Raw genomic sequence first — 82,692 nt, 5'->3', positions numbered from 1 at the left:
TTGGTCGAAAGATCGGATCGTGGAACGGGCACTTAGTTCAATTTAATTAATTCTTATCCCGAGCTGAGGTTAGTTAATGTTCTCTCTATACCTCGCCTGACAGGAACATTGTGATCTCCAATATTGGTCCATTCAGTGTAAACTGTATATTTTCTAAATGAATTGTTTTTCTTATCAACAACATAACTAATTCCATTTTGAGTTATTTCATATGCATTTAAGGCTGCTGACTTTGTATTTTCTGCATCACAACCATGACAAGCTGTTAATTTGAATCCATCAGCATGACTGGTATTACTGTAAAATGTAGAAATCGCTAAAAGTGCGCCTAAAAAAATACTATTTAAAGTTAACTTCATATTTCATCCTTATAAATATTTCGGTTAATATCGCTCATAAAAAATACTAATATTCTATTTATGATTGTCAATGATAGTTCGATATTTAATCAATATATGTATAATTTACACTCGTACTTATATTATGAATAGTAGATAATAAGTATAATTTAACTTCCTAAAATTATAGAAATCAAAATTAATCCTATACCTACTAGCCACATAAAAAATGGAATTTTAGCTTCCTGCCAATATATGTATAAGAATATAATTGCAATCGGCGGGAAAAATAAGCAGCCCAACCCCCACAAGATACTTTGTCTAAACGCTGTAGCTACAATTATAATGACACCTGCAAGCGTAACTCCGTAACCTATATTTACCAAATATAATAAAATATCCAACATAGTGATCCTTGTTATTTCAGTTAATCATCCTTTTTAACCTTGCTATGGTTATGAAAAAATACTTATGCTCTTTTCATCATACATGTACTAATTTCACAAATACAAATTCAAAATTTTTATATAATAATTATTTTTTGCTTGCTGTTTATTTATCTAAATATAAAAAAACTTGGTAGGGGGGCTAACTTGTTAATTCGCCTCTTAAATTCACTTCCATCAAATGACACGTTTTCGCATAACTTAAATTTTGACTAAGCAAATAGTGAAGCTTAGTTAATGTTGCTTCTAATGTCATATCATGGCCACTAATAACACCTGCTTGATTCAGGGCATTGCCTGTTGCATAGCCTGACATATTAACCATACCTTTAATGCATTGACTACAATTAATCACCACAATTTCTTGCTGTTTCGCTTTAGTTAAACAAGCGAGCAGGGCGGGATCTTGTGGCGCATTGCCAACGCCATAACTTCTGATTATTAGAGCTTTTACTGGTTGCCTAATAACATTCTCTATAACATCGCTACTAATGCCTGGGTACAAATGCACAACACCAATGGGTTGAGGTGTAATATCGCGAACAATTACGGGAGGTGCATATACACATTGATCTGAAATTTTCCCCGCGATCACGTTAATATTAATACCCGCTTCAATTAATGGCGGCATATTCGGTGAATCAAAGGCATTAAAACCATCGGCATAAGCTTTTATTGAGCGGTTGCCGCGGTAAAGCTTATTATTAAAAAATAAACCCACTTCATTAATAGGGTAATTAGCTGCTATATACAGGGAGTTTAGCACATTAACCTGGCCATCAGAACGTAATTGACTAAGCGGTATTTGAGAGCCGGTGACAATAATGGGTTTGTTTAAATTTTCAAACATAAATGACAAGGCTGAACTAGTGTAAGCCATAGTATCCGTGCCATGTAATACAACAAAGCCATCATAATCATCATAATGTTTTTTTATATCATTAGCGATACGTTGCCAATCACTTGGTGTCATATTGGATGAATCAATTAACGGATGATATTCGTTAATGGTAAACTCTGGCATCTCCTCGCGATAAAACTCAGGTAATGCATGAATAGAGTCTGTTAAGTGACCTTTAACAGGAATATATCCTTGATCACTTTTTTTCATTCCAATTGTGCCACCAGTGTAGGCAACGTAGATTTTTTTCTTTTTAAGCATCATTATTGAACGTTACACGCTAAACATAAAGTATACATGCCTTGTGGATCATTAAATTGATTCATCTTGGTTATTTCCTTTTGCATTTGTTCAATAAATTGTGTCATTGGTTTTGCATTAACACTTTGTGGAGCTGATAAGTCGCTATCAAGCGGTAATAAAGTGTCGACAAACATAAATGATTGCGCTTCACCTATCATCTTTTGAAGAAACTTATCCCGTTCAGATACTTCTTTTTCAATTAATAACGTATCGTATTGTTCAATATTTGCTAAGTTAGCAGCAGCAATAATGGCATCGTTTAAATTACCTAATTCATCAACTAAGCCTAATTCTTTCGCTTTTGCACCTGACCAAACACGACCTTGAGCAATAGAATCTACTTGCGCTAAAGTCATGTCTCTATTTTCTGCTACTAAGGTAATAAAATCTTGGTAACCTTTATTGATAGAAAGTTGAAATAGCTGTGCCATACCTTCAGTTAATGGTCGAGTTGGACCAAAGCCCGCGATATCTGTTGTTCCGACACCATCAGTATAAACGCCTATCTTACTGAGTGAGTCTTCAAAGGTCATCATCATACCAAAAATACCAATAGAGCCAGTAATAGTAGCAGGAGAGGCATAAATTTTATTTGCAGGAGCTGATATCCAGTAACCACCTGAAGCAGCATAAGTACCCATTGAAGCAACAACAGGCTTACCCGCAAGTTTTAATAATTCGACTTCTTGACGAATTATTTCAGAAGCAAAAGCGCTACCACCAGGGCTATCAACACGCAGTACCACCGCTTTTACATTTTTATTTTCTCGTGCTTTACGTAATAAGGCTGCTGTTGAATCACCACCAATAGTTCCTGGCTTTTGCACACCATTTAAAATAGTACCTTTAGCAACTATTACGGCAACTTTATCTAATTGGGCAAGGGCGGTACTTTGATCAAAGGTTTTATCAAGATTTATAAGAGATAAGTAATCTTTAAAGCCAATATGACTATAGCTATCACCTTTTTTATTTTTACCAACCAGTTCAATTAATGCATCACGCATTTGAGTACGGGTTTTCAATTGATCAACCCAGTGATTATTCAGGGCATAATCAGCAAAACTGCCGTTGGCTTGTTCTATTTTTTTGACTAAATCTTCAATACTTTCATCAAAATTTTCAATATCAAAATCTCTTTGTTGTGCAACATCACTTTTATACTGAGTCCATAAATCATTTAGCCATAGTTCATTTGCTTCTTTTGCCGCGTCAGACATGTCGTCACGTAAGAAAGGCTCTACTGCTGATTTAAAAGTTCCAACACGAAAAATATGTTGGTTTATTGATAGCTTTTCTAACGCTGATTTAAAATACATGCCATATCTACCGTAACCTTCAAGTAACATATAGCCTTCGGTATTTAACCAAATATCATCAGCATAACTGGCAAGGTAATATTGATCTTGTGTATATTGATCACCTAGCGCAATAACTTTTTTACCTGAGTTTTTAAAGTCAACTAGTGCAGCACCAACATCTTGTAGTTTTGCTAAACCGGCTGAACCAAGTCCTTGTAACTGTAATACTAATATTTGCACCCGATCATCATTTTTAGCTTTGGTGATAACCTCGAGTAAATCTGAAAGTAAAACTTCAGGATTACCTTCTTTTTCACCTAGTGCTTCGACTAATAGAGTATCTAAAGGATTAACCTCTTTTTTTTGTTCTACTAAATCACCGGTCAAATTCAATACAAGCGCGGTATTATTCGGTACAGTGACACTCTTAGAGTCTGTGTTTAACATGGCTATTAGGCCGATAAAAAATACAATAAAAATAATATTAAGGACTACTGAGCGGGTAATCGTGAATACTCGCCAGAGGCTAGTGAAAATGGTTTTAAAAAAGTTAACTAAAGCGTTCATAAAAAATTATTCAAATAAAATTTAATAGGTAGCTATATATTACCTTAATCAAATAGCAAATAGACGATTAAGTGATAAATATATTAATATTTAACATGTACTTGATCTTGTTTAGACATATGAAGTGCTATGTATACAACGCTTGAATATATTTTATGGTTAATAAAAATAACGTTTGTCAGGGATATTCAAAAGTGGGGGATGAATAAGATTTAACTCTGTTGATGATTGTTTAGCGTTTAGTTACGTAAATGACGTCTTGAACGATAGTGATACATGAAAAAAGTATAAGTACATAAAGGAACTATAATCGCGGCGGCAAAACTCAAAAATAAACAAGTAATAGCTTTCGTAAATATTTTTTTAATCGTTATTAATAACATAAATTCCATTCTTATTTTTACGATGAAATAGGGGGCTTGGATAAATCATACGCTGATTTAGTCATTTAGTAAGAAAGGCTAGTTATTACACTAGCCTTTCTTTATCAGGCTATAATTTCTAAACCATATTCTTAAAGCTTTTAACTACGTCATTAGTATTTCAGTAGTTATTAACTTTAATCTATAGTTACAAAATTAACAGTCGGTATCTTCAGTATCCATTTTCTCTTTTGCGTCTTCACAGGCATCTTCGATAGCATTGCCTGTATCAGTGACTGCTTTTTGAATTTTGTCACCAGTATTCTTGGCAGCATCTTTGGTATTAGAAATCATATCATCAACTGTTTCGCCTGCTTCTTCTGCTTTATCATCACTACAGGCAGCTAAACTTAGTATTGCTGCAAATGAGATCGCCATTATTGAAAGTCTTTTATTGGTATTCATTTTGTACTCCTTAAAAATTTTAAAATAATTAAATTTGGGGATTTTTATTTTGTAATGCCATTATTATCAATAAGATGATGAGTAATACGACATAGGTACAAAAGTTAATGCTCAATCTAACATTATAGTTATCCTTAACTTAACGCTTAAAGATACTTATCTCTAATTATTGCAATTGTTGAGCCACCTGTTAACTTGTTGTATTTTAAACATTTTGTGTTGGGTTTTTATCTGTGCTAGCGAAGAGTAGGTAAATATTACAGGGTGCTTTGCAGTATTTGCACAATGTTAGTACTTTTGTTATCTATAAAAGTTGCGCATAGCGACAATTAAGCTTCATTAAAAAGCTGTTGTAACATTGTTAAATTAACGGGCTTGAGAAGAGAGCTGTTTGCGCCATTTTCGGTTATTACTTGTTTGGATACTTCATAACCACTAACAATAGTGATAATAGTATTAGGCAATTGCGTTTTTAATGATGAACTTAATTCAAGCCCGTTACCATCAGGTAAGTTCATATCGACTAAAATATGTTGCCAATCTATATCGGTTTTCACAATATTTTTAGCTTGTTCAGCATTGTTTGCTACTTGCACGTGTTTACCCATAGTACTCAGTAATAACGCAGTTATTTCAGCAGCATCAATATCATCTTCAATCAGTAACACGCGTTGATTAGGTTTGTTTTCTTTATCGTTTTGTGTTGTGGGCACAGATGATATTACTGACTTTGTCTGGTTAAGAGCAGAAATTTGAAGGTTTAATTGTTGTTGTATTTTTTTGTGTAATTCATATTTATCAATAGGTTTCGCTACTACATCATTAAAGCCCAACCCCTTGAGTTCTTTCCGCACACCTTTCATTGTTGCTGCAGTGATTGCAATTATTGGCGTATTGACATGCATTTCTCTTAATTGTTTTATTGTTCGCTTACCATCTAAAACCGGCATATGAATATCCATTAAGACGAGATCATATTTCGTGTTTTCTTTGTCTGCAGACACTATTTTAGTGATGGCTTGTTGACCATTATTAGCATAACTTACTTCTAACCCAAAAGATCGACACACATAGCCAAGTAATCGTCTAATATCGTCAATATCATCAACAATCAGTATTTTACCTGAAATTTTATTGAGAACTTCAGTAGACGATTTATAGTCACTACGTTTAAAAGTTAAATTTTTACGTTCTGTATCGGCTATTTTTCCTGGGTCGATACAAACCACAAACTTACTACCAACACCAACGTTAGATTCTACTGAAATATTACCGCCCATATACTTTAGTAATTCACTACAAATGGACAAGCCAAGCCCTGAGCCTTCTTCGTTCCGTGACACAATGTCTTGTACTTGTTCAAAAGGTTTAAAGATTGTTGCTAATAAACTATCAGGAATCCCCATACCCGTATCGGTTATAGCAAAATACAAACGCGGTTGTTCGAGTAACTCATCTAACCACACGTCAATATTCACCGTTCCTTGATTAGTAAACTTTATCGCATTATGAATAATATTGATCAATACTTGGCGTAATCTAAGCGAATCAGCATTGATTTCAAGTGGTAAGGCTGATTTAGCTGATAAGGTTAAATTGATACCTTTATCTTGGGCTGCCATCGACATTAGTGTATAAACGTCTGCAATAAAGCTCTCTAGGGAGATAGTTGTAGCATTCAGCTCAAACTTTCCGGCAGCAATTTTAGAAAGATCGAGTACATTATTGAGTAATCCTAATAAGTGATTACCGTTATCTAATATAGTGGTTAATTCGGGTTGTATTTTTTTATTACTATCATCGCTGAGTAATAATTCGGTGTACCCAAGTATTGAGGTCAGCGGTGTGCGTAATTCATGACTCAAGTGCGCTAAAAACTTATCTTTAGAGCGACTTCTTGCTTCAGCTTTTATTCGTTCAACCCGTTCGTTTTCAATATCTTTCCTTGCTAAAGCGTAACGTATTGCTCTGTTAAATCTAGCACTGTTGAGTTCAGATTTTACTAAGTAGTCAACGGCACCGGCATCCAATGCATTATTATCTAATTCAGTATCTGTTTGGCCGGTAAGCATAATAATTGGTACTGTGCAGCCATCACCACTGGTTTGTTTAAGCACTGATAAACCGTTTACTCCGCCTAATTGATAGTCAAGTAAGCAAATGTCGTGATTATTTTCTTTGAGCAACGCCAATGCTTCAATTGAGTTATCTACCCAATCAACGTTAAAGTGGTGGTTTGGCATTTGTTGAAGGTAATCTAGTGTGAGAATATAATCATCTTCATCATCTTCAACGAGCAAAATATGTTTAGTTAGCTTTGGCATAGCTTAATCATTGGCCTAATTTAATCATTGTTTGTCGTTGTACTATTTGACATTTTTTCTGATGATGGAAGTTCAACAAATTCTACCCAATACTTACCTAACGCTTTCATTAAATCAACTAGCCCTTCGAAATTAACAGGTTTAGTAATATAGGAGGCAGCACCAAGATCATAGCCTTTAACCATGTCTTCTTCCTGTTTTGATGTAGTTAAAATAACAACGGGTATGCTTCTTAGGTTAGGGTCAGCTTTAATTTCTTTTAATGCTTCCCGCCCATCTTTGCGTGGCATATTCAAATCTAGCAAGATAAGCCCGGGTCTTGGTGCGCTAACTTTATCTTGAAACTTACCAGTGTGAGTTAAGTATTCGATCAGTTCAACGCCATCTTCTACAAAATAAAGTTCATTTAACACGCGGCTTTCTATCAGTGCATCCTGTGTGAGTAGGCGATCATCGTCGTCATCATCCGCCATTAATATGATAATCGGTGTACTTTTTTTCATGTAATAATTTCCTTTAGCATTGATAAACTTATTTGATTACAGTTCATTGATCACATTTAAGTTATTAGGAGCAATATAATTTTGTGGAATACGGATAGTAAAACAAGTACCTTTTCCTATCTCACTTCTTACATCAATTGTACCACCATGGCGCTCAACAATACGTCGACAAACAGCTAAACCTATACCTGTTCCCTTGTAAGCTGATCTTGCATGAAGGCGTTGAAAGGGAACAAATATTTTATCTTCAAACTCTTGGTCAAAGCCAATACCATTATCGCGTACAGTAATAATATTCCAAAGAATGTCAGCATTTAGAATTGAATCAAATACTGACTCATGGCTATGGCTGATATTAATTTTTGGTATCTTGTTTTCTTGTCTAAACTTTATCGCATTACTGAGTAAGTTTAAAAAGAGCTGGTTTAGCTGTGATATATCACCATTAATTTCAGGTAAGTCTTGATACTCAATAATTGCTGAGCTTTCTTCAATAGATACTTCTAAGTCGTCAATAACGTCAGTGATAATTTGTGTCAGTGGTACTGCTGCAAAGGCTTTACCGCGGGTATTAATGCGCGAATATTCTAATAAATCGCTGATTAAATTTGACATACGTTCAGCAGCATTTCGCATACGTTCAATAAAGTCTAACCCTCTTTCATCTATTACTTCGTTATAATTAGAGGATAGCCTATCACCAAATGCTCTAATTTTACGCAAAGGCTCTTGAAGATCATGTGAAGCAACAAAAGCGAAGTCTTCTAATTCACGGTTACTACGTGCTAGCTCTTCAGAATAGATGGTTAACTCTTTGGTGCGTAGTTTAACTTTTTCAGTTAACTCTTCATTTTTAGCCTCTAAAGACTGGCGATGTCGTAACTCATTTCTATTATTGAGTCGTACTAATGCACCAAGCCCTAACAGCAATAAAAAACTGGTAATTGCGGACACATTAAAAGTAAATTTTGCTTCTGTTTTAATGGTTTCTAATTTTTTATATAAACTATTTCGGTATAATATTTCCCGAGATTTTACCTCATTAAACAGTTTTTCCATTTTCTTGTATAAGTCTTTACCACGGCCAGTCATCACAATAGAGACGGCACGTTTTTCTTTGTCGTCTAATGCTAGATCAACCGTTGCACTTAGCTCTATCATTTTCATTTCAACTAAGTTAGTTAACTCAGTAATTTTATTGGCTTGTATACCAATGTCGGACTTTAATGATTGAACCAATTTTATTTGTTTTAGTACGTGATCAATGGCGTTTTGGTATGGTTGTAAAAAATCTTCGTTTTCGGTAAGTAAATATCCACGTTGGCCTGTTTCGGCAGAGAGCACTAAGTTATGAAGTTTATCTAAACTAAGAATTATTTCACCAGTATTAGCCATACTTTTTTGCGCTACTGATAAGTCATCAATGGTTTTTATTGATAGCATTACATTGATCACAATAACGATACTGACAATAGAGAATACTATACTCCATGAGACTTTTTTGTTTGCTAATAATCTTTCAATGTAGAACATTATAAATAACTTGCCTTAGCTTTTAGCTGTTTCTAATAGTTGCTCAAGTGTATGACTACAGTCTTGGCATGAAACAAGAATTTTGTTTGCGGCCTCTATTGCTTTTTCAGGTGGCATGTCATTTTCAAGTACTAATTTAATAAGCTCTGCCTGCATAGAGATTCTATTTAATGGACCTCGGGCGTCATGAACGAGTTGATTTAAATCAGGTTGCGCTGATTGTATATTACTTCCATCATCTTTCATTGCTGGTTCCTCCAAGCTATCTTTAGTTCAATTAATATTATTCTTCAAATTCTCCGTAGGCATGTAAACGGTTATATAAAGTTTTCGTGCTAATGCCTAGCATTTTTGCAGCAAGTGATTTATTACCATCAACATCATCAAGCGTTACTTTAATTAACTCTCGCTCTACATCTTCAATAGTTCGACCTGCACTTAAATTATGTTGTTTTTCTGTGATAGACGAGAAGGGCGAACGAAAGTCTTTTGGTAAAGCTAAACTGTTACTGTCGGGATCAGACATAATAAAAGCACGATGAATCGCGTGTCGCATTTCCCTAATATTTCCTGGCCAGTCGTAGTCAGTTAATCGTTGAATTTGTTCGGCACTCCATTCATAGCTACGGTTATATTCTTCGTTTAATTCTTCTAGAAACACTCTGGCCAATAACGGAATATCTTCTTTTCGTTTTCTTAGCGGTGGAATGTTAATAGGAAAAACAGCCAGTCTGAAATAAATATCTTCTCTTAACACTTTATTTTGTGCTATTTCTTCAATAGAGCGGTTAGTGGCAGAAATAACTCGGCAGTTTACTTCAATCTCTTTTGTTCCACCTAAAGGGGTTATTTTATTACTTTCGAGTACGCGTAATAAGTTTGGTTGCATATCAATGGGCATTTCCGTTATTTCATCTAAAAATAATGTACCATTACCGGCACGTAAAAATACGCCATCTTTTTTGGTAATTGCGCCAGTAAATGCGCCTTTTTCATGCCCAAATAGTTCACTAGCGATTAAGTCTTTTGCTAATGCGCCACAGTTAGTTGCAACCAATTCAGCATCGTTTTTTGTTGTTAAATTACTTGCGCTATGAATAGCTTGCGCCACTAACTCTTTACCTACGCCACTTTCACCTAATAACATCACATTTGCTTTGGTTAGCGCAATACGAGATATCATAGTATACATTTCTTGCATCACGGCCGATTCACCAATAAGGCAATCAAAATGTTTTTTAGCTAGTGTGCTGTTATGCTTTGTTTCGCTAGTTTGCTTTGACTGGCGTGTTAAGGCTTGCTCTAGGTCTTCACGTTGTATGGGTTTAGCAATATAGTTAACTTTAGGTCCGCATAAGCCAGCTAGTAAGCCTTTAACTAAAGGGTGCCCAGTAATTAGAGTAATATAAGGGGTATCGTTTGATTTTTTAATGTGATCTATTAGGTGTAAGCCACTACCATCTGGCAGCATAAAATCTAAAAGAATGTGATCAAACGTATTGTTTTCTAGCCATTCATAGGCTTCTTCCAGACAACTAGCGATACTAATATCATGGCCTAAAAACTCAATTATTTGACAGGCAATTTCAGTAAACTCGGTATCATCATCTACCAATAATACTTTTAACACATTAACTCCTTAACTTTATTTAAGACTAGTATAAGCTCATTATATTTGTCTTACTCTTTTAATTTCAGAGCTTTATTGTTTATGTTTACGTATTTCAAGTGTTTTCACTATTAAATACAAGCATTATTATCATTTAGTGTAATATTTCTGCCGGACCTATCTACTCTATGATTAAAAATTCCAACAGTGTAACTATTACCAATGTATCAGTAATAGTTACACTGTTTGCTTGATGATTTTGTTGAGTGTTTATATTTATTCATTATATTTCAATGCGTTAAAGTTTGGCATCAAACTCGCAATAGTACTAATGAACTTTTAACAGGAGAACAAATATGAAAAATACAACTCTTTCAATTATTATCGCGACTGCTATTAGTACAGCTTCTTTAAATGTTAGTGCAGAAAACACTTGGAAAGATAATGCTAAAGATGCATGGATAGATGGAAAAGCTGAATCTACACTGCTATTTAACGGCAATTTAAATTCTTTCGATATTAATACCGACGTTAAAAACGGTACCGTTATTCTAACAGGTAAAGTGAAAAACTCTGTCGACAAAGCTTTAGCAGAAGAGCTGGTAGCTTCTCTTGAAGGTGTCACCAAAGTTAATAATATGTTATCGGTTATTGATGATAATAATACACAAGGAAAAGATGTTGAGATAATGCAAAATCTCAAGGACTCTAAAGTGGAAACAGTGGTTAAAACAAGGTTGTTGTTTGAATCACAGATCAGTGGATTAGACATCGAAGTAGAAGTTGATAAGGGCGTTGTTACGCTGGAAGGTAATGTAGCATCGGAATCAGAGCGTGATCTAGCTGTTGCCATCGCAATGAATACAAATGATGTTACCAATGTTGTTAATAAACTTGTTTTAAAAGAGTTAGTAGCAAGTAACTAAACATTTTTAAACAGTTTAACCGCGCCTAAGTTGGCGCGGCTTTATCAAGTAACAAGGACAGGACATTGCCATTATGAACTTTTCAAATATTAAGTTACCTAAACTTTTTCGCTCTAACAAACCTATTGAAGCTAATATACCGGTAATAAATCAATTTAACTGGTTTGAGCGCGATGATACCAATATAGATGAATGTTCAGATCATTCTAGAATAACCTATTTGTCAGGAATTGATATTAACGCTCCTTTGCCAACTGAGCAAAATAGTAGTTAAGGAAAATAACAAAATAAATCAGCTGCTTATTGATGATTGTTGTTTACTCTTTATCCATTACATTATTTCTAAGTATAATTTTTTTTTGTTGATATTTAACAACAAAAATCTCCCCCCAGTGATACATAGCCAATCCAGATATTACTAATAGTGCACCAACAATTAATTGGCTATGAATCACTTCATTATTTAGTACTGCGCCTAAACTTAAGGCGATAACAGGTGTAATTAATGTAATTAAGGCAACGGTACTTGCTGTTAATCTTTGCAATACAAAAAAATAAGCGACAAAGCCAATTAATGAACCGAATATACCTAGATATAATGTTGCCCATATTGATCTTGGCTCCCATTGGTCGGTATCAAGACTACCATCCAAAAAAAGCCAATTGATAATAAATAAAGGCATAGATAAAGCCAGTGCGCCAACGGTTGTTGCCATAGGGTGAATAGCTAATGACACACTTTTAACTAATACACTGCTTAAACTAAATAAAAATACGGCGATTAAAACAAATATAAAACCATAAATACTGTCAGAACTTAATGATAAATTATTGGCGCAGACTAAACCTAACCCAGCAAAAGAAAGTGCCATAGATAACTTTCTTAACACTGATATTTTAGGCTCTGCAAGTATCCTTCGTGCTAGGATAGCTGAGAAAGCTGGGGCTAAACCAAAAACTAATGATAAAACTCCTGAAGATAAATACCCCGCCGCAAGATAAGAGAATGACATACCACCAAATATTCCTAACGCAGAAAAAGCATATAAACGTACCGCTTTTGGGTGCCAAGGAAATGCTATTTTCCTGGTAACTATAATAAGGCCACCTAACACTACTGCGATCAGCATGCGTAAAAGAACAGCCATAGTAGGATTGATTGATTCACTACTCCAAACGATAGCTAAGGGGGTAGTAGACCAGATTAACAAAACTACCATATAGGCAATAGACACTTGCATTTGACGCTCCTTTTTATTATTTCTTGTTGATTACAGTGTCTTTTACGGAATGTTTTATTTATCACAATAAAAGTTGGAATATAAAAAAGCCGCAAAAGAGGATTTCTGCGGCTTGAATATTATGGTTAACTAAACTATCTATTATTAACTTGAACGCTCCGCATAATTTGGCCACAGTCGAATAACCTGACTTTGCCAACATCGCGTTAACAAAATTAAGTTTTGATTGAGCACCAAGGCTTGCTTTGTATGAAAAACGTTCATTATGGTAATTACTTATTTAATTTTTAAAATATATTTATTAGGTATTAAACCGTCATCATGTATTAAACATGTCATTTAGAACCTTACTATTACAAAGCGCTTTAAATAAGATTCCGTATTAAGTAACCTATGAAATGTCAAATGGCTTAAACTTAATAGGTAAATTATAGTGCTGTTGCTTACGTGTTAAGTCAAGCAATAATACAAAGAGTAAATGATTTATTTTATTGAATAAAGTCGTGCGTAAAAGAAATGGTCGTTATACACTTAACTATCGTTTACCAACTTATATATTTTATTTATGAAAGGCATTGAATTACTGTTACAGCGTCAGTCTAACCCTTTAGTTACTTCACCTGCACCAGATAAGCAAGCATTAGAACAAATTTTAGCCGCAGGTATGCGTGTTCCTGATCATGCTTGTTTGAAACCTTGGCACTTTACGGTAATAACCGATGACGGATTACAGCGTTTAAGCGATTTATTTGTTGCTAGCAGTGATCAACAAACGGCTAACCTTGAAAAAATTGCAAAAATGCCATTTCGAGCGCCAATGGTAATTGTCATTAGCTCAGAGTTTACTCAACATGAAAAAGTACCGACTAAGGAGCAACTAATAACTGCTGGCTGCTGTGCTCATGCAATGCAAATGGCAGCTTATACTTTAGGATTTGGGGCAATATGGCGTACAGGTGAACTAGCCTCTAATGAACAAGTAAAACAGGGCTTAGGTGTTAATAAAGAAGATGAAATTATAGGTTTTTTATATATTGGAACACCTTGTAAAGAACAAGGACTGAAAGCCAGTAAGAGTTTTGAAGAAAAAGTAACTTATTGGAAATAAATGTAGGTTGTACTTTAATACGACATGATTCTTGTTTAACAAGATATCGACATAAATAGTCGGAATAAATTCCAACCTACATTATTAATAGCTACTAGAACGAAGCGTTATTCGGTGTTCTTGGGAACGGAATAACGTCACGTACGTTTTGCATACCAGTAGCATAAGCAACTAAACGTTCAAAACCTAAGCCGAAACCTGAATGTGGTACAGTGCCGTAACGACGAAGATCACGATACCAACTATAATCAGCAGTATCTAAGCCCATTTCTTCTAAACGACTATCTAAGACATCAAGACGTTCTTCACGTTGGCTACCACCAATAATTTCACCAATGCCAGGTGCTAAAATGTCCATCGCGGCAACAGTTTTTCCGTCATCATTTAATCGCATATAGAAAGACTTAATATCTTTCGGGTAGTTTTGTAAAACAACAGGGCCATTAAAGTGTTCTTCAGCTAAGAAACGTTCATGCTCTGAGTTTAAATCTACACCCCAAGAAACAGGATTTTCAAATGTTTTACCACAGTTTTCTAAAATAGTAATAGCATCGGTATAATCTAAACGAACAAAATCTGTTTCGATAACAGAGGTTAATCTTTCAATAACTGTTTTATCTACACGTTGTTGGAAGAAGGCCATATCATCAGCACGTTCATCTAACACAGCTTTTAATACGTATTTAAGCATTTCTTCTGCTAAATCGGCAGCATCTGATAAATTAGCAAATGCGATTTCAGGTTCTACCATCCAAAACTCGGCTAAGTGACGAGAAGTGTTAGAGTTTTCTGCTCTAAATGTTGGGCCAAATGTATACACTTTTGATAACGCGTTACAATAAGTTTCAACGTTTAATTGGCCAGAAACGGTTAAAAAGGTTTCTTTACCAAAAAAGTCTTTATTGTAATCTACTGTACCAGCGTCATTGCGTGGTAAGTTTTCCATATCTAAAGTACTAACACGGAACATCTCGCCGGCGCCTTCACAATCACTACCGGTAATAAGTGGTGTACTGATCCAAAAGTAACCTTTACTGTGTAAAAATCTATGGATAGCTTGGGCTAAACAGTTACGAACACGTGTTACAGCACCACCAATATTTGTACGTGGGCGTAGATGCGCTTGTTCACGTAAAAATTCAATACTATGGCGTTTAGCAGCCATTGGATAAGTATCAGGATCTTCAACAAATCCTAGTACTTCCACTGCTGTTGCTTGAACTTCAAAAGATTGACCTTTACCCGGTGATTCAACTAATATACCCGTAACTTTAACAGCACAGCCCGTAGTTAGCTTAAGAACATCATCTTGATAATTATTAAGATCACTCGGTACGATAGCTTGAATTGCATCAAAGCATGATCCGTCATGAACTGCTAAAAAAGAAATACCTGCTTTTGAATCACGGCGAGTTCTAATCCAACCATGTACGGTGATAGTTTCATTAACAGGATATTTGCCTGCTAATACATCAGTAATTGCTATAACTGACATGTAATGACCTCTTATATTGTATCAAATGTACTGAATTTTTTAAGGTGGTTATGTTACCGTGACTATTATGTTTAACAAGTAAAACTTACTAAATTAATAAACTATATTTCAAAAAAATAATAATATTGGCTAAAAAAGTAGAAACATGATGAAAATAGAGCAAAGACGACCAATAAAAGAACGTAGAAAGTCGGCTGACTTTTGGTACTCATTAGCAAGAACATTAACGGCTTGTAGTTGGCTTGCTTTTTTTTTCTCAGTGATTATTTCTTTTTTCGTTGCCCCCGAAACAGATTATGGCGTTTTACGTTACCATGATATTGAAGTGCGACAGTTTTGGTTAACACCGTTAACAGGATATTTATATCTTGTTATCTGGTTTAGTGCTGCGGGAATTTATACATCTACGTTAATAGATAAATACCGAAGTAGAAGGCGTAGTGATAATACAAATTATAGTGCTTATTTCCTGTTAATTATTAACTTATTATGGCTATTAATAATTCTACAACACATTTTAACGACCAAGAATAGTGTTTTTTGAATCATGTTATAACTGATTTTATATCAGTATTTGCTCTTTCGGGAGAGCCATAAACATTGAAATAAATTAACCTTCCAAAAATGTTAACTCAGTTATGAATAATATGCTTATTATTTGCACGGATGTCAATGTAAATGGTTGGCGTGTATTGACAAGCAAGAGGCGCCGACTAGACTATTCGCTAATTTAATTAGATGTAATCGAGTAATCATGTCAAAAGTAATTCTTCCTGCTACTTCAGAAAATAATGACAACCTTCGCCATCATTGGACTGTAACAGAGGTTCAAGCACTATTTGATCTTCCTTTTAATGATTTAATGTTTAAAGCACAAACGGTTCATCGACAACATTTTAATGCAAATGAAGTTCAAGTTAGTACGTTATTATCAATTAAAACTGGTGCTTGTCCTGAAGATTGTAAATATTGTTCACAGAGTGCGCGTAATAAAACAAATTTAGAAAAAGAGCGTTTACTTGAGTTAGAAAAAGTACTTGAAGCCGCAGCAAAAGCTAAGGAAATGGGGTCAACGCGTTTTTGTATGGGGGCTGCTTGGCGAAATCCTAAAGCTCGAGATATGCCAATAGTGTTAGAGATGATTAAAGGAGTTAAGGCCTTAGGATTAGAATCTTGTATGACTCTAGGTATGTTAGATAAAGCGCAAGCAAAACAACTACAAGATGCTGGACTTGACTATTACAATCACAACCTTGATACATCACCAGAGCATTATGATCAAATTATCACCACACGTACTTATCAAGATAGGCTAGACACATTAGAACATGTACGTAGTGCAGGTATGAAAGTTTGCAGTGGCGGTATTGTTGGTTTAGGAGAAAGTGCGACTGATAGATGCTCACTATTAGTACAATTAGCAAATTTACCCCAGCAGCCAGAAAGTGTGCCAATTAACATGTTGGTCAAAGTAGAAGGGACGCCACTAGCAGATGTTGATGATTTAGAAAGTTTTGATTTTATTCGCTGTATTGCAGTTGCACGTATCATGATGCCAAAATCACATGTACGTCTGTCTGCAGGACGAGCCGAAATGAATGAGCAAATGCAATCTTTATGTTTCCTAGCGGGGGCTAACTCAATATTTTATGGTTGTAAGTTACTAACTACTCAAAATCCGGAAACAGATCAAGATTCACTATTATTTAGCAAACTCGGTATCAATACTGAAATAATTACTGATGAAAGCGTATCACAAGAGCTCGCCCTTAAAACATCTTTGGTTAATGACCAATATAAAGATTTATTCTACGAAGCAAACTGTTGATTAAAATCTTTGTCGCCCTATGAAAATTAACAAGTAAATAGGTACAACAATAACAACTTCATTAATTAAGTGAACAATTTTATATGTAAAAAACGGGCAACTTCATCGTTATTATAACCAGTAGAAATGATCACATAGCAAGTTAGGTTGGAATAAGAGGTTTTTTTATATTTATAAAACTTCAGAAAATAAAGCTTATCTACCTTTTAATAAATTTAAATGATAATTATTCTCTAGTGGCTTTGCTGTAAATGTGGCATTATTTTGTTCCCTTGAACAATATAGTACTTACTCGAACAACGATATAGGTAGTCAAAGTCATTATCATGGCAAATGCTATTATGCTATTTCAACGGTAGTAACGACCATATTTTCAATTGGGTTATGACAGTCATAAAAGTATTGTTGTGTAGTTCTAGATGAAAATATAAAGATAATAATATTGCGCGGTTAAAGGTGGGTTATTTAATATAAATTTTCCTATAAATGATTTCAACCACCATTAATTTGGTTACGTGTTACTCGTTCGTCATGTTTTTATTATCTAGTATATCAATAAGTTAAAGTAAAAATTAAACAGGCCGTTAAGTAAATGAGCATAACAAAGTTAAATAATAAAAATAAAATAAAAATAGCGGAGAGTTTTGGCTCCGCTAGTAAGTCTTATGATATTTCAGCTAGGTTACAACGTTTTTCTGGAAAACATTTAATGCCTTGGTTACCCAAAAAAAGTGCACTTACCGTACTTGATTTAGGCTCAGGCACAGGTTTTTTTACTGATGTATTAGCATCATCCTATGACCAAGTTATAGGGTTAGATTTTTCTAAAAAAATGCTTGAGTTTGCAAAAAGTTGTCGAAATGAAAATATAGTTTGGCTTGAAGCCGATGCACATAAAGTTCCCTTACAAAACGAAACTGTCGACTTTATATATTCTAATTTAGTGCTGCAATGGTGTCAGCCGCTTGATATTGCCATTAAAGAAATGTTAAGAGTACTTAAACCAGGTGGCACCATTGTTTTTACTACCTTAGTTGATGGTACATTACACGAGTTAAAATCATCATGGAAAAAAGTAGATGATGATCAACATGTTATTGATTTTAAGACAGAAGAGCAGCTTGACCAATATTTTAATACATCACACTCAAATATCGTGGCGCACAAATGCCAAGATGTTACGCTTGATTATAAAAATGTTATTCATTTAGCGAGGGAGCTAAAAGGCTTAGGGGCCAATCATTTACCCAAAAAGAAGAATCGAGGCTTGTCAGGTAAAGATAAGTGGTTTGCTATGACAGAGCATTATAAAGATTTTCTTAAACCTAATAATATTTACCCAGCAACCTATCGTTTATATTCAGGCTTGGTTGTTAAGTTAAGTAGTTAACATAATTATATTTCCCCATCGACAAAGATAAAATATTAATAAACTGGCGGAAAGGGTAGGTGAGTGCTTTAAAAGGTTAGTTCATCATAATACTTAATAAACTCAACATTATTGTTTTCCTAACTCTATTAAACAAGCACTGGCTATAAAGCCTGAACGGGTTTTGTAGTGTGAACTTTTACTTACCCGTTCATCAATTTGTTTTATCAATAATTCAGGTAGCGTAACATTAATTTTGTGACTTTTTCCTAAATATGCACTGATATCAATATCCACAATAGCCCAAAAAGCTTGAGAATATGTATGTGGATTGTCGAGAGCATATTGCTGTCTATGTTTTTCTATGCTTAAAGCTGACGGGATTTTTTCCCCATATTCAGCAAGAATAGCCAAATGACTTTTAATGCTTTGCCTTATTTTTTCTAATCCTAAATCAATAGATTCTACACTAACACTACAACCGGGTAGGTCTGGCACTGTTACCTGATATAATGCCGAATTTTGTAAATTAGCAAAAACAACAACATATTTCATTTTTCATTCCTTGTACAATTTTTGATCGTTAATTAAACATAACTCTTGTAACCCTAAAGGTCAATAACTACACAACCCCAATAACCCTAAACTAGTATTGTTAAATAACCCTGATAACCCTATTTACCTCACTATTGATAACCCTGATAACTCCGCGGTATAAAAAGTGAACGTTTACTCTCATTTTAAACGACTATTGAAAAGAATAAAAAATAATCGAATAAGTAAATTTAGCTTTTAATTTAGTTATTCGACTATTCGTTAAACTGAATCACTATTTATAACGCTAGAGTTATAAATAGTGTGGCAGATTAGAAAATTGATCCTTATAATGAAGTAATATAGATGGGGTTTAATAATCTCAAATCGAAAAATTTATTGGTTATATTCTACATATAATCCTAACGATTTCTCGGTAATAAATTTTAAAAGTGACCAAGTATTGATTAGGAAAAGTTATGAAAGAATTGATTCATGCAAATCCAGATTTATTAATTACTGTTGTTGGCATTGGTGGCTGTGGTTGTAATACCGTTAATATGCTGTATGAAAATAACTTAGCTAGCAGTGTTAATTTAATTGCCATTAATACAGACTTAGCTGCGCTCAACTCTCTGCAAGTAGAAAATAAAATATTAATTGGAGAAGATCTGACTAAAGGTTATGGCGCAGGTTCGAATCCAGATGTTGGTTTAAAAGCAGCACAAGAAAGTGAGGGCTTATTACTCAATGCTATTAAAGGAAGCGATATTATTATTATCACTGCTGGATTTGGTGGTGGTACAGGTACCGGAGCAAGTCCGTTAGTTGCAAGAATAGCGCGAGAACTGAATATTAATTGTTTGGCAATTGTTACTCTACCTTTTGAATCTGAAGGTGAATTACGTATGGACTTCGCCTTACAAGGCATCGCAGAAATTAAAGCGCCTATTCATGCTTATATCACTTTATCTAATGATCTATTGCTAAAAGGGTTAGGGGAAAGTGTTGGTTTATTTTCAGCTTTTAATCAAAGTAATGAAGTACTCAAAAATTTACTTGTCTCGTTAGTGCAAATGTTAACTGAAACTGGCTATGTGAATGTTGATAAAAATGACTTTTCCAGTATTCTTTCCTATGAAGGCGAATCAATTTTAGGTGTGGGTAAAGCCGATAGCGAAGAGCTAGCTTATGAAGCTCTGGATCAGGCTTTAAATAATCCGCTTGTTTCTATCGCGAATATAGACACAGCTAAAGGAATAATTTTTCAGCTATTTTGTAAATCTGAGCCTAAGCTCTCGACTTACAATGGCTTAATTGATCACATCAGAGAAAAAATCACCAATAAATCTGTACTGATAGTACCAGGAGTCACTTTAGATCCTAATCTTTCTTCAGAAATAGAAATTTTAATTGTTGCTTCAGGTATTGACTCTAATGTTGATAAACAAATAAACACTGAAGCATCAACAAGTATAAAAGAGGATTATCTTGATGAAAGTCTAACTTTTATTGATTCAAATGAAGAAGTTGATACAGATATACCTGCTATAACACGTAAGTTAATGGCTAATAGAGCATTAGACATAAATAATATTTAAATCTAATAGAGTTTATTTTATTAAGCGACATTAAATTCGTAATATTCGTATTCTACATGTTATTTTGAATAGCCAATTATGCTACGAATACTTTTATATAAAGGATTTAATCTAACATACATCTTTCGATATACATCGCGATAAAGCTCATCATATATTGCTTTGTTTTCTGCTATTGGTGTGAAAACATCACCACCATGGGTCATTTTTTCTACAGCACTTTGATAATTCTCAAACAAGCCAATACCAACTGCTGCATTGATTGCAGCTCCTAAGCCTGATGTTTCATATGTATGCGGTCGTTGCGCCGGCATACCAAAAATATCTGCAGTAATTTGCATAGCTTCATCACTTTGTGAGCCGCCACCAGAGACCATTAACTTAGTTATTTTAACCTTTGATCGCTTTTCTGATAATTCTTTTCCTTCACGTAAGGCATAACCTATGCCTTCAATTATTGCTCGATAAATATGCGCCCGAGTATGAACATCGCTAAACCCAATCATTGCTCCTTTTGCTTCAGGACCTGGTGTTTTTATACCGGGATTCCAATATGGCTGTAAAATGAGCCCCATAGACCCTGCGGGTACTTGCTTGAGTAGATCATCAAATAAGCTTTCTACCATAATGCCTTGGTAGTCAGCAATTTGTTGCTCTTTTAAACCAAACTCACGTTTAAACCAACTGACCATCCAATATCCGCGCTGGACAATAATTTCGGTATTATAATTATCTGGCATTGCTGCAGGGTAAGCAGGTAACCGTTTGATTGCTTCGACATATTTATTATTTGTGGTGTTATAAGTCGCAGTGGTGCCGTAGCTTAAACTGCCAACATTAGGAGTTAAGCAGCCAGAGCCTAATACTTCACACGCCTTATCTGAGCCTGCTGAAATAAGTGGTAGGCCTTTTGGCATACCAGTATCAATTGCCGCTTGTTCAGAAATTTTACCTAATTCATCACCACAAGGAATTAATGTTGGCAACATACTTTTAGTAATCGGCAGTGCTTGCCAGCGCCAATCTAATGATACTGACCAACGATGCTTTCTAAAATTAAAGGGAAGGTAACCAACTTGGCTTGAGACAGAATCAACATAGTTTCCTGTTAATTTAAAACTATGAAAACCTGACAGTAGCATAAACTTATGTGTTTTTTGCCAAATATCAGGTTGTTGATGTTTAATCCAATTGGCTTCAGCCTGACTTCTAAAATACGCAACGGTATTTTTTTCACCTGCCAAGTTAAAAAGAGCTCGCCAGTACCAACTCATTTTATCTAAGGTTTTTTGTTCTCGTTGATCTAACCACACAACTGCTGGTCTTAAAGGTAAGCCATTAGCGTCTAGATTAACCATAGTCGCTCGTTGACACGTAAGTGCAGCAGCTTTAATTTGTGATTTTTTAATCGCTAATTCATCAAGCTTGGGCCAAAGTTCATGACAAGCCTTTGTTAGCATTTGCCAATAATAATTAGGCTCTTGCTCAGCCCAACCGGGTTGCTTTGAAAAGTAAGGTTCAATATCAACCTTACTTTTAGCCACTAATTGTCCATCAAGGTCAAATAACAAAGCACGAATACTTTGTGTGCCGTTATCAAGCGCTAAAATGTACTTTTCAGTTAAATGATTACTCAATAGCTCATTACTCGATAGGTAATTACTTAATAAGCTGCTTAGTTAGCCAAAGCCCAATATCATTTAATTGCTCTGGTACAACACTATGCGGCATTTGATAGGTTTTCCATTGCGTATTATAGCCATTATTTTTCATTAATTCGTTTGCCATTTTACCAGAAGATAACGGAACCACATTATCTTGTTCACCGTGATGTTGTAAAATTGCTGTTGTTTTGTTGGCTGCACTTAATTCACTTGGTAATTGATCTTTTATTGGTAAATAACATGACAAAGCAAGTATACCCGCTAATTTATGTTCAAACCGTAAGCCGGTAAACAAACTCATCACACCGCCTTGACTAAAACCGGCTAAAACAATATTACTTGCAGCAATACCATTATCTATTTGTTCATTGATTAATGCACGCACTAGGGCTTCAGATATAAGAACACCAGTCATGTCAGCTCTATTATGCAAATTGTTATTATTAATATCGTACCAAGAAGGCATAACAAAACCATTATTAATGGTAACTGGCTGCTTTGGTGCATTAGGAAAAACAAATCGTATACTATGGTCTTTAGGCAGGTTTAATACAGGTACCACAGGTGCAAAACCGGCGCCTGAATCACCTAAACCATGTAACCAAATAACACACGCTGTCGCCGGTGTATTAGGTTCAACTGTAATACGATCTAACAAGGTTGGTTGCTTATTCATTATTGTCCATTCTGTTTAATACTATGTTTATTATGCCAGCTAATATACGCTAATTCTTTTTAGAATAGGAGGTTATAATGAGTAAAAGTGAAGGGGTGTCATGTCGTTCTCATTAAAGAAATGGAAAATTTATTGTAATTCACTTAGATACCTACTGATGTGAGTAGCAACCTGAAATAAGCCTTAAGCTTTATTATTGTGAAAATAAAATAATCGCGTTAGAGTTGTTTAGTTAGAATTATTCAACGCAATTATAAACTAATAAGACAAGCTCGAATTATTCTACACACCACTGCGTAAAATTAGTGTTAATTTTTATTTTGAATCAATTTAAATATGGGGAAGATATCATGCCAAAATTTGTAATAGAAAGAGAAATTGAAGGTGCTGGAAAGCTAAGCGGAGATGATTTACAAGGGATTTCTCAAAAATCTTGTTGTGTATTAGAAGAACTCGGATCTAAAGTTCAATGGGTACATAGTTATGTGACCGATGATAAAATTTATTGTGTATACATTGCACCTGATGCTGAGTCAGTGAAAAAACATGCGGATATGGGGGGATTTCCTGCTAATTCAATTTCACAAGTGAGAGCGATAATCGATCCTACAACATCAGAATAATCACGCTTAGCGATAGCGTAATATTGATGATAATAGTTGGCTTGTAAATCTTAACGATTAGCTAACTATTATTATCTGTTCGTCATTAAACCAAATTAAACTTATTATAAACTCATGCACAGGTAAATAATGTTTATCTACAAGCCTTATCTCTATCAACATTTTCTATAAAATTGGGTACGCTCTCTCTGGTACTACGTTTTTCATAACAATTGTTGAAATTAAGCGTTGCACACCTGGTATCGCAGATAGTTTTTCATCATAAAGCTTTTGGTACTCAGGAAGATCCTCCGAAACCACATGAAGCAAATTGGTTAACAAAAGGAACATGTGTTAGTGGACTAAATCCAAAAGTTTTTTACTTTTTCATGTGTTATTACCTCAGTTTACCGATTCAACAGCATCATGGTCGATATCAATTCAAATTATTGTCTTAGGGTTAATTCATATTTTTAGCTCTGCAATCGTATATTTACTTGTCGGTTTTGGTTCACAAGCAGTATTAAAATCAAGACCGTTGACGGCCAAAATTGTGAGTAGAGTGTCAGGTTTATTATTAAGTGAACAATTTTTTACTAGGTAGTACCTAGTTATTCACTGTTTTTATGAAAAAAATAAGCTACTAATCTAAAAAAAAATATTTTACTATGAAATTTATTGATAGATAACACGCTCTTAGATAAAACTATAAAAATAAATCTAGAAGGAAATATAAAATGACACAAACTCATTCAGGCTCTTGTTTATGTGGTTCGGTTAAATTTGAAATGGAAGGAGAGTTTAAAAAATTCTTCCTATGTCATTGTAGCCTCTGCCGAAAAACATCGGGTTCAGCGCATTGTGCTAATGTATTTGCCCCAGGCGCTAAATTGAATTGGTTAAGCGGAAAAGAAAATTTGAGTTTTTATCGACATGCAGACACTAATTTTGCGCGTAATTTTTGCGCTACCTGTAGTTCGTTAATGCCTTTGCATGTAGAAGCTCGTGATCTCGTTATAATGCCCGCGGGTTGTTTAGATACTGATATAGAAATTACACCTCAAGCACATATTTTTGCCGATAGTAAATGTAATTGGGATGCAGTGTTAAATGACACACCGATCTACGATCAATTACCGACCTAGAATAAATGGTCAATATAGCAACGAGTCATATGTTTAATTTTGTTGAATTAGCCTAAACCACCTTTTGATAGTCTATATTATTAATAGGTGGTTATTTAGCGATGCATTATTAACTTCCATCAGGTATGTGAATTACAACATAATTACTGCTGTAATTCACATAATTGCATAGTAGAGTTTTAAGAGAGAATATAATGAGCGTTAAACAGATAATGACTTCTCCCGTTATAACCATAGAGCTCGATGACAATCTAACCGTTGTTGGTGAGAAGTTTTCAGATACTAAGTTTCATCATTTACTGGTCGTTGAACATAATAAATTATTTGGCGTCGTTTCTGATAGAGATTTATTGAAAGCTATCAGCCCCAAAATAGGTACTGCTGCTGAAAAAATGAATGATGTTGCAACGTTAAATAAAAAAGTTCATCAAATAATGACCAGAAATCCTATCTGCATTCAACAAGAGCAAAGTGTTCATGATGCTATCGCATTATTTTTAGATAATAATATCTCTTGTATACCCGTTGTTGATAGTAGCAATATTCCTGTTGGTATAATTAGCTGGCGAGATATTCTGAAAACCATCAAAAAGCCCAAATCAAATTAAAGCATTACGGTATTATCTACCTAAGTAAGGAGTCTCTTGACTGATCGAACGATAACCTCGGTAAATAAAAGTTTTTTTGCCATAGCCTGTTCACGTGCTGTTGTTATTAGAGCTATTAAGGTTGCTGTGCTTGTTGGTACTATGTTGGCTTTTATCAATCATGGAGAAAAAATATTAGATTTGTCTTTTTCCAGCCAAGATGGGTTTAAAATTTTACTGACCTATTTAGTACCTTATGGTGTTTCAACATGGTCTGCTGTTGGCGCAATCAAAGCGAAGAATACTAATGATGACTCTGGTGATGAATAAATTCTCTGCTTTTCAATGGATGGTTTTAAAATGGATTTAATAGTAAAGAAAAAATTTGAAAGTTATCCTCCTCATATTAATAAATTACTTCAACAAATACGTGAAGTAATATTAACTGTTGCTGAGCAAGAAGGTATTACGAGTATAGAAGAAACGTTAAAATGGGGCGAGCCTAGTTATGTATCTAATATCGGTAGTACTATTCGTATTGATTGGAAAGCAAAATCCCCCGAACAGTTTGGTATTTATTTCAACTGTAAAACAACATTAGTAGAAACATTTAAAGAAATTTATGGTGATACGTTTAAATATGAAGGTAATCGTGCGATTATTTTAAATGTTGATGGCACTTTGCCTATAAATGAGCTATCTCATTGTATTTCAATGTCATTACGCTACAAAAAAATTAAACACTTAGCTTTACTTGGCGTTTAGTTGTGTAACGCGTAACCAATAAAGACTGATTTTTGTCTTTATTTATTTTTAAATTCTACATTATTGGCCATATTTTATGGTTATTGTAATGAGTAGTACAATGATAATCAGACGATATAAAGATGACGATTTTGAACAACTAGCAGAGATATATAATACTGCTCATCCTGACGAATTTTATCGTGAAGAAGGTCAGTTTTCGTTGCTGCCTTGGACTGAAGATAAACACATATTAGCGCTATTGGATAGCTCTGATGTTTATGTATATGAAGATGGCGCGATTCTAGGCTTTTGCGGTTATTTAGGAAGAAAAATAAATTGGCTATTTGTTGAGCCTAATGCAAGAGGTAAAGGGGTAGCTGCTAAACTTCTGTCCTATATTGTTCCTAAATTGCCAAGTAATGCGTTTTTGTTCGTTTTGAAGTCAAATGTGCGTGCAATTGCACTTTATGAAAAGTTTGGTTTTGTTGCTCAACAAGAGTTTATGATAGATTTTCAAGGTCGCAATATTATGTTAACTAAAATGATTATTAAAAACCTGAGCTCGGCTTAATAAATCCTTCTCTAATGGTTATTTTCCTTACTTCATCGTTAAATTTACTTGCAATACACTAGCTATTGACGCGAAATTTGCCTTGAATTAAGAAAAACTATTAAGTTAGAGTGTAAAATATAGTTATATTATTAATAATTTCAATAGATTAAAAACATCTTAAACCGAGTTCAGGTTAAATATTAAAAGCAAATATTAAAAGGACATTCACATTAAATTACATACATTGAAAGCATTATTCACTTTTTTACTCTTTACTTCTTTTGCTGTGTTTGCAGACGCAGTAACATCAACGCCATTTAATATACCTCGAAGCACCGTGGTAGACATTAATGATCCGGCAACAAATTTAATTTACCCTTTATTTATAAAAACTCCCGCTTCTTATAACAAACAAGTCGAGAAACAATATCCTGTTATTTATCTAACGGATGCTTATTACGAATTTCAGATAGTGTCAGGCGCAACTCGTTATCCAATGAACATTGCAGTTATGGAAGAAGCAATTATTGTTGGTATTTCGTATGCTAAAGGCAGTAAAGGTTCGTCGAGCCGAAATCGCGACTACACACCAACATTTAATAAAAAGTGGAAAGATAAAACGGGCGAGGCCAAGCAACACGCTGAATTTATTGAAAAGTCAGTCTTTGACTATATCGATACTAAGTATCGTACTGACCCAACTAATCGAACCTTTATTGGAAATTCCCTTGGTGGTTTATTTGGCACTTATATTCTATTAAATAAACCAAGTATGTTTAAAAACTATATTTTAGGTAGTCCATCCTATTGGTGGGACAATGAGTATATTTTTACGCAAGAATTAGAATTTGCTAAGCAAAATGTAGCCATTAACGCCAATGTATTTATTGCCATTGGTGAACTCGAAACAATTGAATTCGGGGCTGGCTACAATATGGTTGGCGATGCCAAAGAGTTTTATAAAAGAATGTTAAATTGGCAATCAGATAACTTAAATGTAAAATTAATGATTATTCCGCAAGCAGATCATGCGACCGCATTTCCAACCACCGCTATTCAAGGTTTGAAATGGGTATTAGGAAAATGTGATAAAGCGAATAACTGCTTACTCAGTCCAAAAACAAGCAACAACAAATAATATTTTACAAAAATAGAAAATATTTCAATGAATAAGACCTTATAATGACGTGAATTAAATAATTTTCTTGATTCATCTATTTATAACAAGTTAAAGCATTAACCCATTTATTAAGTGAGATTTTATGAAAAAGTATTGTTTTATTTTATTTTCTATTGTTGTTGCAATGTCACAGGCATTCGCGGCTCCTACTGTGAAATACAATAAAGAACTGGATGGCTTTGCATATCCGTTTGAAGTAAAAACATTTGATTTTAATTCTCAAAATAAAATGTTAAAAATGCGCTATATGGACATTGGTGATAAAAACGCAAAAAAAACAATAGTCTTGTTACATGGTAAAAACTTTGCTGGTTACTACTGGGAAAGCGTTGCAAACGACTTACTTAACAACAATTACCGAGTTATTATTCCTGATCAAATTGGTTTTGGTAAATCGTCAAAGCCTGACTACTACCAATATAGCTTTGGTCAGTTGGCGTTAAACACTAAACTGCTATTAGATAGTTTACACATTAACAAAGCCGATATTGTCGGTCATTCCATGGGCGGCATGGTTGCAACAACCTATACCGCTAACTATGCAGATAACGTTAATAAGTTAATTTTGATTAATCCTATTGGCTTAGAAGCTTATGGTAAATATACTGAATTTAAAGATGTTAACTTTTTTTATAAAAATGAATTGGGTAAAACACTGGATAAAGCAAGAAATTATCAGAAGAAAAATTATTATGATGGTAAATGGTCTGACGAATATGAAAAACTATTAATTCCTCTAAAAGGTATGCTTGCCGGTGATGACTGGGAAACAGTTGCTTGGAATAATGCGCTAACTTACGGACCTATTTTTTCAGAAAATATTGTTGATAGATTTTCTCAAATTAAAAATGACACGGTAATTATTATTGGTACGCGAGATACCACAGGTCCTGGTCGAGGTTGGATGAAAGCGGGTGAAACTAGAAAGCTAGGTAACTTTAAACAGTTAGGTGTAGATACTCAGAATCGCATTGCAGGCTCGACACTAATTGAATTAGAAGGGTTAGGGCATATGCCACACTATGAAGACTATGATGCCTTTATCAAAGCATTTCATCAAGCGCTTGATAAGTAATTAATAATTTTGATAAATTAATAGGCCATAGTTTTATAAACTATGGCCTTTTTTATATAATTTTCTCGCCCTGATATGATAATTTTACTGCTTCAATTCTTAGGATTATATCTATTGATTGTTTAGAGTTATTTATATTACTGAATCGTGTACGTTAACTTAAGGAAATCCAATTGAAAATTTATGCAGATAGTCAGTCAGGTAATTGTTATAAAGTAAAATTACTCACCTCGCTTTTAGCTATTGAGCACGAATGGATCAATATCGATATCCTTGCGAACGAAACACTAACAGCGTCTTTTTTAGAAAAGAATCCGAATGGAAAAATTCCATTGCTTGAGCTAGATGATGGTCGATTTTTATCGGAATCTAATGCCATTATCAATTATCTTGCTACTGACTCCTTACTTATTCCCAAAAATAGCTTTGATGTTGCTAAAATTCAGCAATGGCAATTTTTTGAACAATATAGTCATGAGCCCTTTATTGCTGTAGCAAGGTTTATCGCTAAATACCTAGGTTTACCTGCAGATCGTAAAGCTGATTATGAAGCAAAGCAAGCGGGTGGTCACAAAGCGCTTAAAGTAATGGAAGGGCAATTGCAAAAAACACCTTATTTGGTAGGCAATGATTTAACAACTGCTGATATCTCTCTTTATGGCTACACTCATGTTGCCCATGAAGGAGGGTTTGATTTAAGTGAATACCCAGCAATTCAACAATGGATAAATAACATTCAAGCGCTTCCTAACTATGTAAGCATGGAGTCATAATGATTGAGGTATACCTTTTTGATTGGGGAGATACTTTAATGGTTGATTTCCCGGGTGTTAGTGGAAAAATGTGTCAGTGGGGAAAAGTAGAGGCGGTTTATGGCGCTAGAGAAGCATTAGAAACATTAGCTAAAACGGCACAAATATATATTGCGACAGGCGCTGCTGATTCCACTGAATTAGAAATTAAGTTCGCCTTTGAACGGGTTGGTTTAAGTCAATTTATTACCGGCTATTTTTGTCAAGAAAATGTAGGGTTTTTAAAAGGAAGTCCTGAATTTCTCTCATCTATTTTAAATAAACTCAATACGCCCTTAGCTAATATAGCCATGGTTGGTGATAATTTTGAAAAAGATATTAACCCTGCAATAAACGCAGGAATTAAGCCTATTTGGTTTACACAAAAAAATATAGAAAATTCCCATGATAATGTTAAAGTAATTAGTAAGTTAAGTGCTTTATACAAGTAAGTATTTACAAGTAAACAACCACTAGGAGGATAAGTGAACTTAAATCAAGTTACATTACCTGTTAACGATATGGAAGTATCGACAAAATTTTATCGAACTTTAGGTTTTACACAAATTGTTGATACGCCACATTATGCACGTTTTGAGTGTCCCGAAGGTGGTGCAAGTTTTTCACTATTATTAGAAAAAGCTAAAATTACCAACAGTGCCGTCATTTATTTTGAACATGAAGCGCTGGATAACTGGGTTAATGATTTAAAGGTGCGGGGTATTAATTTTGACCAAGAGCCTACAGATCAAAGCTATTTATGGCGAGAAGCGATATTACACGATCCTTCAGGTAATAAAATAAAGCTATACTGGGCTGGAGAAAATCGCCTCAATCCACCTTGGCGTGTAGAAAAATGTAATTAACCATATAAGTAGATAAATGAAAATTAAAATTGATAACCTTGAAAGCCTCGAGGTTAAAACGTTATTACAAGAACATCACGAAGATATGTTGCAGCATTCTCCGCCGGAAAGTGTTCATGCATTGGATTTATCTTCATTAAAGGCACCGGAGGTTACTTTTTTTACTGCTTGGATTAACGATCAATTAGCTGGGTGTGGCGCGTTAAAAAAGCTTGATAATAAGCATGTTGAACTTAAATCAATGCGAACATCACAGCATTTTTTGAGAAGGGGCGTTGCCGCTAAGTTATTAACGCACATGTTAGCGATAGCGAAAAAGGAATCGTTTACTAAAATTAGCTTAGAAACAGGGACTCAAACAGCATTTCTTCCGGCTCAACAACTATATAAAAATTTTGCCTTTGAAGAATGTAAGCCTTTTGCAGATTATCAAGAAGATCCTTACAGCATGTTTTTAACAAAAGATCTGGCATCAGTTGTTAGTAAGTAGAGATCTTACGATATAAATAATTCACTAAGTATTAGGTACTCAATAGTTTATCTAGTCAATATTCATGTCTATTTAAGGTTATATACTAATAAGGGAAGCGCTCATGTTTCAAAATATTGCGATTTATTCAGGTTTAATTGCAAGTGTTTGGATTATCATTGGGGTTTATGTCGCAAGTTGTTTTTATACTGGTTACAGCCATTCTAAACAATTTTGTAGTGAACTTGGTGCAACGGGTAGTCCAACTGAAAAATTATCACCATTAATTAATAATTACCCTTTAGGCGTTTTATTTTGCTTGTTTGGCTGGTATCTAGTGAGTATTCCAAACGTCTCAATATTAATAAACATGACAGGTTGGCTTGTTATTGCTCATGGTATTGGTACTTGGATTGCAGGATACTTCCCAATGGATGCCGATCCTTTTACTAAAACCCCAACTTTTCATTGCAAAATACATTCTTGGGCGGGTTTTATTATGCTACTTTCATTAGTTATCGCGCCCATATTAGTTGCTGTTAGTCCAACCACAGCGCTTATCCCTTTGCATTTTAAAATTTTTTCAATTGTTTCTGTAGTCGCTGCTGTGTATTATTTATTTGCGATGGCTAGGGCCGTTCGTACTCAAACTAATCCAGGTATTTATCAGCGTATTTCTTATGGTTTCCAGTTGCTTTGGTTAAGTGTATTTTCCTTAGTTTTAGCATAAATTTAAATTACAGTGATTTCTTTCACTAACAGGTATATTAACTTACGTTGATTATTATATTTTAATTGGAGAGGATCGAAATGCATAGTAAACGTCATGGCCTATCAATAGGTATGGAAAGAGCCGAAAATGATTTTTTTATTTTTATAAAGGCTCAAGGCAAACTAACCCATCAAGATTATGAAATAATTACACCCTTTATTGAATCTATGTTAACTCAAGTGAGAACTCCTACCGTTAATGTTTTATTTGATGGAACGGAATTAGACGGTTGGGAGCTTAGAGCTGCTTGGGATGATCTAAAACTTGGTTTAAAACACGGTACTAGTTTTAATAAGGTCGCGCTTTATGGTAATAAAAAATGGCAAGCATTCTCAGTAAAAGTCGCTGACTGGTTTATGTCAGGTGAAATTAAGTACTTTGAAAAAGAAAACGACGCCATTGCTTGGCTTAATCAATAATATAAAGATCACTTCAGTAAGTTGGAATGCATGTGTTTAAAAACAATCAGAATACAATAGCCTTTAATCCTAAACATAAAACACACGGAGAATCACTACTAAAATTTCTAGCCTTGATATCCATCATTATTGCCTACTTTTTGTATATGAGTTGGAAATATGATGCTTCTACTGGTTTAGGTGTTTCTATTTTAACCTGGAGCTTCTTTGTGTTATGTACGCCAGTTGCAGATGGAGGCTTTATTCTTGCTTTTCCTATTAGATTACTTTTTAAAATTAAAATGGCATATACGCAAATAGTACTCTGGTTTGTGGCTATTGCTATTAATGTTTTTTATATCGCATCTAGCTCAGACACTTATGATTTAACGTTTATAACAAGGTTACTTAAGCATATTCTATCAGAGCCATATCCGTATTGGAGTATTCTAATAATCAGTGCATTAGGTACTTTCTTATCTATCTACTTTGGTGATGAAATGATGGATGTTGCTTCTCATGCAGAACGTAAAAATAACCATCGTCACGGGGCAAAGTATCGAACCTTATTAGTACTAGGACTTGGTATTTTAACCGTTGTCGCTTATTACTATTTACTCAGTAGCTTAAATGTCGTATTACCTGAATAATGTTTATGATTAAAATACGACAATAAATATTATTACCTTGTTATAACGCGATAAAGAGAAGGGCAGTTAATTGGAATTCGCTAATATATCTATTGAATTATTATCTCTGTTATTTTTAGTCGCCGTAGTAGCAGGTTTAATTGATACCTTAGCTGGCGGTGGCGGACTTATTTCTATACCCGCCTTAATTTTAAGTGGTGTTCCCCCTTTAACCGCTTTAGGGACTAATAAACTTCAAGGTAGTATGGGGACAGCAACTGCGACCTATATGATGATAAAAAACAGAAGAATTAAATGGGAGCATGTTAAACCTTTAATGTTAATGGCGTTTGTTGGGGCTACTGTAGGCACCATCACGGTGCAGTTCATAAATACTGAAGTCTTGTCATTTGTTATTCCTATCGTACTTATATTTATTGCTGTATATTTTCTTATTTCACCTAATCCAGCGATACATGATAGTAAATCTAAAATGTCGTATGATAAGTACAAAAATATTGTTGTACCTTTAGTTGGTTATTATGATGGTATGTTTGGTCCAGGTACGGGATCTTTCTTTGCGTTATCGGGTGTTTCGTGTCGAGGTCATGACTTAATCTCTGCTACGGCAATTGCCAAGTCGTTAAATTTTGCGACTAATATTGCCTCTTTAATTGTATTTATAATTGCAGGTCATATTGTTTGGGCAATTGGAATAACCATGATGCTTGGTCAAGTCTTGGGTGCATGGGCAGGGTCTCATTGTCTATTCAAAATCAATCCTGCATATCTGAGGGCAATTGTTGTTGTTATGTGTAGTGGAATGCTACTAAAATATGCTGAGTCAATGGGTTGGCTTAATTATGGATAATAAAATCAATCAAATTGTAAATTATTAACGTTAAGCCATTAAACGTGGTTTATTTTAACTTAAATGATAGAGAGTAAACCATGAAAAATATTCAATACCCTATTCAAGGCGCTTGCCAATGTGGCGGCGTTACCTATGAACTGCTAGAGCCACCTTTGATGGTCATTGCCTGCCATTGTATCGAATGTCAAAAATTATCAACTAGTGCATTTAGCATTACGGCTATGGTAAAAACTGACACTGTTGTATTTAAGGGGGAGATGAAAGATTGGAGTCGCCTTGCTGACAGTGGCAATGTCAGTGCAGCTAAATTTTGTGTTACTTGTGGTAATCGAATTTATCATTACGACCCTAAAGATCCAGAGAAATTAAAACTTAAGCCTACTAATTTATCTGATACCCGTATTATAAATCCTACAGCGCATCTGTGGGTTAGTGAAAAACAAGATTGGTTTCAAATTCCAGAAGGTGTAAAAACCTTTGAATATCAATCTTAGTAGCGCGAAATTAGTGTGCAGTATGAACCGTCTATTTATAAACTTAACTAGTCATAAATAGACGGAGATTGTTGGAGAGTTATACGCTTACTGACGATTTAAAACTTCAGAAAATAACGAGAATACTTTACTCGGATTGGTTTTCTTACATACTTTAATCGCAGGATATTTATCAGACTTTATCAACTTACCAGCCCATTGTGCATCAAGATGTTGGCGGTCTTGTCCATCCCAACGTTTTTTAGGAAAATCAAGTTGTGATGTTGGTAACCAAGGGGTGTCGGTAGCTTTATGCTCAACACTAAATGATCCCATTTCACCTTCACATAATTCTGGTTCAACAGCCACTATTGCCGCTAAAGTATCCCAAAAATAATATTCACCTGATTCAATGAACCAATCATTTTTATCTAATATTTGATCCCAAAACTGAGCAGCAGGCGTTGTGACACTTTTCTTAAATTCACTGGCAACTTTAGCGGTTAATCTAACAGAATTTGTTACATCTAAACCAACTAATTCAATCGGCAAACCAGAAGCAAACACCTTGTCTGCGGCCAATGGGTCAATAAATATATTCCACTCGGCACTGACATTCGGATGGCCATCGGTGAAATTAGGTACAATAATATTACCTGGTGCGTCAACATTACCGCCCATAATAATAAGGCGAGATACTTCTTTCATATCTGCAGGATATTTTTCTATCCATTGGGCAATATTGGTAAGCGTACCTGTTGCAACAATAATAACAGGCTCGTTAGCTTCTTTAATTGCTTGGTGAATAATCTCGATTGCATGCTCAGACGAAGCCTTACGCTTACTTGGCTTAACGGCTACACCGGATAATGTATCAGAGTCTTTTCGCCACGCATCTGGAAATACGGCATATCCGTCTAGTGGTTCATCATCGCCACAAGCAACTAACACGGAATCACGGCTATATTTTGACAGGTCAAGTAATGAGTTGGTATTGGTAAGGCCTGGAGAACAATGACTTTCGCCACTTGATGAGATAGTGATAGCAACTACGTCAGCCTGAGGGTGTTGAAGTAAAAATAATAATGCCGCCCAATCATCTATTGCCATATCATTGTCAAAAATTACGGGTTTAGCGAAAACTACAGAGGTGAAGCATAAAGCAAGTGTAAAAATGAGTGTTCTCATTAATGTATCCTTTGGTTAATTGTCATATTTTAATGTTATTTGATTTACTATTTAACCTGAACTCGGTTTAAATTATTGTTTAGTTTGATCAATAAAATAGTGTGCTGTTATCGCTAATAATTCCTCCGCAAGGGATTGATCATTATTCAACTCAGCGCTATTGTCAGCTAATACCTTGAATATATGATTAGCATTCTTGATTAAATACAGAGATGTTTGAGCTTGTTTTGCTCCTTTTATTAATGACAGAGAGTTTTGCCAAGGCACTGTTTTATCTGCATCTCCTGCTATAGCGAGTAATCTGCCTTGATACATAGCCATTTGAGTAAGACTAGTATTATTACGTATTTGCTCAAACCATTGATGACTAAAATTTAATGGTTTATCGAGCCAAGGGTAATTTATTTCAGCAAAGCCGTTATTTATTGCTTCTTGTTCGTATTGTGTAAAAAATGGCTGAAAGCTACCAATACCATTGCCAGTGACACTTGACCAAGTAACCATGGAGGCTACAGGTAATGTCTCATTAACTGCTGCTAACTGGGCAATGAGACCTCCTTGGCTAAACCCCAATAAATGAATAGATTTGTGTTCAAGCCGCTTTTGTTGCTGAATAAACTGATGAACGTTAACTACATCATTTACTGCGTTTTCTAGGTTGTAAACTTTATAATCGACACTACTTGCCCCCGATCCTGCGAAATCGAAACGTATAGAAGCAACATTCTGTTTGGCGAGCTTTTCTGCTAAGCGTTTAAATAAATTACCCACTTCATTTTTATTTGAAGCAGTACCATGCAACATAATAACAACAGGGAATGGTTTTAATGATTTAAAATCAGGTAATGTTAATATTGCAGGTATTTGGTAGTTATCTCCTTTAAGTGATAATTCTTGCTCAATAGCTGCGTAAGCAGGCATTAAAATTATATTAAGTAAAAGAGTACATATAGATAATGTATAACGATATTTTAACTTTTTCATAAAGTTCCAACCTATTTCTTAAAAAGAAGCGGCAATGTTAGTGCATCAACAACGAGCAATACCTGCTTGGTTTACGGGATAAATGCAACAAAATGGAGCGTTTAAAGAATAACCAATGATTTTACTTTAAATATATCATTATAAAACAAGATGTTACTGTTAATATGTTAATGAATCACTAATCTGATATAAAATTGTGACTTACTACAAGCAAAAAGCTGACCATATAGCCAGGTTTTTGATTAATTGAAAGAATAAATTCTATCATTTGGTGAAAAAATACGAATTTACTTGGATTTTGTTACACAATCACTTATTTTAATAACCATAAAATTTATAGGGATAATGTTAGGGGGGTTAGTGTATCTATGGTATTTAGACTAACCGTTTATAAATACGCTTGATTTAATAGACGTTAATAAATATAACAAAAAAACATACACATTTAATAGAAGGAGTTTTAAATGAAATTTTTAATATTTTTGGGCACTACACGTGATAGTACACCGCCAAAACCAGCTCGTCTTGGTTTACGTGTTGCTAAAGCTTGTTTAGATTGTCTAAATATTCAATTTAGTGATCACGAAATTGAATTGATAGATGCGTTAGATTACCCACTAGAGTCTGTATTTAAACCATACTTTTCTTATGCGAACAGTAAAGCCCCTGCGGCCTTAACTTCACTTGCTGAAAAAATTGAGTCTGCAGATGGCTTTATTATGGTCAGTCCTGAATATAATCATTCTATGAGCCCAGCACTATCAAATTTACTCAATCATTTTGGTAGTTCTTTATTTTCATATAAACCCAGTGCCATTGTTACTTATTCAGCAGGCCAATGGGGAGGGATGCGAGCGGCAATTGGAATGCGAACATTTCTTTCTGAGTTAGGCTGTCTTTCTGTGTCAGCAATGATTCATATCCCTAAAGCACAAGAAGTACTAACCGAAGATGGAGCGATAGAAGCACATGAAGATCAAAGAGCTTGGTTTAATTACTTTGGTCGAACATTTAACCAATTAGATTGGTGGGCTCAAGCGACAAAGAATCAACGAGATAAAATTGATCCACACAATACTGTTAGTGATTTTAAAAGGGATCCTTCGCAAAGAAATGCTCCTTAACCGCTTTATACTAACGTTTAATCGTCACTTGGTTATTCTTTATTAAATAATTAAGGAATAAGCTAACTCATTGTAGCGTAATAATTATTGTTTTAAATAATAATTATTACGGTTTATCTTGTTTATATAATAAATGATCCTTTACTTACAATTTATTCATGTTTAGTCGCTATTAATAGATTGTTTAAAAAAATCATTACAGTTAGAGTATCAAGATCCCATATATAGGATCCACAAATAAGAATAAAACGAGTTACTAAGACTCGTTAAAAAACTTAAAACTATAGGTTATAGAGAACGAAAATGAACAAACAACCAGAAATAACTATTTCATCATTAGATGCAGACAGATTGTATGATTTAATCGAATCATTACCCAATGATGGATTAGTTGGTATAAATGAACTTGAAAAAGAACTTGCGCGAGCAAATATTGTAGAGCCTTCAGAAGTGCCTCCTACCATAGTAACAATGAACTCAACCGTTAAGTTCTCTGTTGAGTCTTCTCAAGAAGAATTTCTGTTAACTTTAGTATACCCAAAAGATATTGATGCTAGTGGCGAAAAAATATCAATTCTAGCACCTGTTGGCAGTGCATTACTGGGTCTTTCTCAAGGTGATCAAATTGAATGGCCAAAACCTGGTGGCGGGTTGATAAAAGTGATAATTAAAGAGATAACTTATCAGCCAGAAAGAGCAGGTGAGTTACATCGGTAGTGATAACTCAATCATTGTAATATCGTCATGTCGATGTGAATTTTATATAAAAAGAACGTTTTACGTTCTTTTTATATTTTATCTTCAATCAACTGTATCAGGATAAAAATCATTGAAAAATTTAACAAACGATATTAATAGTATTCATGATCAAGATTTCATTGATATTAAATACGCCGAACATAAAATTTCAAACAAAGAGTTTTATAACTGTCATTTTAAGTCTTGTGATTTTAATGCGGCTATTTTTATGAATTGTGAATTTACTCATTGCACATTTTTAGACTGTAACCTAAACAACGTTACTGTAAATAATAGTACATTTGTCGATATTGCGTTTGATAATTGTAAAGTTATTGGCGTTAACTGGACTATGGCCCATTGGCGTGATCTTATGCTATCAGCACCGCTAATTTTTAAAAAATGTCTGATTAACTCATCTTCTTTTTATGGATTAGCATTAGAAAAAATCATCATTGAAGAATGTCGAGCACATGATGTAGATTTTAGAGAAGCTAATGTAAAGGGCGGCAGTTTTAATCGTACAGATTTAAAAGATAGTTTATTTAACAATACTAATCTTACTGGTGTGAATTTTAGTGAAGCAGAAAATTACGATATTAATATCAAAAACAACATTATTAAAAACGCGACTTTTTGTCGTTACGAAGCGGTCAGACTATTAAGTGGTTTAGATATCAACTTAATCGATTAAATAAAACTAATAAATAGCAATTATTCTTTAATAGTTACTGATTTGTTACTATTAACGTTGAACAAGAGAATTATCTTACGTGCGGCTTTATTCGTCGGCTAACTTAACTCAGAAGAGTTTCGCCCAAACTCTCTATTCCATTCATCAACTAATTGATTAAATATCTTTACTTCTTCAGGGGTTGCAATACCAAGTATTATATTTGCCGAGAGGTTATCACGACTGTCGAGCTCATCATCTTCCATAAGAATAAACATCCTTGTTTGTTTACGCGGATAATATGAAGGAAAATGTTTGATCAAGCAAGTGTTGTTTATTCACTGTGCATAAATTTTTTTAACTTATGTCAATATTGAAAATCTATTTACTCACTTAAGTTAAATCCTTAAACAACATGTGCTGAACCTTTAAAAAATCCTTAAATATAACCTAATTTACTCTTGCCCTATGGACCTAAATTTTTTGGATAGCCATTCTTATTAACTGTTTAAATTCAACGCTAAACGTTTGTTTTTTGTTCGTAATAACATATACAAGCATTTAATTGAAAATTGTTACAAAAATTCAGCTAATAATTACGCTAAAGAGTAGCATTTTTTCTCACTTTAGATTAAGTTTGCGCTTTTATTTATTATACAGTTAACCAGAGCGCCTTATGTTAGAAAATACTCTCCCACAACTCGAACAACTGATTGAACAAATCATTGAAAAAAATAACCACCTAAAAAGCCAAGTGGCTGAATTAGAAAAGCAAAAATCAGTGCTGGTTGAAGAAAATGAAATGTTGCAATTAGAAGCTCTTGAAGGTGAAGAAAAGCAAAAACAAACAAGTACAGTTTTAGCAAACCTACTAGATAAATTACAAAGTGTAGAAGAGCTAAGCTAATGTTAGCCGAAGACTCTAATGGACTCAGCATTGAAATTATGGGCAAGCAACATCAGTTTTCTTGCTCAGCTGAACAAGCAGAGGATTTAAAACAGGCTGTGAACAACCTCACTGCTATGTGTAATGACATTAAGCAACAAAAGTCCGCAGCTAGTAGAGAGCGCACTTTATTGGTGGCATCAATTAATTTAAGTTATTCGCTACTTATGGCAAATAATGAAATTAGTCGTTATCAACATGGCCAAGAAGCCTTGATTGCAAAACTAAAAAGCGCGTTGTAATACTAAATCCATTACGTTCACTTTTCAGAATTGCTATTGTTTTTAATTAAATAATGGCAATTTTGGCGACTTTTTGTCACGTTGCATTATACTTAGCAGCATTTATAAGGTAAATTGCATATATATACATTGAGTTGCGTTATTTAGGATCACCTTTATTATGGCTGATGCCAGTATTGAATTTAAAGGGTCAAGTTTTACCCTATCAGTTTTACATTTAAAATCATCTGAATTAGCTGATATTCGGGCTGATTTAACAAAAAAAGTCGCACAAGCCCCTGACTTTTTTTATCTCGTACCTGTTGTGGTCAATATTGAACAACTTTCGTGTTCAATTGATTACCAAGCGGTAAAAGCATTAATTGAAGAATTCAACTTTACTTTTGTTGGTTTTACTGGCGCAGTAACAAAAGAACAACGTTTTCATATTCGAGAACTGGGCTTTTCTTTTGTTAATACAGCAAAGGCCAATGTACCACCAAAATCAACAATCGCACCAAAGAGTGAAGTAAAAGAAACGGCAATAGAAGCACCAAAAGTTGTTGAGCATTTATATTCTGATAAAGTTCACCGAGGACAAATCCGATCGGGCCAGCAAATTTATGCTAAAGATCAAAACTTAGTGATTATTGGTTCGGTATCTGCCGGTGCAGAAGTGATAGCAGATGGCAACATTCATGTATATGGTTCGTTACGCGGTAGAGCAATAGCCGGTGCAAAAGGTCATCATAAAGCACAAATATATTGCCAAAATCTTGAAGCTGAGTTGGTCTCAATCAATGGTAACTATTGGCTAAGTGAGTCAATGGAAGAACATTGGGGATCGCCAGCATTTATACATTTGACTGACACTGAATTAACGTCATCAAAACTTATTTAATTTTAATTTAAAAGGATATTCGGTCTATGGCACGGATAATAGTGGTTACATCAGGTAAAGGCGGTGTTGGTAAAACAACATCAAGTGCTGCCATTGGTCTTGGCTTAGCGTTAAAAGGCCATAAAGTTGTCTTGATAGATTTTGATATAGGCTTACGTAATCTTGATTTAATTATGGGCTGCGAACGTCGAGTAGTATACGATTTTGTTAATGTAATTAACGGTGAAGCTACGTTAAATCAAGCACTAATTAAAGATAAACGTGTAAGTAGTTTGTCAATTTTACCGGCTTCACAAACACGTGATAAAGATGCATTAAATAAAGAAAGTGTTGGTAAAGTACTAGAAGAACTTGGTAAAACCTTCGACTTTATTGTTTGTGATTCACCTGCGGGGATTGAAGCCGGTGCAATGATGGCACTTTATTATGCAGATGAAGCTATAGTTACAACAAACCCTGAAGTATCTTCAGTACGTGATTCAGATCGTATTTTAGGTATGCTTGCCAGTCGTTCACGTAGAGCGGAGCTTAACTTAGAGCCAATCAAAGAACATTTGTTATTAACTCGTTATTCACCTAAACGTGTAGAAGAAGGTGAAATGCTGAGTGTTGAAGATGTTAAAGATATCCTTTCAATCCCATTATTAGGTGTTATTCCAGAGTCACAAGCCGTACTTAAAGCCTCAAATGCCGGTGAGCCGGTAATTCTTGATACTGAAAGTGATGCAGGTCAAGCTTACCAAGACGTAATTGATCGCTTGTTAGGTGAAACTGTAGAATTTAGATTTTTAGTTGCCGAGAAGAAAGGCATATTTAGTCGTATGTTTGGAGGATAACATGGCACTATTAGATTACTTTTTACGTAAAAAAGAAAAACAGGTAACTACTGCTTCTAAAGCGAAAGAACGTCTACAAATTATTGTTGCGCATGAGCGCAATAGTCGTAATAAACAACCAGATTATTTACCACAGCTTACCGAAGATATCCTTCAAGTTTTACGTAAATATATTCAAGTATCTGACGAAACATTCTCGATAAACCTTGATAAAAAAGATGGCGATTTGAATGTGTTAGAGCTCAATATTGAATTACATGATGAGCTAAACAAAGACAATTAATTTTGTGTGTCTGTTTAATTGATTACGAACAAATCATCAATTAAACAGACATAAAAATGTTATTAGTTTTCGTCCTCTTGAACTGGATTCCGGAACTCAAGCATCATGTTTCAAGTATAAAAAGATTCCGTATTAATACACTTACGGAATGACGAGATATACAACTCCCACCCTATAGCAGTTTTCGTCTTCCTGAACTGGATTCAGGATCTCAAGCGCTATATCAGTATAACTTGATAAACAGCATCGATATAAATGAATAAGAATATACAATACATGACGAGCTAAGGAGATAGTTTGCTTAAATCAATTCACCATGCTGCAATTATTTGCTCAAATTACGAAAAGTCTAAGCATTTTTATACAAGAATTCTTGGGTTAGAAGTTTTAGCTGAAAACTATAGAAAAGACCGTGACTCATTTAAACTCGACCTTCAACTTCCACAGGGAGGCAAAATAGAATTATTTTCATTTTTAAACGCTCCAGAACGACCTAGTTATCCTGAAGCACTAGGTTTAAGGCATTTAGCCTTTACTGTTGAATCAGTTGAGTCAGTACGCGATTATCTTTTATCACACCATATTGCTGTAGAAACCATTCGAATAGATGAATTCACAAATAGGAAATTTACATTCTTTCATGATCCTGATGGTCTTCCATTAGAATTATATGAGCAAGATAATAACTCGATCATATAGGGTATGTTAATCCCGAAGGATAATTTTTATTGGAATAAGCAAGCATACCTTTGCTTTTAAAAACATTCATCTGAAATAGTAGATAACAAGGGGCTGCTTTTATTCTTGTTTAGAAATGCGAAAGCCCGTATTAAACGGGCTTTCTATAATTTGGTCGGAGTAGCAAGATTCGAACTTGCGACCTCACGTCCCCCAGACGCACGCGCTACCAAGCTGCGCTATACCCCGATTTGTAAAGCAATGTTCTAATTAATTAGCTAATACTTATGTTTCTAAAGAAATGTTAATCTAGGGGAGATCAACATAAGTACACTTGATTTACGCTGACTATAATAATCGTTTCTCAAACGAATGCAACGACATTTATTAGAACGGTTAATCAATAATAACTAACCGTCTAACGAATGAACAATTATACCAATTCCAATAAGTTTCTTCTCACTCAGCAAGAGTTAAAAGGTTTAGAGGCAAGGCATTGATTGAAGAGAATGGTTATTCCCTTGTCAAAATCAATAACGCGGTATATAGACCTTTTAGACTCGCCCTTTGGGAGCTTTCCAGTGATATGATAACCGCACAAAATTTCTTTCATATAGAATAACTATAGGTAAAAAATTATATTTGTTCTCAAATCACTGGCAAGCTCTGAGTGGGAACTAACTTAATGGACTTGGTATTATTCATTCTCTTGTTCTAATTGCTTACTAAAGCGTTTAATAAAGTGAACACCATCAATCATTAAAGGAAAATCTTTATTTACGGTGATCGGGGCATTTAATTTACTAGAATAACTATGAAAATTACCATTTCTATCAATAAAAACAGATTTATCTTTGTTAAATACCATCAAACCAGCCGCAGAAGTATTTGCAATAACACGGTCTTTATTTAATGTAATAAGATCTGAACCATTACTATATTTTTTATCTTCAGTATCACAGCCAAGCCAATTTTTCATGAGTGTAGATTGTAAATCCATATGGCTTGTTAACTTAGTAACAATATCCTTATTTACTTGCCTTTGGGCTTTTTTGTAAGGTGTTATCAGTAATGCAGGCTTAGTAATTAATTGGGTATCTTCTATTTGATTTCCAATTGAACTAATCCAAATAATATCTTTTTGCTGTTTTTGTTGCTGTGCTAATAATAAAGCATCAACAAAAAGCTCAAATTGATACTTACTGATACTGCTTTCAACATCGTTACTGATTGCACTTTTAAAGTAAATTATATGTAATCCTAACTTTTTGCTATTAAGTTTATCAGCGAAAATTAGGCTCGATATATCGTTAAGGTGACTCTTTTCGTCAAACAAAGAAACAAACCAAGGTGCGTTATGTTGATCAGTTATTGAGTTTACGTCAGATTTATCTATTAACGTAAAACTACTGGCTAAATTTTGCTTTTCAATGGCTTGAAATAGCAATGGCTTAGTGGATTGCTTTAAAATATCGTCTTGATAAATATTTGGTAAAGAATAAAACAATTTAAACCAGGCTTCATCATTTAGCGCCGAGTCTACATGGTTATTAAATTGGTAACTATTACCACTTGTTCTATTGCTAAAACGTTGTAGTTGCTCGGTATTTAACTGTGCATCAGTAAGTACTATAAATACCGACTGATCTGCGTTAGTTATTTCACATTGCCCTGACGTTAAACTTGGGTAAGGTGGAATAGCACTGCTAAACGATAATGGGCTTGTTTTACGTTCTATATAATCGTCAACATCAAATAAACCGTACTTGGTAAGTAAAGTTTGAGCGGTTGCAGGGTAAGATAGAGGTAATACAGTATCTTGGCGTAATATATCGTAATCTAAGTTAGCATCAGCCCAAATATGAGTTAAATGACTAAAGAAGAATGATGCGACTAAGCCAAAAATAACAAAACGAGCAAAAATCGTTTTTTGTAATTTTTTCAAGTGCTTCCATGCATAATTACTAATAGTGAATTCAAAAGCTAAAATTAAAATAGCTAAAAAACCACTAACAGTATAAAAAATAACATTTTTCTGTGCTATTTCTTGAATCAAACTAAAAATTTGAGCACTGGAAGATGCATTTAAATGATAACCCAAACGACTATAAATAAAACCATCAAGTAATAGCAACAGCAGTCCAAGGGTAAATATTATTGAAGCACTGGATCTAATCACTTTGGTATTAGGCCAAATAATGATCAATGGAAACAAAATTAACACAAAGCTAATAAAGGTTAGAAAAGCAATATGACTAACCCAAGTAGTAACAAGATACATTTGACCTAAAAATGTAGTCGGTGCAGTTTCACTGAAAAGGTAATAAGAGGAGAGGGCTATTGCTGCAAAAATATTAAAAAATGTGAACCAATGGCTCCAACTTATTAAATGTAACAGCTTTCTACTATAGGTTTTGGTATCAAAAGTGACCATTGAACTTTATTCTTCTTATCTGATGAAATTATAAAATGAATTATTCACTAGTTATCAATAAAACTAGTGAGTTTTTTGGATAGATTGATTCAATGCGCGAGTAAAATTGTCTACAATAGCACTTTGTTTGTCGGCAGGAATTTTACTAATAACATTAGTTATTGTATTTCCTAAACACATTAAGGCTAAATCGGTTGTTGCTGATTCATTTACAAGAACATCCATAAGTTCTTGGATAATTTTTTCTACACGTTCGTTTGAGTATTTCGATACAATGGGCATAATGACACTTAATTGCTGATGATTAATAATATTTTTGCAGTTTATCAAATGCCTGCACAATATACTAATATATCCCTAACATAGACCCTTACTTATGAGTTTAATAATTTCTAACATAGCACTACATTTTATTTCGAAAAAAGAAGAATCAAGCGAAGTTTTACTACGCTTAGGGCCTGAGAGTATAGAAATTGGGCCTAAAATAACCGCTTTTGTTGACGGTTTGCATAGTATTTATAATGCTAAAGGCAGTAAAGCTTATGGTAGTTTCTCTTCTATGCCTGCACCTGGTAGTTCTGCAAGCAGTACCGAAAGTGATATAGATAGTAGCGATACCGTCACTGCTCGTTTTGTTGATTTAATGGAAAGTTACTTAGGCGAGCGCCAAAACTTTTATACTTTTAGTACACAAGCGGCAAATACCTTAAAAAATGAAATAGAAAAATATGATCTAGACGAAACCGGTTATTTAGTTGTTTGTCATTATGAATATATGGGTGGACGTTACTTATTGGTTGCCGTGATTCCTGTATCTGAGCATTATAGTGTTGATGGTGAATTAAATATTTCAGCGGATCAACACCTTGATACTACTAAATTACAGTTAGCAGCGCGTATCGATTTATTTGATTATCAGCAAAATGCTAGCGGTAACCGATATATTTCCTTTATTAAAGGACGTGCCGGACGTAAGGTTTCTGATTTCTTTCTCGATTTTTTAGGTTGCGAAGAAGGCTTAAATTCAAAAGAGCAAACCCAAACATTAGTACAAGCAGTAGAAGACTATGTCGCTGTTAACCAACTTGATTCAAATGAAAAACAGCAAACACGTAAAGAGTTACTTAATTACTGTAAAGAGCAAAAAGCAAGTTCTCAAGATGTGTCTATGCAAGAAGTTGGCAAAGTCATTGGCCATACAGCAACTGATAGTGATGGTAATGAACAAAACTTTTATCAATTTTGTCAGCAACAATCTTATCCTATTGAAGAGTCTTTTCCTCATGACCAAACCGTTGTTAATAAAATAACGAAATATTCGGGTTATGGTAATGGCATTAGTTTAAGTTTTGAACGTAGTCACTTTGGTCAAGATGTCGTTTATAACCCTCATAATGATTCAATTACTATTTTTAAAGTGCCTCCTAATTTAAAGGAACAACTGCAAGCATTGTTAGCAAATAATGATGAAGAAATAATTGAAAATAATTAATTTACTAATACCAATCACCATCAAATAAGTTACGCGTAACTATGGATTTTTTTGTTAGCGCGTTGAAAATTAATAATTTATCAGTAATTTACTATTAAGTGAGTTACGTTAAAGAAAAGAGAGTTACCATGACAAATAAAGCACAAGCAAAAACAGAAAATACCCTTACTATCACCCGTCCTGACGACTGGCATGTACATTTACGCGATGGTTTGGTACTAAAAAATACCGTCGCAGATATTAGTCGCTATTTTGCTCGTGCCATTGTAATGCCAAATTTAGTGCCGCCGGTAACGGATGCTAAACTAGCCAAAAGTTATCATGATCGCATTATGGCTGTTGCAGCTAATGACAATTTTAAACCATTAATGGTGTTATATTTAACCGATCAAACAAGCGCACAAGATATTATTGAAGCAAAAGAATCTGGTCTTGTATTTGCTGCTAAGCTTTATCCTGCAGGAGCAACAACTAACTCTTCTTCTGGGGTAACTGACATAGCTAAAATGGCAGATGTTTTTGCCGCAATGCAAAGTGTTGGTATGCCATTATTAATTCATGGTGAAGTTACCGATTGCAATATTGATATTTTTGACCGTGAACAAGTATTTATTGACACTATATTGTCACCACTCGTTGCTAACTACCCAAATTTAAAAGTAGTGCTAGAACATATCACCACAAAAAATGCTGTCGATTTTGTTAAATCAGCGAGTAACAATGTTGCGGCAACGATTACGGTTCATCATTTACTCTATAACCGTAATGACATGTTAGTAGGCGGCATTCGACCACATTATTTCTGCTTACCAATTTTAAAGCGTAATATACATCAACAAGCACTTATTGAAGCAGCAACAAGTGGTAGTGCTAAGTTTTTCTTAGGTACAGATTCAGCACCACATGCACAGCATGCTAAAGAGTCGGCTTGTGGTTGTGCTGGTGTTTATTCAGCTCATGCTGCCATCGAGTTATATGCTGAAGTATTTGAACAAGAAAATGCCCTTGATAAATTAGAAGCATTTGCTAGTTTAAATGGACCAGAGTTTTACCAATTACCTATTAACACTGACAAAATAACCTTAGTTAAAAAATCGTGGAAAGTACCGGCTACCATGAGTTTTGGTGACGACGTTGTTGTACCTGTGCGTGCCGATGACGATATTTTGTGGCAAGTAAAAGACTAAGTTTTGTGTTGGTTAGCTAAATAACTAACGTAATAGCTAAGCAATCTAATTAACAATTGAGAGCCAAAAGTAAATTAAGGAAAAAAATGCAATTATTTGTAGATGATTTAACCGTTATTGATTTTTCGTACCTGTGTAAACAGCGCGGTATTGTGGGTGAAAGCTGGATTGTTGACGTGTTACTCGATGGCTCATTAAATGAAATGAGCATGGTGCTTGATTTTGCCGTCGTTAAAAAGCAAATTAAAGCCATTATTGACGATGCAGTTGACCATAAATTATTGTTGCCAATGCAAGAGCAAGCGGTAACCTTAGCAGAGTCACCCTATAATGACGGTCATCAAACAGTTGACTTTGTAAGTGATATTGCTAGTTATTATTTACAATCACCTGCGTGTGCTTTTGCCGCAATTGATTGCTTAACCATAACAGTACCAGCAGTAATTGAGCATTTAAAAGCAATAATATTAGCGCAGTTACCCAATAATGTTGAAGGGTTAACGTTAGTATTACGTCCTGAAAATATCCCAACCGATTATTATCATTACACTCACGGTTTAAAGCTCCATGATGGTAATTGCCAACGTATTGCCCATGGTCATCGTTCTAAAATTCAAATATTAGTTGATGATAAAAGAGATGCAAATTTAGAAGCTGCTTGGTGTAAACGCTGGCAAGATATTTACATTGCCAGTGAAGCCGATAGAATTTCTGTAGATGACATTCAATTATCAGCTCAAGCAATGAAGGACTTAACCCCTGATCATCAATATTTTAGTTATCATGCGCCACAAGGGCGATTTGATATTGCTGTTGATACTAAAATTCTTGATGTTGTTGATTGTGATTCAACAGTAGAATTACTGGCTGATTTTATTTTACGACAAGTAAAAGCAGAACACCCTGAACTCGCTAATAACACCATTAAAGTTATTGCGTATGAAGGGGTTGCTAAAGGAGCCATTGTTCATGGTTAGTTTGTTTATGATTAATAATACCTTTCGTTTAACGCTAATGGCATTAACTTTTGCTGGTGGCTATGTAACAAGTGCTCCAACTCAAGCAGCGACTAATGTTTTGAGTGATAAAGCTGAAACAATTGAAAAAGTGAATACAAAAAATATCGCTTTATCAGGTGTTATTAAGCAGGGCGGTTTAATTGTTGGTAAAACATTACCAAGTGACACTGTTAAGCTAAATGGTAAAACATTAATGGTATCAGCTAAGGGTGATTACACGTTTGGCTTTTCTCGTGATGATAAACAAAGCCATAAACTAGTCATCACTTCAATTAATGGTGATCGGGTAGAGAAAATATTAATACCTGAGCAACGTGAATATAACATTCAACGGATTGAAGGCATTAAAAAAAGCATTATGCAGCCAAACCCTAAAGCCGCTATACGTGCTAGAAAAGATAGTACACAAGTAAAAGCGGCTAGAAAAATTGCCAGCTCGCTTGATTATTTTGCTCAAGGCTTTATTCCTCCTATTGAAGGTACCATTACCGGTGTTTATGGTAGCCAACGTGTTTATAATGGCGTACCTAAAAATCCTCATTTTGGTCTAGACTATGCCGGTAATACGGGTGATCCAGTAAAAGCACCGGCTTCTGGCACTGTATTACTGTGGGTTCCTGATATGTTTTATTCGGGGGGAACTATGATTATTGATCATGGTCAGGGCGTTAGCTCTACTTTTTTACATTTAAGTGATTCGTATGTTAAAAAAGGCGATAAAGTAACACAAGGACAAGTAGTTGCTGCCGTAGGCCAAAGTGGTCGAGCGACAGGACCTCACTTAGATTGGCGTATTAATTGGTTTGATGTGAGAATTGATCCTGCCTTAGTGCTGGAATTACAACCGTTGAAAACAGTACAACATTAATGAATCTTCACCAATACTTGTTGGCAATCCAGGAAGGAAAAATAATAAACTTTACACGTTTTTTAACCTTGTTACCTAAATTGCATCAGCAAAATTGGCGACATATTTTTAGTGTCAGCAAAGTAAAAGGCAATGGAAAGTTTCTGGTAACAGTTGTTGATAAAGCCTGTTTTGAACAGTTATTATCAGCAGCGACACCTAGTACGAATAGAGCTGAAGCCGCAGTTAAAGGAAATTCACACCAACATAAAAGTTCAATGAGCTTCGTGTTGGTGTTTCCTGAAGCATTTAATCATCAATACTGGCAAGAAAAACCTAAATGTCCTCATGTTGTTGTGTGTAGTCATTTAGAATTAGCATTGAGCTTTAAGCCCCAAAAAACCTTAGTAATAATTGAAAATCAAGAGAATTTTTTTCGATACAATGAGTTTTTAGCTGCTCTGTTAGATGAAACATCTTCAAATGTTAATTATGATCTACAGGCCCTTGATATTGCTTTTGGGCACGGTAATAGTATAACTAATGCATTACATGCGGATTTTTTCTGCCAATATCAAACAATATTATGCTGTTTTGATTATGATCTTGGTGGTTTAACCATGTTTTCGACTTTACGCAAACTATTTAAAGCACATACAATTAACACGGAACTGTTATTTATGCAGCCAAGTAACAATCAAGTTAACAACGAGAAATTTCTAAAAACCCACTTTAATAAAATCCCAGAAAAACCAGAGAGTTGGCAACAAGCAATTAAGTTAGCAGAACAACTTGATTTGGTTGATTTAGCTCATGCGTTCCAGCACACTAGAGCGTTTATGGAACAAGAAGTCTATTTGTCAGACCGAATTAGATAAATAGTATATAACTAATACACATTAGTTTAAAACGTCAGTAAAACTTGGTAATAACCTAATTAATGACCCATTAAAGGTCGAGTTCAGACAAAACTGAATTTGTCAGACAAAAAGAAAAAGGTAAGACATGTCGTCACAATACAAATTTGAAATTAAGCGTATGGTACTCGTTGACTCAGCGGGTTTTTGCTATGTAGAACTACCGGTAGATGAACATGCTATTTTACTCGCTGATGGTAATATTGGTAAATCGAGTATATTAAACTCACTACGATTATTTTTATTACCTGAAAACAATTTTAAGAATTCAAAAAACAAATTTGCATTCAGTACCCCTAAAAATGATGGTTTTTATGACAATGAAGAAAGTTATCATCATTATTTCCCAAGTAAATACAGTTTCTTAATTTTAGAAGTAAGTCATCAACATGCAGGCACTGAGTATAATCATTGCCAAATTCTACATCCAAGTACTGGCTATTTAAGTTACAGTCGAATTTTCACACCGCTAGCATTCGATCAAATTCGTCATTTATTTTGGCAGCTTGATGGAGATGAAGACGGTATTGGTTATCGTGCTAACAGTTTAAGTAGCAGCGAAGTTTTTAAACAACTGAAAAGTTTACATAAAGATACTGTATCAATCAAAGACACCATTAAGTTAAAAGAATTACTTTACGCGAACGAGCAACTAGTGCCCCAGAATATGCGTTACAGTGTGTTTCCACTTGCTGAGTGTGATGATGCGCGAATTGAATCGTTACGTACTTTAGTGCTCTTATTATTTGAAATGAATTCAGGTAGCGGTGGTGTAGCGAAAGCCGTTGCAAATATCATCGAAGCGGATAAAAAATTCACTAGTGATATTTTAGATTTTAACATTGATCAGTTTCTATCAAAGCACGACGAACTAAAACAACAAGAGTTAGAGCTAACCAAAATCTCTAACTTAGAAAACAAATACCAAGGCCTACAAGAAAACTTTCAGCAGTATTCTCGTTTTCAAATGGCAGACAAAGATTTTGCTAACTTTTATATCTCGCTTAATACCCAACTTAGTGAACTGAAAAAGCATTTACAACTAGCTGCTAATGTTGTCAGTGAGTCTAGCAGCGAGTTGAAAGACCAACAGGCATTAGTGCAAAGTATAAAAGTTAGTTTAAAAGCAGAGCAAATTGAAGAAAATAAACTCAATACTAAATACACACGTTTAACCAAAGCATTAGATAAAGCACAATTGCTTCTCGCTGGCTATCCAGATAAACCACTTCATACCGTTATTGAATGGTTTAATGACGATATTGCCACAATGAAAGAAGACTTAGCTGCACACCAAGATAGAACAGCAAGTATTAATCGTATTGCTAAACTTGAAGCAAGTATTAACCAGAATGAAAGTGAGCAACAACGTTTAATTACGCGGATTAATACCCAAGAATTTTCCTTAAGTAATCAATTGCCTAAACGTACTTGGCAAGTATACGCTGCAATAAATAAACGTTTAGCACTAGCAAACCCAGGTAAAAATTTAACTGAACTACAGTTAGCAGCTTTCAATCAGTTTGCAGAGTTGTTTGAAAATAAAAGTGATGCAGTCATTTTATTTGATGAAGTCTTTAATCAACAATCCCAACAACTTAACGATGATAGTAAACTTAGACTAACAGATGTAGAAGCTGACTTAAAAGCAGATAGACAATCGTTACAAGCATTACGACAATCTCAAAATAATAGTATCGCCAATGCTGGTGAGATCAAACGTCTAACCCGTGATATAAATCTTGCAGAAGAAGAGTTACTTACGCTTAAGCATCTTGAACATAATAATTTAAGCCTAGAAGAAGTAACGCAAGAGCTTGAGCAAGTACGAAGGAAAACAACAGAGCTAGCCGATGAACAAGGTAAAGCATCAACTACGCTAAGTCAGTTACAACAAACAGCAGAGCAAGCAAAACTTAATTGGCAAACTATTGCTAATCAAGTAAATAGTTTAGTGCAATTACAAAAACAAGCCGATAGCATAAAAACGCGTTATCCCCGTTGTGCTCAGGCTTTAGAAAAATCCATTACCTCACCACGCCAATTTACGTTAACAACAGCAGAGTTAGCAGATATTGAAGCGCAATTAGCGTCGTTAACTGAGCTGAATTTACAGTTACAAAAAGGTTTATGTAACTTTGTGTTAGAAGAAATTATTGTTGATAAACAGGGGATTATGAACGAAGCACCAAGTTTCTCTGTTGTTAGAAAAACGTTTGAAGCATTAAGTGATGTTTATACTAATTTAGAAGCACGTCAAACCATGCTGAATGAGCAGATTTATGTGCATAATGAATCTGTACAAAGTTACATGAATTTATTACAACAAAACTTCGATTATATTAAAGATTTTGAAACTGGACTTAATCGAGATTTTTCACAAATCAGTATTAATGATCTAGACGGTATCAGCGTTGAAATTCATATCGATAAACGGTTCGAAAATCTAGTACAAGAATTACAACATGTTGACTTATATGCCGAACAATTAATTTCAGATAATTTTTATGCAAGATTACGTGCCTTTGCCAATTCAGGAATATTCGCAAGTAAAAGTAGTGGTTCAAATGTAAAGGCCGTTAGTCAGCGCTTAACTATGGATAAGATTATTGAAAACTTATCTTATAAAACCCGTAAAAGAAATCAAACACAGTGGCAAAGTAAACAACAATCCAATTCAACCACAGCATTAATCAACCTAAAGTTAGTACAAATATTACTTAAACGTCTACGTGCCAGTGGTTATGATTTATTACTGCCATTAGTGCTAGATGAAGTAGCGACCGTTGATGTTAAACAATTTGATTGGTTACTTGATGATATTAAATCGAGTGGCTTTACTTTATTCGCTGCATCAACGCATAGTGCTAGCTCACAACTTATTTATAAAATTGGTCGTTATCATGAAATAGGGGCCATGCGCACACAAAAGCCTTATTCCAAAGAGCGTACATTAGTTTATTGGGGCGGCGCAGAGTTATTTACATCGCTTGATGAAAGCTTGCGACATGATAATGATCAATCAACAGAGTCGCAACTTGGTTTACTTGCTGGTATCGAAGCAGGGCAAACGGATATATTTGATTTGAAAAATGATGATGACCAAATAGCTGACAAACAAGTAAATAAAAGTAAAGTACTTGAAAATGATATTACTGAGAGCCAAACGATTACCAGTGAAGTAAAACAAGGGAATGAGGAAGCTTAAGTGGCTATCAGTAAAGCAATCAGCAACGAGAATAGCTCAACTCAAACCACCTTGGTATCAAGTGGGCAAAAGCACTCAGATAAAAAATTTAATACGATTGAAACGTTACGCATATTATTAGATCACCCAACAATCATGTTTAATGTTATTCGTACTATGGATAACAACAAAGTCCGTTTTATTACTGAGTCTCACTTAGCACTAGAAATTTTACAGTACTCTCAACAAGTAAGTCATATTGAAAGTCAGCGTATTACGCTTGCATTTGATACCGACAACTTATTGCAAAGTCACATATTGATGGATAAAGATATTTATCAAGGAACATGCCGCTTAAGTTTTCAAGAAGGGATTATTAGTATATTCCGTCTTTGTGAAAGCTCACTGTATCAAGAGTTGACTGATTCTAAACTGAAATCTCGACTCGCGTCACTTTGGCGCTTACAAGAGCGAGTTAATAATGCCGAGCTATCGTTTATTGATGACGATCCAGATTACTTAGAATTTGTAGACGACTTAGTTCAACAGTTAAGTGAATTGTTAAGTTTGCTCAAACAAAATATTGACCGAATGCAAGGACTTGGAAAAGATCTTGAAGCAATGTCGAGTCAAGTATTTACAGAAGTAGTCAGTAACGATTCATCTACAACGAATAATCAATATTTAGGTAACGAGCATAAAGAAAAAATGTTGGCGCAAATTACACATTTATTTGAGCGTCATATAAAACCAACACAAAACTTTTTGAATCACAGTACTCGCTTGGCCAAAGGTACTAATTTATTTGCCACGTTAGAGAGCTTTAAAAACGCCTTTTCAGGCAATAATAAACATGCCTTAAGTTCACAAGTATTACGTTATAGCATGAGTTTTAGTAACATTTTTCTCCCTATAACCGAAGTAGCTCACCAAGTAGATCAGTTTTTAAGGAAAACGCGTTCAGCGTTACTGCAAAGTAATGCTATGGAGCATTTTCATCAAAAATTACTGTCTGCTTATGACAAAACACTTGAGCGAAGTTTAAATAAAACCAAAATAGATAATAACCTTGTTAAAGAATTTGATTTTATTAATAGCCTAAAACGAGCAAGCAAATTAAAAGATTTTAGAGTAGGGCAGTCAACCAGTTATTTTAATAACTTATTCACTGAGTTATCACTGCGCCTTGAAGCCTTGAACCTTGATGGACATTTTAATTCAGACAATGAAAACTTCAATTTAACTGCGGTTATTGATGATAGCGAGTCACTTGTTCTTAAGCGATCTCTTGCGATGTTTGAACATTTAAATACTATTAAATTAAGAGAAAGCAATGACTTAACAGCAATGCTACATTGTCGTCTAAGTGATAGTTTTGACGATTATCGACTGGTAGACCTTATTGGTGCATGCCAATTAATGCAAGAGCAACAAGCTAACTTCACGTTAAGAACGGTAAACCAAAAAGCCTACTTACGACATAACGATGAAATTTATATTTACCGCCGTAAAAAAGTAATTGCTAATCAGCCTAAGTGCAATGAAAAAGAGATCACGAAATAATGAGTAATGACAAAGACATAACAACAGAAGCCGACGACGTGAATACTACTAATAGTGGCTATAAGCCTAAGTTAGATGCTGGTGAAAATAGTAGTCAAAACACCAATGACAACACGCAAGTACCTAATGATGTAGGTAGTAGTGTAAGTGGTGATGAAAATGATGACCAAGAATCAGCTCAAAACAATTTATCACCAACAAATCAACAAATCATTAATAGCTTTGAGCAAGTTAATGCGCAACATAGCGCAGCAATTTTTCGTCAATTCAACCAAGGAAAAGTCATTACTAAGCTAGTGTATGACGATATAAATGCTAAAAATATCGATAACCCGTTATTTACCTGTTTATTTAATTCATCCCAGCATTTTGAATCCTTATATCAACATTTAGGTTATGAACTTTGTTTACATAGCGCAGGGGATTTTTATTATGTTCGTGAATTACGTGCTGATAGTAGCGATGAAGCAGATGATAATGCCTTAAAAGTACAAGCTATTTTACTGCAATTAGGCCGTTACTATAGTCAAACAGGACGTGAACTTGAGCAATTATGCCAAGCTCAATTTGGTTTTAATGAGAACGATTTATTAACATTGTCAAAAGACGATGAGTCATTAGCTATTCTCAAAGCGATTAAAATAGACAACTGGCCTAAAGCGATAGACTTTATAACTATTCGAAATTTTGCCTATAAAACAGGGGGCAATAGTTGGTTTATTAGCTCTGCAGGTAAAGCGTTCTTATTTAACTTAGTTGAACAATATAGCCAGTTTGAGCAAGATCACTAAAGCTAACATGTTGAAATTCTATTTCAGCTATTTTTTACAATGGATAAATATGACTAACCAAGTTGATTTTTCTAAGCGATATTAACTTAGTTAGTCATTTACAAATAAACTTACAATGGAACTGTGATGTACAAAGGAAAGCTAAAAAATTGGCAAGGTGTTAAAGGTTTTGGATTTATTCAATCAGATGAGCTTAAACACGATGTTTTTATTCATATTTCAACCTTAAAAGCCATGAGTCGAGAGCCTAAAGTTGGTGATTTCATCTATTTTGAAGTTGAAAAACAGGCAAATGGTAAATCCAGCGCTGTTAATTGTCGTATTGAAGGTGTAGCAGCAAAATCAAGGTTAACAAAGAAGCCTCGTATTAGAAGAAAATCTCCAAGACGAAAGAACAAACTTGTTTTACTGCTAATGTTACTCGTAATTGGTTTTTTTACATATCAACGATTAGTATCAAAGATCTCAGGACAACAAACACCAAATAATCAAATACCAAGTAGCTCAGTATTAAGCAATGAGTTAAAGAGTGAACTATCTGATACAGGTACACAGTTTTCATGTGATGGTAGGCAGTATTGCAGCCAAATGAATTCACGCGCTGAAGCTGAGTTTTTTACCAGATATTGTCCTAATACAAAAATGGACGGCGACAATGATGGTATTCCTTGTGAAAACGATTCACGATTTTAAATACTATTATACATAGTGGTTAATATTATATTTACCTTAATAGTGAAACAGCATCAAAGTGCATTATCTTTTTATTAAAAAGAAAATATAGAATCTAGTTGTTAACTTGCAAACAGTAAAATGTCATTAAGCTAAAGTGCTAAATAGACTAATCAATTCAACAAAATGATTTCCCAGTGAAGAGTGGATCCGATCCAGTGCTTAATTTGGATTAACAATAAGTGCTCAAGGCCCCTCTCTATAAAAACACCCTTGCTAAATCCGATACTATTTAATACTGGACATAGCGTATATTTAGTTAACTAGTAGCTTTGTAGCTAATTTTGTCAGGTTGTTAATTCTTAAACCTAACGCTATGTGAAATCTGATTCTATTTGGCTGTTACTACCAGTTAGAATTCACATAGCGTCACCGTATTGATCGTCTATACTTTTGATTACAGCTTAGAAGTTTTTCATTTCACCAAATTTATCTTTGACGAGTTAAATATGATTTGCTGATGACAAAAATGCTTACTCAATGTCATTAGCATTTCTTTCTGATAAGCCAATTATTCAAGTTGATAAATATTACTTCCAGATATCGAAATTTCTTATCCTCAAATTAGCTACATAGATAATGAGCTAACTTTAATATGAAGTTATTTCTCAACAATAATTATCCATAATGACAAATATTAAAACTTGTTGATAAAAATATTAACTTTTTGTTAAACCAACTCTATAAACCTTAAATGTCATAAGCTTGTCATAAAACACCGATAACATTCCGCCGATTTTCATTGCTATTAGGTTAACTAAAATGAATAAAGCGCTGTCCAATGTCCCATTATTTTTCAATTCCGATGTTAAAGAGCCTTCTGCTAAATCTGCAACCATTCATAAACTAAAAACAAAGTCTGCTAAAACACAGACCATTGATACTTTATTTCGTGATCACTGGTTAGATGTTTGTCGATTGTTACATAAGTGCTATGGCTCAGGCCCTCCAGAGCCAGAAGATGTTGCCCAAGAAGCATTTAGCCGTTTTGCACAAATGAATAATCCCCAGCAAATACATGATCCCAAAGCATATATCATAAAAATAGCTATCAACATTACGCTTAAATCGATTGGTCATTTATGCAAAGCGCGAGAATTTATTACCGAACAACTGCAAATTGATGAAGACCAAGTTGACACATTTTGCCCTGAACGTATTTTACAGAGTGAACAACGTATTCACGTTATTCAAAAAGCTACTGAACAACTCACTGATAAACAACGCGATATATTAATGCGCGCCAGAATCAAAGGTCAAACATACGCACAAATTGCTGCAGATACAGGCTGGAGTCTTGCTGATATTTGCCGTCAATTAAATACAGCAATGTCTGTTTTAGAAGCGATTGACGAAGAAACATCTAGCAACAATAACGATAAGTTAGTTAAAAATACTAGTAGTAATTCACTTGCAAGCGCCCTACCCGACGAGTACAAATCATGACAGATCAACACAACGAAAATCAAGCTAACACGGTAAAAGATCAAGCAAGAGAATGGCTTATCTATTTATATTCTGGTGAAACTACACAAAAAAAACGTGATGAATTTGTAATATGGGTAAATAAAAATGATGTGAATAGACAAGCATTTAGCCAGTCATACAAAGTTTGGCAAACCATAGGAGCGACAGATTCATCGGTAGAATGGCTAGCACAATATGCGATACGAAAACCTGCTTCGTTACCGACAAAAAAATCAAAATCTATACTCACTAAATCAGCGTTATGGCTAAGTGGTATTGCCGCGAGTGCTTTATTTTTAGTTGTTAACAATACTTTTCAAGCACCTAAAACCATGAAAGTTACGGCATCTGAAATAGTGTTTACTTCACCTATAGGTGAAAACAAAACGGTTACATTAAGTGATGGTACCGCGGTTACGTTAGCAGGAAATTCCAGTATTTTGGTGGATATAAATCAACATGAAAGGCGTATATCACTGCGTAAAGGTAGTGCTTATTTCGACGTAACTCATGATTCAGAACGTGTTTTTTCAGTATCAGCTCAGCATACTGAAGTTCGGGTTCGTGGTACAGCATTTGAAGTTGAATATAGTACTGACAATGAGTTAAAAATTTCAGTACAACGTGGGCTTGTCGATGTAGCTGATTTACCTGAGTATGGTAGTAAAGATGAAAAAGTGGTTCAATTGCATCCAAACCAACAATTACGTGCTGATATTCATGGCGCATTTGTTAATGGTGTTACTCATTTTAACCCGGAAACAGAATTTTCTTGGCTAAATTCACGATTAATTTACGACAATATACCGCTTAAAAATGTCATTGTAGATATTAATCGTTACGTTACAAAACCTATTATTGTTTCAGATGAAAGCATCAATCATCTACCTATCACCGCATCATTTACTTTTGATCAAATTGACTCTGTTCTATCAGGATTAGTTGCTGCTTATCCTATTAAGTTAACAGAAGAAGTAAATCGTACTGTAATAACAAAAATTAATGCTAAGCCATAGTAAGTAAGGGCTCTGGACGTTTTTCATAAGCTTCAATTTATGAAGCTTTTGTTAAACATCAACATTTACTGAAAAAAAATTCTTTTTGATGACTCTTGTAACGAACCTCTATTAATTAACCGGAAGATACATTATGAAAACATTACTCAGTAGCTCTATTAAGTTTGCACTTTTTAGTGGCGCACTTGCTTCTTTAACGCCTCAACATGTATTTGCACAACAAGCTGAAATAAATATTTCCATTCAACCTTTAGGGCAAGCGCTTAATCAGCTTTCTCAACAAACAGGAACCGTGATTATTGCACCAAGTCGCTTAGTTAGTGATAAACAAGCCGTTGCTGCAATAGGTAAACTGACAGTTATTGAAGCCGTTGACCAATTATTACTCGACAGTGGATTAATAGCCCAAGAACAACCAAGTGGTGCCATCATCATAAAAAAAGCAGACTTAAGCCCTGCTTCACCTAATAAACGTGCTGCTAACTATCAAGCCCCAATGGATGAAATTGTGGTTACTGGCCTTAAACGCGAGAGCAGCTTACAAGATACGCCCGTAGCAATTTCAGTACTAGGTGGCGATGAATTAAAAGCTCAAGGTGTCACTGATTTCACCGACCTAATCGATAGTTTATCGGGCATATCAATCAATTCAGCTTTTGGTGGCCCTGAAAACAGCTTTATCACTATTCGTGGTATTGGTGGTGCTGATGATTACAAACCTAATGGTAACCCATCAGTTGCTCTGCATGTTGATGGTATTTACCAAACCTCTAATGCTTATTTAAGTATGCCACTTTTTGATTTAGAACGTATTGAAGTACTTAAAGGACCGCAAGGCACGTTATATGGTCGCAATACCACAGCCGGTACAATTAATGCAATTACGCGTGCCCCAGGTGATAACTTAAACGGTTATGCAGATATTGAATATGGCTCATACGACTTTGTTTCTGGTAGCGCTGCTGTAGGTGGCCCAGTATCAGATAATTTAGGTGTACGGGTTGCAGTATTAATGAAGCAAGGTGGTGGCTTTATGGATGGTAAAGGCGCAGGTGATTTTGCTGGGTTCGTACCTGAAGGTACTGAAGGAATTATTCCTGCGGTGACAGATCCCGGTGAACGTGATGGTTTTGGTGATGCTGATTTATTTGCTTTTCGAGGCACTGCTGAATATGAATTTGATAATATAACATCGTTAACCTTACACTATTTTGTTAGCCAAAACCGTGGCGATACTCGCCAATATGATCGCATTGCATTCGATGATGATACTTCTGCTCTTAATGCCGGTGAAAACGATAATCCTTATGAATTCTATGCCAGTGAATATTATTCACACGAAATAGACGTAAGCGGATTTTCAGGTGATTTCAGTCGTCAATTAGATAAAGATTTAAATTTAGATGTGCTATTTGCACTTCAAAGTAGTGATCGTAACGTTAGTGGAAATGGTGATGGTACTTCTTTCCCGCGCTATCAATACAATTTTGATGATAGTTTGAATCAAACATCGTTAGAAATACGGTTAAGTGATAGTACTGGCGGCCAATTTGATTGGATAGCAGGTGCCTTTTTTATCAACGATTCTGTCGACTTTACCAGTAACTGGACCAGCTATGCTGTATTGTCTCAGTACAGCTCCCCTTATAATCAACGTCGTAATAGTGTTGCTACTTTTGGTAATCTTGACTGGAATGTATCTAACGATTTAGTGCTTAGTGCAGGACTACGCTACACCAAAGATAGCGCTAAATTTCGTGGCGAAAACATTGATGCAGATCCTTGGGGATTATCGATATTTGAAGATACTTTTAACACTGATGCTAACTTTTCTTGGGATCGACAATTTGACGACAGCAACGTGTCAGGAAAATTAGCTGTGCAATATTTTGTTAACAACAACTTTAACGTATTTGCTTCTGTCAGTACGGCTTATCGTGGTGGTGGCTTCGACGGTACTTCTATTTTTTCAGAAGAAGAAACGCAGCCTTTTGAATCAGAAGAAGTATTTGCTTACGAGGCAGGAGCACGTTATGTAAACGACACGGTCAATTTTACCTTGGATCTATTTTCTTATGACTTTGAAGAATTACAAGCGACAGCTCGTTTATCAAATGATACAAACGGTAGAACAAACGTAGGTAAAGCTACCGTTCGTGGTGCCGAAGCCTCACTAGCGGTTACTTTGTTTGAACAAGATAGTCATCGAGTTACCTTCAATACTGCAGGTACTTATTTAGATACTGAGATTACTGAATTTAATTCAAACCGTGTGAATGATGTTATCAGCACCATTGGCGATCCACTTCCTGGCTCACCCAAATGGAGCCAAACGGCCGCACTTAATTATGAAACGTCATTCGCTAATAATACTCAGTTAAATGCGCGTATTAATTATAGCTACCACGGTGAGGAGTCTAATCGTTTAAATGCGGGTGATGGAAACACCACGCCTTCGTACAGCTTACTTGGATTACGTGTGGATGTAACATTGAACAATGGTTTAAATTTATATGCTTATGGCCGCAATATTACTGATGAAGTTTACTTTCTTGAACTCAATAGTGGCTCTCGCTTAGTTGGTGCACCAGCAACTTATGGTGGTGGTATTAGCTACGCATTTTAACCACCAATATAAATAACGTGCCCTTAATAGGGGCGTTATTTTCTTACCATAAAGCGTCTCATATTGTTGTGACGCTTTTCTATTAAGTGTTAGTACATTTTCAGGTGACTTTATGACTTCATCAACTTGTTTTTTTTGCTTAGCTCTACCCTTACTTATATCAAATGCTGCATTGGCTAATACGCCGCAAGTCTCTAAATCAGAAACACCCTATCAATTGGCCTCTTCATGGCCAGATCGTATTATTGCCACAGCGACAGAAGATCCGGCGACAAGTATTTCAATTACTTGGCGAACCAATAACATTATCGATAGTACTTATGGGCAAATAGTTAAAGCAAATTCAGATGCCAGATTTGATATGCGTGCCAGTACCGTTAACGCAATCACCAGTATTGTCTCTTTAAAACAAGGTGAAAATAATCAAGGGGAATTTAAGTACCCTGCTAATGATAAATTGCCCGATGTTAATTATCATGCAATTACCTTTAAAAACTTATCTCCAGATACCCTATATAACTACCGTGTTAGTGGTAGCAAAGGTAAATGGTCGCCTTGGCAACAAATTAAAACTTCGCCGGTAACAGTGAATAAAGATGTTGAATTTCTTTATTTTGGTGATGCACAAAACGGCATTTACTCTCATTGGCCCATGGTTTTACGACGGGCATGGAAAAACGCAACCAATGCTGAATTTGCTATTTACGCTGGGGATTTAGTAAACGAAGGAGCGAATGATAAGCAGTGGTCAAACTGGCTTAATGCTGGGCGCTTTATACATGGCATGCTCCCTGCGGTATTAGTCGCCGGAAACCACGAATATGATTGGCAAGTACAAGCTAATGAAAATACAAATAACAGTATAAAAACGAGTACAAAGGCGAGCACTCAGAAAAATTGGGCGCTTTCAACACTTTGGCAAGATCAATTCACATTGCCTCCTGCTCCTAGTTTACCTAAAGCATTACAAGAAACTGTTTACGTATCACATTACCCCGATTTAGATGTTTTTGTACTTAACTCTGAAGCTCAAGGTGACGTTGCCTTGTTACAAGCACAAGCTGAATGGCTAGATGATCAACTACAACATAGCACCGCACAATGGCGAATTGTCACTATGCATCATCCAGTATTTTCATCTTGTGGCGTACCATTAAATACCCCAGGTCAAGACGAGCCAGAAGTAAGAGCGGCTTTCTTACCTGTTTTATTAAAACATAATGTCGACTTAGTGTTACAAGGTCACGATCACACGTATGCGCGTGGCAGTATAGGTACAAAAGAAGATATTGCCGTATTGGCCAGCCATGCGTCACCTAAAAAAGTTAAATCGGTATTTGTGACATCAGTTGCAGGCCCTAAAACCTATCCTCAAAAACTGACACGGTGGCAAGAATATAGTCATTATGGTGTGACTCTTGAACGTATAGGCGAGAATACTCCTACTTATCAGGTAATTAAAAAAAACAATAATAAGCTAATATATCAATCATTTACCACAGATGGAAAGTTGTACGATGGTTTTACCTTAACAAAGGCATTAAGTGGTCAAAAGATCTTGCAAGTCATTAGCGATTTACCCGAACAGCGTACTTTTGACAACACAGGTGATTATAAAAGCCATCATGATTTAGCAGAATAACTAAGGCAATAAAGCTATTATTTATCCAATATATGAGTGACCGCATCAGCCAGCCATATCAAGGCTGGCCCTTTGGCCTTTTGTTTGGTCATCACACGTTCAATTTGCATAGGCCACGGCTTATGATCGAAACTTAAATTCATGCGTACCATTTCACCTCTTTTTTCGTATTGTTCTGCCATATAAGCAGGAATATAACTCCAACCTAATCCTGCTTTTACCATTGTATTAACAGCATTAAAGTTACTTCCCCACCAAGTATGCGAAGAAATATTCGGGCTTTGCGGCAAGGTTTTTTCATCAAGTCCTCTTGTCAATAATTGACGGTGGGCTGATAAGTCTGAAACGGTGACTATATCCATACTCGCTAGTGGATGTGATGGACTCACAACGCCATAAAACGGCAAACTCCCTATGTAACATAAATCCACTTCTTTCGGGAAACCGATATTCGCAAACATCAGCCCTATATCAGCTCGTTCAGTGTTCACCAAGGTTAATACATCGGGTGTTGAAACAGCATAAAGCTCCAAATTAGTACCAGGAAACTTCGTTGAAAAATCATTTAAAATATCGGTAACTACCGGAAGTAAGGCATCATCTAGCGCTATTTTAACCTCTGTTTCATGAAATAAACTTAATGCATTGTTTACTGAGTCAAGCTCATAAGTCTGTCGCAAAATTGCTTGAGCAAACGGTAATAATCTTTCCCCATGTGGTGTTAAAGTTGGTTTACGGCTAGTACGATCAAACAATCGGGTATTAAGTTCTATTTCAAGGTTGGCAATCCCTTGACTCACTGCAGATTGAACCTTGCCTAACTTACGCGCGCATGCTGAAAATGAACCAAATTTTGCTGTTTCTACAAACATTCTCAGCTGTTCTAAATTATACATATCACTTTTCCTGATAGTAACTAACTATATTCTTTCATAATGAATGATTATTATAACAACATCAATACAAAGCAACGAAAGGAAATTTAGCATGAACGTGCAAAGTATTAGTACAACAGAGCGTATTTTACACAGCGTATTATTTGAAGCGATTGCATTAATATTTATGATATATGCCGCAATGAATTTTATCGATGTAGATACAAAATCAGCCACAGGATTAGCTATGGGCCTGTCATTAATTGCGATGTTCTGGAATTATTTTTACAACTTAGTATTCGATCATATTTTCGGAGATGATCGCATCAATCGTACAATTAAAATGCGTATAGGTCATGGACTCGGTTTTGAATTAGGACTAACTTTCGTCACGCTCCCATTAATAATGTGGGTACTACAGTTAGACTTTTGGATTGTTGCCGCGATGGAAACAACCCTTATTCTATTCTTCTTGTTATACGCGATTATTTATAACTGGTGTTATGATCTAGCTCGTGTACGTATTATCAGTGCATTGTAGATTTTAACAATACACTGATAATACTAACTAAAATAGACTGACAATAAACTATCTTTAGCGAAGGTACACCATACTATTACTGGGTACCTTTGCTAGTTAAGTCATTAGAAAATAGCACACAGCAATACCACTCAATTACATCTCATGCAGCCATGCAGCCATGCACTTATAATACGTTTCAATGCATCATAAAAAATCCTAAAGTAATGCAAATTACATTTACTGCATGTGTTTGTTAATTATTTTAATTAATTCAAAAATTAGCAATTTCAGTCAATATTTTTTCATGGCAACGTGTAATATCTACTTAAGATTAATAAATCTAAACTACATAGAGAATTAATTGCTAAGGCAATAAATAATGGGGTAAGTCTTATCAAATGAGTAATTACGAACAAAATATTATTAGGGTATGTGATTATATAAATCAGAATCTTGATGATGACTTAACATTAGATCGATTAAGTGCAGTTTCAGGTTTTTCTAAGTTTCACTTTCATCGTGTTTTTTCAGCTTTCACTGGGCTTAATTTGATTAAGTTTATTCAGATGTCACGCCTTAAACGTGCATCTTTTAGGCTGGTATTTAAAGCTAATATTAAAATTATCGACATTGCTTTTGAAGCTGGGTTTGAAAGTGCAGAGGCCTTTTCAAGAGCCTTTAAGCGCGAGCTTGGACAAAGTCCATCTGAGTTTAGAAAATCTCCTAAATGGCTTAACTGGCATGACAAAACCAATACATTAACGCTAGCGTTAACAGAAAAAATGGATGATAAAATGGATGTTAAAATTGTTGATTTTCAAGAACAGAAAGTAGCGGCGCTGGCGCATCGTGGAGATCCAAAATTGCACTACCAAACATCGATGAAATTTATTGCTTGGCGTAAAGCCAGCAAGTTATCGCCAATAAAAACCAGTAATACTTACGGCATACCATATTCTGATCCTAATGTAGTAAAAGCAGAAGAGTTTCATTTTGATCTTTGCGGCGCAGTTACAGTAGACATTCCAGAGAATGAATTTGGTGTAGTAAATCAAATCATTCCTGCAGGACGCTGTGCCGTTGTTCGTGATATTGGTAATCGTGATGATTTAAGTAAAGGCGTTTATTATTTATATAAACAATGGTTACCAACAAGTGGTGAACAATGCAGAGATTTTCCTGTGTTTTTTCATTATGTAAATTTTGTTCATGACGTGTCTGAACATGAAGTGATCACTGATATTTATTTACCAATTAAATAGTTTTTTATTTATGATCTTTTCACTGACGAGCTTTATCCCATTAGGAGTTAAATAACAATGCCCCACGCTAACAACATGTTTCTTGTCGGTTCACTACCGTCTGTGTTTATGAAAACCGCTGCACCTATCGTATTAATGATGTTAGTTAATGGGTCGTTTTCATTAGTTGATGCCTATTTTCTTGGTGAGTTTGTTGGTGCTCATGCTCTTGCCGCTGTTACTTCTGTATTTCCTGCTTTTATGTTACTTGTCGCTTTATCAAGTTGGGTGTCTGCGGGTTTTTCAAGTGTAATGGCAAGGTTATTAGGTGCTAATAAAAAGAATGAAGCTATATCCGCTTATGGTCAAGCGATTACGCTGTCTATGTGTGTTTGCATGGCGCTAATTGTACTTTTTTTAGTGGGCGGTGAGCACTTGGTGTTGTTTGTTAATAATGGCTCTGTAAGCTTATCTAGTATGAGTTATGATTACTTATCACTCATGATATTTTTCTCGCCGTTATTATTTATTCTTACTATTAATAGCGATAGTTTACGCTGTGAAGGACAGATGTCTTTTATGGCGGTTGTGCCTTTATTATCAGTATTCTTCAATATTGTGTTTAACTATATTTTTATTGCGATACTTGGCTGGGGAGTTATTGGTTCTGTTTATGGTACGTTATTAGCGCAAACCTTATCCCTGTTTGCCGTGTACTTATTTCGTCGTTACAGTAAAACCGCGTTAAAAGTTGCTATTGTGCGTTTTACTACAAACCGTAAGTTATGGTCAGACTTTTTAGCGTTAGGCGCGCCGACCAGCTTGTCTTATGTTGGTGTGGCACTTTCTTCTGCTTTTATTTTATACAATTTACAAATTTGGAGTGACGCGAACTACAGTATGACAGTTGCTGCTTATGGCATTATTACGCGAATTATGACCTTTATTTTTCTGCCCTTGTTAGGTTTAAGTATGGCGTTTCAAACGATTTTAGGTAATAACATTGGCGCAAAAGAATGGTTAAGATCAAACAGTGCAATTAAAATAGCCATTATCATCGCTTTTATTTATTGTGTATTTTGTCAGTTTGTTATTTTACTGCTTAAAAATCAGTTGGGCGGTGTGTTTGTTAACGATATCAATGTCACTACAGAAGTGTCGCGTATTTTACCTATTATGTCATCAGCCTTATTTTTATTAGGCCCATTAATGATGGTGGGTGTTGTGTTCCAAGCCATGGGCGATGCCAAAAGAGCTGCTATTTTACGGCTGGCAAAAGTATACATTTTCACCCTACCGTTGATATTTATTTTGCCACTATTGTTTGCAGAACAAGGCATTTGGTTAGCAGGACCAAGCGCAGAAATTTTAGCGCTGTTACTGACCATTACTGTTTTATATAAACGTAGGCAAAAATCAGGTAATCCATTTGGCTTGTTTTTTATAAGAAATAAGAAGCAGACAAAATATGAAAGCTGATCTCAACCAAGGTGTTTATTTAATTGTCGATGATAACAAGGGCTGGTTGTTGATGATTGATCTGCCCCCGATAAAACAAGGATGGCAATCGCAAAAACCTCGGCAGCTGAGCGCTTCCATGAAACAATTTAAGATTTTGGCCTGAAGAATGTAACAGGTTATATTGTTGTCTCAGTAAGTTATTCAAAGTTTACTGCAAGCGATAGACTTTATGAAACACATTTTACGAGACAAACTTTAACGTCTTTAGCATTTAAGCTAAAGACGTTATTTACTAAACCATTTTTGATAAGGCTGATAGCGGTCGTATAATATGTTAAATATTAAGGTGTATACCAGTATAAAGATTAGAAAACCTGCTTCTAAAATTAATGCGGCTATCCACGTTATATTTAAATACCAAGCTATTACTGGCAGTGTTATTGCGATCATACCTAGTTCAAAACCAACTGCGTGAATACAACGTGCAGCTAAACCTCTTGCTGAACGATTTATCCCCATAAAATTATCGAATATTATGTTGTAAATATAGTTCCAAAATACCGCAAATAAAGATAGTCCAATTGCCACAACTATCATTTTTTCTGCCTTAAAACCACCAATGATAACTGACGTAGGTATCAAAATAGAAAGTACTATCATTTCAAAAAGAATGGCTTGAAAGATCCGTTCAATTGTTTCCATTGTTCATCCATGCTTAACCAATCTCACTAGCTATGTGATTATTTCACCTTGCTAAAATCACCAACGACATCGTTATTTATTTAATAATTAGAACAAAGAGTTATTGAAATAAATGTCTTTTATTTAGTGATTTTTTCTACGTATAAAATTGTTCACTTAATTAATGAAACTGGTATAAATATAAATATTCTGCCATTATTATCATTTATTTTTAAGCAATAAAATAGTTAGTTACTATCATATTAAGTGATACCACTATGGTTCTTGTAGGTCGCTATTTTCAAGTTTTACTGATAAATACCGAAAATATTAGGTACAACCTTAATTATCTTTTCTGATTCCAGTATGCACTAGCATAAAGTGTTGACTTATCATACTCACAATTATTGATTAAATAGCTTTTTAATTGTTTTACAACACTTGCTTCAGCAGCGATAAATATAGCAGTATCATTCAAATGATTACTTTGTGATTTAAGCCCATCTAAAAAATCTTCAGTTAACTTGTTTGGCGTTACCAACCAATGAATGTTTATCCCTTTCGGAGTTATTAATGTTTGCTTGTCTTGCTTATCAGGAATTTGTATATAAGCATGTCCAATGGCATTTTCAGGTAATTTTTCCAAAGTTGCAGCAATGGCAGGTAAGGCTGTGATGTCACCAAAAAAAAGATGTTGCTTAGCATTGATATCAAGGTGCTTTACATCTCCTGGCCCTGCTATGCCAAGATAATCTCCTGCTTTGGCTTCAAGCGCCCAATTAGTTGCTAAGCCTTGATGATCATTTACCGCAAAATCAATGGTTAGTGCTAAATTCTGCTTATCAAAAGATCTAACTGTATAAGAGCGCATAAATTTCTTAAAGCCGAAATATAAACCCAATTTAGGTTTGTTGCTACTTGAATTAGGATTAGGGAAAATAGCTTTAACATGAGCACTTTCTTTGTCTTCAGGGAAATCACTCAGTGATTCACCAGTTAAGGTAATTCTTTTCATATGCGGGGATAAATCATCTACCGATAATACTTGTGTCATACGCATTGTAGGTCCCATAATATCTTCCTATTTTTATCTATTAATTTATTAATCAATTGTTTAAGCAGGTACTTTTGCTATGTACCCTTCAAGTTTTGGTTTTATGAACAAAGTCATTACCAGTGACAGCGTAAGCCCAACAGGTAATGCAAAAAGTAAGCTATTAAAAAATAACTGTGAAAACTGAACTGAAGACTCGTAGCTGCCATTTTTAACCGTAAGAACTACTGCTATAATCGACTCCATTATTATCGCCATTGAAATACCTTGAAAAAGATTCTTTTGTAAAGATGACCAAGCAAGACAGTATTGATTTATAAGCTTATTGATACCGATAAATAGAACGCCACCAACGGGGAGCAAAACAACCAACGCAAAAATAAATGAATTAACCCATGTATTAATAAAAGGTTGAGCAGGTGAAAGATTGACCAATGTCATAATCGCCGTAATAGTCCCAACCATAAAAAGCATGATTAAAAACATAACAAATAGGTTTTTCAATTTAAGTTGCATAACAGTACCCAATAAAATATAGTTGATAAGGTCTACTATATTTTATTTTGGTTGATAATGTCAACTAATTTTTGATCTATACTGAATTTATCCGGGAGAGCCCATGGAATTAAGTGAAGCAATTTTTGGTTTAGTACACGCTGTGCGCAATAATATGAAGCAAGAAATAAAGCTATTATCAATTGATTTAGCGCCAATGCACCTGAAGTCGTTAAAAGTGATATCAATAATTGATAATTGCACAGGACAAAAATTAGCTGATTTCATGGGGCGAGATAAAGCCCAAATTAATAGATTAATTAAAGAGTTAGTTAGCCAAGAATTGATTACTAAAATTGATAATGAAAATGATAAACGTAGCCATCTATTAAAGTTATCTATTAAGGGAGATAAAATAATTGAGTTATTTAAAATCGCCGAAAAACGAGTATTCAATAAAATGGCAAACGACATTTCGCCAGAAAAAATTGATGATTTTATCCAGTTAACCCAAATACTGCAAAGTAACCTTAATCCTAAGAGCATTGAATAGGAATTAAAAGTTAACATTGAAGAGATAATAATATTGAGTATTAGAAATGTTTGCTTGAGGCTTTACAGCTAATACTAATTTTTATTTTTTTGAGTTCGAAATTGTTTTGGTGTCATCCCAACGTATTTATTAAAGGTTTTGGTGAATGCACGCTCTGATTCATATCCCACAGATAATGCAATATCATCAATAAAGAGCGAGGTATTAGCAATCATCTCCTTAGACTTTTGAATACGTAAATTAGATAAATAACTAAATATAGTTTGTCCAACAAGTGATGAAAAACGTTTAGCAAATGCTGCTCTCGACATTCCCACGTTTGCAGCTAAGGTTTCAATCGTCCAAGGTTGTTCGAATGAACTATGTATTAGCTCTAGCGCTTTTGTAATACGTTTATCACGCAGCGCATGAAAAAATGAATGTTCTTCTTGTCGTCCAAAGTTGATTCTTATTAACTCAACTAATACAACTTCAGTTAACTTATTTACAATGATCTCGTTACCCGGACTTTGTGACATATATTCAGAGCTTAATTGATTAAATGTACTTTTGAGCCATGTATGTTTCTCAATTTCCTCTTCACGCACAATGGTTACTTGCTCAAATATATTACTCAGTGGACTTAATTCGTCATGCTGAAATGAACAGTCTCCACATAATAATAATGTTGTATTCTCATACGAAAGTGCCTGACCGATAGGCGGTTCACTAGACAGCGTATGATCAATTCCAGGTCCCAAAAATATTAAGTCACCTGCACCCAACTGCTCTACTCTATCCCCAATTGTCACCCAACATGCACCACGCTTAATTAAATGAAAGCTTGCTGTGGTTTTATTTTTGAATTCTTTTGTCCAGGGTGATTCTATTTGGCTACAAAAGTAGACGCTTCCTCTGACTCGTAATGAAGTCAAAATATCGCTGAGTATTTCCATAGGTTTATCTAAATACATCATTAAAAAATTAATTATAGACGATTAGTGTACAAAGTAAAGACTTTCGCACATTGTTGGGATTTTAATAACCGTCATAATAGACTCATCATAACGACATAGCAAAAAAACTACAGAGGTATCTGATGAGTAAAATAGAAATTTATAGCAAAGGCTACTGCCCATATTGTAAACAAGCAAAAGCTACCTTAGCTAGCCTAGGTCTTCAATACCAAGAGTATGAAGTAACTAACAGTAAAGCACTTCAATTAGAAATGCGAGAACGCAGCCAACGAACCACTGTTCCGCAAATTTTTATTGATAACCAGCACATTGGCGGTGCCGATGATTTTCATAAAGCGCTAAGAAGTGGTGCGCTAAACAAATTTTTACAGCAACACTAAAATAATTATTAAATAAAAAACTAATACGTAGATATTAAAAAAGGAATAAATAATGAACACAACAACTATACATCACAACACACAAGGTCGCGCAGAAAGTATTACAAAAATCGGTGAAAATACAATACGATTCTCAATAGCTTTGGTACTTATTTGGATTGGTGCAATGAAGTTTAGTGCCTACGAAGCGGGTGCAATTGAAGGATTAGTAGCGTCAAGCCCACTTACATCATGGCTTTATAGCGTATTTAGTTTACAAGGTGCTTCTAATTTTATTGGCACTGTTGAAATTGTCACAGCTGTCGCGCTTTTATTAACACCATTAAATCGTATCGTTGGTATTGTGGGCAGTTTAGGTGCAATCGCAACATTTGCAGTAACGTCAAGTCTATTATTAACAGCACCCGTTTGGGAAGCTTCTTTAGGCGGTTTTCCAGCACTAAATGTAGTACCTGGGCAGTTTTTGGTTAAAGATTTAGTTTTATTAGCTTCATCTGTTTGGCTACTAGGTAAAGCACTAAGTGTTAAAAAGTAAGTTACTATTTTGATTCAACTCTAACATAATAGTTTTATTAAAAGCCAGCGACTAATCGTTGGCTTTTTGTGCTCTACATCCGGTCCTAAATATGAATAAGCCTACTATATCCCTTGGTAAGCCTTCATAACTTCTTCTGAAATAATTTGAATGCCCTGCTTTACTTGTAGTTCAGGTTGAACATAAGAAACACGTAAACATTCACGTTTATGAGACCATTCATCATCAATTCCAACAAAAAAATCATCACCTGGTACGACTAAAACACCACGTATTTTAAGGCGTTGGTACAACTCATGACTTGTTATTGGTAAGTCTTTAAACCATAACCAAAGAAAAATTGCACCTTCAGGCTTATGTATTCGATACGGCAGGTTTCCAAGATATTGACGAAACCAGTTAGCCGCTTTGTTAGCGCGCTCTTGATAAAAAGGTTTAATGTAATCTTGCGTGATAGAAACAATTTCACCGGTTTTAAATAACTCTTTAGCTAATGCTGGGCCAAGTGAACCACAAGATAAGTTAACAATGGTATTTACATTAGTATATTTTTCAATAACCTCTTCATTGGCAATAACAATTCCTGTACGTAAACCAGGTAAACCCATTTTTGAAAGGCTAAGGGTTAAAATTGTATTTTGATTCCAGTGAGGTGTTGCTTCGGTAAAAATGATATTTGGAAAAGGGAGACCATAAGCACCATCAATAATCAGTGGTATATTCTTTTCTTTAGCTAATTCATCTAAATGATTGATTTCATCATCAGTAAGTACATTTCCTGTTGGGTTAGCAGGTCTAGAAACACACATTGCCGCGGTTTTGTCAGACAATGCTAACGTTGAAAAGTCTACATGGTATTTAAATAAGTTATCATCTAACAGTTCAATTGATGGTCTAGTTGCTGTAAAGAAGTTTTCATTTACTCCAATATCTTTATACCCTATATATTCTGGAGACAAAGGTAAATGAATGGAATGGTAATCGCCATTTGGCATAGAGCCAGCAAACATATTATATAAAATGAAAAAAGCTGATTGGCTACCATTAGAAATTGCAATGTTATTGTGGTTAAGATCCCAACCAAATTGTTTTTTCAAAAAACTAGCCACTGCGACACGAAACTCTTTGTCTCCTTGTGGAGACTGATAAACGCCTAATATACTTTGTCTTTTTATAGGATCAGCTAAAAGTGATTCTAATTTTTGTTGGAATACTTTTTCAACTTCAGGTAACTGACCTGGATTTCCTCCTCCCATAAATATCATATTGGGATTTTCATCAAGGGCATTGCCTATATCATCCATTAATCCGACTATGCCGGATTTTTGGGTAAATTTTTGTCCAAATTTAGAGAGTTTCACAAGTAAAAAGTTCCTATTAATACAGTAACGATATAAATCAGATAATTAATTAAACTGAATGATGGTAACAAGTATGACTGACCCTGAATAGCTATCCAATAATGCTTGTTAAAAACGAACGAGTATACCCTTGAATTAACTTGCAAGTTGAGCGGTAAAATTATACCAATAACGATTAATCCACCTTTCTTTTCTTACCACTTTCAGCTCTTTTCTTATTCTCTGACTGTACATAAATTGTATCGGTTGTGCCCATACTGGCATGGCCTAAATCTTCTGATAGATCTTTCAGTGCTCTACCACGCTCAATTTCCATACTCGCGCCAGTGTGTCTAAGCCAATGCGTGGTTGCTTCTTTAAGTTTTACCGCTCGGTCTTCACCTTCAGCTTGTTTCATTCGTGTAAAGGCATGATCGAATATATCTTGTACTAACCGTCGTAAATGCCTTGTTGTCATGCCACCTTGGCCACGTATTTTTTCAACTAAAACATTATTATCACCGCTGGTAGGTAAGCCAGAAAGACCTCTATATAAACGATACCGTTGTAAAAAGGGAATAAAATCAGAGGGAACGGTTATATCACGCAACTTTCTTCCTTTACCAAATACTTTTAACCACCAGTTTTCGTCTTCATCTTGCCAGAAATGTCCCATTGTTGGAGACCAATTATCTCGCTCTGATAACTCTGAAATTCTCAAAAACAAAGTCTTTAAGCTAGCGATTACAAATAAATTTCGCTCATATATTGGATCTTCATCAGCAAGTTCAATAGCAGTATCTAATAAGTATTGCCACTGTAAGCTTGAGAGTCGTTTAATTTCTTTAACTTGGGTGTCAAAGATGAAATGCTTACAATCTTTTTTAGCAATCTGCGCTGGGTTGCCATAACAAAACTCTTCACCCATTAAGTAATTATAAAATACAATAACGGCTGTGAATGTTGAGGTTAAGGTTTGTTGTGACGGACGATATTTCTTTTTATCAATTTCCTTTATTGTCTGGCTTTTAGCCGCTTGTATTTTAAATGGTCGCCATATTTCATTAATAGTAAAGTAACTATTTTGTAGCTTAAAACGCTCTTGATTACTGGTGCCAATCCAATTTATTGCTGGCTTCCAACAAAAATCTGCATAAGTAAGAATATCTGATTTACGTAATTCATCTATCGGTGTTCTATTTTCTAAAAATGACCATAATAAAAATTTTTCAACTTCATTTCTAAACCTATCAAAGGTATGTGCTGATTTATTTCTACCGGTGTATTTTAGAAACTCCTTGCCCCATTCCCAATGAACTTTACACCAAGATGGTAGTGTATTGATAAAGTCATCTAATTCTGGATAGTTTTCAAACGTAAAATCGCACAATTCGATATAAGTGGGAAATAATGGTACAGGTATTGTTTTAGACATGAATACATAATGAGAGGAAACTTTGATATATTCTAATTAGCCTCAGCTATTATGTCCAATACTAAAGAGAAATAATGGGTTCAAATAGGTTGTTGGATGCCTTGCTAATTCATTAATATAACTGAATTTTTACAAGGCAATATTAGAAAGTGGTTAAGGCGGTAAAGCAATAAACTGAAGGCCTTTTACCTTATAAGCATTAACTTTAAATATCGAGATCACTACACCATTGACTCGCTTTTAAAAACTCAGCTTGTACAACGTCTTTGTCTAATGAGTACTGATTTAAAATATTCGTTAAGGTTTTATCAATAGTTACCTGTTCGTGACCTAAAATATAACTCGTTGTTAAATCGAGTAACTGGCCCAATAAACCTTCATGCTTCACTAAAGCCCTTTCAATTGGCTCTGCTAAAGGCATCGTTTTTACAATTTCAGAAATAGGCATAGATAACATTACTTCAATAGAGCTAAGTAATCCGGTGATAAAAGCAAAGTCACTAACCGGTTTAAAGGTATCATTATTACTTAATGAGTACATCATTTTCGCGGTTATCAATGCTTGTTTACATACTTCATCGGTCGTGTCAGATGTTAGATTAGACAATGCAAGAATAGAAACAAAGTGTCTTAGTTTTTCTTCGCCTAAATAAGCCGCCGCTTGTTTCAATGATGTTATTTTAACGCGAGTACCTGTAGCAACATTATTAACTAATTTCAATAAACCAACGGTTAAGTTTACATCGTGACTAATAATCTCTGCTACGCTGTCATAGTTAAGTGGTGAATTAAAGGTTTCACTTAACAAATGTAGCATTTGAGTTTTTATTGGTGCAAGTGTTTGCCCTTTAATAATTTCAGGCTCGTGATAAAAATAACCTTGAAAATAATCAAAGCCCACTTCAGCAAGTGTTTGTTGTTGATTTCTTGTTTCTACTTTCTCTGCCGCAATGGCAATATTAAATGCTCTCATGCGAGTAACAGCAGGTAATAAACGTTTAGTATTGATTTTTTCAATATCAACTTTAACAATATTAATGTATGGAAAAAGTACATCCCAATGCAGTGCTAAATCATATTGCGTTAGTGCAATCATATAACCTTCGTCATGATAAAACTTGATTATTTTTAGTAGCTTGTTAGTTGGTTTTTCATGACCTACTAGCTCTATTACTATAGAGTCTTTATCAAACATCAAGGGGAATTTATGAATTAGGCAGTTTTCGGTGAAATTAATAAATGACAGCTTGCCCATACTAATTGTTTTAATATCACCATGAATATGATTTTGAATAATCAACTTAGAACTGGCAATATCATGATCAACTTCGGGGAATTTATTATCAGGACTGTCTCTAAACAATAGCTCATAACCAATAGTTTCTGAAGTATCGTTAAAAATTGCTTGTCTCGCGATATAAGTATTTTTCATTGCACTACATTATTATTGTCTTTTCCTTGATCTCAAGACTAACATTACTACATGAAATTGCTAGTAAAAATAACATACTATTAACTTTTTATTTATTTTTTCATAATAAGTGGCATTAGCACTTTCTTATTACCATCAATCGTTGATATTTCTTTGAGATTTAACAATTCACTCATAAAGGAAAAAACATGTATGTTTTCAAACGGTTCCACCTCAATTCCTTTTGCGATATTCGCGCCTGAAGCGATGAATATTCCAGCTAAACTTTTTTGGTTTTTTGGATCATAACCATGAGTACCAGTAATTGTTAATTTTTTGTTATATTTCTCCTTAACAAAGGTTGCAGGAGGAATTGCTTCAATAATAATGTCTGGCACAAGCGTAATATCTTTAGCTAAATGCCAATGCTTAGGATAACTTCCTTTAGCGTACAATTGATAAAGACTAGACTGCTGCTGTACTAATTTTAGTTTTAAGTTCTCAATTACTTGTAACTGTTCTGCTGGCTGCTTTAATTTTAACGGGTTAAAATAAAGAAATTGTTGGGTATCGTTACTTGCAACAATAATAGCGCCCGATTTAATAAGTTTAATCGTTTCTTGATCAAACACCATTGATGGTTTTATCGCTTTATTCTTGTCAACTTGTATCATGCCATGATCTGACACAATAATAAGATTTACCTCTTGGTCTATATCATTTGCTAATGTTGAAACGAACTCTCCCAACAGCTTATCAATGTCAGCAATAGCCTTCGCAACCTGCTTCGACCTAGGGCCATAATGATGCCCTGCATTATCGACTGTTGAGAAGTAACTAGCAATAAAATGAGGTCGCTCTGCTTGCGGCAGCTCTAACCACTTAATTATTTGTGTAAACCGCGCTTTATTTGAATCTTTTTTATTGAACGGAACATTATAGGTCGGTGTTTTTCCAATAACTTCTGATTCCGGCCAAAAATATACAGCGGCTTTAATATCTTGTTGCATTGCAACGTACCAAAAAGGCTCGGCTGTTAACCATGCAGGGTTATTTTTTCCCGCACCTTTTACGTATTTCTCACCTAATGTAGGATTGTAAAAATTATTATTACTAATGCCATGGTTGATAGGGTAAGAGCCGGTAATAATCGACAAGTGATTAGGAAATGTCTTACTCGGATATACAGGAAGCAGTTCGGCAACAGTACCAGACTTAGCTAAAGCAAGCAGATTGGCTGGTTTATGTTGTTCAAGGTATTCATATGAAAAACCATCAATTGATAACAAAATTACAGTAGGTTTTTCAGATTTACCGTAAACTGAGCAGGAAAGTAGTAATGCTACTAAGCAAGAAAGAAAACGCATTCGGTTATTTCCTATGTAATTTAGTTATCAATTTAATTAACGAAAAAAGCCTAAAACAGGTCTTTAATATTCGCTAAGTCTGATTTGTTTTTAGCAATTTCTTCTGGTGTTAAACCAGATAATTCATGCGGGAAGACTAACCATTCGTCAGATTCATAAACAAAGTAATCAGGCGTAATATCTACTTGTTTATTATTAGGCTTATACCAAGGGCAAGCAATTCGCACATCCGTTGGCATATTATTTCTCATTGTTAATTTCAATTTTGCAATAAGCGCTTTAATACTACGACCAGAATCAAAAACATCATCTACAATTAACAAGGCATCATCTGCATTGGCATTTTCAATAATATAATGTAAACCGTGAACCGTAATATCTTTACTTTGTTTATTAATACCGTAATAAGAAGAGGTACGCACAGCAATATGATCCGTATCGATTTTTTTATAATCAAAGTATTCTTGAACAGCGATACCAATTGGAGCACCACCACGCCAAATACCAACAATAAATTGTGGTCTAAAGCCATCTTCATATACTTTTGCTGCTAATCGGAATGAATCTTCTAGTAACTCTTGTGCCGTAATATATTTCTTATCCATCAATAATAACCCTAACTTTTAATTTTGAGTATTATAACGCGATTATTCAGGTTTTAAAATTATTTGTCTAATTAGTCAGGTTTTTATTTTACTCTTAATATTTGGCACTTATCGCGTAATGGAAAATAATTTATACATATAGATTGTTACATCGTTATTACACGGTTATTTCATTAACTATTTTACTAAATTTAAACCTAACAATTCATCCCTATAGTTATTTAACTGCTGTCATTATCAATGGGTAAATTCATAAAAAGGATAAATTAGTTATGTATCACAGCAGAAAAAATCAATAAGAGCGCACTTGTAGCACCTATTAGATAATCATATTTGCAGCCATGACTAACAATAATCCTGCGAATATTTTCTTGATCGTTGAAACAGGTAAATAATGAGTAGATTTGGCACCTAATGGGGCCGTAAACCAAGAAGTACAAACAATACCTAATAACGCCGGTAAATAAACAAAGCCAGCAAAACCATCTGCTAAATTAAAATAAATACTACCTGAGCTGATATAACCAATAGAGCCAAATAAGGCGATCACAATGCCACAAGCAGAAGCACAACCGATCGCTTTTTTCATATCAATAGAGAAAAACGTTAACAACGGCACTAAAAGCGCCCCACCACCAATGCCTATCATGGCTGATAATGCGCCAGTAATCGTAGTAAAAAAAGTTAACAAGCCTTTATTGGGCATTTGGCGTTCTGTCGTAGACTCAGCTTTAGTGCTGCTGTAAAACATCTTTATCGCAATAAGTACCACACTTACAGCAAACACGATACGAACAATTTTTTCTGGCAATAATGCAGCCATAAAGCCACTAATAAGCGCACCAAGGGCTACACCTGTCATTATCCAAGGGGCTAAGTGCCATGGAACATTACCATTTTTATGATGAGCAATTGCTGATGAAGTCGATGTAAATAATATCGATGCCAAAGAAGTCGCTACCGCAACAATAACCACTTGCTCAGGTGGTATTATTTCAAAATGTAGTAAAAAAACACTCAATATCGGAACAATAACTAACCCACCGCCAATACCTAATAGTCCAGCTAAAAAACCAACAACACTGCCTAATAATGCGCAGTATGTAATTAACAATAATAAATCACTCATTCAGTTCACTTCTTAATATAATCAAAGGGTTATTTCGCTACATAAAATGTAGTTATGTTTGCAGTAGGCGAAATAATATAACTGACAACACCTAAAACATTCAATTATATAGGCCATGAATTTTTCTCATAGGGCATGTGAAATAAATGCGCTTTTCATCACTTACTAATCCACGTATAAATTACCCAGCGCTTAACACTGATTGATATTTCAAATGACTATTAATTAGTTAACAAGGCACCAAACGCTACAAACTTTGAAGACAACAGATCTTGATAATTTCTCACTGATTAAAGCAGAAAGTAAATTAACAAGTCTGGCAACAGCGAACATAAATTAGGTTTTAAATTAGACAATTGGATACTAGATCACAATGAATAACGACTTCACATTTACTATTAAAAGCATTTGTCTTGATGAAGACTATCAACCATCAGACAATACCCGTATCACTACTAATTTTGCTAACTTAGCAAGAGGAAGCTACCGTCAAGCAAACTTGCGCAATGCTTTAAAAATGATTGACAATAGTTTTAATGCGTTAGCACATTGGGATAACCCAAAAGCTGATCGTTACTCGGTTGAACTTGAAATTGTGTCAGTTAATGTTGATATTGAAGGCAGCGGTCAAACCTTCCCTTCTATTGAAGTATTAAAAACAAATATTGTTGATCATAAAACTAATAAACGTATTGAAGGCATTGTAGGAAATAACTTTTCGTCATATGTTCGCGACTATGACTTTAGCGTTTTACTGCAAGAACATAATAAAAATCAAACCAAATTTAGCATTCCAGAAAATTTTGGTGTTTTACATGGTAAGTTATTTCAATCTTTTATTAATTCAGAAGCTTACAACGATAACTTTACTAAAAAACCTGTAATCTGTATCAGTGTTTCTGATAATAAAACGTATCACCAAACTGAAAATCAGCATCCCGTATTAGGTGTTGAATATCAACCCAATGAAACATCATTAACTGAGCAATATTTCAAAAAAATGGGCTTGCAGGTACGTTATTTTATGCCGCCAAATAGTGTTGCACCATTAGCTTTTTACTTCTTTGGTGACTTACTTAATGATTACACCAGTCTTGAGCTTATAAGCACAATCAGCACTATGGGTACTTTCCAAAAAATTTATCGACCTGAAATTTACAATGCAAATGCGGTTGCAGGAAAGTCGTATCAACCAAATTTAAAGAACCTAGACCATTCCTTAACGCAAATTGTTTACGATCGAGAAGAACGTAGCCAGTTAGCTAGTGAGCAAGGAAAATTTGCTGAAGAACACTTTATCAAACCTTATCAAACGGTGCTTGAGCAATGGTCTGCTAACGTTAACTATGCTTAAAAATATAGTTAATCATTACGTTGATATATACATTAAGCAAAAATTGAACAGCTAAGTTAAATACTTAGCTTAATAACACACATATAAGACATTATTTATTATGAAAGCCCTTTTTAACAAAACCATTTTACCTACTTCAACGGCAGGCAGCTTACCTAAACCAGCTTGGCTCGCAGAGCCTGAAACACTTTGGTCGCCTTGGAAATTACAAGGTGACGAATTAGCCGAAGGAAAGCACGATGCCTTACGCTTATCGTTATTAGATCAACAACAAGCAGGCATTGATATTGTTAGCGATGGTGAACAAACCCGCCAACATTTTGTTACTACCTTTATTGAACACCTTAATGGCGTTGATTTTGAGAAACGCAAAACGGTTAAAATTCGCGATCGCTATGACGCCAGTGTACCAACAGTGGTAGGCCCAGTTTCTCGTCAAAAGTCTGTTTTTGTTGAAGACGCTAAGTTTTTACGTAAGCAAACCAATCAACCAATTAAATGGGCGTTGCCAGGTCCTATGACCATGATAGACACCCTTTATGATGATCATTATAAAAGTCGTGAAAAACTTGCTTGGGAATTCGCCATTATTCTTAATCAAGAAGCCAAAGAATTAGAAGCAGCGGGTGTTGATATAATACAATTTGATGAACCTGCATTTAATGTGTTTTTTGATGAAGTTAATGCTTGGGGAATCGCCTGCTTAGAGCGCGCCATTGAAGGACTTAAATGTGAAACAGCTGTGCATATTTGCTACGGCTACGGCATAAAAGCTAATACCGATTGGAAAAAAACCTTGGGATCTGAGTGGCGACAGTATGAAGAAGCTTTTCCTAAGCTGCAAAAATCTAAAATTGATATTATCTCACTCGAATGTCACAACTCTCATGTGCCAATGGATCTACTTGAACTTATTCGTGGTAAAAAGGTGATGGTAGGTGCAATTGATGTTGCTTGCCATACTATTGAAACACCAGAGGAAGTTGCCGACACCTTACGCAAAGCATTGCAATTTGTAGACGCCGACAAGCTTTATCCTTGTACTAACTGTGGCATGGCTCCCCTACCTCACCACATCGCTAGCGGAAAATTGAATGCGTTAAGTGCAGGTGCAGAAATCATCCGTAAAGAGCTAACTGCTTAGCTATTGCCTTACCCTTATTTTATTAAATGGCAGCGGCTTCTGGCCGCTGGAAACTAAAGAACATAGTTACAAATTCTATGTTCTTTAGTCTATTTTCTTGAAATTCTCTTTAGTTAGCTCAAAAGGCGCTAAATATCCTTCTTCAATAATGACATCAACTCAAAACTCTTAACCCATTAATCAATTTATTTTATCCTTAAAATGTTATCTGCTTAGCGCTGTAAGTTAAGTAAGTAAAATTAAAAAAAAATAAAAATAGAATAAAAATAGGACACCCATACTTTCTTGAATAAATAAGAACTCCTGACTATATTTATAAAGTAAACACATAAGGAGTTTGATTATGACACAATCTCGCCGTCAGCAAGTTTCATTACAAGACACCCGTTACTATCACCTAATCTCT

General features: G+C 34.9%; 88 protein-coding genes and 1 tRNA gene. 56 read left to right on the top strand and 33 right to left on the bottom strand.

Annotation, left to right across the window (positions count from 1 at the left end):
* Window positions 1–53: 53 nt before the first annotated feature.
* The 10 genes from Q4496_RS12250 to Q4496_RS12205 all read right to left on the bottom strand — a co-directional run bounded on the left by Q4496_RS12250 (window position 54) and on the right by Q4496_RS12205 (window position 10,673).
* Window positions 54–359: a hypothetical protein gene (locus Q4496_RS12250; RefSeq protein WP_303610525.1), complete on the bottom strand. Its 306-nt coding sequence runs from the start codon at window positions 357–359 to the stop codon at window positions 54–56.
* Window positions 360–508: 149 nt separating this feature from the next.
* Window positions 509–745, bottom strand: a complete 237-nt coding sequence (locus tag Q4496_RS12245) for a hypothetical protein (RefSeq protein WP_303610524.1) — start codon at window positions 743–745, stop codon at window positions 509–511.
* Between the two features lie 181 nt (window positions 746–926).
* Window positions 927–1,946: an asparaginase gene (gene ansA / locus Q4496_RS12240; protein WP_215974136.1), complete on the bottom strand. Its 1,020-nt coding sequence runs from the start codon at window positions 1,944–1,946 to the stop codon at window positions 927–929.
* A 2-nt stretch (window positions 1,947–1,948) separates the two neighbouring features.
* Entirely contained in the window at window positions 1,949–3,856 is a 1,908-nt protein-coding gene (gene sppA, locus Q4496_RS12235; RefSeq protein ID WP_303601590.1) for a signal peptide peptidase SppA, read from the bottom strand.
* 578 nt (window positions 3,857–4,434) lie between these two features.
* A complete protein-coding gene (locus Q4496_RS12230) occupies window positions 4,435–4,683 on the bottom strand; it encodes a hypothetical protein (RefSeq protein ID WP_215974110.1) in 249 nt (82 codons plus the stop codon).
* A gap of 329 nt (window positions 4,684–5,012) precedes the next feature.
* Complete coding sequence (locus Q4496_RS12225; protein ID WP_215974109.1) at window positions 5,013–7,007, bottom strand: response regulator; 1,995 nt, start codon at window positions 7,005–7,007, stop codon at window positions 5,013–5,015.
* Between the two features lie 20 nt (window positions 7,008–7,027).
* Window positions 7,028–7,510 (bottom strand): response regulator, encoded by a 483-nt coding sequence (locus Q4496_RS12220; RefSeq protein WP_303610523.1) that lies wholly within the window; start codon window positions 7,508–7,510, stop codon window positions 7,028–7,030.
* Between the two features lie 36 nt (window positions 7,511–7,546).
* Window positions 7,547–9,043 carry an ATP-binding protein gene (locus Q4496_RS12215; protein WP_303610522.1) on the bottom strand — a complete coding sequence of 499 codons (1,497 nt, stop codon included), beginning with the start codon at window positions 9,041–9,043 and terminating at the stop codon, window positions 7,547–7,549.
* A 15-nt stretch (window positions 9,044–9,058) separates the two neighbouring features.
* On the bottom strand, window positions 9,059–9,289 hold the full coding sequence (locus Q4496_RS12210) for a histidine kinase (protein WP_215974106.1): 231 nt from the start codon (window positions 9,287–9,289) through the stop codon (window positions 9,059–9,061).
* 37 nt (window positions 9,290–9,326) lie between these two features.
* Complete coding sequence (locus Q4496_RS12205; RefSeq protein ID WP_215974105.1) at window positions 9,327–10,673, bottom strand: sigma-54 dependent transcriptional regulator; 1,347 nt, start codon at window positions 10,671–10,673, stop codon at window positions 9,327–9,329.
* 335 nt (window positions 10,674–11,008) lie between these two features.
* Between Q4496_RS12205 and Q4496_RS12200 the strand changes: the two genes are divergently transcribed.
* Window positions 11,009–11,578 (top strand): BON domain-containing protein, encoded by a 570-nt coding sequence (locus tag Q4496_RS12200; protein ID WP_215974104.1) that lies wholly within the window; start codon window positions 11,009–11,011, stop codon window positions 11,576–11,578.
* A 73-nt stretch (window positions 11,579–11,651) separates the two neighbouring features.
* Window positions 11,652–11,852, top strand: coding sequence for a hypothetical protein (locus tag Q4496_RS12195; RefSeq protein WP_215974103.1), 201 nt, complete (start codon window positions 11,652–11,654; stop codon window positions 11,850–11,852).
* Window positions 11,853–11,895: 43 nt separating this feature from the next.
* Here the strand turns inward: Q4496_RS12195 and Q4496_RS12190 are convergent, their stop codons facing one another.
* A complete protein-coding gene (locus Q4496_RS12190) occupies window positions 11,896–12,819 on the bottom strand; it encodes a DMT family transporter (RefSeq protein ID WP_215974102.1) in 924 nt (307 codons plus the stop codon).
* A 565-nt stretch (window positions 12,820–13,384) separates the two neighbouring features.
* Between Q4496_RS12190 and Q4496_RS12185 the strand changes: the two genes are divergently transcribed.
* Window positions 13,385–13,927, top strand: a complete 543-nt coding sequence (locus Q4496_RS12185; protein WP_303601585.1) for an NAD(P)H nitroreductase — start codon at window positions 13,385–13,387, stop codon at window positions 13,925–13,927.
* A 94-nt stretch (window positions 13,928–14,021) separates the two neighbouring features.
* Here the strand turns inward: Q4496_RS12185 and asnS are convergent, their stop codons facing one another.
* Complete coding sequence (asnS, locus tag Q4496_RS12180; RefSeq protein WP_215974100.1) at window positions 14,022–15,422, bottom strand: asparagine--tRNA ligase; 1,401 nt, start codon at window positions 15,420–15,422, stop codon at window positions 14,022–14,024.
* A 145-nt stretch (window positions 15,423–15,567) separates the two neighbouring features.
* On the opposite strand from asnS, the gene Q4496_RS12175 reads away from it, so the two are divergent.
* The 3 genes from Q4496_RS12175 to bioC all read left to right on the top strand — a co-directional run bounded on the left by Q4496_RS12175 (window position 15,568) and on the right by bioC (window position 18,640).
* Window positions 15,568–15,966 (top strand): hypothetical protein, encoded by a 399-nt coding sequence (locus Q4496_RS12175; RefSeq protein ID WP_215974099.1) that lies wholly within the window; start codon window positions 15,568–15,570, stop codon window positions 15,964–15,966.
* Between the two features lie 210 nt (window positions 15,967–16,176).
* Entirely contained in the window at window positions 16,177–17,250 is a 1,074-nt protein-coding gene (gene bioB, locus Q4496_RS12170) for a biotin synthase BioB (protein WP_303601583.1), read from the top strand.
* 592 nt (window positions 17,251–17,842) lie between these two features.
* The gene (gene bioC, locus Q4496_RS12165) at window positions 17,843–18,640 is read left to right on the top strand and encodes a malonyl-ACP O-methyltransferase BioC (protein WP_215974097.1); all 798 of its coding nucleotides are present in this window, start codon (window positions 17,843–17,845) and stop codon (window positions 18,638–18,640) included.
* Between the two features lie 108 nt (window positions 18,641–18,748).
* Here the strand turns inward: bioC and Q4496_RS12160 are convergent, their stop codons facing one another.
* Complete coding sequence (locus Q4496_RS12160) at window positions 18,749–19,174, bottom strand: type II toxin-antitoxin system HicB family antitoxin (RefSeq protein WP_215974096.1); 426 nt, start codon at window positions 19,172–19,174, stop codon at window positions 18,749–18,751.
* 458 nt (window positions 19,175–19,632) lie between these two features.
* On the opposite strand from Q4496_RS12160, the gene Q4496_RS12155 reads away from it, so the two are divergent.
* On the top strand, window positions 19,633–20,754 hold the full coding sequence (locus Q4496_RS12155; protein ID WP_215974095.1) for a cell division protein FtsZ: 1,122 nt from the start codon (window positions 19,633–19,635) through the stop codon (window positions 20,752–20,754).
* Window positions 20,755–20,813: 59 nt separating this feature from the next.
* Here the strand turns inward: Q4496_RS12155 and Q4496_RS12150 are convergent, their stop codons facing one another.
* Both Q4496_RS12150 and Q4496_RS12145 read right to left on the bottom strand, forming a co-directional pair.
* Window positions 20,814–22,391 carry an FGGY-family carbohydrate kinase gene (locus Q4496_RS12150; protein ID WP_215974094.1) on the bottom strand — a complete coding sequence of 526 codons (1,578 nt, stop codon included), beginning with the start codon at window positions 22,389–22,391 and terminating at the stop codon, window positions 20,814–20,816.
* 22 nt (window positions 22,392–22,413) lie between these two features.
* Window positions 22,414–23,094 (bottom strand): alpha/beta hydrolase, encoded by a 681-nt coding sequence (locus Q4496_RS12145; RefSeq protein WP_215974093.1) that lies wholly within the window; start codon window positions 23,092–23,094, stop codon window positions 22,414–22,416.
* A gap of 350 nt (window positions 23,095–23,444) precedes the next feature.
* On the opposite strand from Q4496_RS12145, the gene Q4496_RS12140 reads away from it, so the two are divergent.
* Window positions 23,445–23,717, top strand: coding sequence for a DUF4242 domain-containing protein (locus Q4496_RS12140; RefSeq protein ID WP_215974092.1), 273 nt, complete (start codon window positions 23,445–23,447; stop codon window positions 23,715–23,717).
* A gap of 165 nt (window positions 23,718–23,882) precedes the next feature.
* On the opposite strand, the gene Q4496_RS12135 is transcribed toward Q4496_RS12140, so the two are convergent.
* Entirely contained in the window at window positions 23,883–24,047 is a 165-nt protein-coding gene (locus tag Q4496_RS12135) for an Lrp/AsnC ligand binding domain-containing protein (protein WP_215974091.1), read from the bottom strand.
* A 40-nt stretch (window positions 24,048–24,087) separates the two neighbouring features.
* Here Q4496_RS12135 and Q4496_RS12130 point away from each other — a divergent pair, with 40 nt between their 5' ends.
* The 17 genes from Q4496_RS12130 (at window position 24,088) to Q4496_RS12050 (ending at window position 34,276) form a co-directional block, all read left to right on the top strand.
* A complete protein-coding gene (locus Q4496_RS12130; RefSeq protein WP_303610521.1) occupies window positions 24,088–24,300 on the top strand; it encodes a hypothetical protein in 213 nt (70 codons plus the stop codon).
* A 133-nt stretch (window positions 24,301–24,433) separates the two neighbouring features.
* On the top strand, window positions 24,434–24,841 hold the full coding sequence (locus tag Q4496_RS12125; RefSeq protein ID WP_215974090.1) for a GFA family protein: 408 nt from the start codon (window positions 24,434–24,436) through the stop codon (window positions 24,839–24,841).
* 194 nt (window positions 24,842–25,035) lie between these two features.
* A complete protein-coding gene (locus tag Q4496_RS12120; RefSeq protein ID WP_215974089.1) occupies window positions 25,036–25,449 on the top strand; it encodes a CBS domain-containing protein in 414 nt (137 codons plus the stop codon).
* A gap of 36 nt (window positions 25,450–25,485) precedes the next feature.
* Window positions 25,486–25,758: a nitrate/nitrite transporter NrtS gene (nrtS, locus tag Q4496_RS12115; protein ID WP_215974088.1), complete on the top strand. Its 273-nt coding sequence runs from the start codon at window positions 25,486–25,488 to the stop codon at window positions 25,756–25,758.
* Window positions 25,759–25,788: 30 nt separating this feature from the next.
* Window positions 25,789–26,193, top strand: coding sequence for a DUF1801 domain-containing protein (locus tag Q4496_RS12110; RefSeq protein ID WP_215974087.1), 405 nt, complete (start codon window positions 25,789–25,791; stop codon window positions 26,191–26,193).
* An 88-nt stretch (window positions 26,194–26,281) separates the two neighbouring features.
* The gene (locus tag Q4496_RS12105) at window positions 26,282–26,746 is read left to right on the top strand and encodes a GNAT family N-acetyltransferase (protein WP_303610520.1); all 465 of its coding nucleotides are present in this window, start codon (window positions 26,282–26,284) and stop codon (window positions 26,744–26,746) included.
* 226 nt (window positions 26,747–26,972) lie between these two features.
* A complete protein-coding gene (locus tag Q4496_RS12100; RefSeq protein WP_303610519.1) occupies window positions 26,973–27,866 on the top strand; it encodes an alpha/beta hydrolase in 894 nt (297 codons plus the stop codon).
* A 124-nt stretch (window positions 27,867–27,990) separates the two neighbouring features.
* Complete coding sequence (locus tag Q4496_RS12095; protein ID WP_303610518.1) at window positions 27,991–28,983, top strand: alpha/beta fold hydrolase; 993 nt, start codon at window positions 27,991–27,993, stop codon at window positions 28,981–28,983.
* Window positions 28,984–29,156: 173 nt separating this feature from the next.
* Window positions 29,157–29,756: a glutathione S-transferase family protein gene (locus Q4496_RS12090; RefSeq protein ID WP_303610517.1), complete on the top strand. Its 600-nt coding sequence runs from the start codon at window positions 29,157–29,159 to the stop codon at window positions 29,754–29,756.
* Entirely contained in the window at window positions 29,756–30,226 is a 471-nt protein-coding gene (locus Q4496_RS12085; RefSeq protein WP_303610516.1) for an HAD family hydrolase, read from the top strand. The genes Q4496_RS12090 and Q4496_RS12085 overlap by 1 nt, the downstream gene beginning before the upstream one ends.
* Before the next feature lie 33 nt (window positions 30,227–30,259).
* Window positions 30,260–30,640 carry a VOC family protein gene (locus tag Q4496_RS12080; RefSeq protein ID WP_215974081.1) on the top strand — a complete coding sequence of 127 codons (381 nt, stop codon included), beginning with the start codon at window positions 30,260–30,262 and terminating at the stop codon, window positions 30,638–30,640.
* 16 nt (window positions 30,641–30,656) lie between these two features.
* Window positions 30,657–31,130, top strand: coding sequence for a GNAT family N-acetyltransferase (locus tag Q4496_RS12075; RefSeq protein ID WP_215974080.1), 474 nt, complete (start codon window positions 30,657–30,659; stop codon window positions 31,128–31,130).
* A gap of 103 nt (window positions 31,131–31,233) precedes the next feature.
* A complete protein-coding gene (locus Q4496_RS12070; protein WP_215974079.1) occupies window positions 31,234–31,839 on the top strand; it encodes a DUF998 domain-containing protein in 606 nt (201 codons plus the stop codon).
* An 80-nt stretch (window positions 31,840–31,919) separates the two neighbouring features.
* A complete protein-coding gene (locus tag Q4496_RS12065; protein ID WP_303610515.1) occupies window positions 31,920–32,300 on the top strand; it encodes an STAS/SEC14 domain-containing protein in 381 nt (126 codons plus the stop codon).
* Window positions 32,301–32,332: 32 nt separating this feature from the next.
* The gene (locus Q4496_RS12060) at window positions 32,333–32,929 is read left to right on the top strand and encodes a hypothetical protein (protein WP_303610514.1); all 597 of its coding nucleotides are present in this window, start codon (window positions 32,333–32,335) and stop codon (window positions 32,927–32,929) included.
* A 70-nt stretch (window positions 32,930–32,999) separates the two neighbouring features.
* The gene (locus Q4496_RS12055) at window positions 33,000–33,779 is read left to right on the top strand and encodes a TSUP family transporter (RefSeq protein WP_215974076.1); all 780 of its coding nucleotides are present in this window, start codon (window positions 33,000–33,002) and stop codon (window positions 33,777–33,779) included.
* 80 nt (window positions 33,780–33,859) lie between these two features.
* On the top strand, window positions 33,860–34,276 hold the full coding sequence (locus tag Q4496_RS12050) for a GFA family protein (protein WP_215974075.1): 417 nt from the start codon (window positions 33,860–33,862) through the stop codon (window positions 34,274–34,276).
* An 87-nt stretch (window positions 34,277–34,363) separates the two neighbouring features.
* Here the strand turns inward: Q4496_RS12050 and Q4496_RS12045 are convergent, their stop codons facing one another.
* Both Q4496_RS12045 and Q4496_RS12040 read right to left on the bottom strand, forming a co-directional pair.
* Entirely contained in the window at window positions 34,364–35,443 is a 1,080-nt protein-coding gene (locus tag Q4496_RS12045) for a nucleoside hydrolase (RefSeq protein WP_303610513.1), read from the bottom strand.
* A 72-nt stretch (window positions 35,444–35,515) separates the two neighbouring features.
* A complete protein-coding gene (locus tag Q4496_RS12040; protein ID WP_303610512.1) occupies window positions 35,516–36,427 on the bottom strand; it encodes a S9 family peptidase in 912 nt (303 codons plus the stop codon).
* Between the two features lie 464 nt (window positions 36,428–36,891).
* Here Q4496_RS12040 and Q4496_RS12035 point away from each other — a divergent pair, with 464 nt between their 5' ends.
* The 3 genes from Q4496_RS12035 to Q4496_RS12025 all read left to right on the top strand — a co-directional run bounded on the left by Q4496_RS12035 (window position 36,892) and on the right by Q4496_RS12025 (window position 38,983).
* On the top strand, window positions 36,892–37,551 hold the full coding sequence (locus Q4496_RS12035; RefSeq protein WP_303610511.1) for an NADPH-dependent FMN reductase: 660 nt from the start codon (window positions 36,892–36,894) through the stop codon (window positions 37,549–37,551).
* 303 nt (window positions 37,552–37,854) lie between these two features.
* Window positions 37,855–38,268, top strand: a complete 414-nt coding sequence (gene rnk, locus Q4496_RS12030; RefSeq protein ID WP_215974071.1) for a nucleoside diphosphate kinase regulator — start codon at window positions 37,855–37,857, stop codon at window positions 38,266–38,268.
* A 112-nt stretch (window positions 38,269–38,380) separates the two neighbouring features.
* Window positions 38,381–38,983, top strand: a complete 603-nt coding sequence (locus Q4496_RS12025) for a pentapeptide repeat-containing protein (protein ID WP_252727618.1) — start codon at window positions 38,381–38,383, stop codon at window positions 38,981–38,983.
* A 98-nt stretch (window positions 38,984–39,081) separates the two neighbouring features.
* Here the strand turns inward: Q4496_RS12025 and Q4496_RS12020 are convergent, their stop codons facing one another.
* Window positions 39,082–39,228: a hypothetical protein gene (locus tag Q4496_RS12020; protein WP_303610510.1), complete on the bottom strand. Its 147-nt coding sequence runs from the start codon at window positions 39,226–39,228 to the stop codon at window positions 39,082–39,084.
* A 410-nt stretch (window positions 39,229–39,638) separates the two neighbouring features.
* Between Q4496_RS12020 and Q4496_RS12015 the strand changes: the two genes are divergently transcribed.
* From Q4496_RS12015 to Q4496_RS11990, 6 genes are all read left to right on the top strand, one after another.
* Window positions 39,639–39,869 carry a DUF904 domain-containing protein gene (locus Q4496_RS12015; RefSeq protein ID WP_215974069.1) on the top strand — a complete coding sequence of 77 codons (231 nt, stop codon included), beginning with the start codon at window positions 39,639–39,641 and terminating at the stop codon, window positions 39,867–39,869.
* Window positions 39,869–40,150: a cell division protein ZapA gene (locus Q4496_RS12010; RefSeq protein WP_303601564.1), complete on the top strand. Its 282-nt coding sequence runs from the start codon at window positions 39,869–39,871 to the stop codon at window positions 40,148–40,150. The genes Q4496_RS12015 and Q4496_RS12010 overlap by 1 nt, the downstream gene beginning before the upstream one ends.
* A 160-nt stretch (window positions 40,151–40,310) precedes the next feature.
* Entirely contained in the window at window positions 40,311–41,030 is a 720-nt protein-coding gene (minC, locus tag Q4496_RS12005; protein ID WP_303610509.1) for a septum site-determining protein MinC, read from the top strand.
* A 26-nt stretch (window positions 41,031–41,056) separates the two neighbouring features.
* Window positions 41,057–41,866, top strand: coding sequence for a septum site-determining protein MinD (gene minD, locus Q4496_RS12000; RefSeq protein ID WP_215974066.1), 810 nt, complete (start codon window positions 41,057–41,059; stop codon window positions 41,864–41,866).
* A 1-nt stretch (window position 41,867) separates the two neighbouring features.
* Window positions 41,868–42,149: a cell division topological specificity factor MinE gene (gene minE / locus Q4496_RS11995; protein WP_215974065.1), complete on the top strand. Its 282-nt coding sequence runs from the start codon at window positions 41,868–41,870 to the stop codon at window positions 42,147–42,149.
* A gap of 297 nt (window positions 42,150–42,446) precedes the next feature.
* A complete protein-coding gene (locus tag Q4496_RS11990) occupies window positions 42,447–42,848 on the top strand; it encodes a VOC family protein (RefSeq protein ID WP_215974064.1) in 402 nt (133 codons plus the stop codon).
* A gap of 151 nt (window positions 42,849–42,999) precedes the next feature.
* Here the strand turns inward: Q4496_RS11990 and Q4496_RS11985 are convergent.
* The 3 genes from Q4496_RS11985 to Q4496_RS11975 all read right to left on the bottom strand — a co-directional run bounded on the left by Q4496_RS11985 (window position 43,000) and on the right by Q4496_RS11975 (window position 45,543).
* Window positions 43,000–43,076, bottom strand: a tRNA-Pro gene (locus Q4496_RS11985).
* 448 nt (window positions 43,077–43,524) lie between these two features.
* Window positions 43,525–45,261 carry a DUF3413 domain-containing protein gene (locus Q4496_RS11980; protein WP_215974063.1) on the bottom strand — a complete coding sequence of 579 codons (1,737 nt, stop codon included), beginning with the start codon at window positions 45,259–45,261 and terminating at the stop codon, window positions 43,525–43,527.
* 63 nt (window positions 45,262–45,324) lie between these two features.
* A complete protein-coding gene (locus Q4496_RS11975) occupies window positions 45,325–45,543 on the bottom strand; it encodes a DUF1414 domain-containing protein (RefSeq protein ID WP_159820311.1) in 219 nt (72 codons plus the stop codon).
* Between the two features lie 94 nt (window positions 45,544–45,637).
* Between Q4496_RS11975 and yejK the strand changes: the two genes are divergently transcribed.
* The 13 genes from yejK to Q4496_RS11910 all read left to right on the top strand — a co-directional run bounded on the left by yejK (window position 45,638) and on the right by Q4496_RS11910 (window position 63,747).
* Window positions 45,638–46,753, top strand: a complete 1,116-nt coding sequence (yejK, locus tag Q4496_RS11970) for a nucleoid-associated protein YejK (RefSeq protein WP_215974062.1) — start codon at window positions 45,638–45,640, stop codon at window positions 46,751–46,753.
* Between the two features lie 128 nt (window positions 46,754–46,881).
* Window positions 46,882–47,940 carry a dihydroorotase gene (pyrC, locus tag Q4496_RS11965; protein WP_303610508.1) on the top strand — a complete coding sequence of 353 codons (1,059 nt, stop codon included), beginning with the start codon at window positions 46,882–46,884 and terminating at the stop codon, window positions 47,938–47,940.
* Window positions 47,941–48,026: 86 nt separating this feature from the next.
* On the top strand, window positions 48,027–48,917 hold the full coding sequence (locus Q4496_RS11960; protein ID WP_215974060.1) for a 6-carboxytetrahydropterin synthase: 891 nt from the start codon (window positions 48,027–48,029) through the stop codon (window positions 48,915–48,917).
* The gene (locus tag Q4496_RS11955; protein ID WP_303610507.1) at window positions 48,910–49,827 is read left to right on the top strand and encodes a M23 family metallopeptidase; all 918 of its coding nucleotides are present in this window, start codon (window positions 48,910–48,912) and stop codon (window positions 49,825–49,827) included. The genes Q4496_RS11960 and Q4496_RS11955 overlap by 8 nt, the downstream gene beginning before the upstream one ends.
* Complete coding sequence (locus Q4496_RS11950) at window positions 49,827–50,684, top strand: hypothetical protein (RefSeq protein WP_303610506.1); 858 nt, start codon at window positions 49,827–49,829, stop codon at window positions 50,682–50,684. Before Q4496_RS11955 ends, Q4496_RS11950 begins: the two co-directional genes overlap by 1 nt.
* 127 nt (window positions 50,685–50,811) lie before the next feature.
* Complete coding sequence (locus tag Q4496_RS11945; protein WP_303610505.1) at window positions 50,812–53,931, top strand: hypothetical protein; 3,120 nt, start codon at window positions 50,812–50,814, stop codon at window positions 53,929–53,931.
* Window positions 53,932–55,473, top strand: a complete 1,542-nt coding sequence (locus Q4496_RS11940; RefSeq protein ID WP_215974057.1) for a hypothetical protein — start codon at window positions 53,932–53,934, stop codon at window positions 55,471–55,473.
* Window positions 55,473–56,264, top strand: a complete 792-nt coding sequence (locus Q4496_RS11935; RefSeq protein ID WP_215974056.1) for a hypothetical protein — start codon at window positions 55,473–55,475, stop codon at window positions 56,262–56,264. The genes Q4496_RS11940 and Q4496_RS11935 overlap by 1 nt, the downstream gene beginning before the upstream one ends.
* A gap of 126 nt (window positions 56,265–56,390) precedes the next feature.
* Window positions 56,391–56,957, top strand: a complete 567-nt coding sequence (locus Q4496_RS11930; RefSeq protein WP_215974055.1) for an excalibur calcium-binding domain-containing protein — start codon at window positions 56,391–56,393, stop codon at window positions 56,955–56,957.
* Window positions 56,958–57,758: 801 nt separating this feature from the next.
* Window positions 57,759–58,442 (top strand): RNA polymerase sigma factor, encoded by a 684-nt coding sequence (locus tag Q4496_RS11925; protein ID WP_303610504.1) that lies wholly within the window; start codon window positions 57,759–57,761, stop codon window positions 58,440–58,442.
* Window positions 58,439–59,479, top strand: coding sequence for a FecR domain-containing protein (locus Q4496_RS11920; RefSeq protein WP_303610503.1), 1,041 nt, complete (start codon window positions 58,439–58,441; stop codon window positions 59,477–59,479). Before Q4496_RS11925 ends, Q4496_RS11920 begins: the two co-directional genes overlap by 4 nt.
* A gap of 133 nt (window positions 59,480–59,612) precedes the next feature.
* The gene (locus Q4496_RS11915) at window positions 59,613–62,105 is read left to right on the top strand and encodes a TonB-dependent receptor (protein ID WP_303610502.1); all 2,493 of its coding nucleotides are present in this window, start codon (window positions 59,613–59,615) and stop codon (window positions 62,103–62,105) included.
* Between the two features lie 112 nt (window positions 62,106–62,217).
* Window positions 62,218–63,747, top strand: coding sequence for a metallophosphoesterase family protein (locus Q4496_RS11910; RefSeq protein WP_303610501.1), 1,530 nt, complete (start codon window positions 62,218–62,220; stop codon window positions 63,745–63,747).
* A 17-nt stretch (window positions 63,748–63,764) separates the two neighbouring features.
* Here Q4496_RS11910 and Q4496_RS11905 read toward each other — a convergent pair whose 3' ends face one another.
* Window positions 63,765–64,643, bottom strand: coding sequence for a LysR family transcriptional regulator (locus Q4496_RS11905; RefSeq protein ID WP_303610500.1), 879 nt, complete (start codon window positions 64,641–64,643; stop codon window positions 63,765–63,767).
* A 91-nt stretch (window positions 64,644–64,734) separates the two neighbouring features.
* On the opposite strand from Q4496_RS11905, the gene Q4496_RS11900 reads away from it, so the two are divergent.
* The 4 genes from Q4496_RS11900 to Q4496_RS11885 all read left to right on the top strand — a co-directional run bounded on the left by Q4496_RS11900 (window position 64,735) and on the right by Q4496_RS11885 (window position 68,010).
* Window positions 64,735–65,163, top strand: coding sequence for a PACE efflux transporter (locus Q4496_RS11900; RefSeq protein ID WP_201294500.1), 429 nt, complete (start codon window positions 64,735–64,737; stop codon window positions 65,161–65,163).
* A 380-nt stretch (window positions 65,164–65,543) separates the two neighbouring features.
* The gene (locus Q4496_RS11895; protein ID WP_303610499.1) at window positions 65,544–66,407 is read left to right on the top strand and encodes a GyrI-like domain-containing protein; all 864 of its coding nucleotides are present in this window, start codon (window positions 65,544–65,546) and stop codon (window positions 66,405–66,407) included.
* Window positions 66,408–66,464: 57 nt separating this feature from the next.
* Window positions 66,465–67,865: an MATE family efflux transporter gene (locus Q4496_RS11890; RefSeq protein ID WP_215974047.1), complete on the top strand. Its 1,401-nt coding sequence runs from the start codon at window positions 66,465–66,467 to the stop codon at window positions 67,863–67,865.
* Window positions 67,855–68,010 carry a hypothetical protein gene (locus Q4496_RS11885; protein WP_215974046.1) on the top strand — a complete coding sequence of 52 codons (156 nt, stop codon included), beginning with the start codon at window positions 67,855–67,857 and terminating at the stop codon, window positions 68,008–68,010. Before Q4496_RS11890 ends, Q4496_RS11885 begins: the two co-directional genes overlap by 11 nt.
* A 122-nt stretch (window positions 68,011–68,132) precedes the next feature.
* Here Q4496_RS11885 and Q4496_RS11880 read toward each other — a convergent pair whose 3' ends face one another.
* The 3 genes from Q4496_RS11880 to Q4496_RS11870 all read right to left on the bottom strand — a co-directional run bounded on the left by Q4496_RS11880 (window position 68,133) and on the right by Q4496_RS11870 (window position 70,098).
* Window positions 68,133–68,549 carry a PACE efflux transporter gene (locus Q4496_RS11880; RefSeq protein ID WP_215974045.1) on the bottom strand — a complete coding sequence of 139 codons (417 nt, stop codon included), beginning with the start codon at window positions 68,547–68,549 and terminating at the stop codon, window positions 68,133–68,135.
* A 325-nt stretch (window positions 68,550–68,874) separates the two neighbouring features.
* Window positions 68,875–69,600, bottom strand: a complete 726-nt coding sequence (locus Q4496_RS11875; RefSeq protein WP_215974044.1) for a siderophore-interacting protein — start codon at window positions 69,598–69,600, stop codon at window positions 68,875–68,877.
* Window positions 69,601–69,642: 42 nt separating this feature from the next.
* The gene (locus Q4496_RS11870; RefSeq protein ID WP_215974043.1) at window positions 69,643–70,098 is read right to left on the bottom strand and encodes a DUF2798 domain-containing protein; all 456 of its coding nucleotides are present in this window, start codon (window positions 70,096–70,098) and stop codon (window positions 69,643–69,645) included.
* A gap of 103 nt (window positions 70,099–70,201) precedes the next feature.
* Here Q4496_RS11870 and Q4496_RS11865 point away from each other — a divergent pair, with 103 nt between their 5' ends.
* Complete coding sequence (locus tag Q4496_RS11865; protein ID WP_215974042.1) at window positions 70,202–70,630, top strand: MarR family winged helix-turn-helix transcriptional regulator; 429 nt, start codon at window positions 70,202–70,204, stop codon at window positions 70,628–70,630.
* 74 nt (window positions 70,631–70,704) lie between these two features.
* Here Q4496_RS11865 and Q4496_RS11860 read toward each other — a convergent pair whose 3' ends face one another.
* Window positions 70,705–71,565, bottom strand: a complete 861-nt coding sequence (locus Q4496_RS11860) for an AraC family transcriptional regulator (RefSeq protein ID WP_215974041.1) — start codon at window positions 71,563–71,565, stop codon at window positions 70,705–70,707.
* Window positions 71,566–71,708: 143 nt separating this feature from the next.
* Between Q4496_RS11860 and grxC the strand changes: the two genes are divergently transcribed.
* On the top strand, window positions 71,709–71,966 hold the full coding sequence (gene grxC / locus Q4496_RS11855) for a glutaredoxin 3 (RefSeq protein WP_215974040.1): 258 nt from the start codon (window positions 71,709–71,711) through the stop codon (window positions 71,964–71,966).
* A 52-nt stretch (window positions 71,967–72,018) separates the two neighbouring features.
* Complete coding sequence (locus Q4496_RS11850; RefSeq protein ID WP_215974039.1) at window positions 72,019–72,501, top strand: YkgB family protein; 483 nt, start codon at window positions 72,019–72,021, stop codon at window positions 72,499–72,501.
* Between the two features lie 104 nt (window positions 72,502–72,605).
* Here the strand turns inward: Q4496_RS11850 and Q4496_RS11845 are convergent, their stop codons facing one another.
* From Q4496_RS11845 to Q4496_RS11820, 6 genes are all read right to left on the bottom strand, one after another.
* Window positions 72,606–73,862 (bottom strand): valine--pyruvate transaminase, encoded by a 1,257-nt coding sequence (locus Q4496_RS11845; protein ID WP_215974038.1) that lies wholly within the window; start codon window positions 73,860–73,862, stop codon window positions 72,606–72,608.
* A 175-nt stretch (window positions 73,863–74,037) separates the two neighbouring features.
* Window positions 74,038–75,276, bottom strand: coding sequence for a tyrosine-type recombinase/integrase (locus tag Q4496_RS11840; protein ID WP_303610498.1), 1,239 nt, complete (start codon window positions 75,274–75,276; stop codon window positions 74,038–74,040).
* Between the two features lie 205 nt (window positions 75,277–75,481).
* Complete coding sequence (locus tag Q4496_RS11835; protein WP_215974036.1) at window positions 75,482–76,708, bottom strand: EAL and HDOD domain-containing protein; 1,227 nt, start codon at window positions 76,706–76,708, stop codon at window positions 75,482–75,484.
* Between the two features lie 92 nt (window positions 76,709–76,800).
* Entirely contained in the window at window positions 76,801–78,054 is a 1,254-nt protein-coding gene (locus Q4496_RS11830) for an ectonucleotide pyrophosphatase/phosphodiesterase (protein WP_303610497.1), read from the bottom strand.
* Between the two features lie 50 nt (window positions 78,055–78,104).
* Window positions 78,105–78,662, bottom strand: coding sequence for a phosphoribosyltransferase (locus Q4496_RS11825; RefSeq protein WP_215974034.1), 558 nt, complete (start codon window positions 78,660–78,662; stop codon window positions 78,105–78,107).
* Window positions 78,663–78,978: 316 nt separating this feature from the next.
* A complete protein-coding gene (locus tag Q4496_RS11820; RefSeq protein WP_303610496.1) occupies window positions 78,979–79,788 on the bottom strand; it encodes a sulfite exporter TauE/SafE family protein in 810 nt (269 codons plus the stop codon).
* Between the two features lie 373 nt (window positions 79,789–80,161).
* Between Q4496_RS11820 and Q4496_RS11815 the strand changes: the two genes are divergently transcribed.
* Window positions 80,162–81,142, top strand: coding sequence for a DUF1852 domain-containing protein (locus Q4496_RS11815; RefSeq protein WP_215974032.1), 981 nt, complete (start codon window positions 80,162–80,164; stop codon window positions 81,140–81,142).
* A gap of 100 nt (window positions 81,143–81,242) precedes the next feature.
* Window positions 81,243–82,286 (top strand): methionine synthase, encoded by a 1,044-nt coding sequence (locus Q4496_RS11810; RefSeq protein ID WP_303610495.1) that lies wholly within the window; start codon window positions 81,243–81,245, stop codon window positions 82,284–82,286.
* Window positions 82,287–82,692 lie beyond the last annotated feature (406 nt).

Origin of the sequence: Colwellia sp. 5_MG-2023 (assembly GCF_030547795.1) — a bacterium.
Classification (GTDB): domain Bacteria; phylum Pseudomonadota; class Gammaproteobacteria; order Enterobacterales; family Alteromonadaceae; genus Colwellia.
The sequence above is the reverse complement of the archived record's forward strand: the minus strand, read 5'-3'. Positions and strand labels throughout refer to the sequence as shown.

What these genes read in the sequence shown, in the direction of transcription:
- Q4496_RS12250 (WP_303610525.1), bottom strand. Translation starts at nt 359, where the DNA reads ATGAAGTTAACTTTAAATAGTATTTTTTTAGGCGCACTTTTAGCGATT.
- Q4496_RS12245 (WP_303610524.1), bottom strand. Translation starts at nt 745, where the DNA reads ATGTTGGATATTTTATTATATTTGGTAAATATAGGTTACGGAGTTACG.
- ansA (WP_215974136.1), bottom strand. Translation starts at nt 1,946, where the DNA reads ATGCTTAAAAAGAAAAAAATCTACGTTGCCTACACTGGTGGCACAATT.
- sppA (WP_303601590.1), bottom strand. Translation starts at nt 3,856, where the DNA reads ATGAACGCTTTAGTTAACTTTTTTAAAACCATTTTCACTAGCCTCTGG.
- Q4496_RS12230 (WP_215974110.1), bottom strand. Translation starts at nt 4,683, where the DNA reads ATGAATACCAATAAAAGACTTTCAATAATGGCGATCTCATTTGCAGCA.
- Q4496_RS12225 (WP_215974109.1), bottom strand. Translation starts at nt 7,007, where the DNA reads ATGCCAAAGCTAACTAAACATATTTTGCTCGTTGAAGATGATGAAGAT.
- Q4496_RS12220 (WP_303610523.1), bottom strand. Translation starts at nt 7,510, where the DNA reads ATGAAAAAAAGTACACCGATTATCATATTAATGGCGGATGATGACGAC.
- Q4496_RS12215 (WP_303610522.1), bottom strand. Translation starts at nt 9,043, where the DNA reads ATGTTCTACATTGAAAGATTATTAGCAAACAAAAAAGTCTCATGGAGT.
- Q4496_RS12210 (WP_215974106.1), bottom strand. Translation starts at nt 9,289, where the DNA reads ATGAAAGATGATGGAAGTAATATACAATCAGCGCAACCTGATTTAAAT.
- Q4496_RS12200 (WP_215974104.1), top strand. Translation starts at nt 11,009, where the DNA reads ATGAAAAATACAACTCTTTCAATTATTATCGCGACTGCTATTAGTACA.
- Q4496_RS12195 (WP_215974103.1), top strand. Translation starts at nt 11,652, where the DNA reads ATGAACTTTTCAAATATTAAGTTACCTAAACTTTTTCGCTCTAACAAA.
- Q4496_RS12190 (WP_215974102.1), bottom strand. Translation starts at nt 12,819, where the DNA reads ATGCAAGTGTCTATTGCCTATATGGTAGTTTTGTTAATCTGGTCTACT.
- Q4496_RS12185 (WP_303601585.1), top strand. Translation starts at nt 13,385, where the DNA reads ATGAAAGGCATTGAATTACTGTTACAGCGTCAGTCTAACCCTTTAGTT.
- asnS (WP_215974100.1), bottom strand. Translation starts at nt 15,422, where the DNA reads ATGTCAGTTATAGCAATTACTGATGTATTAGCAGGCAAATATCCTGTT.
- Q4496_RS12175 (WP_215974099.1), top strand. Translation starts at nt 15,568, where the DNA reads ATGATGAAAATAGAGCAAAGACGACCAATAAAAGAACGTAGAAAGTCG.
- bioB (WP_303601583.1), top strand. Translation starts at nt 16,177, where the DNA reads ATGTCAAAAGTAATTCTTCCTGCTACTTCAGAAAATAATGACAACCTT.
- bioC (WP_215974097.1), top strand. Translation starts at nt 17,843, where the DNA reads ATGAGCATAACAAAGTTAAATAATAAAAATAAAATAAAAATAGCGGAG.
- Q4496_RS12160 (WP_215974096.1), bottom strand. Translation starts at nt 19,174, where the DNA reads ATGAAATATGTTGTTGTTTTTGCTAATTTACAAAATTCGGCATTATAT.
- Q4496_RS12155 (WP_215974095.1), top strand. Translation starts at nt 19,633, where the DNA reads ATGAAAGAATTGATTCATGCAAATCCAGATTTATTAATTACTGTTGTT.
- Q4496_RS12145 (WP_215974093.1), bottom strand. Translation starts at nt 23,094, where the DNA reads ATGAATAAGCAACCAACCTTGTTAGATCGTATTACAGTTGAACCTAAT.
- Q4496_RS12140 (WP_215974092.1), top strand. Translation starts at nt 23,445, where the DNA reads ATGCCAAAATTTGTAATAGAAAGAGAAATTGAAGGTGCTGGAAAGCTA.
- Q4496_RS12135 (WP_215974091.1), bottom strand. Translation starts at nt 24,047, where the DNA reads ATGTTCCTTTTGTTAACCAATTTGCTTCATGTGGTTTCGGAGGATCTT.
- Q4496_RS12125 (WP_215974090.1), top strand. Translation starts at nt 24,434, where the DNA reads ATGACACAAACTCATTCAGGCTCTTGTTTATGTGGTTCGGTTAAATTT.
- Q4496_RS12120 (WP_215974089.1), top strand. Translation starts at nt 25,036, where the DNA reads ATGAGCGTTAAACAGATAATGACTTCTCCCGTTATAACCATAGAGCTC.
- Q4496_RS12110 (WP_215974087.1), top strand. Translation starts at nt 25,789, where the DNA reads ATGGATTTAATAGTAAAGAAAAAATTTGAAAGTTATCCTCCTCATATT.
- Q4496_RS12105 (WP_303610520.1), top strand. Translation starts at nt 26,282, where the DNA reads ATGAGTAGTACAATGATAATCAGACGATATAAAGATGACGATTTTGAA.
- Q4496_RS12095 (WP_303610518.1), top strand. Translation starts at nt 27,991, where the DNA reads ATGAAAAAGTATTGTTTTATTTTATTTTCTATTGTTGTTGCAATGTCA.
- Q4496_RS12085 (WP_303610516.1), top strand. Translation starts at nt 29,756, where the DNA reads ATGATTGAGGTATACCTTTTTGATTGGGGAGATACTTTAATGGTTGAT.
- Q4496_RS12075 (WP_215974080.1), top strand. Translation starts at nt 30,657, where the DNA reads ATGAAAATTAAAATTGATAACCTTGAAAGCCTCGAGGTTAAAACGTTA.
- Q4496_RS12070 (WP_215974079.1), top strand. Translation starts at nt 31,234, where the DNA reads ATGTTTCAAAATATTGCGATTTATTCAGGTTTAATTGCAAGTGTTTGG.
- Q4496_RS12065 (WP_303610515.1), top strand. Translation starts at nt 31,920, where the DNA reads ATGCATAGTAAACGTCATGGCCTATCAATAGGTATGGAAAGAGCCGAA.
- Q4496_RS12050 (WP_215974075.1), top strand. Translation starts at nt 33,860, where the DNA reads ATGAAAAATATTCAATACCCTATTCAAGGCGCTTGCCAATGTGGCGGC.
- Q4496_RS12045 (WP_303610513.1), bottom strand. Translation starts at nt 35,443, where the DNA reads ATGAGAACACTCATTTTTACACTTGCTTTATGCTTCACCTCTGTAGTT.
- Q4496_RS12040 (WP_303610512.1), bottom strand. Translation starts at nt 36,427, where the DNA reads ATGAAAAAGTTAAAATATCGTTATACATTATCTATATGTACTCTTTTA.
- Q4496_RS12035 (WP_303610511.1), top strand. Translation starts at nt 36,892, where the DNA reads ATGAAATTTTTAATATTTTTGGGCACTACACGTGATAGTACACCGCCA.
- rnk (WP_215974071.1), top strand. Translation starts at nt 37,855, where the DNA reads ATGAACAAACAACCAGAAATAACTATTTCATCATTAGATGCAGACAGA.
- Q4496_RS12020 (WP_303610510.1), bottom strand. Translation starts at nt 39,228, where the DNA reads ATGGAAGATGATGAGCTCGACAGTCGTGATAACCTCTCGGCAAATATA.
- Q4496_RS12015 (WP_215974069.1), top strand. Translation starts at nt 39,639, where the DNA reads ATGTTAGAAAATACTCTCCCACAACTCGAACAACTGATTGAACAAATC.
- Q4496_RS12010 (WP_303601564.1), top strand. Translation starts at nt 39,869, where the DNA reads ATGTTAGCCGAAGACTCTAATGGACTCAGCATTGAAATTATGGGCAAG.
- minC (WP_303610509.1), top strand. Translation starts at nt 40,311, where the DNA reads ATGGCTGATGCCAGTATTGAATTTAAAGGGTCAAGTTTTACCCTATCA.
- minD (WP_215974066.1), top strand. Translation starts at nt 41,057, where the DNA reads ATGGCACGGATAATAGTGGTTACATCAGGTAAAGGCGGTGTTGGTAAA.
- minE (WP_215974065.1), top strand. Translation starts at nt 41,868, where the DNA reads ATGGCACTATTAGATTACTTTTTACGTAAAAAAGAAAAACAGGTAACT.
- Q4496_RS11980 (WP_215974063.1), bottom strand. Translation starts at nt 45,261, where the DNA reads ATGGTCACTTTTGATACCAAAACCTATAGTAGAAAGCTGTTACATTTA.
- Q4496_RS11975 (WP_159820311.1), bottom strand. Translation starts at nt 45,543, where the DNA reads ATGCCCATTGTATCGAAATACTCAAACGAACGTGTAGAAAAAATTATC.
- yejK (WP_215974062.1), top strand. Translation starts at nt 45,638, where the DNA reads ATGAGTTTAATAATTTCTAACATAGCACTACATTTTATTTCGAAAAAA.
- pyrC (WP_303610508.1), top strand. Translation starts at nt 46,882, where the DNA reads ATGACAAATAAAGCACAAGCAAAAACAGAAAATACCCTTACTATCACC.
- Q4496_RS11960 (WP_215974060.1), top strand. Translation starts at nt 48,027, where the DNA reads ATGCAATTATTTGTAGATGATTTAACCGTTATTGATTTTTCGTACCTG.
- Q4496_RS11955 (WP_303610507.1), top strand. Translation starts at nt 48,910, where the DNA reads ATGGTTAGTTTGTTTATGATTAATAATACCTTTCGTTTAACGCTAATG.
- Q4496_RS11950 (WP_303610506.1), top strand. Translation starts at nt 49,827, where the DNA reads ATGAATCTTCACCAATACTTGTTGGCAATCCAGGAAGGAAAAATAATA.
- Q4496_RS11945 (WP_303610505.1), top strand. Translation starts at nt 50,812, where the DNA reads ATGTCGTCACAATACAAATTTGAAATTAAGCGTATGGTACTCGTTGAC.
- Q4496_RS11935 (WP_215974056.1), top strand. Translation starts at nt 55,473, where the DNA reads ATGAGTAATGACAAAGACATAACAACAGAAGCCGACGACGTGAATACT.
- Q4496_RS11930 (WP_215974055.1), top strand. Translation starts at nt 56,391, where the DNA reads ATGTACAAAGGAAAGCTAAAAAATTGGCAAGGTGTTAAAGGTTTTGGA.
- Q4496_RS11925 (WP_303610504.1), top strand. Translation starts at nt 57,759, where the DNA reads ATGAATAAAGCGCTGTCCAATGTCCCATTATTTTTCAATTCCGATGTT.
- Q4496_RS11920 (WP_303610503.1), top strand. Translation starts at nt 58,439, where the DNA reads ATGACAGATCAACACAACGAAAATCAAGCTAACACGGTAAAAGATCAA.
- Q4496_RS11915 (WP_303610502.1), top strand. Translation starts at nt 59,613, where the DNA reads ATGAAAACATTACTCAGTAGCTCTATTAAGTTTGCACTTTTTAGTGGC.
- Q4496_RS11910 (WP_303610501.1), top strand. Translation starts at nt 62,218, where the DNA reads ATGACTTCATCAACTTGTTTTTTTTGCTTAGCTCTACCCTTACTTATA.
- Q4496_RS11905 (WP_303610500.1), bottom strand. Translation starts at nt 64,643, where the DNA reads ATGTATAATTTAGAACAGCTGAGAATGTTTGTAGAAACAGCAAAATTT.
- Q4496_RS11900 (WP_201294500.1), top strand. Translation starts at nt 64,735, where the DNA reads ATGAACGTGCAAAGTATTAGTACAACAGAGCGTATTTTACACAGCGTA.
- Q4496_RS11895 (WP_303610499.1), top strand. Translation starts at nt 65,544, where the DNA reads ATGAGTAATTACGAACAAAATATTATTAGGGTATGTGATTATATAAAT.
- Q4496_RS11890 (WP_215974047.1), top strand. Translation starts at nt 66,465, where the DNA reads ATGCCCCACGCTAACAACATGTTTCTTGTCGGTTCACTACCGTCTGTG.
- Q4496_RS11885 (WP_215974046.1), top strand. Translation starts at nt 67,855, where the DNA reads ATGAAAGCTGATCTCAACCAAGGTGTTTATTTAATTGTCGATGATAAC.
- Q4496_RS11880 (WP_215974045.1), bottom strand. Translation starts at nt 68,549, where the DNA reads ATGGAAACAATTGAACGGATCTTTCAAGCCATTCTTTTTGAAATGATA.
- Q4496_RS11875 (WP_215974044.1), bottom strand. Translation starts at nt 69,600, where the DNA reads ATGGGACCTACAATGCGTATGACACAAGTATTATCGGTAGATGATTTA.
- Q4496_RS11870 (WP_215974043.1), bottom strand. Translation starts at nt 70,098, where the DNA reads ATGCAACTTAAATTGAAAAACCTATTTGTTATGTTTTTAATCATGCTT.
- Q4496_RS11865 (WP_215974042.1), top strand. Translation starts at nt 70,202, where the DNA reads ATGGAATTAAGTGAAGCAATTTTTGGTTTAGTACACGCTGTGCGCAAT.
- Q4496_RS11860 (WP_215974041.1), bottom strand. Translation starts at nt 71,565, where the DNA reads ATGGAAATACTCAGCGATATTTTGACTTCATTACGAGTCAGAGGAAGC.
- grxC (WP_215974040.1), top strand. Translation starts at nt 71,709, where the DNA reads ATGAGTAAAATAGAAATTTATAGCAAAGGCTACTGCCCATATTGTAAA.
- Q4496_RS11850 (WP_215974039.1), top strand. Translation starts at nt 72,019, where the DNA reads ATGAACACAACAACTATACATCACAACACACAAGGTCGCGCAGAAAGT.
- Q4496_RS11840 (WP_303610498.1), bottom strand. Translation starts at nt 75,276, where the DNA reads ATGTCTAAAACAATACCTGTACCATTATTTCCCACTTATATCGAATTG.
- Q4496_RS11835 (WP_215974036.1), bottom strand. Translation starts at nt 76,708, where the DNA reads ATGAAAAATACTTATATCGCGAGACAAGCAATTTTTAACGATACTTCA.
- Q4496_RS11830 (WP_303610497.1), bottom strand. Translation starts at nt 78,054, where the DNA reads ATGCGTTTTCTTTCTTGCTTAGTAGCATTACTACTTTCCTGCTCAGTT.
- Q4496_RS11820 (WP_303610496.1), bottom strand. Translation starts at nt 79,788, where the DNA reads ATGAGTGATTTATTATTGTTAATTACATACTGCGCATTATTAGGCAGT.
- Q4496_RS11815 (WP_215974032.1), top strand. Translation starts at nt 80,162, where the DNA reads ATGAATAACGACTTCACATTTACTATTAAAAGCATTTGTCTTGATGAA.
- Q4496_RS11810 (WP_303610495.1), top strand. Translation starts at nt 81,243, where the DNA reads ATGAAAGCCCTTTTTAACAAAACCATTTTACCTACTTCAACGGCAGGC.